Here is a 113,697-nt window from a genome sequence, read left to right on the forward strand (position 1 = left end):
ACCATTATTGGGGTCTTTTCGGCGGGCGTCAGCCGCCTGAGGGGCATCATTCAAATGAGCTGAATAGCGACCCATTGCCCGCGGCGCCACGTGGCTTGAAAACGCGTTGCTTGTTGTTATGATTTCGCATGGAACTTACTCTGTTGGCCTATGCTCTTGCCTGGATCGTCCTCGGTCTGGTCGCGTTCACGACGGTCATCCCGGCGGGGCAGAAGCATCCGTTCATGGCGATGGCAAATATCGACAGCGTGATCCCGTTTGGCCTGCTGGGGCTTCTGTTCGTCATGGCTTACCCGGAGGATCGCCGGGTCGTTGCGCTGTTATGCATAGTGGCCGCAGCGGCCAGCGAGTCGCTGGCATTGGTCCTGCCCCAACGGCATATACGAATTGAGCGTGCGCTCCTGAAAGTGCTTGCTACGGTTTCGGGCCTGCTTGTGGGCGCATTGCTCGTGCAGTTCACGCGTATGGCTTCGTAGCGTCGCCGCAGAGAACTACCGACCTTCCATATACAACTAGCGCTCTGAAGCCTTGCCGTTATAGCTCTCCAGTCGGTAGCGATTTCCGGGATAAACGAGGCGCGCCATGGAGACCACGCCGCGCGCGGACCATGTCCGCCGTCTGATCGTCAGGCAGGGCTCGGTCTTCAGGATCGTCAGCAGTTTGCATTCCCAGGCCTGCGGCATGACCGCTTCGACCACATGTTCCGAGCCGCTGAGCGGGGCGACATCCGAAAGATAGGCATTCGGTGTCATGCTCGTAAAGTCCTGCTGTAGGTAGTCAGGTGCGGCGTCAGGATGGACATGGCGGTCCTCGATCTGCACGGGCACGCCATTCTCGCTGTGAACGATCAGCGAATGGAAAACGGGAGATCCGATAGCCAGCCCCAATGCGTCGGCAACATCAGGTGATGCCGCCTCTTGGGCCAGCACGATCACGGTTGCCTCATGGGAATGGCCGCGTTCGGCGATTTCCTCGGCGATGTTGCGCACCTCGAACAGAGCTGATGCGCCCTTGCGTTCGGCAACGAAGGAGCCGACGCCCTGAATGCGGACCAGCTCGCCCTCATTGGCGAGTTCGCGCAGCGCGCGATTGGCCGTCATCTTGCTGACGCCTAATTCGGTGACCAGCTCGTTTTCGGAGGGAACGCGATATTTGGGTGGCCACTCGCCGCTGTGGATGCGATCGAGTATCATCTGCTTGACCCCGGCATAGAGAGGCGATGCGTCGTTTTCCGCCAGTTCGCGTTTCATCTCGCCGGAATACTTCATTGCCTATTCCCTTTGCACGGACTGAATCTGCCTCGAAAACAACTTTCCCACTTGCATATCATAAATTATCTCATATGGTACCCTATACAACCTCGCAATCAATCCTAAAAATTAAATAGGAGAGGCGAGCAAGCCGGCGCAGATCGGTAGGAAGTGCCGCAAGGCCTGTTTCAACCTCAGAGGAGCTCTACACTATGAAATTCAGTGCAATACTCTTGTCTGGCGCCGTGGCTGCCGCCGCTTTCGTTGCGCCGGCTGTCGCCAAGGACTGGAAGGCGGCGACGATCACTCTGGAAGGTGCTTATGCGCCCTGGAATATGACGAACGCCGACGGGTCGCTCGGCGGCTTCGAGCCGGAACTCGCCAAGGTCCTGTGCGAGCGCGCCAAGATCGACTGCAAACTCGTCGCCTCCGATTGGGATGGCATGATCCCGGCGCTGAATGCCGGCAAGTTCGACGTCATCATGGATGCACTGTCGATCACCGACGAGCGCAAGCAGGTCATCGGCTTCACGGTTCCCTATGCTGCAACGCCCGCCGCTTTCGCGACCGCCAAGGACGGCCCGCTTGCCAATGCTGCAGGCACCGGCACCACCATCAAGATGACACCCGGCCAGACCGGCGTCAAAGAAATCGATGCGTTGAAGGCAGTCTTCAAGGGCAAGACCATCGGCATCCAGGCGGCAACGGTTTATGCCAAGTTCGTCTATGACAACTTCGGCTCGATCGCCACGATCCGTGAATACAAGACCGGCGCCGACCGCGATCTCGATCTGCAGAACGGCCGTATCGATCTCGGTTTCGACGATGCGGTCTATTTCAGCAATGCCTTTGCCAGCGCAAACGACACGCTGGCCTTTACCGGCCCGGAAGTCGCTGGCTCTATCTGGGGCGAGGGCGAAGGTCTCGGCATCCGTCAGGCCGATACCGATCTGCGCGACAAGTTCAATGAAGCGATCAAGTCCGCACTTGCCGACGGCACCATCAAGACCCTGTCCATGAAATGGTTCAAGGTCGACGTCAGCCCGGAATAATCAGAGCGACCTTCGGGTCGCTGCCATCGGTCTCCGGCTTTGCGGCTGGAGACCGTATGATATCCTGACGCCTGAAACTGCCACGGACGGGGAATGGACGCTATGGCAAGCTTGCAATTGCTGGGCTTCGGCTCGAACGGATGGGGCGCGCTGCTGCTCGTTGCTACTTTGATGACGCTTGCCGTCACGGCGACGGCGCTGGCGATCGGGGCGGTATTGGGCGCGATCGTCGCGTCCGCAAAGCTTTCCGGCAATCTGCTCTTCAAAACGCTCGGCAATGTCTACACGACAGTCTTTCGCGGCGTGCCGGAACTGCTGATCATCTATCTCATCTATTTCGGCGGCTCCTCAGCGGTCACCTCGGTCGGCAAATGGCTCGGCTATGAGGGCTTTCTAGGCCTGCCGTCCTTTGCCGCGGGCGCGCTTGCCGTCGGCATCATTTCCGGAGCCTATCAGGCCGAGGTTTTCCGCGGCGCCTATCTTGCCATTTCCAAGGGTGAGCTGGAGGCAGCATCGGCGATCGGCATGCATGGCGGCCTGCGCCTGCGCCGCATCATCATCCCACAGGTCGTCCGCTTCGCCATTCCCGGTCTCGGCAATGTCTGGCAGCTCAGCCTCAAGGATTCCGCCTTGATCTCCGTTACCGGCCTTGCCGAGCTGATGCGCACCAGCCAGGTCGCCGCCGGCTCCACCCGCCAGTATTTCCTCTTTTTCATCGCCGGCGGCGCTCTCTACCTGATCCTGACCAGCCTGTCGGATCGCGTCTTCAACAAGGCGGAACGACGCGCCAATCGCAGCATGCCGGCTGCGACCATCGGCCAGGCTTGAGGAGCGGCACATGGATTTCACCTTCCTCTCGAGCACGATGATTACCCTCTTGCAGGCAGTGCCGATGACGCTGCTGTTGTTCTCTCTGTCGATCGTGTCAGGCGGTGTTCTGGCGCTCGTCATCGTCGCCATGCGTGTGAGCGGCAATCCGATCCTGTCGAGGTTTGCCAAGGGCTATATCTTCGTCTTCCGCGGCTCGCCGTTGCTGATCCAGATGTTCCTTGTGTTTTATGGGTTGGCACAGTTTTCCTTCATCCGTTATTCGTTTCTCTGGCCCTTCCTGCGCGAGCCCGTGGTCTGCGCGATCCTTTCGCTCGCACTGTGCACGGCCGGCTATACGGCCGAGATCTTTCGCGGCGGCATCCGGGCCGTTTCGCCGAAGGAGATCGAGGCGGCGCGCTCGATCGGCATGTCTCGCCTCCTGCTCGTGCGCCGCATCATCGCGCCGATCGCCTTCCGGCATGCTCTGCCGGCCTATTCGACCGAAATCGTCCTGATGATGAAGTCGACCGCACTCGCCAGCCTGGTTACCGTCTGGGAGGTGACAGGTGTTGCGCAACGGCTGATCTCGCACACCTATCGCACGATGGAAGTCTTTCTCTGCGCGGCGATCATTTACCTCGTGCTGAATTTCATCATTCTGCAGGGCATGTCCCTGCTGGAATATTCGCTGTCCCGCCATCGCCGCGCCATTCCGCCGGCGTTGAAGGCTTAAAGACTTCATTGGAGCAGGCAAATCATGCCAGATGTCACCCGACTTTCAGTTCGCAACATCCGCAAGAGCTTCGGCACCCATGAAGTTTTGCGCGGCATATCTCTCGATGCTAAGGATGGCGACGTCATTTCTTTGCTCGGCGCTTCCGGCTCGGGCAAGTCGACTTTCCTTCGCTGCATCAACCTGCTTGAGATCGCCACCGATGGCGAGATCTGGGTGGATGGCGAGCAGATCCGCATGATCCACAAGAACGGATACAGCCGCCCGGCAAGCCATAAGCAGGTGGATCACATCCGCTCCGAGCTCGGCATGGTTTTCCAGAGCTTCAATCTCTGGTCCCACATGACGATCCTGCAGAATGTGATCGAGGGGCCGATTCACGTCTTGAAGCGCCCGCGCGCCGAGTGCATCGCCGAAGCCGAGGCGCTTCTCGAGAAAGTCGGCATCGTCGACAAGCGCCATGCCTATCCTGCGCATCTATCCGGTGGTCAGCAGCAGCGCGCGGCGATTGCCCGCGCCCTTGCCATGAAGCCCAAGGTCATGCTGTTCGACGAGCCGACTTCGGCGCTCGATCCCGAACTTGTCGGCGAAGTGCTGCGCGTCATGCGCGCGCTTGCCGAAGAGGGCATGACCATGCTGGTCGTTACCCATGAGATGAGCTTTGCCCGCAACGTCTCCAACCGCGTCGTCTTCATGAAGGAGGGGCTCGTCGAAAGCAGCGGCACGCCGGACGAGATGTTCGGTGGCGGTGCGTCGCCAGCCTTCCGCCAGTTCATCGGCCATTTCGGAAGCGGACAATGACTGTCACCATCGACAAGCCTTTGCGTTGGCGTGATGTCGCGCGCGTCGGCGTCGGCGAACCGCTGTCCCTATCCGACGCGGCCTGGAAGCGAGTCGAGCAGGCCAGCCGCATCGTCGAGCGCATCGTCGAGACGGGCGTGCGCGCCTATGGCGTCAATACCGGTGTTGGCGCTCTGTCCGACACCGTCGTCGATCGCGCCTCGCAGAGCCGGCTTTCACGCAACATCATCATGAGCCATGCCTGCGGCGTTGGCCCCCTTCTGCCGGCCCGCGAGGTGCGCTCCATCATCGCGGCGCAGATCGCCAATTTTGCGCATGGCCATTCCGGCGTGCGGCCCGAGATCGTAAGTCATCTTGCGGCATTTCTCGAGCGGGACTGCATTCCCGAAGTCCCCTCCAAAGGCTCTGCCGGCTATCTGACCCACAATGCCCATAACGCCCTCGTGCTGATTGGCGAGGGACGGGCAGTCGTGAAGGGGAAGTCCATGACCGGAGCGCAGGCGCTTGCCGCGATCGGTCTGAGCCCATTGGTGCTTGGCGCCAAGGAAGGGCTGAGCCTCGTCAATGGCTCGGCCTGCGCCACGGGATTGTCGGCGCTTGCCGTTTACCGCGCAGAGCGCCTGCTTGATTGGGCCGATGCGATCGCCGCATTGACGCTGGAGGCGGCCGGCTGCCAGATCGCCGCTTTCGATGAGGCGGTGCTGGCACTTCGCCCGTCGGTGGGTATTGCCAAGGTCGGCCGCAGACTGCGCAGCCGCTTGCATGGCAGCGGCCTTGTCGCCGCCGCCCTCGGGCGGCGAACGCAGGATGCCTTGAGCTTGAGAGCCGTTCCGCATGCGCATGGTGCGGCCTGGGATGTCTTCGAACAGACTGCACGCATTGTCGATCAGGAACTGGCTTCGGTTACGGACAATCCGGCTGTTTCGGGCACGCCGGAGCAACCCGTCGTCTCCTCCGAGGCGCATGCCGTCGCGCCTGCCCTCGGTCAGGCGGCCGATGGCCTGGCGATCGCGATCGCGCAGATTGCCGCCATGAGCGAGCGGCGGATGGACCGTCTCGTCAATCCGCTGGTCAGCGGCCTGCCGCCGTTCCTCGCAAGCGATGCCGGCAGCCATTCCGGCTTTATGATCGCCCAGTACACGGCTGCTGCTCTCAGCAACGACAACCGGCGGCTGGCCTCTCCCGCATCGCTCGACGGCGGCCTCACCTCCGGTCAACAGGAGGATTTTCTGGCGCATCCGACGGCTGCTGCCGGCAAGCTGCTCACCATCCTCGACAATGCCGAATATATCCTGGCGATCGAACTCATGGCGGCGGCGCAGGCGCAAGATTTCCTTGTTTCCCAGGGTGCAAGAGCGCCGGGGACGGATCGCCTTTACGCTGCAGTTCGCTCGCATGTTGCCCTTTATGATGACGATCGTCCGCTGAATGCCGATATCGAGGCGTTGCGGAACATGATCGTTCAAGCCGCGCCGCCTGCTGAAAGTGAAATTGGAGCATAGAATGTCCGTGGAATTCGACGTCGCCGTCATCGGTCTCGGTGCGATGGGGAGCGCGGCATTGTCGTCTGCCGCTGCGCGTGGCGCAAAGGCGATCGGCATAGAAGCGCATTTTCCGGCGCATGCGCTCAGCTCCTCGCATGGCGACAGCCGGCTGATCCGCCTCGGCTACTTCGAGGACCCGTCCTACGTTCCCTTGCTGCAGCGCGCCTATCAGAACTGGCGGTCGCTCGAGGCACGGTTGCGCGCCGAAATATTGACTGTTACCGGCGTCCTGCAGATCGGAGCACCCGAGAGCAAAATCGTCAGTGGCACGCGCGCCTCCTGCGAGATGCATGGACTGCCTCACGACGTGCTCGACAAGGGCGCCATGAAGCGTCGCTTTCCGGCATTCGAGCTCGAGGATGGTGAAGTCGGCCTGCTCGACCCGCAGGGCGGCTATGTCAGGCCCGAGGCTGCGATCATGGGCTATCTGAAGCTTGCTGCGGAGGATGGAGCGGCGCTGCATTTCGGCGAGCGGGTCGTTGCCATCGAGCCTGACGATGCAGGCGTGACCGTTGTTTCGACCACCGGGCGATATCGCGCGCGCAAGGTGATCGTCGCGACCGGTGCCTGGATTGCCGAACTCGTGCCGCAACTCAGGTCCCACGCCCAGCCGATCCGCCAGGTGGTCGCCTGGTATCAGCCCAAGGACGGCTTCGTCGCCGAGCCGCAGCGCATGCCCTGCTTTCTGCGTGACGAGGGCGCCAACGGTTCCTTCTTCGGTTTTCCGGCGATCGGCATCGATGGCGTTAAGGTCGGCCGCCATGCGCATTTCAGGGAGCCCATCGATCCCGAGGCACCAAATCCGGCTGTCAACGACACCGATACGGCGCTGCTCGACGGCTTCGTTGCCAAGCGTCTGCCGGATGCGGCATCATTTCGGGTGCGGGCGACGACCTGCCGCTACACCATGCTGCCGAGCGAAGACTTTCTCATCGATACCGTGCCGGGGCAGCCGAACGTGGTGGTTTCCTCGGCCTGCTCCGGTCACGGCTTCAAGTTTACGAGCGTTGTCGGCGAGATTCTTGCCGATCTGGCGCTTCAGGGCGCAAGCGCATTGCCGACGGCTCTGTTCTCCTTCGAGAAGCATTTTGGCGCCCGCACGATATAGGCCGCCATCCGGAGGGTTCTAGCCGATCGTCATCCGTCGCAGGACGTCCGATCTGAAATAGAAGTGCTGAACGAGCGCGCCGAATATGTGTAGGACGACGACGATCCAAAGCAACATCTTGATAGGGCCGCCGTGGACGAAGCCTGCTGTGTCCACGCCGAGATAGTAAGCTGCAATCCCCGACAACGGCATCGCGAAGATCAGCACATAGAGCAAAACATGCGTTACGCGCGCGATGTGATGCAGGAATGCCGGCTGACCGTTCGGCTTTTCGGGAGCATCGGAGGAGAAGCGGACAGCCAGCCGAATGATCGCCAGAAGCAGGATCGCGATGCCGACATAGGCGTGAATATTGGCGCCGGCGATATCGTCAGGCGAAGGCGTCTGGCCGTTGTGGACCAAGTGACGCCATTTATTCATGCCGTCGGGAAATAGCAGATTGAAAAAAATGAGCAGGGCGACAAGCCAATGGAGCAGGCGCTGCGGGACGGAATAAGCGGATCTGGCAGGCATCAGGTTCCCTTAGATTGGAATTACTCTAAAACTAGAGCATGATTCTAACAAGAACCTGAACGCGATCTGCCTGATCCGCTATTGCCATCCGCGACGCCCGCATTGGCATCAACTCAACTCAACTCAACTCAACTCAACTCAACACGGCACGAGGTTCGAGAAACGATTCCAGGCCGTACGAGCCGAATTCGCGGCCCATGCCGGATTGCTTGAAGCCGCCAAAGGGTGCGAGCGGCTCATGCGGTGCACCGTTGATGACGACCCGGCCGGCCTCGATCTGGCCCGCCACCCGTTTTGCCCGGGCGACATCAGAAGAGAAGACATAGGCCTGCAGGCCATAATCCGTATCGTTTGCAATCTCGATTGCATGGGTTTCGTCACGATAGGGGATTACGCACAGCACAGGCCCGAAGATCTCTTCGCGCGCGATTCTCATGCCGTTGTGGACCTCGGAGAAGATCGTCGGCCGAATGAACCAGCCGTGATCGAGTCCTTCGGGTCGACCTTCTCCGCCGGCAATCAGCTGTGCGCCTTCTTCCTGGCCAAGACGGATATAGGACTGGACACGGTCCCATTGCTTTTGGCTGACCATTGGTCCGATGTTGACTGAGGGATCGCTCGCATCCCCGACCTTGAGCGTCGAAACCACGGCAGCCAGCCGCTTGTGGATTTCGTCGAGGCGGCTTTCGGGGGCAAGAATGCGCGTGCCGGCGATGCAGGCCTGGCCGCTATTGGCAAAGCCTGCCGCCAACACCTGCGGAATGACGAGATCGAGATCGGCATCGTCCAGAATGACGTTTGGGCTCTTGCCGCCGAGCTCGAGCGTCACGCGCTTCAGGGTCGCCGACGCGGCCTGCAGGATCGCCCGCCCGGTGACCGTCGAGCCGGTGAAGCTGATTTTGGCGATATCGCGATGAGCACTGAGAGCGGCACCGGCCACATGGCCATAGCCGTTGACGATGTTGAATACACCATTCGGCAGCCCGGCATCATCAAGGCATTCGGTGATGAGTTGCGTCTGGATCGCGCTCATTTCCGATGGCTTGATGACCATGGTGGCGCCGGCCGCGATGGCGGTGGCAAGCTTGCTGCAGATGAAGCCGTAATTGCTGTTCCATGGCGTAATGGCGGCGGCAACGCCGGCAGGCCGCATCTCCACTTCGGCATGGCCGATCCGGCGTCGAAACTCATAGTCTTTGAGCGTCTCGGCCATATGGAGAAAGGCCGTGCCGGCATGCGGCACCGAAAAGCCGATGAAGGCGGCCGGCGCGCCATATTCCTCGCGCATGGCGTCCGCGAGGTCCGAGGCACGTGCCGAGACGGCCTCATGCAGGCTATGCAGCATCGCAACGCGTTCGGCCTTGGAGCTTTGCGACAGACCCTGGAATGCAGCCTTGGCGGCGCTGACGGCACGGTCGACATCCTGTTCGTCGCCGAGACGCACGGTGCCGATCTGCTCTTCGGTGGCTGGGTTGAAAAGAGGGGCTAACTCCGTGCCATGGGGCTGAACGAAGCTGCCGTTGATGTAGATGGTGTCTATCGTGCGCATGAGCGTCTCCTTCATCTTCACGATAGAGGTAGGATGCGCTATTTGATCGGTCTAGCAGGACAAAGGCGAACAGGCTGATAAGGAAAATCGCGCAATGAAGGCAAGTCTGGCTGAGCTTGAGGCGATTGCAGCTGTTGCACGACATGGCGGTTTTCGCGCAGCCGCACGCGAGCTCGGCATGTCCTCGTCGGCGCTCAGCCATGCCGTTGCGGCGCTGGAGGAGCGCCTGTCCGTGCGGATTTTCAACAGGACGACACGCAGCGTGACCCTGTCGGATGCCGGCGAGCGCTTCATTGCGGATATAGCGCCGGCCCTCGCTGCGATCGACACGGCCATAGAGAATGCTGGCATCTCTTCCGCAACAGTATCCGGCACCCTTCGGCTCAACATGGCGCCAGGCGCGGCGCGCATGCTGCTGGTTCCCCTCATCCTCGAGTATGGGCGGCGCTATCCGGATGTGGAGGTCGAAATCGTTACCGAAAATGCTTTGGTCGACGTCATCGGAAAGGGTTTCGATGCAGGCATTCGCCTCGCCGAGGCCGTTCCGACGGATATGGTCGCGATACCGATCGTTTCGAGGCTACGCTCGCTTGTCGTCGGCTCGCCCGGCTATTTCAGCGACCGACCGCGCCCCCTCGTGCCCGGTGATCTCATGCAGCATCGCTGCATTCGCGCTCGAATGGCGAGCGGCCGGCTTTATCGTTGGGAATTCGAACGGCGTGGGCAAGCCATATTGATCGATGCGCCGGGAAGCCTCACCCTCGATGCGTCCGACCTGATGTTGAGTGCTGCGCTCGAAGGGGCGGGGCTCGCCTATATCAGCGAAGCATCCATTGCCGATCATATTGCGGCAGGCAATCTGATCTCGGTACTGGAGGATTGGAGCCCGCCCTATCCGGGTCTCAGCCTCTATTTCGCTCAGCGGCGCCAGATGCCGGCGAGGCTTCGGGCATTGATCGATCTCATCCGTGAGCGGAATCTCTCTCGTGGGTCGCGGTTGGAAGATTAAATTTCAGACATATATCTCGATATATCTTGAGTGCAGATATATAGAAATATATCCCTATCGCCTGAAACATCATCACGACGATCCCTTTGAGGATGAGCGCGAGTTCCTCGAGCGGCGCAGACATAAACATCACCATAGGAGAAGGGCGGCAAGCGGCTGTTTTGACTGCGGCGAGCGACTGCTGCTGAGGCGGTCGCTACTGCTTTGGATGAGGCGGTCTGCGCCATGGCGCGCTGTCAGAACACGTCGGCGACCGCTGGCGAAGAATCAACTCACGCAGGAGTTTGTCATGGACAAGAAGATCAAAGCCGTTCTCGAGAGCTACCACGAGCTTATTCGCGAAGAGCGCAGCAAGCCCAGGGAAGTGCCATCGGGCGGGCGCGACGGCGGTCAGGATCGCCGACTGAGAGCCGTCGGACCGGAGACGGGCCGCTTTATCAACATCTTGGCGAAAAGCCTGCAAGCCCCCACCATTCTGGAACTCGGCACGTCCTTTGGCTATTCCGGCACCTGGCTTGCCGAGGCTGCGCGCGCAAGCAAGGGAAAGCTTATTTCCATGGAGCTGCACGCTTACAAGACCGAGTTCGCCAAGGAAATGGCAGAGAAGGCGGGGCTGTCAGAGCATATCGATTTCAAGGTCGGCGATGCGGTCGAGATGATCAAGGCGCTGCCTTCGGGCGTCGATTTCGTCCTCGTCGACTTGTGGAAGGATCTCTACGTCCCCTGCCTCGAAGCCTTCTATCCCAAGCTCAATCCCGGTGCGATCATCGTGGCCGACAACATGCTGATGCCTGGTAATGAGGATGTGAAACGCTATGGCGAGGCCGTTCGCGCCAAGGCAGGAATAACCTCCGTGCTCCTGCCTGTCGGTTCCGGGATCGAAGTCAGCCGATACGATCCTGCATGAGGAGCAGGCGGCGGCCTCACTCATGAGACCGCCGCTGGTTTGCCTTTACTTGCCGGCGTCCTTGGCCGCCTTTTCGATGACGGCGGCGACTTTCTCCGGCTGGGATGCGAAGACGGCGTGGCTCGCCTTGATTTCGGTCACGTCGCTTCCCGCCCGTTTTGCCATGTCACGCTCGAGCTCGGGATTGATGGAGCGATCGTCGCTCGCAACAATCGACCAGCTCTTCTTCGACCGCCAGGCCGGATCATCGATCTTTGCCGTGAAGGCTGCCTTGGCGGCAAACACCTGCGACTTCGCCATGAAGTCCGCTTCGCTCCTCGGCAGGTCCGCCGCGAAATCCGCAGCGAACGTCGCGGGGTCGAGATAGAGATACTGGCCGTCCTTCGTCTCGCGGATATTCATGCTGCCCGCCGGCTTGGAACTGGCAAGGCCGATCAGGTTCTCGCCCTTGTCCGGTTGAAACGCAGCGACGTAGACGAGGCCGGCCACATCCGGCCGGTTGCCCGCCTCGGTGATGACCATGCCGCCATAGCTATGTCCCACAAGCAGGCTCGGGCCGATCTGCAGGTCCAGCACGCGGTTCGTTGCGGCAACGTCGTCGGCGAGCGAGGTGATGGGCTCCTGGACGATCGTGACCTTGAAGCCGTGCTTTTCGAGGATCTCGGTCGTCTTGCGCCAGCCGGATCCATCAGCGAGAGCGCCGCGGACGATGACGATATTCTTGATCTCGGCAGCCTGCGCTGTAAACGCCATGGTGCTCGCAGCAAGACCAAGGGCGACGACGGAAAGGAAGCGCTTATGCATGGGTATGACTCCTGTCGGTAAAAGTTGATGTTGAGGTTTGGGGAGGATTCATCCGAAGGTGAAGGCGTAGGCCTGGACCCCGGGATCGAGGAAACGGATTTCGAAGTTGCGCGCTGTGACATCGCCGGATTGGCGAACGAGCTGATAGAGTTTGGTGGCTGTAACAGTCCCGTTTCCGGCGGCATCGGTATCGGAGCCGTGGTCGGCGCCGGGAGCCTTCCCATCGACGGTCACTTGGAAGCGGACCGGCTTTCCGTTCGCAGCAGGCCCGAGAACCAGATGCAGGTCGCGGGCGCTGAAGCGATAGCTGATGCCGCCGCCTGCCCGATCGAGCGATGCCTGCTCCGGACCGACGGTCCATGTTCCCGCCAATCCCCATTGGTTGAGATCGGGATTGGCGATGGAATAGTCAGCGGCGGCATCCGCCTTCAGGCCTTCGGGAGAAACGAAACCCGTCGCCTGCTTATAGCCGACATAGGTTTCGCCGGAGCGGATGTCCCCGAGATCGGGGCTGGCCTCCGCACCCTTTGCATTCGGTACGACAGGGGCGCTTTGGGTCATGTCGCTGCCCGCTTCGCGCAGGAGATCCTGGATAGCCTGCTCGGTCTGGGGATAATTGCCTTCGCCGAAATGCTGGTAGCGGACCTGTCCCTTGGCATCGATAAGATAGTGGGCAGGCCAGTAGTTGTTCTCGAAGGCGCGCCAGATGCGATAGTCGTTGTCGATGGCGACCGGGTAGCCGATCTTGAAGTCGGCAACCGCATTCTTGACGTTGCCGATGTTCTTCTCGAAGGCGAATTCGGGCGCATGGACGCCGATGACGACGAGGCCCTGATCCTTATATTTTTCCGCCCAGGCACGAACATAGGGGATGGTGCGGATGCAGTTGACGCAGGAATAGGTCCAGAAATCGACGAGCACGACCTTGCCGCGAAGCTCGGCGCTGGTCAGCGGCGGCGAGTTCAGCCAGGTGACGGCGTCATTGAGCGAGGGGGCTGGCCCTTCCACCGGCAGATCGCTGTGGAACGGCCGTGTCGCGTCGCTGGCGGTCTCGGTCGATACACCATCTGCGGACTTCGTATGCAGCCTCTCCAGCAAGGCCTGCTCGAACGAGCCGGTGCTTGCATAGGAAAGCCGGGCGAGCAGGCCGGTATCGAGGCCAAGAGCAATGGCCGCGACCCCCGCCAGGACGGCAGCGCCGGCCAGCTGGCGGATACGTTCGCTGATGCCGAGTGATTGTTTCATGCGGGCAAACAGCTTGCCGCCGGCAAACAGGGCGACGGCAAGTGAAGTCGTGGCGCCGGCACCATAGGCAAGCAGAAGGAACGTCGTCTGCAGATTGGCGCCCTTCAAGGCTGCTCCCGTGAGCACGAGCCCGAGGATCGGCCCGGCGCAGGGCGCCCAGAGCAGCCCGGTCGCAATACCGAGGACAAACGAGCTCCTGACGCTCGACGTCGCGCGGCCGTTGCCTGCGGCGTTCAGGAGATTATTGCCGAGGTCGACAACCGGCCGGGAAAGCAGGCTTGACACGCGCGGCGACAGCAGGCTCAGGCCGAAGAGCGCGAGCAGCGCGATGGCGGCGAGACGACCATATTCATTGGCGCGAATGGCCCAGGCGCCGCCGATGGCAGCAAGCGTCGCGACCAGTGCAAAGGTGATCGCCATGCCCGCAAGCATGGGTAGCGTGCTCCTGGCGAAAGGCTGGCCGGCGCGGGCGAAAACGAAGGGGAGAATGGGCAGAATGCACGGACTGAGGATCGTCAGCGCGCCGCCGAGATAGGCAATGATGAGAAGCGTCATCGTCTCTTCCTTTAGAACGGATTGACCGGCTGTGGGCGGCGACGTGCCGTGCCCTTCAGCGGCGCCTATCTGCCGCTGGCGACGTATCTCGGATGTGTCCGGTTGGATGGGAGAATGTACCGAAACGTCGATGTCTTCGGCTTCGATACACTGCGATACAAACGAAGCGATGCCGGTGCGGTCCTGCGGCGAGCGCAGTTGCCTGTCGAGGCTGTCCCGCGAGAAGCAGGGCAATCGCGTATAATGCTTGCCGCAACGACTTCATTTCATACGCGATTACCCTGCGGCCAGGGGCTGCGAATTGTATCCGACTGTATCTGCGCCGCCGGAAGCTACATAGGCATTCAAAATCGGGCGGCTAACGACACATCGGGGATACATGCGGCGGGCTTTCTTGAGGTCGCGATCCATTCAACAGGAGAGACAGATGTCCGAAGAAATCAATCATCACCGCCGCCGCTTTTTCGGTGTTGCCGCAATAGCCGTTGCAGCCGCCGAATTCGGCCTGCCGACAATCGCCGATGCACAACAGTCGAAGACTTCTGTTGCCGTGCCCTCGGTAAAGGCTGGCACACATACATCTTTCGCGGCTCTGAAGCAGATCGATGCTGGCGTGCTCAATATCGGCTATGCCGAGGCCGGCCCGGCAAATGGTCCGGTCGTATTGCTGCTCCACGGCTGGCCCTATGACATCTATAGCTTCGTCGATGTCGCACCGCTGCTTGCGGATGCCGGTTACCGTGTCATCGTCCCCTATCTGCGCGGTTATGGGACCACCGTGTTCCTCACCAGCCAGACACCGCGCAATGGTCAGCAGGCAGCCTTGGCCGCCGACATGATCGCGCTTCTCGATGCGCTGAAGATTGAAAAGGTCGTCGTTGCCGGCTTCGATTGGGGTGCGCGCACCGCCAACATCATGGCGGCGCTCTGGCCCGAGCGTTGTAAGGCGATGGTGTCGGTCAGCGGCTATCTCATCGGCAGCCAGGAGGTCAACCGTAAGCCCTTGCCGCCGAAAGCCGAGCTTGCCTGGTGGTATCAGTTTTATTTCGCCACGGAGCGCGGACGCCTTGGCTATCAGGAAAACCGCCACGACTTTGCTAAGCTGATCTGGCATACGGCCTCGCCGCAATGGGCCTTCGACGATGCGACTTACGACCGATCGGCCGCGGCTTTCGACAATCCCGACCATGTCGAGGTCGTTATCCACAATTACCGCTGGCGCCTCGGGATCGTCGAAGGCGAGGCGAAATACGATGCCTATGAACACACGCTGGCCGCAGGGCCTGTGATCTCGATCCCGACGATCACGATGGAAGGCGACGCGAACGGCGCTCCTCACCCGGAACCATCAGCCTATCGGGCTAAGTTCTCGGGCAAGTACGAGCATCGCACGATCACCGGCGGCATAGGTCACAATCTTCCCCAGGAAGCGCCGCAGGCATTCGCGCAGGCCGTGATAGATGTTGATCGTTTCTAGTTCGGCGGTAGTGTGGAGGAGGGCGCTGGCATATGCCGGCGCTTCTCGCCAGCGGATGGCGCCGGCAGCAAGGGCTGAAGAATATTCGTAGGCAAAGGCTTACGTTCGTAATGAGTGGGAAGTAAAATGGAGCATGTCGACCATATCCTGATTGTCGATGACGATCGGGAAATCCGCGAGTTGGTATCAAGCTATCTGACGAAGAACGGCTTGAGGACGACGACAGCTGCCGATGGCCGCCAGATGCGCAGTTTTCTCGAAGCCAATTCGGTCGATCTGATCGTGCTCGACGTCATGATGCCGGGCGACGATGGCCTGGTGCTCTGTCGTGAGCTTCGCGCCGGAAAGCACAAGGCGACGCCTGTTCTGATGCTGACGGCGCGCAGCGACGAGATGGACCGGATCCTCGGCCTGGAAATGGGCGCCGACGATTACCTGCCGAAGCCGTTTGCCGCCCGCGAGCTTCTTGCCCGCATCAAGGCGGTGCTCAGGCGAACGCGGATGCTGCCGCCCAATCTGCAGATCAGCGAGGCCGGGCAACTGCTCGTCTTCGGCGACTGGCGGCTCGATACGGTCGGTCGCCATCTTCTTGACCGGGACGGAACGGAAATCGCCTTGAGCGGTGCCGAATACCGACTGCTGCGCGTTTTCATCGATCACCCGCAACGGGTGCTCAACCGCGACCAGCTGCTGAACCTCACCCAGGGCCGCGATGCCGATCTCTTCGATCGCTCTATCGACCTGCTTGTCAGCCGCCTTCGCCAGCGTTTGGGCGACGACGCCCGCGAGCCGACCTATATCAAGACGGTTCGCAGCGAAGGCTATGTCTTCTCCGTTCCAGTGGAGATCGCGGAGCTTCGTCCATGAGCACGGCGGGTTTGCTGCATCGGGGTCTGTCGTGGCCCAGCACCTTGCGCTCGCGCATCTCAATCATTTTGCTGGTCGGGCTTGCGATCGCTTACGGGCTTTCCTTCAGTGTGCTCTACATCGAGCGCTACATGTCGGCAAAGGCCGTCATGCTCGGCACGCTGGAGAGCGACGTCGCGACCTCGATCGCGGTGCTCGATCGCTTGCCGGCAAACGAGAGGGCCGGCTTTGTCGATTGGTTGAGCCGCGGCAACTACCATTTCGAGCTGGGGCCGGGGCTGCCGGGCGTGCCTGATACTTCAACCCACAGCGCCGAGATCGCCGCCAAGATAGAGGACGCCGTTGGCCATCGTTTTCCGATTCACATCGAATCGATACCTGGCCCTATCGCGCGCCTGCAGGCGCATCTGAATTTGAGCGACGGCAGCCCGTTGACGATAGACGTCACGCCGAAGGGCATCATGCCGATCGCCTCCTGGCTGCCCTATGTCTTTGTCGTGCAGATGCTGGTCATCGTCCTGTGCACCTGGTTCGCCGTCCGCCTGGCGATCCGCCCGCTTGCCGAGCTCGCCGCCGCCGCCGATGCGCTCGATCCCAACAAGAAGGGGCAGGCGTTGAGCGATCGGGGGCCGAGTGAGGTCGCCCACGCGGCCAAGGCCTTCAATGCGATGCGGGATCGCATCGCGCATTACCTTGAGGAGCGCGTGCAGATTCTCGCGGCCATTTCCCACGATCTGCAAACGCCGATCACCCGCATGCGCCTGCGCGCCGATATCGCCGACGAATCGCCTGAAAAGACTAAGCTGCTGCAGGATCTCGGGGAGATCGAGCGGCTGGTGCAGGATGGCATCGCCTATGCGCGAAGCGCCCACAGCAATGGCGAGAAGAATTCCCGCATCGATCTGGCCTCCTTCATCGAGAGCATCTGTTATGACTATCAGGATACCGGCAAGTCCGTCGCCATTCTTGGCCTGGTTCAGGGAACAGTAACGACAAAGCCGCATGCGCTTCGGCGGATTCTCTCGAATTTCATCGACAATGCCCTGAAATTTGCAGGAGCAGCTGAGATCGGTGTCGAGCGCAGGAATACCGGCGCGGTCATCATAACGGTGATGGATCGCGGTCCCGGCATTCCGCCAGACCAGATAGAATCGGCTATGCAGCCTTTCTTCCGGCTGGAGCAATCGCGCAACCGCAATACGGGCGGCACGGGGCTTGGTCTTGCGATAGCCCAGCAATTGGCCCAGACGCTTGGCGGCTCCGTCAGGCTCTACAATCGCGACGGCGGCGGACTGGCTGCCGAGGTCGTGATCGCCTGACGACCTGTCAAAAGATTTTCGGCGCCTTTGTAAGCAATTGTGTCGGGCCGATATGGGTGTACGTTCTGTGACATTTCCGGCGATTTCGGAAACATGCAGGATACTTCGGTCCATCAAAAACCACTCTGTCAACGGACGTCGTCCCAGACGACACAACAAACCGGGCGACGCAACAAAGGAGTGTTCCATGACTAAGATCGACAAAGTTCTCTACACCGCCAAAACCCACACCATCGGTGGCCGCGATGGGTCCGCGCGCAGCGATGACAGCCAGCTGGATGTCAAGCTTTCACCTCCCGGCAGCGCCCATGCCGGCACCAACCCCGAGCAGCTTTTCGCGGCCGGCTGGTCGGCATGCTTCATTGGCGCCATGGGCCTTGCCGCGGGCAAGCGGAAGATCAAGCTCCCGGCCGACCTTTCGGTCGATGCAGAAGTGGATCTCGGGACCACCGAGGGTGCCTATTTCCTGCAGGCGCGCCTGACGATCAGCATGCCCGGCATCGAGCCGGAGCTGGTGAGGACGCTCGTCGAAGAAGCGCACCAGACCTGCCCATATTCGAAGGCGACCCGCGGCAACATCAATGTCGAACTGAAGCTCGCCTGAGCATCGCTTAAGCGTTGATATTGCGCGCAGCTCGCTTGAATGCGCGGCGCGCAATGTCGTTGCCCGCACTGTCAAAATTAACCTGTGAGGCAGGTCCGGCCTCGCATCTGGAGGGCCTCATGAGACCAATTATTCTTCTTCTTGCCGGAGCAGCCATCTTTGCCGCGCCGTGCGTCTACGACCCCAGTTCGAAGGAGCTTTCGCCGCTTGCGAGCATTGCCGCCGTATGGGGCGGATCGGGCCTAAATCACAGCGGACGTTAACCACCTGTTAACCATGTCAACGGTACACAAGGTCAACGATTTATTCACATAGATGACCAAAGTGCTAACAGACGCTCGCTCGATCCGTATCAAGGGCCGCTCCTTTCTTGCGGTCATGCTTTCGCCCGATCTGCCGCTGGACCAGTGGTTGATAAGGCTCGATGACCTTGCAGCCCGTTCGGCCGGTTTCTTTCTGGGGCGGCCGGTCGTGCTCGATATAACCGATCTGCCGATCGATCGTGCGCAGCTGAAGGAGTTGATCGGCGAGCTTGCCGCCCGCAATGTCAGCATCATGGGCATCGAGGGTGGCCGTCCGTCCATCGTCGGGCCTGGTATGCCGCCGGTGCTGAAGGGTGGTCGTCCGGCAGCCGATTTCGAGGTGGCCGAGACAGAACCGGTCGTCGAACGGCGCAACAGCGAAAGCAAGCCGGCGCCGGTCGAGGTTCGTCCGGTGACCCAATCGCTGATCATCCGCGAGCCGGTCCGTTCGGGCCAGTCGGTGATCTTTCCGGAGGGTGATGTCACCGTCATCGGATCAGTAGCGTCAGGTGCGGAAATCATCGCCGGAGGGTCCGTGCATATCTACGGCGCCTTGCGCGGCCGGGCCATGGCCGGATCCATCGGCAATGCATCGGCGCGAATCTTTTGCCGCAAGCTCGAGGCCGAACTGCTGGCGATCGATGGCATCTACAAAATGGCGGAAGACGTCGCACCCGGCCTTCGCGGACAACCCGTCCAGCTCTGGCTGGATGGCGAGACGATCATGGCAGAAAAACTAATCTGAGCCGAAGCGGGCCAAAACAGGAGAGCGAGATGGGCAAGGTAATCGTCGTCACATCAGGCAAGGGTGGGGTTGGCAAGACGACTTCGACTGCCGCACTGGGAGCGGCTCTGGCGCAGAGAAACGAAAAGGTCGTCGTCGTCGATTTCGACGTCGGGCTGCGCAATCTCGATCTGGTGATGGGCGCTGAACGGCGCGTCGTCTACGATCTGGTCAACGTCATCCATGGCGATGCCAGGCTGCCGCAGGCTTTGATCCGCGACAAGCGGCTGGAAACGCTCTTCCTGCTGCCGGCTTCGCAGACGCGCGACAAGGACAACCTGACGCCCGAAGGTGTCGAGCGCGTCATCAATGAGCTCAAGAACCATTTCGACTGGGTCATCTGCGACAGCCCGGCCGGGATCGAGCGCGGCGCAACGCTTGCGATGCGGCATGCCGACGTCGCTGTTGTCGTCACCAATCCTGAGGTATCCTCGGTGCGCGATTCCGATCGCATCATCGGCCTGCTAGACGCCAAGACGGTCAAGGCCGAGCGCGGCGAGCGCATGGAAAAGCACCTGCTGCTGACGCGCTACGATGCGGCTCGCGCCGAGCGCGGCGACATGCTGAAGGTCGACGACGTACTGGAGATCCTGTCCATTCCCTTGCTTGGGATCATCCCGGAAAGCATGGATGTTCTTCGCGCCTCCAATATCGGCTCGCCGGTCACGCTCGCGGATGCCCGCAGCGCGCCCGCCCTTGCCTATTTCGAAGCCGCCCGCCGCCTTGCCGGCGAGCAGGTGCCGATCACCATCCCCGGTGAAAAGCGGGGCATCTTCGGTAAGATCTTCGCAAGGAGGGCCGCATGAATATTTTCGGACTGTTCCGCAAGCAGAGATCTGCACCCATGGCGCGCGAACGCCTGCAGATCCTCCTTGCCCATGAACGTGCCTCGGCAGATTCGGATCTCGTATCCATTCTGCGCGAGGAGATCCTGGCCGTCATCGCCAAGCACGTGCAGGTCGATCGCGACAAGGTGCAGGTCAAGATGGATCGCGACGAGCATGTCTCCATGCTGGAGATCGATGTAGAGATTCCCAGGGACGCAGCCCTTCAGGCTGCCTGACTGAGGCGCGATATCGCGGTTATGCGGGAACGAAGGCGAAGGATTCTCCCTTTTGGCGGATCCTTTGCATTTCCTTGAAGTTCGCTCTTGCAAAATGCGCGATTCGCTATTACTTGCACGCTATCACCTGTATCGATGGCCTGCCGCGCTGACATTTTTGTGTCGACGCGGCGTTCGCTGTCCGGGTTAAAAGCAAGGGCGCTCCCCAGAAATGGGTCGAGCGCCCTTTGCGTTTGTCGGGGTCGAGGCCGCTTTCCTTGTCGGGGTCGATATGCCAGTTTGTAGCCATGAGGCGGGAGGCTGCAGGCTTGGGCGGATTGAATTCTCTGTGGAATGCTGTGTTCAGATGGCTGCTTGCCGGCATCTTCCTTGCAGCCTGCGCCACTGGTGCCTCGGCCGCGGACCGGACGATCTATCTGACGTTTGACGATGGCCCCTTGCCGGGGACGAAAAACGTCCTTTCCGTATTGAGTGAGGAAAATGTTCCGGCCGCGATGTTCATGGTCGGCCTGCATGTCGAAACCATCCCCGCGGGCCGCGATTTGCTGGCCGAAGCCAAGGCAATGCCGCTGGTGACTGTCGGCAATCACAGCTACACCCACGCCAACAATCGCTACAGGCGGTATTACTCCAACACCCAGGCCGTCGTCGCGGATATGCTGCACGCCAACCAGGTGCTCGGCCTCACGCCCGTCGTCCATGCGCGATTGCCGGGCAGGGACGTCTTTCGGCTTCCGACCGTGTCGAGGGAAGATCTCTCCATCAATGTCGCCCAATGGGAGCGCGAATGGCTGGACTACGAGCTCGTTGCCGAAGCCGGCTTCTATCTCTATGGCTGGGATTTCGAATGGGTGCATAGCGACGATGGCAAGCCGGTCCAATCGGTGGACCATCTGGTCAACGAGATCGACCACCTCTTTCAGTATGGCCGCTTCACTCAGCGCGGCAAGATGATCCTGCTCATGCATGATGAGATGTTTCAGGATCAGTTCAACGGGCAGGAAAACCTGCAGGCGCTTATCCGCCAGCTCCGCCAGCGCGGCTATGCCTTCGGCGATATCAGGACATACGCGCCGTCAAACCGTTAAGCGCCCCAAACACGCGTAGCGCTACCGCGCCGCGGCCCCTGCCGCGACCGTCAGGATGAAGTCGTCGAGTTCCCGTTCCAGGCTTTCGACGGGCAGGCCGACGAAGCGCCCTTCGAGGCTGATGCTGACGACGCCATGCACCGCTCCGAACAGCGTTCGGGCACGAATGGCGCGGGCAGTCTCCGACATGCCGGGCTGCAGCTCGGCAAGCGGTTCGGCGATGATGCCCATCAGGAACATATGTTCTTCCAGATGCCATTCGGGGGTGGGGCGTTCGTCCGGTGGGCGATGGTCGAAGAGCGCCTTCCACAGATTGCGGTTGGTGAGTGCGAATCGCAGATAGCCGCGTGCAAGGTTGCGCAGCCGATCCGCCGGCGTGCGGTCCTTGACCTCCGCCAGGGCGAGAGAGGCTTCCAGCACTTTCAACGTCGCCGAATTGACGTGGATGACGAGATCGTCGAGATCGGCAAAGACGGTGTAGAGCCCTCCGAGAGCGCAGCCGACATCCTGCGTGACATCGCGCGCCCGCAGGTTGGAGAGACCATCGGCTGCGATGCGATGGCGCGCCGCCTCGATCAGCCGCAGCTTCAAATCCTCGCGCTTTTCCTGGGTTTTTCTCGCCATTAACCATTCCAATCTGATTTTTTGAACATCGTTCAAAATTGTTCTTGAACGATGTTCATGATTCTGGCATACCTTGCTTCGTGAACATCGTTCATAAACGGGAGACGACAAATGTTCAATGTAATTCTGACGCTGATCCGCGGTCGGGCTTATGATGCGGAGCAGGCATTTATCGATCGCAATGCCGTGCCTCTGCTTGCCCAGCAGATCCGTGATGCTGCCGGCGCCATTCAGTCGGCGCGGCGGGCGGTGGCAATCGCCGTCGCACAGAATGAGCAGGAAAAGAGCCAGCATGCGGCGATTGCCGGTCGCATCGCGGATCTGGAGACCCGGGCCGTCGCTGCATTGCAAAAGGGTAATGACGAACTCGCCCGGCAAGCGGCCGAGGCGATTGCTGAGCTCGAAGCCGAGCGCGATGCTTCCGAGAAGGCGCAGGCGCAATTCACCCAGACGATCGGCAGGCTCAAGGCAACCGTTCGCGCATCCGAAGCGCGACTGCAGGAATTGCAGCGCGGCGAACGGCTGGCGCGCGCCACCGAGCAGACACAGAAGCTTAATGCAGCCTGCGATGACAACTCCGGCTTGGCGACCTTGGACGAGGCAGAGGAAACGCTTGCCCGCCTTCGTGCCTATCAGGATCGCTGCGAAATTGCCGCGTCAGCCTTGAAGGAAATGGACGCCGCAAACCGGCCCGCAATCGTCATCGAAAAACTCGCCAATGCCGGCTGCGGCGCACCCATTGGCCCATCGGCCGACGACGTGCTTGCCCGCCTGCGCGAGCGCCTGAATTCAGCAGCCTGAAATCAAACACACAAGAGGACACGATCATGAACGACAGCTTCCAGAAACATTCCCAGGCTTGGGTCAGCTTTTCCTATGTCTCCTTCGCCGCCGCCGCATTTATGCTCTTCGTCGGCCTATACATGATGCCGATCGACCTTTGGGGCAAAGGCTATCTCGCCATGGGCATCCTGATGCTGGTACAGACGACGGTCAACGTTACCAAGACGGTTCGCGATAATAGCGAAGCCGACAAGCTGATCCGCAAGGTTGAGGACGCCCGCACCGAGAAGCTGCTCGTTAAGTTCAATCGTGACGGTCAAGACTAACCTTTATTAACGACGCCGCAGAGTTGTATTCGCGCTTAACCTTTGCGTAACCACTCTGTGGCGTCTTGTTCACTGAACAAGGCGAACGTCATGCAAACCCATTTAATGAGATCGAGGAAATTCGCGCCGCTGTTCTGGACGCAGTTCCTCACCGCCTTCAACGATAATTTTCTCAAGCAGACTTTGATTTTCGTCATTCTGGCGCAGATGGCAGCCGAAGGCGCCGCGCTCGTGACGCTGGCAGGCGGCATCTTCATCGTGCCGTTCCTGCTGCTTTCGGCGATTGCCGGCGAGCTTGCCGATAAATACGACAAGGCCAAGATAGCCGAGCTGCTGAAGCGCTGCGAACTCGTCGTCGCAGCCATCTCCGTCGTGGGCATTGCCTTTTCGTCCATCTGGATCCTGATGTTCGCCCTTTTCGGCTTCGGCGTCATCTCCTCCCTCTTTGGACCGATCAAATACGGCATCCTGCCAGATCACCTCGCAAGCAGGGACCTTCCAAAGGCGAATGCCTGGATCGAGGGCGGAACCTTCATCGCCATTCTCACCGGCACGATGGTCTCGGCCGTCGCCTTCCGGCAGGGGGACAACGTCTGGATCTTCGGCCCAATGATGATGGGGCTTTCCGTCCTCTGCTGGTTTGCCGCGCGCATGATCCCCTCAACCGGCTCCAAGGCGCCCGATCTCGTCGTCGACGTCAATGTCGTCCGCTCCAGTTACAGGCTTGTCAACGAGCTTCGTGCAGACAGCCGCATCTGGCGCGCGTCGCTGATGAACTGCTGGTTCTGGTTCGTCGGCGCCTTCATCATGTCGATGCTGCCGATCATGGTGACCGACATCCTCGGCGGCTCGGAAATCGTCGTTCCCGCCTATCTGGCGATCTTCGCAATCTCCGTCGCCATCGGTTCCGCCATCGCCGGATGGATGGCTGCCGGCCGCATTGTGCTTCTGCCGGCTCCGATCGGCATGCTGATCGTCGCACTCTTCGGTCTCGATCTCGCCTGGAACCTTTGGGGTCTTCAGTCCAGCTCGCATGCCGAGTCCATTCTCGCGTTCTTCGAAGGGCCGAAGACGATCCGCGTCGCCATCGATCTGGCCGGCATGGCAATCGGCGGTGCTTTCCTCGCGGTCCCGACCTTTGCCGCGATGCAGAGCTGGGCGAATGAAGACCGCCGCGCCCGCGTCATCGGCGCCGCAAACGTGCTGTCCGCTCTCTTCATCGCGGTCGGCCTGGCGCTGGTGGCTGTGCTGCAGGCCATCGGCTTGTCGATCCCAGTGATCGTCCTCAGCATCTCGGCGCTCAACGTCGTGATCGCCTGGGTCATGCTGGTGACGCTGCCGACCAATGCCTTCCGCGATTTCATCTCCATCATCTTCCGCGCGTTCATGCGGCTGGAAGTCGAGGGTCTGGAAAACATTCGTAAGGCCGGGCCGGCGCCGATCATCGCCCTCAATCACGTAAGCCTGCTCGACGGCGCGCTGGCGCTTGCCATCACCGAAGAAGAGCCGGTGTTTGCGATCGACTATGCCTTTGCCAGGAAGTGGTGGGTGCGTCCTCTGCTGAAGAGGTGCAAGTTCCTGCCGCTCGATCCGACGAAGCCGATGGCCACGCGCTCCCTGATCAAGGTCATCCAGGACGGCAGCCCGGTCGGTATCTTCCCCGAAGGGCGCCTGACGGTCACCGGTACGTTGATGAAGGTCTATGACGGTGCGGCCATGGTCGCCGACAAGACTGGCGCGATGATCGTGCCTGTTCGTATCGACGGTCTGGAAAAGAGCTATGCCTCCTATCTGACGGCGAGCCATGTGCGCCGCCGCCTTTTCCCCAAGGTCAAGGTGACGATCCTCGAACCGGTAAGGCTCGATGTTTCCCCAGAGCTCAAGGGCCGTAAACGGCGCATTGCGGCCGGTGCCGCACTCTATCAGATCATGTCGGCGCTGATGTTCCGCACGGCGGATACCGATAATACCGTCCTCGGTCGCGTCATCGAAACCGCCCATGAACATGGCGGCAAGAAGCTCGCCGTCGAGGATCCGCTCGCCGGCAAGCTGTCCTATGCCAAGCTGCTCACCGGTGCCGCGGTGCTGGGTGCGAAGTTCAAGAAGATGTTCCCCAATGAAAAGACGCTCGGCGTCATGCTGCCGAACGCCAACGGCACGGCGGCGACCGTGCTCGGCGTCATGTCGGCGGGGAAGGTACCGGCCATGCTCAACTTCACGGCGGGCGCGGCCAATATCCTGTCGGCCTGCAGGACATCAGAGGTCAAACACGTCCTGTGCTCACGTGCCTTCGTCACGCAGGCCAAGCTCGGCCCTGTGGTCGAGGAGCTGCAAAAGGAAGTGACCTTTGTCTGGCTCGACGAGTTGCGCACCCAGATCACATTCCTCGACAAGATTTTCGGCCTCATCCGCAAATATCGGCCGCTGGTCAAGCGCAGTGCCGACGATCCGGCTGTGATCCTCTTCACCTCGGGTTCGGAAGGTGCGCCGAAGGGCGTAGTGCTCACCCACCGCAACATCCTATCGAACGCAGCCCAGGCGGCCTCGCGCATCGATTTCCATCCGGGCGACAAGGTGTTCAACATCCTCCCGATGTTCCATTCCTTCGGCCTGACGGCCGGCACCATCCTGCCGCTGGTCTCGGGCGTGCCGATCTTCCTCTATCCGTCGCCGCTGCATTATCGCATCGTGCCGGAGCTGATTTACGTCTCGAACGCCACCATCGTTTTCGGCACGGATACGTTCCTGAACGGCTATGCCCGTACTGCTCATCCGTACGATCTGAGGTCGATCCGCTATATCTTCTCCGGCGCCGAACCGGTGAAGGCCTCGACCCGCGAGGTCTATATGGAGAAGTTCGGCCTGCGTATCCTGGAAGGCTATGGGGTCACCGAGGCAGCTCCGGTCATCTCGCTGAACACGCCGATGTATAATCGCTCGGGAACCGTCGGCAAGATCATGCCGGGCATGGAATGGAAGCTGGAGCCGGTTCCCGGTATTGATGAGGGCGGGCGTCTGCTCATTCGCGGCGCCAATGTGATGGCCGGCTATATGCGCGCCGACAATCCCGGCGTCATCGAACCGCTGCCGGATGGCTGGCACGATACCGGCGATATCGTCACCATCGATGAGGATGGTTTCGTTAAGATCCGCGGCCGCGCCAAGCGCTTCGCCAAGATTGGCGGCGAGATGATCTCGCTTGCCGCCGTGGAGACGCTTGCCGCCCAGCTCTGGCCGGGCGCGCTCAGCGTCGTCTCGGCTGTGCCCGACGCCAAGAAGGGCGAACGCGTCGTCCTCCTGACCGATCAGCCGAACGCCACGCGAAGCGAGTTCCTGGCCTTTGCCAAATCGAAGGGCGCAACCGAGATGATGGTTCCGGCCGAAGTGACCGTCGGCAAGGTCCCCGTCCTCGGCTCCGGCAAGATCGATTTCGTCACGGCACGCGCCTTGGCCCTGGAAGGTCTTTCAGAGTCGCAGGCGGCTTGAGGCTTCACGTCTAAACGAATGGGCGGTCGGCGGCTCAAGCCATCGACCGCCCTTTGCTATCGACGTCTGATCAAACGTCACGAGACATGCGGCTGGATGATCTGAAACGTCGTGCCGTCATCGCCGCTCTCCAGCAACTCGATGCTGCCGCCATGCGAGGCGAGCATTGCCCGGACGATGCCAAGGCCCATGCCGGTGCCGCCCTCTTCCCGGCGCGTCGAAAAGAACGGTTCGAAGATGCGCTCGCGATTGCCTTCGGCAATACCGGAGCCATTGTCGCGAATTTGGATCGTCAGCTTACGCCCGTCGGTCGCCGTCTTGATCTCGAGTATAGTCGCGCCGTTTTGAGAGGCATTTTCGGCCAGATTGGCAAAAATGATGCCGGCGACCTCGCTGGGCAGAGCAATCGCGCTTTCGGTACTTCCGTCATCGATGACAGCCAATTGGCGGAAGTTCCGGGCCAGCTGGGCGACGATGTCCCCGATGTTGCTCAGGCCCGGCTCGGATGGCAGTTCGGCCTTCGCCAGATCGCGCAGGCGTGACAACAGCGTGTCCAGGCGTTCGGTATCCGCGATGATATTGGCGAGGAAACGGTTCCGCTGCGCTTGGCTCATCGGGTGTTCCTCGTCATCGTCGCGCAGCAGTTCCGCAGCACCCTTGATCGAGGTAAGGGGGGATTTCAGCTCGTGCGAGACGTGCGCCGCGAAGGAGCGGACATGGTCGGAATGATCGACCAGCTTGCCGGCAAGGTCGAGAAAGCTCTGCGAGAGTGTCGCCACCTCACGCGTGCCGTAGTTGTCGAGCGGCCGGATCGCAGCTCTTCCGCCGCGGGCGATTTCCTCCGTTCGAGCGATCAGCGCATTGATGGGCACGGTCAGCGTACGGGTCAGCACATAGGCGACCACGAGGGTCAGGATCAGAACGACGGCCAGAGTAGCGATTTCGGCCGGCGCCATAGCGCCGGATGCGGCCCGCACCGCGCGAAACCAGATGACGGTCAGCACCGGAAGCGTCATTACGGTCAGAAGCACGGCATAGACGATGAGGTAGAGCGGTGGCCGCCACTTCGGCCTCACTTGGGGAGTGCGCATCATGCGCCTTCCTCCACGCCTGATGTCAGCTTGAAGCCGATGCCGTGTACAGTGGCGATGATGCCCTTGCCGCCGGCTGCGGAGAGCTTGGCGCGGATATTGCGGATATGGCTGTCGATGGTGCGGTCGGCGACCTGAATATCCACCCCATAGGCAGCCTCCATGAGCTGATCGCGGTTGAACACGATCTCGGGACGCGACAGCAGCGTGTCGAGGATGGCGAATTCGAGCGCGGTCAAAGCCAGCGGCGTATCGGCGAAGGTCGCGGTCCTGCCCCCACGATTGAGCCGCAGCAAGCCGACGGACACGGAACCTTCCCTGGCATCCGGCTCGGCGCCGTGCCCGCAACGTTTCAGGATGGTCTTGACGCGGGCGACCAGTTCGCGCGGGCTGAAGGGCTTGGTGACATAATCGTCGCCACCGATCTCGAGGCCGAGGATCCGGTCTATTTCCTCGTCGCGCGCCGAGAGAAACAGGATCGGGAGATTGGATGTCCTGCGGATCCGGCGGCAGACCTCAAGTCCATCCATCTCGGGCATGCCGACATCGAGCACGATCAGGTCGATACCGCCCCGATGAAAGGCCATCATGGCCTCAGTGCCGTTACGGGCTGTTGTCGTCGTCATGCCGGCACGATCGAGCGCGAAACAGATCACGTCGCGGATGTTGGGTTCGTCGTCGACGACGAGGATGCGCTTGATCATGCGGAGCCTGCTTTGGTTCTCTTGCTCGTTTTTCTTCGTTTCGGCCTCATCTTGCAAGGGTTGTGTGGTCGCGAAGATAGCGATCGAGGCGGGCGGCGCGGAAAGTCCAGCTTCTCCAGTCGCGCGGCCGCTGCCATTCGTCCCAGGCAAGCGCGACGAGTGTGATCAATATGAGGGGTCTGCGGTTGGGGTTGCTTGTGAGGTTGGTCGGTTGAGCCGGTATATCCGAAACACTCATGCGTATCGGCTCCCCACGGTTCGCCCGGCAGCGATAAAGGGTATGACCCTTGGTGTCTGAGCCGGGAGGCCGGTTTGGGGTTGGGGATCATCCACCAGCCACCAACCTTCCTTGAGAAGACTATGAGGCAGGCGAACGGTTGGAGCGGCGGTTTCTTCCGGCGTGTTGTTCATGGCGCGAGGATGGCGCGCGTATTTGCAGAATCTGTGCAGAGCCCAAGGAGCTATTCAGGAATTGCAAGCTTGAGTTGGGTCGGGCAGGCGATAGCCATGAGCAGACACTCTTGTTGCGGATAATTGGGTTTTCCGGTCATGCGGCTGGTGCCTCGAAATGAAGCAGTCGCTTGTGGAGCTTAAACTTGTGTTTTCTAGCTTTTGCTCAGTAGATGGATTGCAAATCCGAAACTCGATTTGGTGACCGCGCTGTCGTGTTCACCCCTGACGACAGCCGGGAGTCTTGGAACCGGCCCAACAGCCGGAACCAGGATTCCCGTCAGACCGACACAATCGCTCATATGTGCCGTTTCGACGACAGAGGCTGAACGCCTGAGGGGCCGACGATCGCAATCACCCCTTGATCAATGCGCTCCACCGGGCTCCCTCAATAGTTCATTCAAGCTTTATCTTAATAAGCAAATACCGTAGCTAAAGGTCCGAAAAAGAATAGTTTAGGGAAGCGTGAGCTAACTGCAAAGGAAGCCGGCACATGAGAATTACGACAATTACGAATTGGGCCTACGGTATCACCGTGGTCCTGACCGTGCTGTCCGCCGCGGCTTTCATTCTATCGGCCCGAAGCGCCACCCAGGAAAGGCAAGCCATCGAGCAGCACCTGTTGCTGAACAGCCTGGGAGAAGAGCTTGCCTTGGGCGCGGAAGAGACGACGGACGAGGCACGTCTCTATGTCATGCGCGGCGAGGCCAGGCATCTCGACGCCTTCACCGTCGACGAGGGCGAAGAGCGCCGCCGCGATACCACGATCGGCACATTGCGCGGGCTCGGGATCCCCGATCGTGAACTTCAGGTCGTGGAGCAGGTCGCGGCCAACGTGGAAGCACTTGATAAGGTGGAGGAGGCCGCGGTGGCGACCTACCGTGGGGGCAATCAGACCGGTGCACGCGACACTCTGTTCGGACCGGAACACGAGCGTGTGCAGACCGCTCTCCTCGACGCCGTCACGCAGTTCCGCGCGCTTGCAACCGCCCGCACGGAAGCGGCGATGCGCAATGCTCAAGCGCGCAGCGATCTCTGGGCTGATATCGCCAAGGTGATTCTGGCATTGACCGCTGTGGTGTTCCTCGCCGTGCTCTATTTCGTGCTGCGGCGCCGCGTCGCCATTCCGCTGATGAGGATGACGGGGATCGTCAACCGGCTTGCCAAGCAGGATTTTGCCGTCGAAGTGCCGCCCGATCGCCGGCGTGACGAGATCGGCGAGATGAACGACGCCATCCAGATCTTCCGTGAGAACGGACTGGAGCGCAATCGGCTCGATGACGAGCGCAAGCGGGATCAGCAGACCAAGGATCTCATCCTGCAGATGATGCACCGTCTTCAGGCCTGCTACGCGCAGAGTGAACTTGCGGAAGTTGTCGCCCTCTTCGTGCCGCAGATTTTTCCGGGGATCGCCGGATGCCTCTATACGATGAACGAAAGTAGGACCGCGCTCGCCGAAGTCAGCCGATGGCTGGATCCCGCCCATACCCAACCCTCCTTCCCGGCATCCGCCTGCTGGGGGCTGCGCCGCGGGCGGCCGCATGTGAGCCATGTCGAGGACAACGATATTCCCTGTCAGCACTTGGATGATTCCGGCGTGCCGGGGCTCTGCGTTCCCCTGACGGCGCTCGGCGAAGCGATCGGGCTCCTCTATTTCGAGGACCGCTCGAAGGACGCAACGGCTGCTGACGCGCCGCGGCTCTATCTGGAACTGATTGCCGAGAACATCGGCCTTGCCATCGCCAACCTGCAACTGCGTGACAGGCTGATGAGCCTTGCCGTGCGCGATGCCCTGACCGGCATGTTCAATCGGCGGTCTCTCGACGAGGCGCTGAACAATCTTCACAGGGATAAGTCCGCCCGCACGGTTGTCTGCATCATGATCGACATCGATCATTTCAAGCGCTTCAACGACGAATTCGGCCATGATGCCGGGGATGAGGTGTTGCGCCATGTCGCGCAGATCGTCTCCGATACCGTCGGCGCTGCCGGCACGGCCTACCGGTTCGGCGGCGAGGAGCTGACGGTGATCGCCACCGATATTGCGGACGAGGAAGGCTTCGGGCTCGCCGAGAAACTCCGTACAAGCGTGTTCACCACACCCTTCTCCTATCGCGGACGCATCGTCGGGCCTCTTTCCATCTCGGTCGGCATAGCCTCGTCTCCGGTTTCAGGGCCGACAACGACATTGATCAATCGTGCTGATGGTGCCTTGCTCCAGGCAAAGCTCAGCGGGCGCAACAGAACGGTGGCGGCCTTTGCCATGGGGACCGAAGAGGAGTTGAAGAGAGGGTAGGGAGCTCATTGAAACCGTCGCCTGCTAGGCGCAGCGACAGGCGCAAGCCAAAGCCGCCATATCCGCCAAGGACGAGAACCTTGTTCAAAGGATACGATCCGCCTGTTCCGGCGTCGGCAGCCAGCATGTCTCCCGCTTGCCGAAAAAGCGGTAGCGATTGCGGGCGAGCCAGCGATAGGCCGGATCGCGCAGCATCCGGGGCACGAGGCGCAGCAAGGCGAGCGCCTTCCACGGCCAGCCGAGGCCGGCATAGATGCCAAGCACCGCGTCGCTGTCCCGCAACACCTTCTCGCCGTCCACGATGATCAAACTATCCGGATCGGCGGGATCGATGCCGCAGCGTCGGTAGAGCCGGGCTCCCGTCTCGTTCTGCATGGAGGCGAGGCGAAATCGACCCGTGCGGTCGTGGCGCAGCACGAACTGGGCATTGGCCGAGCATAGGACACACATGGCATCGAAGACGATGATGGGGCCTTGATGCTCGGTGATATCCCTGTCGCTCATGCGTGCTGTCGGTGTTCGTTGCGGCCTGTTCTATCGACAGCTTTGCCCGGTCGCGCACCGCCCGTCAATTGCACGTTCGGGAGCGCGGGCCGTCTCGGGCCTACAAAACTATGTGATGTCGATGCCCGACAAAGGTTGGCCATCGGGCCTACCTGCTCATTGCACTCGACCCGATCGCGATGATCGGGTCGAGTGTCATGCTTAGCGGTAGCGCCATCCGCCGTGCCACCGCTCGCGGTGCATCCAGTAGCGGTGCCCATCCCAATAGCCGCGTCCCGGATAGAAGGCGCCATAGCGTGGGCCGGCGGGCACGACGACAACCGGCCCGCGATTGGGGCGGCAGGCGCCATAGGGGCCGCGATGGAAGCCGATACCGCATCCTTCGCGGGCTTCGGCTGGTGCGACGGCGGCAAAGCAAGCTGCGGCCGCCAAGGCCAATAAAGTAATCTTTCTCATGATATACCCTCTATTCCCAAAGAACTTAGTTGTTATCCCTTCAGCGCTTAAACGGCGGAGATCGGCAAATCCGTCGCTGTCCATGCCCGATATTTGCATTTCTCTGTAAAACTGACGTGTCGGCGCTCAATGCCGGATCAGGATTGGATTTCCAGGGTGTGGGAGGCGAGGTTTGACTGTGATGGGCATGCCGTCGCCGGTAAGGACGCTGCGTCTTTCTTCGCGGGTGCCGGTCTGCGTCGTAGGAGCGCGCGCAGGGTCATCAGGACTGTTTTATACCGCTCTCCCGGACACAGGCGGCCATCGGAGCCATAGGCGAACAACAGTCTGCGGCGGGCGAATGCATGGGCCAGCCAGAAGGCGAAGGCTACTCCGACGCCCCAGCCCATCAAGGTGTCGCTCGCCCAATGGGCGCCGACCCACTGGCGCGACAGGCAGATCAATACGCCGGCTGGCATGAAGACGGGACGCAGGCGCGGAAAGACGAGTGCTAGCGACATCGCCATGGCGCCCGCCGTCGCGGAGTGTCCGGACGGAAAGGATGCGAAGTCTGCGTGGAAGGCGAAGGGTCGAAAATAAAATGCGCCGTTCGTCTGCAGCAGCTCCGGCCGGGCGCGGCCAATGATGTTCTTGGCAAGCGAGTCGACAAGGCCGCCGCCTGCTACCGACAGGAAGACGAATGCCGCGGCGGTGGCAACAAGATCGGCGCCTGTTCGTGCCGATTTCCGCAATTTGTGGGCGGGCGCGAGGATGGCGAATATCAGCAGAGCACCGCTGAACGAAAGAACCAGGAGGCCGGTACCGAAGCTGCTGATCCATTTCGCCGCTCCACGCAGCTGTTCCGGAAATGATTTCATCCAGACGCCCAAGGGGTAGTCCGCGGTCATCATGACTAGCAGAGACAGGGCGAGGAAGATGGCGATGATCGCGATCGGACGTTCGAGAAGGGCACGATTTGCGGGGGCCGCGAGTGTCGGTGCTTCGAAGAACCGTCTGACGCCGCTGACCAGGCGCGTCCGAAAGCTATCGGCAGCGTTTGCCAGGGGCTCTTTCATGAGGGCAGAACCCTGCAGTTGCGCACGCAGAAGGCCAGCTTCCCGTTGCAGGCAACATGTTCGCTCACCAAATTCGTACTCATGAAACTAGGCCTCAAGCTCCTGTCTTCTCATTCCGTTGCTGCTACAACAACACGCTGACAGTCGCCTGAAAGGGCCGCACTGGATGATGTTTGGATGTTAGGCGACACGACTTTTCACGTCGTTCCTGCGCGTCTGCTGCGCACGCTATCTCGACCTGCAGCTCGCCGGAGATATTTCGGGCGATCTCTCCCAGCCCATCGCGGGGGTCGACGCTTCCGCTATCCTCGGCCGGGAACGCTTGAAGTATCACTGATCGCGCTTGCCTCCGCCGCGCCCCACGCGGTGGAGGCCGGTCTTTTTTGCCGGTCTGGCTTCCGGGGAGTTGGCGCGATTATGCCGATACGTCCGATCGGCTGGCGACGAAGCGCCTGACGAATTCGATTAGGTCCGAACACGACATGGGTATCGCCAATCCGAAGCCTTGCAGCGTATCGCAGCCAAGATCGCGCAGGACCTCGGCGTGCCGTTCGGTCTCCACGCCCTCGGCAATGGACTTGACGCCGAGCGAATGCCCCATACTGATGATCGAGCCGACCAGTTCGCGCTGTTCTGCTGATGTGTCCAGGGTCTTGGTCAATTGACGGTCGATCTTCAATGCGCTCGGGCGCAGGCGAAGCAAGCCCATGATCGAGGCGTGGCCGGTGCCGAAGTCGTCGATCTCGATGCTGATGCCGAGCTGGCGGAGATGGGCCAGATTTTCAGCAATTTGTTCGTCCAGATCGTCGAGAAAAATCGACTCCAGCAGTTCGAACGAGAACCACCGTGCCTTCTCCGGCTGGATATCCAATAGTTGCTTGAGATTAGGGTCGCGCAACCGCCGCGAAGAGACATTTACCGAGCATTTGGGGATGTCCAACCCTTCCGCCTTCCAGATATCGAGATCCGAGATCGCCTTTCGATAGATGAGATGATCGATCTCGCTGACGATATTCAGGTCTTCGGCAATCGGCAGAAATTTGTCCGGTGTCAGCAGCCCGCGCGAAGGGTGCTGCCAGCGGGCCAGCGCCTCGACGCCGGCGATCGCGAGCGTCTTTGCGTCGAATTGCAGTTGGTAGAAGGGTATGAACTCGCCCCGTTCCAGGGCGATGAGAATGTCTTCCGTCGTCTGTTGCGCATTCGCAAAGCGGCTGCGCGAATTGGCGGAATAGAACTGGTAGCGGCTGCGCCCCTGCGCCTTGGCCTGATAGAGCGCGATATCGGCGTCGAGAAGCATTTGGCTGACATCGACATTCTTCCCTCTTTCGTGGGCGATGCCGATGCTTGCACTTGACCGGCATTCGATGCCGTTGACGACAACGGGCTGGCGCATGTTCTGTATCATGCGCTCTGCGGTCACCCGCAGATCGTCGGTCGATCCGTCGTAGCCGACGATCGCCAGAAATTCGTCGCCGCCGATGCGGGCGACAAAATCGCTTTCGAGAACGCTTTCCTTCAGAAGCTTGGCGACATGCTGCAGCAACGCATCGCCGGCATGGTGCCCATATATGTCGTTGATCTGCTTGAAGCGGTCGAGATCGATATGAAGAAGTGCAAGGCCCGAGCCGCTCGACTTGCACTCCGCCTCGATCTCAAGGATCATCCGATCCATGAAGCGACGGTTCGGGAGCCCCGTCAATGCGTCGTGGAGAGCCACATATTCGATTTGCTTCCGGGCTGCCTCGAGTTCCTGATTGCGCGCTTCCGCTAGGGTCTTGGCTTGCGCTAGATCGCGCTGAAGGGCGAGGTCCGCAGTCACATCCCAGTTGGCGCCGATCATCTTGCGATGGCCATCGCTGTCGATGAAGGGCAATGTTCTGGTTCGGATGAAATGTTCCTTGCCGTCGCTTAAAGTCACCCGGTATTCGTCCGAAAACGGAATGAGGTTGGCGACATGATGATCGACATTCTTGAAGACACGCTCCATGTCATCGGGATGAAGCATCGATTCCCACAGTCCGCCGATTTTCACGGTCTCCTGGGGTTCGAGGTGGTAAAGGCGGAACATGCCGTCGTCCCACTCCGCCGTTCCCCGATCAAAGTCTGCCTCGAAGACGCCGATCTTCGAAGCCTCCAGCGCCAGCTTCAGACGCCGTGACATTCGATCCAGCGATTCCTCCCCGGCTTTCCTGGTCGTGATATCGTTGTCGGTGCCCAGAACCCTCAGCGGGCGATTGTGCCGATCCCACTTGACGCAGCTGCCGCGACATTCGATCCAGATCCAGTGCCCGAGCCGATGCCGGTAGCGATACTGGAAGATTGTGGGGTTCAGATTCGGGTGTCGTTGCTGATGAACGCCGTCGAGAACGGTTTGCCTGTCGTCCGGGTGAACGAATTCCAGTAGCTCGTCCGTGGTTCGAGGAACCGGATCGTCGATGGCAAGCCCCCTGATCTGCCGCCACATGTCCGAATAGAATGTCTCCTGGCTTTCGAGATCATGATCCCAGATAGCGGTCTTGGCAGCGACCAGGGCGAGGCTGGCGCGATTGTCCGTGCCCGACTGTTCGCCGTCTCGGTCGTTCGCGACGCCAGCTTCCGTGAACGCAGCGGAGACGATCGCCGAGGCCAGCGTGCCATCGTGTTCAGCCATCAAAGCGACCGCGACAGGCTTGGACATGCCGCCCTCAGCGCGCAAGCGGAGCTGGACTCTTTGGCTCCGGTCTGGAGCTGCGATCGCTGCCAGAAACTGCGTTTCGAAGACGCCGGTATCCTGTATCTCCAGGAAATCGCGGATATTGCGTCCCGCGAGCGATGATGAGGGAAGACCCAGAAGATCGCTCAGGCTGCCGTTGGCAGCAAGGATCTCGCCGTCCATGGCGAGGATAGTTGCCGAGGATCGGGCATCCGCCGACAAATGCGAGGATACGGTACTATCCTGATCGGGCAGCCACGGTTCCTTGAAGCGAGTCAAACTCGAAGTTCCCTTTTTATAAGGCCGTTACGGCGTCGCGCCGCGGAAATGAAACTATTCTAAATGCCCAGCGGCGGGCCGGCCTGAACGACCGGGGTTCTCCGTCGGTTTGCGGCCACGCAGCTCATCTACGCGGATATGAGCGCCATTTCGACGACACTATCGATGCGAATGGGTCGATATCCAAGAGCAGAATGCGCCGCATAAGTCAGCAGTTTGAGCGCGACAGCTTAATAAACCCCTGCTTTCACATGGGGGACGCAATCGGGGGTGGGATGGCGATCACGGCGCAACGCGAACGTACTGATCCCATCGGCTGATCGGCTTTCGGTGGATACGGACGCTCGACCACAATCGCCAGGAGGCTTGCGGGGCGAACCGATGCACCAAGGCTAGTCGGTGCCTAATTCCTAAAGTTTGGCGAAGGCTACACTTCGCCAGATCCAGCCGGCGTCCAGTGCGGCCTTCTGCAGCGGTTTCTTGATCACTGATGTGTCGAATGCATAGTCATAGATCGCGCCGAAGGAGCCGTCCTCGCGGAAACCATAGGACCTCCCGAAGCTCTTCTCCGCAGTTTGACCACGAAAGGCGGATGCCGCCAGCGCGATTGTCGGGATGCCTGCACGCCACTCGACGGACCATTCCTGGTCCACGGAGCGGACTTCTCCCTTCGCCTCGTCAAACCGCATCAGCACCTTGAAGACCCGTTCGAGGCCAGCCTTGGCAAAGAATTCATACCACTGCGCGTCGACGATTTTCCACTCCGCAACCAGGTCCACGCCCTCTGCCGCACCATCGCGAACGAGAAAAGGCGCGGAATCCTGATTGACCGAAAGCAAGGCGTCGCGAAGCGCGTCGACCGACCGGCGCGGCACACCCTTCGCCGGATACGTCTTGCCGGTGAACAACTCCCAAAAGCCCATTTTCGCCGTCCCTGTCTATTTGAGAAAAGCCTGTCCTTACTGATACATGCCATGCCTGCAGCGACAATGGCCATTCTTGGGGACATGTTCGGCCCGGGACCGCCGCACTAAAGCATTCTCGCGTTTGCTAAACGCTCATCGATAAGCCGGGTCGCGGCGTCTGCCGCGATCTCCATATAGCTTGGATCGCGATGAAGCAGGACGACCGTAAACGAGCCATCGAGAAGCAGCATGATTTGTCGAGCAAGCGGCAAGGCATCAGGTCCGGCTCCGGCCTCCAGAAAAATTGATGAGAGCCATTCTTCGACATGTTTCTTGTGGGTGCGCGCCACAACCAAAGCCGGATGGCCGGGAAGGTTGACCAGCTCGACCGACGTGCGCAGAAAGCCGCAGCCCTTCCATTTTCCATTGCGCGCAGAGCGGGCAAGCTGGCGAAAGATGCCGGCGACTTTTTCGGCCACGCCTCCTTTCGCGTCCTCGAACCAGCGTTTGAACAGCGCAAGATTCGGCTGATCACGCGCCTCCAGATGGGCCGCGATGAGATCGTCCTTGCTTCTAAAGTGATAGTAAAGGGTGCGCTTGGTCACGCCTGCTTTCTCGGCGATCGCATCGACGCTGACGGCCCGGATGCCGTCATGATGAAACAGCTTCGCGGCGGCCTGGAGAATACGATCACGTGTCGGCAGGGGCTGGTCTTTCATCGTCAAAGGTATACCAGGTAGTGAATATACATAGCGCGGCGATCATCCCATGCTGGCGGGCATGAGTGAAGAGGCAATCCATCCATCGACCATCAGCGGTCGGCCAATTTCCATTCGCTGTCGGGACGGTGTGGTCCTTGGAGGCCATCTTTGGCGCGCGGTGACGAGTGCCACGAGCGGCAGCGTGATCATCAATCCGGCAACGGGCGTTCTTGCACGCTACTATCATCGCTATGCGCAATTTCTGGCGAGGCATGGCTTCGACGTCCTGACCTTCGACTATCGCGGCATCGGCCAGTCGCGTCCCCAAAGCCTCAAGGGAGTCGGCTATCGCTGGCGGGATTGGGGCGAGCAGGATTTTGACGCTGCGCTGCGGCTGATGGCCGACTATCGGCGCGGCGGCCCGCTCATGGTGGTCGGCCATAGTATCGGCGGTTTTCTGCCGGGCCTGGCCGAAAGTGCCGCGACGGTCGAGAGGATGCTGACCGTGGGGGCGCAATATGCCTGGTGGGGTGATTATGCGCCGCGCCGGCGGCTCGGCCTGCTCGTCAAATGGCATGTCGCCATGCCCGCGATTACGGCCTTCTACGGCTATTTTCCCGGTCGACGGCTCGGTTGGCTGGAGGACCTGCCCCGCAATGTGGCGAACGAGTGGAGTTTTCGCAGGCGCCGGTTTGAATTGAACTATCCGCGAAGCGCGCGGAGAGATGCGCTTTGCCGAATGGCGGCCGTCAAGGCTCCGATCCTCGCGATCGCGGTTTCGGATGACGAGCTCGGCACTGTGCCGGCGGTTCGCCGTGCGCTGAACTATTATACCGGCGCGCAACACGTGGTCGTACTGCTGAAACCTGCCGATTTTGGCCGCGAAGCAATCGGCCATTTCGCCCTGTTTCACGATAGCCACTCGGATGGCTTCTGGACCGATACGCTGCAGTGGCTTCGCGAGGGCCGCAATCCCTGGCCGGCATCCGGCGTAGAGCCTTCCCAGCAATCGGCTCCTTGGATACGCCGATAGTACCAAATTGGCTCCGCCGGTTTCCTATTCGAGAACGCGCGTCAGATAGGCGGCTGTGACGCTTGGGCCGGGGATGATTGCGACGATCTTCATCTGCGCGATCGTTCGGTTGACGGAGGCCTCCAGATGGTTCTCCATCATTGCGGCTGCCGCCTTCACGGCACCGCGCAGCAAGAGCTCCGCCACAAGGCGCAGCTCAGTGATGATGGCCGGGTCGCCGGGCAGGCCGAGCCGCCGCAGCAGCCGTTCGGTTGCCGTCACCGGCAGCAGATTGTTGCGGATCGATTCCTTTAGCCGCTCATTCGGCGTTGCAAGGATGCAGACGTCGATGAAATCGGCGTAGATCGCTTCCAGAGCCGCGAGATGATCGGCGGGTTCGTGCTGCTCCAGATCCGAAAGCCGCAGGAACAGGTCGTTCAATCGCCCGCGATCGACGTGGTCAGCGCCTGCTATCAGTGCCTGGGGCTCGAGCATGCCACGCAGGACGAAGTGATCCTTGATCATCTGCGCCGTCAGCGGCCCGGCGATCCAATGGGAGGATTGGTTCTTGCGCACGAGGCCGCGTTCGCGCAGCCGGGTCAGCACATCGCGCACCACGGTGCGGCTGACATTGAAATGATCGGCCAGTTCGATCTCGATGATGCGATATTGGCCGAAGACGACGCAGCCGGCCACATCCGCTTCGACCGTGTTGTAGATCCGCTCCCAGGATGCGCGGCTTTGCAGCGCCTCGTCGGCATGGCGTGGAATAGTGAGCCCGAGCGTCTTGATATCAGTGCGGTTCGGCTCGATCCCCTGGCCGGCGGGGCCGACGAGATAGCCGCGCCCGTTGAAGCGATGGACCAGCCCCTCGCTTTCCAGCGTCTGGAGCGCCCTTTGCACGGGCGCGCGCGAAATCTGCAGGATGTCCGCGATCGGGCCCTCGAGCAGCACGACACCGGGCGGCAGCGTGCTGTCCTCGATATTGCCGCGCAGCACATCCTCCGCGATCTCGTAGCGCTTCTGCGCGCTGGGCCGCGCACCGTTTTCGGTCATTTGATGCAATGGACTCATGTCGTTCCGATGCCTCACTCTTACGCTTTTTGCCGCGTCAATATAGCGCAAAAATAAATGACTATTGAATACAAAATCTAACTTATGTCATTCCGTAAGCCGATACCGATGGGCAGCGCGTGTGGGCACGCGGGATGCAATACGCATTTTTGTGAATTATTTCCGTAGGAAGCGCTGACCTGGCTACCTTTGCTTCGATCATATGGCGACGAGCCTTTGGCGCCTTTCGAGAGGGGTTTCTGGCTTCTGATGCCTTGCATGCCGGTTGACGTTTTGACATTTGTCGCGGCGCAATCAGACTTTCAGAAAAAGTCTATTGAATACAAAAATCATTTATGCGATGCTTTCATCATCAAGGCGCTCGTCAGAAGCGCCACAGGTGGAACTCGTTGAAACGCCAAGGAACATCTCTTTGACGCGCATGTGATCATGCGCGAAAGCAGACTGACGTCTGGTGTCCGGATCGATGCTGATCCGGCGATGGCGGCTCTTTGCCTAAAGGATGGTCCTTGCCTTGAAACTGGTAGGAAATCGGTGTCGACCGTTCTTCAGATCAAGCAAGTCACCAAGTCCTATGGCGCGGCGCCGGCGCTGGATGCGGTGGATTTTTCTCTGCCCGACGATGCCTATATCTCGCTGCTCGGACCGAGCGGGTCGGGCAAGACGACGTTGCTGCGCGTCATCGCCGGTTTCGAGGAGCCGGATTCCGGCTCGATCCTCTTTCATGGCAAGCGCCTCGACGGCGTCGAGCCGCATGATCGCGGCATCGGTTTCGTTTTCCAGAATTTTGCGCTGTTCCCGCATCTCTCGGTCGCCGAAAACGTCGCCTTCGGCCTGCGCAATCGCAAGGTCGATCCGGTCACCGATCCGCGCGCCCTGGCCTCAAGGGTTCAGGACATGTTGGCCCTGGTCGGTCTCAAGGGCTTTGACGATCGCGCCGTTACACAGATTTCCGGCGGCCAGCGCCAGCGCGTCGCCCTGGCGCGCACGCTGGTGACCGAGCCGAAGATGGTGCTGCTCGATGAGCCGCTCGGCGCGCTCGACGCCAATTTGCGCAGCCGCATGCGAAGCGAGCTCAAGATCATCCGGGAGCGTTGCGGCGTGACTTTCCTGCATGTGACGGGCAGCGAATCCGAGGCCCTGGCGATGGGAGATCTCGTGCTCGTTCTCGACCGTGGCCGCATCGCGCAGGCCGCTGCCTCCGATGTTGTCTACAACCGCCCGGCCTCGGCCGCCGTCGCCCGCTATCTCAATTGCTACAATCTGTTTGCCGGCGCTGTCGTCGAGGATGCCTTCGTCGGTCCCGCCGGCCGCTTTCCTTTGAACGCGTCGCGCCGGAAGGCGCCGCAGCCGGCCTATGCCATCCGCTACGACCGCGTTGCGATCCGTCCTTGCGATGCCCGGCTATCGGACGATGAGGTCCGTATCGAAGGTGATTTCATCGCCAGCGAATATTCAGGCGCGGCGGTCAATTCCTTCTTCTCGCTCGATGGCGGCCACGTCTTCGAGGTCGAGTCCCATCTCAGCCACGCCCGGCCACCGGCCTTCGTCGAAAAGGATCGCTATGCGCTCGTCTGGAAGAAGGAGGATGCCCTTGTCTTCGGTTGATGTGAGCTTCCCGAAATCTTCCCCCGGACCCGTCAAGGAGAGCGAGAGATGACCATGGTTGCGACACGCGAGGAAGCCGCAGAGGAAAGTGCAGCCGTGCGCCGGACATCGAACAAGACATTCTGGCTGCTGGCGCCGGGCATGATCTGGATGCTCGCCTTTCTGGTCCTGCCGATCCTGATGATGGTCTATGTTTCCTTCTGGACGCAGACGACCTTCAAGATCGAGCCGACGCTGACCTTGCAGAGCTGGGTCACCTTCCTGACCAGCCCCACCTATCTCGGCGCCCTTTGGACGACGATCCGCATCTGGTTGCTCGTGCTGATATCGACGCTCGTCGTCGGCTATCCGGCGGCACTCTTCGTCGGCCTGCTCGTCAAGAACAAGACGCTGCAGACCGTGCTTCTCGTCCTTTGTGTCATTCCGTTCTGGACATCGTTCCTGATCCGCGTTCTCGCCTGGCGGCCGATGCTCGGCACCGAGGGTGCGATCAACATGATCCTGATGAAGCTCGGCATCGTGCAGCAGCCGATAGAGGTGCTTCTGTTTTCGGAGCTCTCCGTGATCATCGGCATGACGCAGATCTATTGCGTCTTCATGGTCGGACCGATCGCCTTCATGATGGGCCGTATCGACGCCTCGGTCATCGAGGCTGCACAGGATCTGGGTGCCGGTTTCTGGCGCATCTTCCGCACCATCATCCTGCCGCTGTCCATGCCGGGCGTGGTGGTCGGATCGATCTTCGTCTCGGTGATGGTTCTCGGCGAGTTCGCCACGGCCGCCGCGCTATCGGGCCGCAAGGTCAATCTGCTCGGCAATATCATCGTCACCCAGGTCGGCTCGCTGAAATGGGCCTTTGCGGCGGTCGCGGGCGTCATCCTGACCATCGTCATGGGAGCGGTCATCGCTGCGCTGCTCAAGGTCGTCGACCTCAGAAAGGAGCTTTGATCATGAACGCTGGTGGCATCAAGCTCGGCCTGGGCGTTTACACGGCCCTGTTTCTCGTCTTCCTTTACGGACCTCTAGCGGTTCTGGCGATCCTGTCGTTCCAGACCGGCCCGGAGGGCGGCCCGCAATTCCCGATCATCGAATGGTCGACCTATTGGTATCGGCATCTCTTCGGGCTGACGCCGCCCTCGCGCATCGCGCCCCTGCCGATCGATCAGGCGCTGATCCGATCGCTGTCGCTGGCGCTGATGACCATGATCGTCTCCACCGTGCTCGGCGTCATGTCTGCCCAGGCCTTCCGCCGCAAGTTCCGCGGCTCCGGCGTCGTCTTCTATCTGATCGTTCTCGGCATGATGGTGCCGGGCGTGCTCGTCGGTCTCGGCATGGCGCTTGTCGCCAATGCTTTCGGCATCGACCGGCACTGGTGGAGCACGGCCTTCGTCCTGCACGTCGTCTATACCTTCCCCTTCGCCTTTCTGGTGATGCTGGCGATCTTCAATAGGTTCGATCCCAGCATGGAGGAGGCGTCCTGGTCGCTCGGCGTCACCCCGGCGCGCACCTTCCGCAAGGTGACCTTCCCGCTGATCTTCCCTGGCGTGCTCTCGGCAATGCTCTTTGCCTTCACGCTGTCCTATGACGAGTTCTCGCGGACCTTGTTTGCTTCCGGCCGCGAGCTGACGCTGCCGCTGGCAATCTACGGCACCTTCTCCGTCGAGGTTCATCCGAACGTCTTTGCCTTCGGCGTGCTGACGACGCTGTTTTCCTTCGCGCTTCTCGGCACCTACGCGATCTTGATGGGGATGTCGGTTCGCCGCGCCAAGCGCATTCGCCTCCAGGAGGACGCATGATGGCGCATGAGGCTTCCGCAATCGTCACCGGCGCCGGCTCGGGCATTGGTCGAGCAATCGCACTCCGGCTGGCGGCTGACGGCTATGCGGTTCTGGTCAATGACCTCTCCGGCGATCGGGCTCAGTCCGTCGCGTCGGAAATCATCACGGCGGGCGGTGCGGCGACCGCGATCGCCGGCGATGTTGCCCGGCCCGAGGATGTGGCGGCGATCCATGCGGCCGCCAAAGCCTCGCACGGCGACGTCGCCCTTCTCGTCAACAATGCGGGCATTGCGCATCAGTCCGCATTCGAGAACCTCGAACTTGAGGATTTCGATCGGATGTTTGCCGTGCATGTTCGCGGCACCTTCCTGATGACCAAGGCGGTCCTGCCGGCAATGCTTCAGCGCGGCGAGGGGGTGATCGTCAACATCGCCTCGCAGCTCGGGCAGATCGGCGGCATCGAGCTCGTCCATTATTCCGGCGCCAAGGCTGCGATCATCGGCATGACAAAGGCGCTTGCCCGCGAGGTCTCAAGCCGCGGTGTGCGGGTCAATGCCGTGGCACCGGGGCCGATCAACACGCCGCTGGTGCTGGGGCTTTCCGAGGAATGGCGCGAACGCAAGAAGCGCGAGTTGCCGCTCGGCCGCTTCGGCGAGCCTGAGGAAGTGGCGGCAACCGTGGCGTTCCTGGCGTCGCCAGCAGCCAGCCTCTTCGTCGGCCAGACGCTCGGGCCTAATTCCGGCGACGTGATGCTCTGAAGGAGAGAAGCATATGGATAGTTCTCAAAAGCGCGTTGTTATTGTCACGGGAGCAGGCATCGGCATCGGCCAGGCGACGGCCAAGGCGTTTGCCGCCCTCGGCGACCATGTGGTCGTCACTGACATCCTCGAAAAGGAGGGCGAGGCGACCGTTCGCGACATTCTCACCGCCGGCGGTTCGGCTGAGTTCCACCTCTACGATGTCCGCTCGACGGACGCCGCCAACCGGCTCGTTGCCGATGTCGAAGCGCGCTTCGGCAAGATCGATGTCATCGTGGCCAATGCGGGGATCGCGCATCGAACCCCGCTGGACAAGCTTACCGACGACAAATGGGACCTGACGATGAATGTCGACCTGAAGGGTATCTTCAGGCTGGTGCGCGCGGCCGCTTCAGGCATGCGCGCCCGTAAATCAGGAAGCATCATCGCGCTCTCCTCCATCATGGGCGTCGCCTACGGATGGGATGAGCATGTCCATTATTCGGCCGCCAAATCCGGTGTCATCGGGCTGGTTCGAGGGCTCGCCGTCGAGCTGGCGAAGGACGGCGTCAGGGTCAACGGCATTGCCCCCGGCTATATCCGAACCGCGCAATTGCTCTCGGAAGAGAATTCGCTTGGCCCCGCGGGTGCGGAGAAGGCAGCCGAATTCATCCCGATGGGCCGGCTCGGCGAGCCGGAGGATATCGCCGATGTGATCGCATTCCTCGCGTCGAACGGCGCGAGATACATGACCGGCCAGATTCTGGTCGTGGATGGTGGCCTCCTGGTGGGGCGGTACTGATCGCCGGCGCTCCGGCAGCGGCCGGGCGCCACGCGATACGGCAATGAAGCAGGCCCGCCAAGGGCTCAGGGAACAGCAATCAGCACAGGAGAACATGAGATGTCTAAAATGGAAATGAACAGGCGCTCTCTGTTGAAACAGTCTGCCGGCGTGATGGCGCTGGCAATCGGGGGCGGCACGCCATTCCTGTCGTCGCGGATGGCTTACGCGCAGGCCGCCGATCTTGCCAAGGAGCAGCTGCGCACCATCGGCCTTTCGGTCACCGTCCAGGAGCGAATCCTTGCCGATTTCCGCAAGGAAAGCGGCGTCGGTCAGACCTCCGGCACGGCGGCGACCTTCCCGGATGCGCAGACGAAGATCCTCTCCGGCTCCAAGGACTATGATTGCTGGGAGATTATCGGCGAACGCCTGCCGTCGATCGTAATGACCAACAATGTCGAAGCGATCCCGGCCGCCTCCTTGAAGAACTGGGCCAATATTCGTGACACCTTCACGACGCCTTCCGACAAGTGGGAACCGAAACAGCAGATCGTCGGCCAGATCTGGGCCGACGATGCCAAGACCACGCTGAACATGGTGCCGGCCGTCTATAACTACGATTCCATCGGCTACAATCCCGACGTGCTGTCGGCCGAGGAGGCCAATAGCTGGTCGGCGATCTTCGATCCGAAGTGGAAAGGCAAGTCGGGCCTCAACACCGATCCGCTGATCGCCTTCGGCCAGGCCATCATGGCCATGAACACGCTCGGGCTTTCGAGCGTCAAGAACCCGGGCAACCCGACTGCAGCCGAGATCGATGAAGCCGCGAAGTTCCTCGTCTCCAAGAAGAAGGATGGACAGTTCCGCGCGCTTTGGGGCGATTTCGGCGAGCTCGTCAACCTGATGGCATCGGGCGAGATGGTGGTCTGCGATGCCTGGCAGCCGGCGGTCATGGCCGTCAAGGCCCAGGGCAAGGCGTGCAAATATGCGGTGCCGAAGGAAGGGTATCGCGGCTGGGCGATTGGTCCTTCGATGATATCGGGCACGCCCAACAAGGAAGCGGTGATCGCCTATGCCGACTACTGGCTGTCGGGCGAACCCGGCATCACCGTGTCGGAGCAGGGCTACTACTCGCCCTCGACCAATATCCAGAAGGTCATGGCACCGGAGAAATATGCCTTCTGGTACGAGGGCAAGCCATGGGTAGGCGCTGCCGAGCGCGGCATCAAGGAAGGCGACCTGCGCGACGGCGGCTCGCTCTCGGAGCGTGCGAAGAACGTCGCCTATTGGCACCAGTGGCCGGATGAATACGACCATCTCGTCCAGAAGTGGGATGAATTCCTCAATGCCTGATCTGGGCCTGATCCGGCGGTGCAGGCTTTGGCCATCCGTCTCTTGCCCCGCGGGGAGGCCAGTCCGGCCTCTCTGCCCACGCCTGGAGATCTTTCATGATTTATGATCTGGAACTCATCAATGCCGGCAAGGTCTATGACAATGGCACTCCCGCTGTCATCGACTTCAACCTTGCGATCAAAAAGGGTGAGTTCATCGCCTTTCTGGGGCCGTCGGGCTGCGGCAAGACGACGACGCTTCGCATGATTGCCGGTTTCGAGAGCATTTCCTCCGGCGACATGATGATCAAGGGCGAGCGTATGAATGATGTACGGCCGCAAAGGCGGCCGACATCGATGATCTTCCAGAACTATGCGCTGTTCCCGCATATGACCGTCCGGCGCAATGTTGGATACGGTCTCGAGGTCAAAGGCGTGGTGAAGGGCGAGCGGGACGCGCGGGTCGACCGCATCCTCGCCACGCTCGGGCTTGAGGATATTGCCGAGCGCAAGACGGACAAGCTCTCCGGCGGCCAGCGCCAGCGCATCGCGCTTGCACGTGGATTGGTGGTCGAGCCCGACGTCCTGCTTCTCGATGAACCCCTGGGCGCCCTCGATGCCAATCTGCGCAAGGCGATCCAGAACGAGCTTAAGTTACTGCAGAAGAGGCTCGGCGTGACCTTCGTGTTCGTCACGCATGCCCAATCGGAGGCGCTGGCACTGTCCGACCGGATCGTCGTGATGAACCAGGGCAGGGTGGAGCAGATCAGCCCGCCGCATCAGCTCTACACGCGCCCTGACACGCCATTCGTCGCGCAGTTCATCGGCCGCAATACCATCTTCGAAGGCGAGGTGGCCGGCGCGCAAGCCGACAGCACGCTCGTCTCGACATCGTTCGGTATGCTGTCAGGCTGCGCCAATGGCGGCCTTTCCAGTAAGGTCAATATCGTCATCCCTTCGGAGGCGATCGAGGTTCACGCGGCGGAAACCTCGGCGCGAGAAAGCCTCGCCGGCGCTTTCGGCGGCAATGTCGTCGGCGCGCGCGTCGACCGCTTTGATGTCGTCGGTCATATCTCGCAGATCGGCGTCAGCCTGCCCGATGGTCGTGGGCTCGCCTTGGAAGCACATATCGACAAATACCGGCCCGGCGCCTTCCCCGTGGGCGCCGAGGTCATGCTTACCTGGGATCCGGCCGACGCGACCGTCATTCCAGCTCACTGATTATAGAAAACCTGATCAAAGGAGGTCATTCCATGGCGAAGGAAATCTTGTGCAGTTTTGGTGTCGACGTCGATGCCGTGGCCGGCTGGCTCGGTTCCTACGGCGGCGAGGATTCGCCTGACGATATCTCGCGCGGCCTGTTTGCCGGCGAAGTTGGCAGCCCGCGGCTGGTGAAGCTGTTCGAGCGGTTCGGCATCAAGACCACGTGGTTCATTCCCGGCCATTCGATCGAGACCTTTCCCGAGCAGATGCAGGCCGTCGCCGACGCCGGCCATGAAATCGGCATTCACGGCTACAGCCATGAAAACCCGATCGCCATGACGCGCGAGCAGGAAACCGAGATCCTCGACAAGTGCATCGAGCTGGTGACCAAGCTTTCGGGCAAGCGTCCCACAGGTTATGTCGCGCCCTGGTGGGAATTCTCCAACGTCACCAACGAGCTGCTTCTGGAGCGTGGCATCAAGTACGATCACTCGTTGATGCACAAAGACTTCACACCCTATTATGTGCGCGTCGGCGACAGCTGGACGAAGATCGATTATTCGCGCAAGCCATCCGAATGGATGGTGCCGTTGAAGCGCGGCAAGGAGACCGATCTGATCGAAATCCCGGCATCCTGGTATCTCGACGACCTGCCGCCGATGATGTTCATCAAGAAGGCACCCAACAGCCACGGCTTCGTCAATCCGCACGATATCGAGCAGATGTGGCGCGATCAGTTCGACTGGGTCTACCGCGAGATGGACTATGCCGTCTTCCCGATCACCATCCATCCGGACGTGGCCGGCAGACCGCAGGTTCTGATGATGCTGGAGCGGCTTTATGCCCATATGATCAAGCATCCGGGCGTGAAGTTCGTGACGATGAACGAGATCGCCGACGACTTCGCTGCCCGCTTCCCGCGCGGCAAATAGCCGGCTAGTCTGAACTGGGCGAGCCCGTTTTCGGAAGGAGCGATCATCATGTGCTCACTGTGCGGCGTTCTCGGTGGCAATGAGCATTGGACCGACGCTGCGGCCCGGCCGGGCGTCTTCACGCGCAATCACGCCAGCCCGGAGCGACGGCGTGAACGCGCCGAGCGCGTCCGTGCCGCCAACGAGATGCTCTCCGGCTTCGGCCTCGTTCTCTCCGATTGGCAGGGCGCGTCCTTCGTCCTGTCCACGAGAACGGGCTCGAGCGAGATCATCGAAGACCTCGGGCATCTCTGGCCGGCGGCCGAAAGGCTCGTCGGCCGGCCGTGTGATCCCCTTGACATCGCATTCGTTGCAAGGATGGAGGCGCGGCATGGCGATTGAGCGCGACGGCTTCCTGCCCGTCAATCTTCTCACCGGCTTCCTTGGCTCCGGCAAGACGACGCTCTTGAAGCGCATTCTGGCGGATGCGGCATTTGCCGATACGGCTGTGCTGATCAACGAATTCGGCGAGATCGGGCTGGATCATGATCTCGTCGAACGCGTCGACGGCGACATGGTGCTTCTGCGCTCGGGCTGTGTTTGCTGCACCGTTCGCGGCGAGCTCGCCACGGCACTCAAGGACCTCTATTCCAGACGCGAGCGCGGGCTGTTGCCGCCCTTCCGCCGCGTCATCATCGAAAGCACAGGCCTTGCCGACCCGTTTCCGGTGCTGTCGACCATCAAGGCCGATCCGGTGCTCAGGCATCATTTCCGGGCCGGCAACGTGATCACGACTGTCGATGCGGTCAACGGATTGCGCCAGCTGGACACTTATATCGAATCCAACAGGCAGACGGCGATCGCCGACCGCCTTGTCATCACCAAGACTGACCTTGCAGCGGATTGCGACCGACAGGCACTTGAAGGGCGCCTTCGCATCCTCAATCCCGATGCCCCGCTCCTGATGGCAGCCGACCCCGATCTCGATCTGTCCTCGCTTGCGGACATGCGCGGCAGCGGCTCGCCAGATAGCTGCCTGTCGCAAAGCGGCTTTTATTGCGAGGAGCCGCTGCAGCTTGTTTCGGCTGACGGCGTGCCCCATCAGGCGGCGATCTCCTCCGTCTCGCTCAGGGTTGACAGGCCCATCGATTGGACCGCTTTCGGCCTTTGGCTGACCATGCTGCTCAATCGTCACGGGGAGCGCGTGCTGCGCGTGAAGGGCATCCTCAATCTCAAGGGCGAAGAGCGTCCTGTCGCGGTGCATGGGGTTCAGCACCTGGTCCACGCGCCGGTTCACATGGACGCATGGCCCTCCGACGACCGTACGTCACGTCTGGTCTTCATCCTGGATGGGATTGATGGCGCCGTGGTCAAACGCTCCTTCGAAGCCTTCACACTGGCACGCGTGCCGCAGGTGCCATCTGCCGCATCTTCTTTGGCAATGGCGGCGCAATAGGATAATCGATCCGTTCATGAACAAGCATCAACCCATGGCAAAGACCATGCCTGCTCCAGCCCTGCATCTGGCGGGGCGGCCGCGTCTGCGCGTACTCGGCACCGCGATCTCGCTGCTGGAGGAGCTGCGGCTTCGCGCGCAGACCGATCTCGGCATCGACGTGACGTTCGACAACAACGACTTTCTGACGACGCAATACAAGGCGGCCCGCGAGCCGGAAACCTACGATATATACGATCAGTGCTTTCATAATCTCGATATCGTCTGGCATTGGCGTGCCATCCAGCCGATCGACACGCAGCGCATCGTCTTGTGGGACGAGATCAACGATCTGACCAAGACCGGCCATATCGGCCCCAACCCGCGGCTGGGGCTCGGCGATGTGCCCGCCCGCAAGCTCTTCGTTCAGCCGAATCTCGCCTTGGGCGACACGCCTTCGCGCTTCATCTCCATGCTGCCGACTACCCATAATTTCGACAGCTTCGCCTATCGAACCGATCAGGCGCACGATGACGTCGGCATGCATTCCTGGAGCGCACTTTTCGACGAGAGATGGGCCGGGCGCGTGGCCTTGGTCGACGAGCCCGCCATCGGCATTTTCGATGCGGCGCTCGCCGCGCAGGCGGCCGGCCTGATGTCCTTCGACAATATCGGCAATATGTCCGTGCAGGAGATCGATCAGCTGATCGACTTGCTGGAAGAGCGCAAGAAGGCCGGTTTCTTCCGTGACTTCTGGAAGACGGCTGAAGATGCCGCCCGGCTGATGATCGCCGGCGAGACCAGCGTTCAAAGCATGTGGTCGCCGGGCATCGGCATCCTGAATTCCAGGGGCGTGCCGGTCGAGCAGGCTGTGCCCGCCGAGGGCTATCGTGCCTGGCACGGCGGTCTGTGCCTGTCGAAGCATCTCAACGGCCGCCTTCTCGATGTCGCTTACGACTATCTGAACTGGTGGATATCAGGCTGGCCGGGCGCCGTCGTCGCACGGCAGGGCTATTACATCTCGACCCCGCAGCGTTCGCGTCAGTTCATGACGCCGGCGGAATGGGGATACTGGTATGACGGAGTCGCCGCGGCCGAAGACCTGCCAGGCCCGGATGGGCAGATCAGGATAAAGGCGGGCTCGGTGCGAAGCGGCGGGTCCTATTGGCAGCGCGCCAATTGCATTGCGGTTTGGAATACGACAATGGATGAGCACAATTATCTTGTCCGTCGCTGGATGCAGCTTGTCGGCGGCAGAGGAGAGCAGACTTCATGACAAAGACACATCTCGGCAAGTCGATCGCGCAATTGTCCGTCTTGATCCAGTCCGGCAGCCTCGATCCCGTCACGCTGGTCGAAGAGAGCCTGGACGCGATCCGCACGCACAAGGATCAGGCGATTTTTACGCGCCTGCTCGAGGAACGTGCGCGCGAGGAAGCCACTGCGTCGTCAAAGAGATTACAGGAAGGCCGGTCGCGCGGGCTGCTGGACGGCATTCCGGTGGCCTGGAAGGATCTTTTCGCCATAGCCGCCCTGCCCACGACGGCAGGATCGATCGTGCTCGCGGATGCCGCACCGGCGCAAGAGGATGCGGATGTCGTAAAGGCGCTGAAAGCTGCGGGCATGGTCGCGATCGGCCGGGTCAATATGAGCGAGTTTGCCTTTTCCGGCCTCGGCCTCAATCCACATTATGGCACGCCGCTTAATCCACGGGCCACGGATGTCGCCCGGATACCGGGAGGGTCTTCCTCCGGTTCCGCTGTCGCTGTCGCTTCCGGGCTGGTGCCGGTGTCGATCGGCACGGATACCGGCGGTTCGGTGCGCATTCCCTCGGCCTTCAATGGCCTCGTCGGCTATAAGGCAAGTCGCGGCCGCTACAGTATGGCGGGGGTCTTTCCCTTGGCAACCAGCCTCGATTCGCTTGGCCCCCTGTGCCGCAGCGTTCAGGACGCCATTTGGGTCGATGCCGCGATGCGCGGCCGTGCGGCATCTGACATCATCCGCGCGGATCCTGCCGGACTATCGGTCGTCGTGCCGACGACGGTCGTCATGGACGATGTCGAGGACGGCGTGGCGGAGGCGTTCGAGGCGACGCTTTCCCGGCTGAGCGCTGCCGGCGTCAAGGTGCGGCGCGCCGCTTTCCCGGCTTTCGACAGGCTCTTTCAGGTGATGGCCGAGCATGGGCCGCTGGTGACCGCCGAGGCTTTCGCCCTCCATCATCGCCGGCTGGCCGGGCCTGAGGCTGACGCCATGGATCGGCGTGTCGTGGCCCGCACGCGCCTTGGCGAGAAGATCACGCTGGTCGGCTATCTGGAAATACTGCAGGTGCGCGAGCAGTTGATCAAGGACGTGGCCGGCATGCTCGGGCCGAATGAGTTCATCGCCTATCCGACTGTCGCCCATGTCGCGCCCGCGCTTGCGCCGCTTGAGGCGGATGACGAGCTGTTCGTCAAGGTCAACTTCAAGACGCTGCGCAATACCTTGATCGGCAACTTCCTCGATTGGTGCGGCGTATCGCTGCCTTGCGGCACCGGCAACGCCGGTATGCCAGTTGGTTTTTTGCTGTCCGCTCCGAAGGAACAGGACGAGCGGCTGCTGGCGGCGGCGCTAGCCCTGGAGGACATCGTCGCAAAGCCCGTCTGAGGCGAGTACGCTTCATGGCGACCAGCATTTGCAGCAGGGCGAGCGCGCGTCTTGCGTGCCGGCGGCTGGACGTCGCCCATTCATGAATCATAAATATAACTTTATGCCGATTATGCCGTCTAATCGTTAGATGCTGCCTCGCATATTTTATCCGCATCGAACCCGGAACGCTCGCAAGAGCAGGAGAAATGCGATGAAGAAGCGTGTACTTGGAAACAGCGGCCTCGAAGTGTCGGCTTTGGGCTTTGGCTGCATGGGCCTGAATTTCAGCTACGGCCATGCGCTGAGCAAGGATGAGAGCATCAAGCTGGTGCGCGATGCGGTCGAGCGCGGCGTGACCTTCTTTGATACCGCCGAAGTCTATGGCCCCTTCACCAATGAGGAAATCGTCGGCGAAGCCCTAAGGCCGGTTCGCGATCAGGTGGTGATCGCCACGAAATTCGGCTTCAACATCGAGAACGGCAAGATGAGCGGCCTTAACAGCTGCCCCGAACATATTCGCGAGGTGGCGGATGCCTCGCTGAAGCGGTTGGGCATCGAGGTCATTGACCTCCTCTACCAGCATCGCGTCGATCCGGAAGTGCCGATCGAGGATGTTGCCGGCACCGTGAAGGATCTGATCGCCGCCGGCAAGGTAAAGCACTTCGGCCTCTCCGAGCCGGGCGCCCAGACGGTGCGTCGCGCCCATGCCGTGCAGCCGGTTGCGGCGCTACAGAATGAATATTCGCTCTGGACGCGCGGGCCGGAGACCAACGGCATCCTGCAGGCCTGCGAGGAGCTGGGCATTGGCCTCGTCGCCTATAGTCCTCTCGGCAAGGGCTTCCTGACCGGGGCAATAGGCAAGGATACGACGATCGCCGAGAATGATTTCCGCAAGCTCCTGCCGCGCTTCACGCCCGAGGCCATGGAGAAGAACCAGGCGCTTGTCGACCTGCTGAAACAGATCGCCGATCGGAAGAAGGCAACGCCCGCCCAGATCGCGCTGGCATGGCTGCTGGCGCAGAAGCCCTGGATCGTTCCGATCCCCGGCACGACAAAGCTGCATCGCCTGGAAGAGAACCTGGCGGCCGCGGATGTCGAGCTGAGTGCTGATGACCTTGCCGAAATCCAGCGGGCTGCGGCGGAGATCGCCATTGAAGGCGAACGCTACCCGGAGCAATGGCTGAAGACCACCGGCCGCTGAGCTTGGCGTTGAGTTCCGAGGCCGCCGCTGGCGGCCTCCTTCCTAACATGACGGTATAGCCTGGGCGGCGCGCTCCTTGACCAGCCTCAGCGAGGCGTGACCGCGTAGCGCAGATAGATCACGCCGTGCTCGAGCATTTCGCAGCTCTTGAGCGAGAGCTGTGCCTTGCCGGCCAAGCCTTCTTCACCGAATTCGACGAAACTCTGGCTCGCGGCGCGTCCGTCGAGAGCGGGTGCGACCAGCAGGCTGATTTCATCGACCAGACCTTCCGCGAGGAAGGAGCCGTTGATGCCGGCGCCACCCTCCAGCAGCAGGCGCTTGATGCCAAGCTCGCGGTTGAGAGTGTCGAGCATGGCGGGAAGATCGAGCTGCGGCTGTGTGGAGACGATGTAGGAAATGCCGTCGCTCGCCAGTTCGGCAAGGTGGCTGTCCGGTACGTCGTCACCGAGAAGGACGACGATGTGATCGCCGTCGATTTCATTCTTGGTGAAATGCAATTTGCCTGACGTGTCGACGGCAATCGCATAATTGGCAGCCTCGCGGTTGGCGAAATGACAGGGTCGGTCGACCTTGCCGTGCTCGCGCGGCGGATGCGGATTGCCTTTGCTCATTTCCGCCATCGTCACGCGGCCGACCATCCAGGCGTCGCCTTCCAGTTTCTCGTGGCACGACTGGTACAGTGCCGTCCAATCCCGACGGCTGCCGTCTGGGCTCTCGGTCCAGCGGCTGGGGTGCAGCCCGCCGTCAAGAGACGAGATCATATGGCAGATGACACGGGGTTTCATGATTGCGGCTTCCCAAGATAATCCGTGTCGCTCACCTTCTCCATCCAGGTCACCGGCGAGCCGTTTTCCTTCTCGGCGATCGCGATATGGCTCATGGCGCAATCGGGCGCCGCGCCGTGCCAATGTTTTTCACCGGGTGGGAACCAGACGATGTCGCCGGGGCGGATTTCCTCCACCGGCCCGCCTTCGCGCTGGACACGTCCGAGACCGGAAACGACGAGCAGGGTCTGGCCGAAGGGATGCGTGTGCCAAGCTGTGCGGGCGCCCGGCTCGAAGGTCACGGTTGTACCACTCAGATTGCCGCGGCCGCTGAAGGGCGCATCGAGGCGGACCGTGCCGGTGAAATAGTCTTCCGGTCCCTTGGCCGATGGTTGGGAACCGCTGCGTTTGATGTCCATGGCTTCGAACTCCTCGATAAAAAACTACGGCGCGACCGCCGTTATTCAAGGGACTTTAGACTTGTCGCATTGCAGGAACCATACGATATAAATGGCATACAATTATATCAGGAGTTCATAAATGCAGCGAGAGGAGCTGGTCGACCTGAACGCCTTTGCTGTCGTGGCCGAGGAGAAGAGCTTTACGCGTGCCGCCGCCAAGCTCGGCACATCGCAATCCTCCCTCAGCCACACGGTGCGGCGTTTGGAGGCGCGGCTGGGCGTGCGCCTGTTGACGCGTACGACCCGAAACGTGGCCCCGACCGAAGCCGGAGAGCGGCTGCTTGCCACACTGCGGCCGGCGCTGGAAAGCATTGGCGCCGAACTCGCCTCCTTGAGCGAATTGCGCGAAAAGCCCGCCGGCACCATCCGCATCACCACATCGGAACATGCCGCCGCCACCATTCTCTGGCCGGCCCTTGAAAGGCTCTTGCCGCAATATCCGGACATCAACATCGAGCTCAGCATCGATTCCAGCCTGCGCGATATCGTCGCCGATCGGTTCGATGCCGGGGTCCGGCTCGGGGAGGCACTCGCCAAGGACATGATCGCGGTCAAGATCAGTCCCGACCTCCGCATGGTCATCGTTGGCTCTCCGGCTTATTTCGCCAGGCACCCAGAGCCGAAGACGCCCAACGATCTGGCGGATCACAATTGCATCAATCTACGTTTGCTCACCGCCGGCGGCCTCTATGCCTGGGAGCTGGAAAAGGACGGGCGCGAGGTTCGCGTCCGGGTGGATGGTCAACTCGTCTTCAACGACGTCGGCATGATCGTGCGCGCTGTGAAAGCAGGATTGGGCCTTGGCTTCGTGATGGAAGATCATATCGCCGAGGATGTGGCGAATGGGCGGCTGGTGCGCGTTCTGGAAGATTGGTGTGCAGCGTTTTCCGGCTATCATCTCTATTATCCCAGCCGTCGGCAACCTTCGGCAGCGTTCTCCCTGTTGGTCGACGCGTTGCGTTACCGAGGCTGACCCCCTTCATCAATGCATATGACCAAACCCGGCCGCCACGACGCGGCCGCCGAAGCGCCTGTCAGGCTGCTTCCGGAACGGACAGAGACGCCATGTCGATCACGAAGCGGTAGGGAATATCGGCCCGCTGCAGGGTTGCGAAGGCTTCGTTGACCTGCTCCGGGCGGATGATCCGGCACTCGGGAAGAATGCCCTTGCGCGCGCAGAAATCGATGACTTCCTGTGTTTCGCGCATGCCGCCGATCGGCGAGCCCGCGACGCGACGTCGACCTATCAGGAAGGGCAGGCCGTTTACTTCGCCCCAGGGGCCGACCTGGCCGACGATAACAAGCGTTCCGTCGACGTCGAGCAGCGGCATGTAGGCATCGAGATCGTGCTTGACCGGGACGGTATCGATGATCAGGTCGAAGGCGTTGGCTGCGGCTTGCATTGCTCCCGCATTGGTCGAGATCAGGAAGTCGTCGGCGCCGATTTCGCGGGCGACCTTTTCCTTGTCGGGCGAGCGCGAGATCATCGTTACCTTGGCGCCCATCGCCGCGGCGAGCTTGACGGCCATGTGGCCGAGGCCGCCCATGCCGATGACGCCGACGCGGCTATGCGGGCCGACGTTCCAGGTGCGTAGCGGCGAATAGGTGGTGATGCCGGCGCAGAGGATCGGCGCAGTGCGGGAGAGATCCATGCCCTCCGGCACGGTGCAGACGAATTCTTCGCGCACCACGATATGCTTGGAATAGCCGCCCTTGGTGATCGAACCGTCGATACGGTCGGGGATGCTGTAGGTGCCGGTGTTGCCTTCGCGGCAGAACTGCTCCTCGCCGCGGCGGCACTGATCGCAATGCTGGCAGCTGTCGACCATGCAGCCGACCGCGCCGTGATCGCCGACCTTGAACTTGGTGACGTCGCTGCCGATCTCGATGACGCGGCCGACGATTTCATGGCCCGGAACCAGCGGATAGAGCGTGAAGCCCCAGTCATTATGCGCCATATGGATATCCGAATGGCAGATCCCCGCATAAGTGATTTCCATCACCACGTCATTTGCGAGCGGCGCACGTCGTTCAAAGCTGTAAGGCTCGAGAGGAGCATCCGCAGAGGTGCAAGCATAGCCAATGGTCTTCATGTTTCGTCCCCCTTGTTTGTTATCTACCGAAAAGCGCCTGCGCGCAGTTGCCGATTATCGGATGAAAGACTAGCCGAGGCCAGGCGTCGCGTGAAGATGGACAATTCTGATTGCCGTCATGTCTGCGATTCATGAATGGCGATAGATGCATTCAAGCGTTGCGGTATCACCGTGTCTTTATTTCGTGCGCGGTTCAAAAGGCATGTATGGAAGGATGGGCCGCCTTCTGCTTCCGGAGTCCGACCTATTGTCCGGATTCCCGAATAGTAAAATCGTGAATCGCCGTCTAATTCCTTTTTTTCAGCAACATTACATATAGGTAGGGCGCTATCTATGTGGCTCCATGCCGGTCGGGGGACAGGGAATGAATCTTGATGACTATGTTGCGTTCGGCCGTTCGAGCTTGCGTGTCAGTCCGCTTGCTTTGGGAACCATGACCTTCGACGAAGGCTTCGCTTGGCAGTTGCGTGTTAATAAGCCCGCGGCGATCCTCGATCACTATCTCGCTCTCGGCGGCAACTATCTCGATACAGGCAGAGGAGATGCAAAACCGGATGCCCAGACGGTTGTCGGCAATTACCTCGCACAGAACTTAATCAAACGCGACCGGCTCGTCATAGGTGCCAAGTTCGGCGTCGATCAGCACGGTGCAGGACTGGGTCGCGAAGCTATCATAGCGACATGCGAAGAGACCTTGCGGCGGTTGCGCACTGACTACCTCGATCTCTTTTGGCTTGACAATTGGGACATGCAGGCTCCCCTCGATGAGATACTGGCGGGATTGAATGACCTCATTCAATCGGGAAAATTGCGCTATTTCGGCATTTCCGATACGCCGGCCTGGAAAGTCGCACATGCACAATTGATCGCGCAATTTCACGGCTGGGCACCATTTGTCGGTCTGCAGATCGAATATTCGCTGGCGGCTCGACTGTTTGAGAGCGAACTCATTCCGATGGCGCGCGGAATGGGGCTCGGCGTCGTCTCGCATTCGCCGCTGAATGGTGGACTCATCAGCGGAACATACACACGCAAGAACATCGGAAACCTCATGTCCGACGGCGCGTCACCGTTGGCACAGCAACCCGATGCGCAGCGTCTTGAAATCGTCGACGCCCTGATCCGCATTGCGGCCGAGCTCGACACGACCACTGCCCGTGTGGCTCTTGCCTGGGCATTGGCACGGCCCGGTGTAGCGTCAACCATCATCGGTGTGCATACCTTGGAGCAGCTCGATGATGACCTTGGCGCGCTCGATGTTCAGCTCTCACAAGAGCAGACGGCGACGCTCGATGCGCTGACAATCCCGGTCCATTCCCTTGCTCTGCCGCTATTTCTGCAAAATGCGGCGCCGCTCTCCTGCGTGGATTACTCCGAGATGAATCGCAGGCTCTCCTGATTTCCCTCGGGCTCGCTCTTGCGGCGCATCATCATAGCTTCTCTTCTCGGCTGGTCTCCCTATCTAAATTACCAGTGGCAAGGTGAGGATGCTTATGAGCGATGGGCTGCAGCCGCCGAACGTCAATCGGAACGTATTGCGCGAACTCGTCGCCGGATTGAGTGACGGTATCATCCTGATCGACCCGGAGGGTGCTATTTCCTGGGCAAACAATGCCGCTTTGCAGATGCACAGGGTGTCGGCGATCGAGGAGCTGGGCGGCGATGCAGCCGGCTACCGGCAGGCCTTCACACTGCGCTACCGCAACAATCATCTGCTTGAAGAAGGCCAGTATCCGGTCGAGCGGCTGGTGAACGGCGAGACGGTCGATGAAGTGACTGTCGAAATATCGCCCGCCGCCGATCTGGATCTCGTCTGGGTCCACACCGTCCGCAGCCTGATCATTGCCGATGCCGGAGCCCGCCCGGATGTACTTGCGCTCGTCATCCGCGACGAGACGCCGCTTTTCGAGGCGGAAGAGCGTTTCGAGCGGGCCTTCAACGCCAATCCGGCTCCCGGTCTGATCTGCCGTCTCGACGACCTTCGCTTCATCCGAGTCAACCCGGGTTTCGTCGAGATGACGAATTACGCCAAGGAAGACGTCATCGGAAAGACCGTCGACGAGATCGGCCTGTTTGCCAATTGCGATACGGGCGAGGATGCGCTGGCGAAGCTTGTCGAGGGCAGGCTGATCCGTCAGCGTGAGGCCCTGATCCCGCTTCCGGGTGGCGGCGACCGGCTCGTCATCATAGCGGGTGAACCCATCGCAGTCGGCGAGGAGCCGTGCATGCTGTTCACCTTCGCCGATCTCGACGCACGGCGAAAGGCCCAGAACGCGCTTCGCCAAAGCGAGGAGCGGTTCTCGAAGTCATTCAGGCTCTCGCCGGCGCCGGCGGCTATTTCTCGATTGGGCGATTTCGTCTTCACCGAAGTCAACGATGCCTTTGCCCAGCTCTCGGGCTACAGCCTCGAGGAGATCACTGGAAAGACCGCAAGCGAATTGCGCCTGTGGGACGATATCGCCGCCAGGCGCACCATGGAAAAGAAGCTCGTCGACAACATGCCACTTCGCGATGAGGTTTTGCGCATGAAGCAGAAGGACGGTTCGATGGCCGATTGCCTTGTCTCTGCCGAGCGTGTCGAGATCAATGACCAGCAATGTGTCATCTGGTCGTTGCAGGATGTCACCGAGCGCAGCCGCAGTGAAGCGGAACTGATTGAGGCTATCGAGAGCGTGATGACCGATACCTCATGGTTCAGTCGTTCCATTGTCGACCGGCTTGCGACTTTGCGGCAGGTCTCGAACGGCAAGGGTCCCTCGGCGCAACTCCTTGATCTCAGCGAACGGGAAAGGGAAGTCCTCGCTTTGATCTGCCGCGGCCAGAGCGACGCCGAGATGAGCGAAACGCTGCACCTTTCCAGGAACACGATCCGGAACCACGTTGCATCGCTCTACGCGAAGATCGGCGTAAACCGGCGCTCTGCTGTCGTCATATGGGCAAGGGAACGTGGTTTCACTGGCATGTCGGTGCCCATGAGGTCTGGAAAATCGACGTGATGCGACGTCATTCTGCTTCGGTCCGGGCGCTGGACGGAAGAATCGGCATTGCAGGCCTCAAAAAGGCTACTTTCTACTAGTACAAATAGTAGTTCCTGCTCTGCAAGCGCATGCCATGCCGCCCTACTTCATTGTTCACGGCTTCGGTTGAAAACCGATGCCTCTTCTTTTGAAAAACCCAAGGAGGCAAGACAATGGATAAGAACCGTGTCAAAGGTGCAGCCAAGGAAGCAAGCGGATCGATCAAGGAGGTCGCCGGAAAGCTGATCGGTAACGATCGGCTGAGGGCCGAAGGCGCTGCCGAAAAGGTCGAAGGGAAGATCCAGACCAAGTTCGGCAAGGCCAAGGACGCTGTCAAGAACGCGCTGCGCTGACAAGCGCGCCAACGTCCGCTTTCTCGATCTCGCCGAGGCTTCCCGATGCTCTTTCTGGCTAGGCTCTCATCGCTGACGATTTCGTCGGATAGCTCCGCGACCTGCGCGGCTATCCGCTGCCTGATTGCCTATGCCGATGGGCTGGAAGACGCGCATATCGACGTTATCGCCGTAGAGGGCGCGATTGTCCTGTCGGGCGATGCGCCATCCGACGAGGCGCGCGAGCGGGCGCTCGCGATTGCCGGCGAATATGCCGGACTTCGGATCATCAACCATATCGTCCTCCACACAGATCAAGGACCGCCCGGCCGGTCCGAGATCGGTGCATCGACCTCCGGGCCGCGGGCCGGGCTGACCGCGGCGCTCAAACCGCCAAAGGATACGTCATGAAAAAGATCATCATCGCGGCAGCGGCTATTTCCGTTGCTCTTGGTTCCGCGGCATCAGCCGCCAGCACGCATCATCCCAAAAAGCAGCCGGCGCAGGTCGCTTCCGAGCCGAAGCAGCGTCTTGGAACGCTGTCCTGCGAGGTCGCGGGCGGCGTCGGCATGATTATCGGATCCAACAAGGATATCAGCTGCACCTTCAAGCAGCGATCCGGCAAGGTCGAGCGCTATACCGGTACGATCGGTAAGCTCGGCATCGACATCGGGGTCACCCGCAAGACCTATCTCAGCTGGGTCGTCGTCAATACCGCAGCCACCCGCGTCGGTGATGGCGCTCTGGCCGGCACCTATGTCGGCGCCTCCGCCGGCGCTTCCGTCGGCCTGGGTCTTGGCGCCAACGCCCTCGTCGGCGGCAACTCCAAGAATTTCGCGCTGCAGCCGTTGAGTGCGGAAGCGGGAACCGGACTGAATGTCGCGGCCGGCGTTTCGCGCCTGCAATTGCGCCCTGCCGGCTGACCTGGCGATCGGTCTATGTATCCGACAGCGCCCACAAGGGCGCTGTCTTCACTCATCCGCGACGTATTCGATTAACCAAATACCCCCATGGGGAGTATTTTGCTTATCGTAGATAGTGAAGCGTACCGAAACTATTAATTGCAACATCTTAAAGTGGTGCTGGAGATGAATAATCCGGCGGCCATTGATGTCTGAAGTTCAAAAGCAGCTTCACATTCCGGCACTTGACGGCTGGCGCGGGCTTGCTGTCTTGCTGGTGCTCATCGGGCACTTTGGCGGTGATAGCTATCTTCCCGATCTCGGATCGGCTGGCGTTGACCTTTTCTTCGTCCTTTCCGGCCGCCTCATGGCTGAAATTCTCTTTGTGAGGAAAATGCCCCTCCGGCTTTTCTTCCTCCGTCGTTTCAGCCGGGTCTATCCTGCTTTGTTGACCTTCGTGCTTGTAAGCGCCGCCCTCCTCTCCCAGACGCCGCTGGCACCCGGTGTCACCGGCGTCTTGTCCGCGCTCACCTTCACATTGAACTACGTCATCATCGAAAATCGCACCTTCATACCGGTTTTTGATCACATCTGGTCATTATGCGTCGAGGAACATAGCTATGTGTTGCTTGCCATCATGGCCTTGCTGCTTCGTGGAGCCGCTGTTCGGTTCATCGGGCTCACCATTCTTGCATTGGGCCTTACGGCGCTCGCTAACGGCATTGTGCAATATGACATCTATGGGCGGGATCCGTTTATCGTCTTCTGGCCAACTGACGTGGCTGCGGCGCCTATACTGATTTCGGCGGCGGTCTTCCTGCTGTTTGGTGAGCGCCTCAAACGGCCGGCGATAAGGTGGATAGTGCCGTTGGCACTTTTCGGCGGTCTCGCTGCCCGCCTGTTCGGTGATGTCGCCTGGCTGTTCTTCGGTGCAAAGACTTTGCTATTGGCGATCGCCGTTTGCGCAATCGGGGACTCTACCCGCCTTTCCCGAGCGCTGTTCGAAGGCTCAGTCATCCGGCAAATCGGGCGAATGTCCTTCTCGCTCTATTTATGGCAACAGCCATTCCATATCGCCGTGCTGCAAGATCTGCTGCCGAAGCCTATCGCGTTGGTCCTGGTAATCTGCTGCGCGGCCGCCAGCTACTATCTGATCGAACAGCCAGCTCGCACACGTTTGAATGCGTGGATTGAAAGAGGCAGAGGTCAAGGTGTCGCTGTGGTCCCGGGGTGACCCGATGAGCGTCCAGATATGATGCTTCATGGTTTGCAGCCGTGAAATATTCGGCGGCTGGGGGCTCAAACTGCCCGGATAATTATCGAGGATAACAGCGACACAGCATTCGGACGCGACCTGAACCTGGCCGCGTCCGAGCATGTTTCTACTTCACATCAGGCGATGTCGAAGCGATCGGCGTTCATCACCTTGGTCCAGGCTGCCACGAAGTCGCGCACGAACTTCTGCTGGGCATCGGCCTGTCCATAGAGCTCGGCGATCGCGCGCAGCTGAGAGTTGGAGCCGAAGACGAGATCGATGCGGGTGCCGGTCCACTTCACGCTGCCCGTTGCGCGGTCGCGTCCTTCGAACACATCCTTGGCATCCGAAACCGCCTTCCACTCCGTGCCCATGTCGAGCAGGTTCACGAAGAAGTCGTTGGTCAGTGCCTCGGGACGCTTGGTGAAGACGCCGTGCTGGGTCTGTCCGACATTGGCGTTCAGTGCGCGCAGGCCGCCGACGAGAACAGTCATTTCAGGTGCCGTCAGCGTCAGCAGCTGCGCCTTGTCGATCAGCAGCTCTTCCGAAGAAACAGTATAAGCCTGCTTCTGGTAGTTGCGGAAGCCATCCACCATGGGTTCCAGAACGGCAAAGGCTTCCACATCCGTCTGTTCCTGCGATGCGTCGGTCCGGCCCGGCGTAAAGGGCACGACCACATCGTGTCCGACCTTCTTCGCAGCCTGTTCAACGGCGACGGAGCCGCCGAGGACGATCAGATCGGCGAGCGAGACCTGCTTGCCGCCGGTATGCGCATCGCTGAACTTCTTCTGGATGCCTTCCAGCGTCTGGAGCACGGATGCGAGCTGGGTCGGCTGGTTGGCCTCCCAATCCTTTTGCGGCGCAAGGCGAATACGAGCACCGTTTGCACCACCGCGCTTGTCGGAACCGCGGAAGGTCGAAGCCGACGCCCAAGCGGTCGAAACCAGCTGCGGGATGGTGAGGCCCGATGCAGCAATCTCGCCCTTGAGCGCGTCGATATCGTTGGCGTCGATCAGTACATGATTAACGGCCGGGACCGGATCCTGCCAGATGAGCTCTTCCGTCGGAACTTCCGGGCCGAGATAGCGGGCGCGCGGACCCATGTCGCGATGCGTCAGCTTGAACCAGGCGCGGGCGAACGCGTCAGCGAACTCATCCGGGTTCTCGTAGAAGCGCCGCGAGATCTTCTCGTAGGCAGGGTCGAAGCGCAGGGCGAGGTCCGTGGTCAGCATGGCCGGAGCGTGACGCTTGGATTTGTCGTGTGCATCCGGCACCGAGCCTGCGCCTGCGCCATGCTTCGGGGTCCACTGATGGGCACCGGCCGGGCTCTTCGTCAGTTCCCATTCGTAGCCAAACAGGTTCCAGAAGAAGTTGTTGCTCCACTTCGTCGGCGTCGAGGTCCAGGTCACTTCCAGACCGCTGCCAATCGCGTCGCCGCCCTTGCCGCTGCGGAAGCTGTTCTTCCAGCCGAGGCCCTGTTCTTCGATGCCGGCAGCTTCCGGCTCCGGGCCAACATGGGCTGCGTCGCCCGCGCCATGGGTCTTTCCGAAGGTATGGCCGCCGGCGATGAGCGCGACGGTTTCCTCGTCATTCATTGCCATGCGGGCAAAGGTCTCGCGGATGTCGCGAGCAGAGGCGAGCGGATCCGGATTGCCGTTCGGGCCTTCCGGATTGACGTAGATGAGGCCCATCTGCACGGCGGCGAGTGGGTTTTCCAGATCGCGGTCGCCGCTATAGCGCTTGTCGCCGAGCCAGGTATCTTCCGCACCCCAATAGATGTCTTCTTCCGGTTCCCAGACGTCGTCGCGGCCGCCGCCGAAGCCGAAGGTCTTGAAGCCCATGGATTCCAGCGCGCAGTTGCCAGTAAGGATTAGCAGGTCGGCCCAGGAGATGCTGTTGCCGTATTTCTGCTTGATCGGCCAGAGAAGGCGGCGTGCCTTGTCGAGGTTGACGTTATCCGGCCAGCTGTTGAGCGGTGCGAAGCGCTGCGTGCCGGAGGAGGCGCCGCCGCGGCCATCGCCGGTGCGGTAGGTGCCGGCGCTATGCCAGGCCATGCGGATGAAGAGCGGACCGTAATGGCCGAAATCGGCCGGCCACCATTCCTGCGAATCCGTCATCAGGGCGAAGAGGTCCTGCTTGAGCGCATTCAGGTCGAGCTTCTTGAATTCCTCGGCATAGTTGAACGCCTTGTCCAGCGGGTTCGACAGGGAAGAGCCCTGATGGAGAATCCTAAGGTTCAGCTGGTTCGGCCACCAGTCGCGGTTCGATCTGGCCGAGACGCTTGTGTTGCCGTGCGGAAACGGACATTTGCCAGTGTTTTCAACTTTTGTATCCATAATTTTCTCCCTTATGATGGCTTGAACTGCGCCGCCTGGTGGAGGTGTCGTCACCTCTTGGGAAGCAATTCGGTTTCATGTTCGGCGCGATGACGACATGTCATGCGCATGGAATCTCTCGTTATTCTGACCTCCCGCGAAGCGGACCGTCTGGAAGCAAAACCAATCTCGACGCCCAGTTTTTCGACCGGCCCGGGCATCGATGAGCGCTAGCAGTCAATGCTCCCAATGTGAGCTTGGTATGACATTCGGCGACTTCTCGTATTCGCCTTGCGCACTATAGCCAAGCCGTTCCATTAATTTAAGTTGGATTTCCTGATCGGTGCGATAAGGTAAGGTTATGACAAATCTCACCCTCAAGCAGCTTCGCTATTTCGAAGCCCTGGCAAAGCATGGTCACTTCGGGCGCGCGGCCGATGTCTGTGCGATCTCTCAGCCCGCCTTGTCGATGCAGATCAAGGAATTGGAGGAGCAGCTCGGCACTGACCTGTTCGAGAGAGGTGCCCGTCAGGTTCGGTTGACCAATTTTGGAGAGGCATTCGCCGTACGCGTCCGCAACATTCTGCGCTCGGTGGACGAGCTGGGGGATCTGGCGCGCGCTTCACATAACCAGCCAGTCGGGCGGCTGCGGATCGGCGTGATCCCAACGGTCGCGCCCTATCTGCTGCCGACGATCATCGGCAATCTCACCAGCCTGTATGATGGCCTGGACATTCACGTGCGCGAAACATTGACATCCAAGCTGGTCGAGGAACTGGCGGAAGGCCGGCTCGACACGGCCATCGTCGCGCTCCCCGTATCCGAACCGTCCTTGACCGAGGTCGCGCTGTTTGCGGAAAACTTCGTGCTGGTGCGGCCGAGCGAGGACGAAGGCAAGCCGGTACCCAATCGGGAGGCGCTGCGCGAAATGCGCCTGCTGCTGTTGGAGGAGGGGCACTGCTTCCGCGATCAGGCCTTGTCCTTCTGCAATATACAGTCGGCACTGCCGCGGGAACTTATGGACGGCAGCTCACTGTCGACGCTGGTGCAGATGGTCAGCGCCGGCATCGGTGTCACTTTGATACCGGAGATGGCCGTGGCCGTCGAGACGCGCTCGGCATCGGTATCCGCCGTGCGCTTCCAAAGCCCGCAACCCTCGCGAACGATCGGTATGATCTGGCGCAAGACGAGCCCCTTGGCCAAGCAGCTCACGCGGATTTCCGAGGTCGTTCGCCAATCGGCCGATGCCATGCGCGAGCAGCACGATTCGATCTGGCGCGCACAGGATTTCGAGTTCGACGGTCGAAGGCGGCCATCCGTGCCTCGCAACAGCAATGGTGCCTTTGCGGCCGACAAGACGAGTGATTCTGCTTCGAGATGAGCGGCTTTATGAATGGGATTGACTGAAGTTCGATCGGGATCGGGCCCTTGTCCACAGGCGAAAGAATTTCAAACGATTAAAATAATTTTAATCGTTTAAATTTTTTAATACCTTGATTTACAAAGAATCTCTTCCATGTCATGCCATTATCGCATGGCAATGGAGGTCGTGATGCAAGAGTTCGAAAACGTAAGAAATGAGATTCCTACGTATGTGATTGATCGTCTGGAAAGCGAATGGCGGCTGATGCAGTCTCATGACTCACAGCCGAAGACCGGGCTGCAGACGGAGATCCCTGCGGACACCGCAGCTGCCACGACTGATAGTCTGGGATCCCTGGATAAGTGACGGCTTCAAGCGATCGCTTTGACATGACGATGTCCCTCTGACGGCGCCTGTTGCCGATACTTTTCCATTACCTCGCATCTGGATTTTGATCAGCCCCGACCAATAGTCAGGGCCGTCGATCCGTTGCGAGGGTTTGGACAAACTCCCGGTGCGGCCTAAGCGTCGAGATAGCGCTCGGTCAGTCGCGCCCACATGGCGGCGCCGACGGTGAGGCTTTCATCGGCGAAATCATATTTGGCACTGTGCAGGATGGCGGAGTTGACGCCGTTGCCGAGGCGCAGAAAGCTGCCGGGCTTGTGTTCCAGATAGTGAGAGAAATCCTCGCTGCCCGGGATGAGGCTGCATATGGTGACCTTGTCGGCGCCCACGAGCTCTTCTGCGACCTTGCGCGCGAATTCGGTTTCCTTCTCGGAATTGACGACGACCGGATGGCCGTGGGCGTAGTCGATCTCGACGCTGGCGCCATAGCCTTCGGCAACGGATTGCGCCAGCTTGCGGATCCGGGCTTCGAGCAGTTCGCGTATCTTCGGATCGAAGGAGCGGATGCTGAGCAACATCCTGGCGCTCTCAGGGATGACGTTTGAGGCTTCGCCGGCATGGATTGAGCCGACGGTGACGACGGCCGTCTGCGTGGGGTCGATGCTGCGGGAGACGACCGACTGCAGGCTGACGACGAGGTTGCAGGCGACGACGATGGGATCGATGGTCAGGTGCGGGCGCGAGGCATGGCCGCCCTTGCCCGTTATGATGATCTCGGCCGTATCGGCCGCCGCCATCAGCGGTCCCGAGCGCATCAGCCAGGTGCCTTCCGGTGCGCCGGGGTGATTGTGCAGGCCGAAGATGACGTCAAAGGGAAAGCGCTCGAACAATCCGTCATCGATCATCGCCTGGGCGCCGCTCGAGGCTCCCGCCTCCTCGGCAGGCTGGAAGATCAGGTTGACCGTGCCGTTGAAACGGCGGGTGCGGGCGAGATATTCGGCGGCCCCCAGCAGCATCGTCGTATGGCCGTCATGGCCGCACGCGTGCATTTTTCCCGGCGTCTTGCTCGCATAGGGGCGGCCCGTCTGCTCGGTGATCGGCAGGGCGTCCATGTCGGCGCGGATGGCGATGCTCTTCTTGCCGGCCCCGGCCGTCAGCCGGGCGACGACACCATGGCCGCCGACATTGCGCGTCACCTCGTAACCCCAGGCTTCCAGCTTCTCGGCGACGAAGCGGGCTGTTTCCGCCTCCTTGAAGGAAAGCTCGGGATTGGCATGCAGGTGCTGCCGGATGCCGGTCAATTCGGCCTTCATCGGCTCGAAATCCGACAGGCGGGCGAAATCGTTGTCGAGGGTCATGGCTGTTCCAATGGTTCGTTAGAGCCGCCGTCCACACACTCAGTCGGGGCGCGGGTCTCAAAGGGGTGTCAATGCTGCCGCGCTAGATGAAGCGCGACAGAAAGCTTCTGGTGCGGGGATGCTGCGGATTGCCGATGACATCCTCCGGCTTGCCCTGCTCGATGATCTTGCCGCCATCCATGAAGACGACCCGGTCGGCCGCTTCGCGGGCAAAGCCGATCTCGTGGGTGACGACGATCATCGTCAGGCCCTGCTTGGCGAGATCGCGCATGGTGGCGAGCACTTCGCCGACGAGTTCCGGATCGAGCGCCGATGTCGGCTCGTCGAACAGCATCAGCTTCGGCTTGATCGCCAGCGCTCTTGCAATCGCCACGCGCTGCTGCTGGCCGCCGGACAGTTGGCGGGGATAATTATCGGCCTTGGCCGAAAGTCCGACGCGCTCGAGCAGAGCCCGCGCATTGTCCGTCGCCTGCTTCCGGCTTTCGCCGTGGATGCCGATGGGTGCTTCGATGATATTCTGCAGTGCCGTCATATGCGGATAAAGGTTGAACTGCTGGAACACCATGCCGATCTTGCGCCGCTGCAACGCGATCGCGTGACTGGAGAGCTGCACGAGGCGGCCCCTGTTCATCCGGTAGCCGATCTGTTCCCCATCCACCTCGATCGCCCCACGATTGATGGATTCCAGATGGTTGATGCAGCGCAGGAAGGTGGATTTGCCGGAGCCGGAGGGGCCGAGGATGACGACCACTTCACCCGGCGCGACATCGAGGTCGATGCCCTTCAGCACTTCGAGATGCTCGAAGGATTTATGGACGTTGCGGGCGCGCACGAGTGGCGGCAGGTTGACGTTGGCGTTCATTGGCCCGCCTCCTGTGCCGGTACCAGCATTGGAGCATCGTCCTTTGCTGCCTTGGCTGCGCCGGTGCGGCGGTCGCTACGGCTGTAATAGCGCTCGATATAGCTTTGGCCGATGTTCAGCACCGAGGTGATCAGCAGATACCAGAGGACGGCGACGAGCAGCATCGGGACGACCTCGAAAGTGCGGTTGTAGATCGACTGCACGGAATAGAGCAGGTCGGCCATGGCGATGACGCTAACGAGCGAGGTCGCCTTGATCATGCTGATGAGCTGATTGCCTGTCGGCGGCACGATGGAGCGCATCGCCTGCGGGATGATGATGCGGCGGAGCGCGCGGGCCTGCGTCATGCCGAAGGCTTCGGCCGTTTCGAACTGGCCCTTGTCGACCGAAAGCAGGCCGCCACGGATGATCTCCGCCATATAGGCGGCTTCATTGAGTGCCAGGCCGGCAATGGCTGCTGTCATCGGACTGATGACGGAGTTCGTGTCCCAGCTGACGAACGTCGGGCCGAAGGGAATGCCGATCGAAAGCGTCGGGAAAAGCGTCGAGAGATTGTACCAGAAGATCAGCTGCACGAGCAGCGGCGTGCCGCGGAAGAACCAGATGAACAGGGAGGCGAGCGAGCTTGCCAGGGTGTCCTTCGACAAGCGGGCGACCGCCAGCAGCAGGCCAAGCACGATGCCGATCGCCATGGCGATGACAGTGAGGCCGAGCGAGACATAAAGGCCGCTGATGACGACGGGATCGAAGAAATATTGGCCGACGACGTGCCAGCCGAAATTCTCGTTGTTGGCGACCGACCAGGCGAAATAGGCCGCGATCGCAAGCGTCACCACCCAGGCTGCCACGCGGCCCTTGGGGAACGGTTTGTGGGCATTCACCACATCCCGTTCGGCCGCATCGCCGGATGGCGATGCGATATCTCCGGTATTCATACTCATTTCGGCAACGTCCCGCCAAGATTGAGACCCGGTTCCTTGATCATGTTGTTCTCAAGGCCCCATTTCTTCATGATGGCGGCATAGATGCCGTTGTCCATCAGAAGCTTGACGGCATCCTTGAGAACAGGCCCAAGCGGCGAGCCCTTCGGCACCACGGCGCCCTGATAGAGGTCTTCGAAGCCGTTCTTCTGGCCGACGCCGGTCAGCACAAGCTGGCCGTTCGCCTGCGAAACGAAATAGGTGAGCGGCGCCTGGGAGGAGAAGAAGGCATCGGAGCGCTTGGAGCGGACGGCAAGGATCGAGCTTGGCTGGTCGGTGAAGGACTGGACCTCGATCGCGCCCTTGCCGTCGGTCTTGCATTTCTCGGCCTGAACCTGGATGACCTTTTCAGCCGATCCGCCGGCCATGACGGCAATGCGCTGGCCGCAGGCGGTGTCGAGCGAGGTAATGCCTTTCGGATTACCCTTCTGTACCGCGAAGACGACGAATTCCTGAACCCAGTCGACGAAATCGTTGGATTCTTCGCGGCTCTTGAAATCGCCGATCGGGCCGAAGGCGAACTGATAGCGGCCGGAATTGATGCCTGCGAGGATGGCAGGTAGGCCGCTGACGCTCTCGTGCTCGATCTTTACGCCGAGCACTTCGCCGATAGCATCGGTCAGATCGGCGCTGGCGCCGGTCAGCTTGGTGCCGGTGACGATTTCATAGGGAGGGAACGAACCGTTGTTGACCGAAATCATCTTGCCTGCCGTGCGGAGGCTTTCCGGCAGCTTGGCGCGCAGCTCCTCGTTGACCGAGAGCTTCGGTAGGCCGGCGTCCTGCGCGAAAGACGGGCCCGAAATCATCAGGCTTGCCAGTGCAAGATAGGTCATTTTCTTCAGCGACATATTCATTCCCCTTTTTTGCTTTGCGCTTTTGAATTTCAGTCGATGGCTATGCTGCTTTCGTCCGGCTGCCGTCGACGTCGAACGGAAAGAGTTCTTCCGGCGTCATCAGCCGCGGCAGGATCCCCTGCACATGGAGCTCGCCGGCGAAATCGCCGATCATCTTGCGATTGGCCGCAAAGCCGCTCGCATCCCAGCCCTCCGGCAGCTCGGCTGCCGATTTCAGCAGTTCGTCGAGCATGAAGGGTGTCGTATCGGCATATTTGCGCCGCTTGCTGAGCCACACGCGCTGCGATTCATCGATCAGGGCGCTCAGCTCGGCAATGACCCAGGGATGCTCGGCGACGATCGCCGCCTTCAATCCGATCAGGTGCATACCCGGTACATAGCCCACCTCATCGAAATAGCGACGTTCAGCGCCGCGGAAATCCGAAAGCACCTGGCGGAAAGCAGAGCCGCCGGCGAAATAGCCGTCCGGCATGAAGGGCGTGAAGATCGCGTCGAGCCCGCCCTCTTTCAGAAGGTCGACCATCGGCCTTTCGGCTGGGGCTGCCTCGATGCGGCCGGGACGGCCGAAGCCGTCGAGGCGGTCGACGATCGGGTGGGCTTCGGTCAGGCGACCGGCATACCACATGGCGTCCTCGACACCGACGCCTTCACGGCGGAGCGCTGCGCGCGTCCAGGTGTTGCCGGAGTCGCGCCAGCCGGTGACGCCGATGCGCTTGCCGGCCAATTGCCCGAAGGTTGTGATCGGGCTGTCCTTCGCGGTGATGACGCAGCGGTGGCGGAAGCCACGCATGATGAAATTCGGAATGCCGACGATGCTCTCGTCGCCATCGATGCGCAATTGCGTATAGCGGCTGAAGGAGGTCTCGGCCGCGTCATAGGCATCGCTCTTGCCAACGTGCGAGATGAGCGTTCCGACCCGGTCGACCTTGAGATCGAGCTTGGGGGAGGAGACGTCACCCAGCACCAACGGCGTCATGTAGTCCCAGTCACGGAGGGCGAGGCGGAGAGTAAGGGGCATGGATATTCACTCGCAAGAGAACTTGTTTTCCAGATGAGTAAATGTTCAATATGGGTCGATCAAATGTTATTACGTTATTGAACATTAAAAGATGGCGCGGAAATGGGCGAAAATCGGGACGCGAAGTGGTTTGCCGAAAAATTGAACGATCGGACGATTCGCGGCATCGCGATCGAGACCAGTGCGCTGATCCGCGCCGGCGCGCTGCCTGTCGGCACCAAATTGCCGCCGATCCGCGATCTGGCCTTTGCACTCGGTATCAGTCCGGCGACGTTGTCGGAGGCCTGGAGCGAACTCCGGCGCCAGAAGATCATCAGCGGTCGCGGCAGGAATGGCACCTGGGTGAGCGGCGATCGTTTCGTCGCCAAGCCGGTGCGCCTTGCGAGCGTGGGTGACTATGGCGACGGCGCACTGAACCTGACCGTGGCCGTTCCCGATGTCCGGCTGCTGCCGAAGCTGGAAGCGGCGATGACCTATGGGGCCTCGGCCGAAAACCTCAACAGTTACGAGCGCAGCCGCATCCTGCCGGAGCTGGAGGAGGAGGTGAGGAAAGCCTGGCCTTATGAGCCCGAAGCCTTTCTGGCGACCAATGGCGGCTATAACGCCGTCTATACCTTGATCAATGCTCTCGTCATGCCGGGCGCCTCAGTCGCTATCGAGGACCCCACAGGCATGCGGCTGCTGGATATTTTGGAGGATCGTGGCGCCCGCATCATTCCGGTAAAATGCGATGATGAGGGGCCGCTGCCGTCCTCGCTGGAAGAGGCGTTGAAGTACCGACCGGTCGCCTTCGTCTTTCAGCCGCGTATCCATTCCGTCACCGGCCAGAGCGTCAGCCCCGCGCGCATGGCAAGCCTTGCCAACATCCTTCGCGACAAGGATACGCTGATCGTGGAAGACGATGGTGTGGCCGATATCTCGACGGCTCCGCGTCATTCCATGGGGCATCTTTTCCCCGACCGCGTCATCCATATTCTCTCATTTTCGAAAACACACGGGCCGGATCTGCGCCTCGCGGTGCTGTCGAGCTCGCGCGCGATCATCGACCAGATCCAGTCCTATCGCAGCTTTAGTTCCGGCTGGACCAGCCGTATCCTGCAGGCGGCAGCCGCCTGGCTGCTGCGCGATCCCGCGACTGGCGCGTGTCTGGATCACGCCCGCAAAACCTATCGCGAGCGCCGGGCCGGTCTGATCGATGCTCTTGGCGAGCGCGGTGTGAAAGCGCTTCACGGAGAAGGGTTGTGCGCCTGGATACCTGTCTCGTCCGAACCCTTCGCAATGGTGACGCTTGCGGCACGGGGCATAGCAGTGCATCCGGGCGCCAAATTCTCCATCCTGCCCAGCAGCCATTTGCGCGTTGCGACCGCCAATCTTTCAGAGCGCCGCGATGAAGTCGCCGATGCTATCGCGCTCGCCGCCGTCCATACCTGACTTTGCCGAGAGCTATTCGCCGGGCGTACTGGCGCTCACTCTCTTGGTCTCGCTTTTCCAGGATGACGCATATTTGACGAGCAGAGTGGCAAGCTGCGCCGAGACAAAGGCGATGACGGATATCAAGGCGAGATAGAGAGCAATATAGGCAAGGGGCTGCGACTGCATCTCACGGAAAACATGGCCGTAGATCTCGGTAAAGCCGCGATGGCACATGTAGATCGGATAGGAGAGATAGCCGAGGAAAACGCCGATCCGCTGCAAACTGGCCGGAAGCTCAAGCATCGTGCCGGCAAGGACGATGAGCGGTGAGATCAGGATGCAGAATATCAGCGCATATTTCAGCGAAGAGGTGGGCAGGAGCAACAGGATGCAAATCGCTGCGATCGGTAGGACGGCGAAGTAGGTATTTACTGTTCGCCCGAGCGCGGAATGGCTCCGGAGCCTGTAGATGATCATGCCGAGGGTGAATGAGAAGAACACGCGAGCGAGGCCGCCATCCACCGAGTGCCATTCCCAGCCGAGGTCAAGCGACCTGTGAACGAAGACCGAAGCGATCAGCGCCGCCAGAGAAACAACGGCAATGGCGATAAGTGTTCGCGTTTTCAATCTGAAAAGCACGAGCGCGAATACCAGATTTGCCAGCAGCTCCCAGAAGAGCGACCAGGCGGGCCCATTCAGCGGATAAAGCGGCCAGAGGTCTCCGGCCGATCGGGTCAGGAAGCTTGGCGAAGGCAGCATGAAGACGGTCGACAAGATGCTCGCGAAGAGATCGGCGCGCCCGACGCCTGCCGCCTGCCAGTGCAACAGCAACTGGACGAGGCCAAAGACGCTGCCGATCAGGAAGAGCGGATAGAGGCGTATATATCGTGCCTTCATGAAGGCCGAGACGGTCATGCCGCCGGCCAGCTTTTCGCCATAGGCGCGGGCGATCACAAATCCGCTGAGAACGAAGAAGAAATCGACCGCGATGTAGGCTGATGGCGCATAGGGCCTGTCGAGATGGTAGACGACAACGGCGAATGCCGCCAGGCCGCGCATGGCGTCCAGGGCGGCGTATCTATGTCTTGTTGCATCAGCCGGCATTGATCGAGACCTCGTTGAGCGAAAGCGACGCGTGTGGCCTATCCGGCTGCGCGAACGCCGAAGAATTCACTTCGCAGGTTGCGATCTAGCGGGCGGACACGTGAGAGATTTCCCAGGAACTGGCGTGGATGGCGCAGCACCGATGGGTTCAGAAAATGGGTCCGGATCAGATTGGAGGACTTGCTGTGAGCGCCGCTGTGCCCGACCCGGTAGATCGCGCCGCGAAAGGGGAGCGACCCCAGCGGATGGCCTTGATCGGCGAGCATCTTGCCGATGCGCACATGGCTGCCGAGCATCGACTTGATGTAATCGATATCCGCGTCCTCGAAGGTTGCCGGCAGCCGGTAGAGATCCGAGCGGATGATCAGCGATGTGCCACAGAAATTGGCGAAATCGTTGTGATGCAGCAGCAGCCGACCACCCTCGTTCCAAAGGTAGCCGCGGTCGATTTTCCAGCCATTGGCATCGGCGTTCTTTGCGGCAAACTCGACGATGTTGGCGCTGACGAAATCATCGTCGTCGACGATCATGAAGAAGCGCGTGTCGCGGGCGGAAAGCATTCCGGCCAGCACCCGGCGACCCTTGTCCAGACGGAATGCGTCGTAGACTTTTTCGCGGTCAGCGCCGTTGATGTCGTGCAGCTGATTTGGCGGGAAGGTTACGCGCTCTGCCGAGAATTTCGGTGGCAGATCGGGCAAATCGGCGCCCTCATTGGCAACGATCACGGCGCGCCAGTCGCCGTTGGATTGTCCGGAAATCGAAGCTATCGTTTGCGATAGCCTCCTCTTCAACGAAGGCCAATCGTTCGAATTGGCCTGATGACGAACGGGGATGATGAAGGTAACCAGTGTCATAAACGCGCCCTTTCTGACAGTTGGTGCTGCCATAGCGGGGGATCGAAGAGGCATTTGGCTGCCTTATTTCGATCCGTTGCCCGCGACGGCAGTTATTAAGCTTTTGCGTGACGACCTTGCAGCGTCGTGCGCACCAGGAAGAGGATTCTTTCCCTGCATAGGAGGAAGATAAGAGCTGAATAGGTGATGCCGCCGACCAGAATTTCGCTGACCAGGCGTGAAGCCAGGGACCAATCGCGCATGGCAGACGATATCGCCAATACCGCGACAAGCATGCCGAGATAGGCGGCGATCGGTCTGAGGAACTGGCCGAAATATTGCGGGATGCTTAGCCCGATCAACCGGGAGACCATCCACAGCGTCGCGGGCCACAGCATAAGCACTTCGACCATCAGCGCAAAGACGATGGTGCTAACGCCGTATTTGTAAAGAAGAAGCACGGTCAGGATGGTGACGATGTTGCGCACCAGCTGGTAGTAAAACCACCAATCGGATTTGCCCTGGCTTGTGATCAGGGATGCCTGGATGACGCCTATGCCGGCCATCAGGCCGATCACGCAGAAGAAGCGCACCGGCCAGATGGCCGCCGCCCAGTGCGGGCCGAAGATCAGCGGGATGGCATCGTCGGCAACGGCCGCGAGCCCCATGAAAGCCGGAAAGGAAATCAGCGAGCAGCCGAAGGTGGCCATGAGGAAGGCCTCACGGACCTTGTTCTGATCGTGCTGCAGGGAGGAGAGCAGGACATGGCTCACCGAGGTCAGGCCGCCGGCGACCACGTTGTTGAGCATTTCATACAGGCGTCTAGCGAAATTATAGATACCGAGTGCTGCCGGGCTCACCAGGGTGCCGATGATCAGCTGATCAAGGTTCATGGTCTGCAGGAACCGGTTGCCGGAGGCGAATATGCCGTAGTGCAGCAATTCCCGCAGGCTCGAGAGCTTGATCCTGACACCGGGCAGCCATTTGGCGCCCCAGAAGGCTGCAATGCAGGCTGCGGCCGGCGCCGCGATCTGCGCGATCGCAAGCGCCCACAGGCCGAAGCCGGCGAAGATCAGCGACAGGCAGATGGTCGCGGATACGCAGGTGGCGATTGCTGTACGCGCCGCCGCGAGGTGAAAGGACATCGTCCTGCCGATCAAGGCGTTGGGAACGATGATCATCATGTCGAAGAAAATCTTCAATCCGATGATCATCAACAGGCTGACGATCTCGTCGTGGCCGACCCAATGGGCAACGGTCGGGGAAAGGACAAACAGCGCGGCATAGAGAATGGCCGCCGAAAGGAAGGACAGCCAGAAGACCGTGTCGAGATGGCTACGCCGGATCGACTTCTGCTGGATCAGCGCTTCGCCGAAGGCTGTAGGCCCAAAGCCGGCGGTGAAACTGACGATGGCGAAGGCGAGCGCAACGAGACCGAAATCCTGCGGCAGAAGAAATCGCGACGTGACAACGAAGACAAGACTGTTGAGCGCCGTCGGGATCAACGTGTCCAGTGCCGACCAGAATGCGCCCCTCAATGCGGCCCGCGATCGGTTTTCGCTCAGATGTTCAAAGACGATGTCATCCGCTTGGGAAACCAGCAATCGCATACTCCACGTTTTAAATTTTCAACCGGCGCAGGCGTCTTCCGGCGTCGGCCGATCGTCGTGCGGCCATCTTTCGATGGATCCGAACGGCGTACTGGAGGCTTCATCTAGGCCAGCCCTTCGATTTGTCTAGGGACGATTGTTGCATTGCAACATAGCGTTGCTGAAAAGAGCCTGCGATCGAGATAAAGGCGAGCAAACCGACCGTCTTCGAGGTGGCTTCGGTCGACCGCGAAGATCAGCCTGGATGGGCTTTTATCGATGTCCTCACATGCAAGCTATGATCAATGGCGCAATCACTGGGCGGCGGAGCGGACCTTGGGCGCTTCGTCCCATTCGATATCGGGTGCCAATTCTGGCTCGTCTTCAGATTCGTCCATGACATAGAGATAGCCGTCGAGCATGTCGCAGGCGCGTTCGTTGGCGCCGATCTTTGATTCGGTTTCACTGATTGCGGTGGCTATCGCCTTGATGCGTGCCCGCAGCATGTGGCCGACAACATCCTTGCCGGGGCGTTTTCCAAGACGGTCGAGATGAAGGTTGATCCGATTGGAATGCCGCTCCAGTTCGCTCTTGCTGAAATGCGCCTTGCGGATCTCTTCGAGAAGAGCCGCCCGCATCTTGGCAACCGGATCGAAGGTCCCGGGTTCACGTTCGTCCAGAACCATATCGGTAATAAGCTTCTCGATGGCGACCAGCGCCTGCAGATCGACGGCATCGGTCAATTCGACATCGTAGCCGGTGTCGTCGAAGACTTTTCGGCGCACGGGATCCAGAAGCAGCTCATAGGCCTTCTGCAACTGCGAGAAGGCGTCGGTATCGCCGCCGGAATCGGGGTGTGCCGCCTTCGCCCGCTTGCGATAGGCCGCCTTGATCTGCTCTTCGCCCGCATCGCGCGCAACGCCGAGAATGTCGTATGGATCAGTCACTCCAACTCCTGCCGCCGCTTCGTCCTGTCCCAAGGGCCGAAGCCCTTTGCCGTTGATTTTTCCGGCAGGCAAAAAGGTCCGCCATCGGGTCGTTCCTATCTGCCCACGACGTCTTTGTACCATCACAAAGGCAGAGTTTGGACAAAAACAGCGATATGTCAAAGCCGAAGCCGAGTCTTCTGTTAGGGATGTCCGGGGTTGTCAAGCGGGTCTTCGCGTTTCGGTTCCCGATCACGTCGCAGCGGTCGAGGGTTGCTCACGCTCTGAGATAGCGCGGGACGCAGGCGCCGATGTTTCGATCTGTGATACGAAAAAGCCCCGCTTCCGGCGCCGGAAGCGGGGCTTGTTGTGTTTGTGGCTTTCAGGCTTCAGGCGGCCGAGAACGGTACGGCCACGAACGTCTTGTCGCCATCGCGCTCGATCAGCAGAAGGACGGATTTGCGGCCATCCTTGCTTGCCTGTGCAACGGCGGTCTGCACCTCGTGGGCGTTGCTAACCGGCTGATCGTTGACCGAGACGATGATGTCGCCGGTCTGGATGCCGGCTGCGGCGGCCGGCTTGTCCGGGTTGACGCTGGCAACGACTGCACCCTCGACGCCGTGCGGCAGGTTCAACTGCTGGCGTAGATCGGGGGTGAGGTTGGCAAGGCCGACGCCGATGCTCGGCTGGTTGGAAGGCTGAACCTTGCCATCGCCATTGTCATTGGCGGCCTGCTTGCTGTCGTCATTGCCGCCGATGGTGACATTGACGTCCATGCTCTTGCCGTTGCGCCACAGGGTAACCGAACGCTGGTCGCCCGGGGACAGATCGGCGACAAGCCGCGACAGGTCCTTCGGCGTCTTCACGCTTTCATTGCCGACGGCGGTAACGACGTCACCGCTCTTGATGCCGGCACGGGCAGCGGGGGTTCCGTCATTGACGCTGGCAACGAGCGCACCTTGCGTCTGCGACAAGCCCATGGCGTTGGCGACATCGGCGGTTACCGGTTGGATTGCAACGCCGAGATAGCCGTGATCGATCGAACCATTCTTTTCCAGCTTGGCGACGATCGTCTTGGCTTCGTCGGAAGGAATGGCAAAGCCGACGCCGACACTGCCGCCGTTGGGCGAATAGATGGCGGTGTTGATGCCGACCACATTGCCTTCGCGGTCGACAAGCGGGCCGCCGGAATTGCCGTGGTTGATGGGGGCATCGATCTGGATGAAGTCGTCATAGGGGCCGCTATGCAGGTCACGGCCACGGGCCGAGACGATGCCGGCGGTGACTGTCGTGCCGATGCCGAAGGGGTTGCCGATGGCCAGGATCTGGTCGCCGAGCTTCAACTTGTCGGAATCGCCCCAGGCGATGGTTGCCAGCGGCTTCGGTGCCTGGATCTTCAGGACGGCAAGGTCCGATTTAGCGTCGGCGCCCAGCAGCTTGGCCGGCAGTTCGGTGCCGTCATCGAGCGTCACCTTGATGTCGACAGCGTTCTGGATGACGTGGTTGTTGGTGACGATGATGCCGTCAGGGCTGATGACGAAGCCGGAGCCGAGTGCCATGGCACGCTGGCTCTGCTGCTGGTGCGGCGCCTGCTTCGGGAAGGGGATGCCCTGGTTTTCGAAGAACTGGCGGAACTGCTCGTCCATCGGCGAGTCGCCGCTGTCGGCGCTCGTGTCCGTCGCCTTCATGGTTGTGGTGACGGTGACGACGGCAGGCTTGTCCGCGTCGACGATCGGGGCGAAGGAGCCGCCGGGCGCGATGATGCCGGCAGGCTCGGCTGCGGCTGCGAGGGTTGCGGACGTGCTGAAGGCAAAAGGCAACGCGCCCGCGCCGACGATGATGGCGGCTCCGACAATGGCGGCGGTGCGGTGTTTGCGGAGAAGAGATGACATGGCAAAAGTCCCTTGCGAGATTGTTGGCGAATTGGCGTCTTGTCCATCTCCGGGACAGGCGTCGAATGGGTCCACGTCAATTCGTTTTCGGGAGCCTTTGTTTCCCGCATTTACTGTGGGGAAGCGAAGTATAAAATTGAATTGGCGCTGTCATGTAATATGATCCGCCAATTGACTTTTACAAATTAAATATTGATCATGTTATTATTGCAAAATTTTAAGATATTACATGAATTTAATTTTTTGCAGCCGGAATTTCTCCATATTCAGGGCTGCGGCGCCGGCCATCGTTTAAGCGCTTCCGCCCCGACTTCCGTGAGCGCATAGATGCCGCGATCGACGCGTTCGAACCAGCCGTAGACGTTATCCCTCAGAATTTGCGGCGCCTTTGGCGCTGCTGCACGCATATCTTTCGGTTTCTGCACGCCGTTTTCGATCGCTGCGGCGCAGGCAAGGGCCTGCTGGCGATAGGCAGTCATGATCGGCTTGCGTGTGCTGCCGCCCAGTGCCGGATCGCCCTTTCGCCGGCGATGTTCGTCAACAAGCCGTGATCTGCGACGGGCATTCTTGCGCGGCATCGGCGAGAGCGGGCTGACGACGATGTCGACGGTGCCGCTGTCGGCCACCGCCAGCATGCCGAAGCCAAGCCGCCGGCATAGGTCGCGGAAGCGCCGGTCGCTTTCGCGACCTTTGCCCTTTGCCGAGACCCGGGCGGCAATCCAGACTTCGTCGCTCGCCGCAGCACGATCGACTGCCTGCAGGATCAGTTCCAGATTGAAAGTGAGCTTCAGCTCGCAGATGACGACGACGGGCGGCTCGCCGTCATTGAGCCCGACGAGATCGCAGCCGCCGATCTCGCCCTTCACGGCATAGCCCGCCGTCTCGAGAAATGACTTGATCGGGAGGTAGAGTTCCGTTTCCAAATCCTGCTCTCCGCTCTGGAGTGTCCGGATTCGGTTTATCCGATTCGGTTAACCAGAAAGTCGATAAAGGCGCGAATGCGGGCCGCCAGATGCTCATGGCCGGCGTAGACGGCATGGATGTTTTCGATATCTTCCGGATTGAAGTCCTCCAGAACTGTTACCAGCCGTCCAGCATCGATGTCCGGCTGCACGTGAAATTGTCCGATGCGGGCAAGCCCCATGCCCTCAAGGCAAAGGCTGCGCACGGTCGGGCCGTTGTTGGCCTGGAGATTGCCCTCAACGGTTTTCACGAATTGCGCGCCGCTATGCGGATCGCGAAAAGGCCAGCCTTCGGCGGTCGCACGAAAATTGAAGGTCAGGCAATTATGGCGGTCGAGCTCTTCCGGCGTCTTCGGAAGACCCTTCCTTTCGACATAGGCCGGCGATGCGACGACGACGCGGCGGCTTTCCAGCAGCTTGCGGGCCTTGAGCGAACTATCGCGAAGCAATCCCGAACGGATGGCGACGTCGGCGCGCTCGCCGACGATATCGATGATGCTGTCGGTGAGCGAGATGTCCAGTTCGATCTCCGGGTAGCGTGCCAGGAAATCGGGAATGAGTGGCACAAGGCAGCTCACGCCAAAGGCGACGGAGGCGCTGACCCGCAGCGATCCGCGTGGCACGGCCGCTCCGCCGGCTGCCACGATCCGCTCCGCCTCCTGAATATCCGCAAGGATCGCCTGCGCCTTTTCGAGATAGATCTCCCCTTCCGGCGTCAATTGTAGGGAGCGCGTCGTGCGCACCAGAAGACGGGTGTTCAGCCGCTCTTCCAGCCGGGTGACGAGCTTGCTGACGGCGGATGGAGACAGGCGCAGTTTCCGTCCGGCAGCCGAGAAGTTGCGAAGGGTCGCCACCTGAACGAAGACGTCCATCTCGCCGGCGCGATTGTCCATCTTTGACTCCCGACTTTGAATTCAATTCACAAGTGTTGCGTTTATATAGGCGATTATCGATTGAATGTCCCGGCCCCATATTCTCTCTCGAACAAGAACCTGTGCAGCCGGAACTCTCCGGTCTGCCTTTTGGATCGGGTGATCTCATGCCTCTCGCTCTTTTTGCGTTGACGATCGCTGCCTATGCGATCGGGACAACCGAATTCGTCATCGTCGGTCTGCTGCCCACCGTGGCGAACGACCTCCATATCAACCTGCCGCTCGCCGGCCTCATCGTCAGCGTCTATGCCCTCGGCGTCACCTTCGGTGCACCGATCCTGACGGCGCTCACCGGCCGTATCGAGCGTAAGCCGCTATTGCTCGGCCTGATGGCGCTGTTCATCATCGGCAACAGCATGGCCGCTTTGAGCCCGTCCTATGCGCCGCTTTTGGTTGCTCGCGTGCTTTCTGCCTTTGCTCACGGCGTATTCTTCTCCGTTGGCTCGACCATTGCGGCCGATCTCGTGCCGGAAAACCGCCGTGCCTCGGCGATTGCCATGATGTTCATGGGCTTGACGGTTGCCATCGTGACCGGCGTTCCCCTTGGTACCTTCATCGGCCAGACCTTCGGCTGGCGCGCCACCTTTGCTGCCGTCGCAGCCCTCGGCGTCATCGCTCTTGCCGCGATCGCGCTGCTGCTGCCGTCGAACCTGAAGAAGGCGCCGCCAGCCAGCATCGGCGAGCAGGTTCGCGTGCTTGCAAGCGGCCGGTTGCTGATCGTCTTCGCCATGACCGCGCTGGGCTATGGCGGTACCTTCGTCACCTTCACGTTCCTGGCATCGATCCTGCAAGACGTGACCGGCTTTCAAGCCTCTGCTGTCAGCCTCATCCTGGTGCTCTATGGTATCGCCATTGCCATCGGCAATGTCGTCGGCGGTCGCCTTGCCAACGGCAATCCGGTCCGCACGCTGACGTGGCTGTTTGTTGCCCAGGCGATTGTGCTGGCGCTCTTCACCTTCACGGCCGTTTCGCCATGGCTCGCCATTCCGACGCTCGCAGCCCTTGGCTTCCTGTCGTTCGCCACCGTGCCCGGCCTGCAGCTCTATGTCGTCCAGCTTGCCCGCGAGGTGCGTCCTGCCGCCGTCGATGTCGCCTCGGCCCTCAATATTGCCGCCTTCAATCTCGGCATTGCCGCCGGTGCGTGGGTTGGCGGGCTGGTGGTGGAATCTTCGCTTGGCCTCGGCGCCACGCCTTGGGTCGGTGCGATCCTGGTCGTCGCTGCCCTGCTGTTCACCCTCTGGAGCGGCGCGCTCGACCGCCGCTCGGCCTCCGCGACGCAGGCCGTCTCCTGCGCTGCCTGATCAAACTTTGCAATCGAAAGGACAATCCATGCAAATCGTCAGCGCCAACGGCGCCTCCATTCCCGCTCTCGGTTTCGGCACGTTCCGCGTGCCCGGGCCTGACACCGAACGCATGGTGGCGCATGTACTCCGCAACGGCTATCGCCACATCGATACGGCTCAGATCTATGGCAACGAAGCCGAAGTCGGCGATGGCATCCGGCACTCCGGTATTGCCCGCGCCGATCTGTTCCTGACCACAAAAGTCTGGGTCGAGAACTATCGCCACGACGCTTTCGTCGCCTCGGTTGACGAAAGCCTGACGAAGCTGAAGACCGATTACGTCGATCTCCTGCTGCTCCACTGGCCGAACGCGACAGTGCCGCTTGCCGAGCAGATCGGCGCCCTGAACCAGGTGGCAAGAGCGGGGAGGGTGCGCCATATCGGCGTTTCCAACTTCAACCGGGCGCTGATGCGCAAGGCCGCGGAACTGAGCGAACTGCCGCTCGTCACCAATCAGATCGAATATCATCCCTATCTCGACCAGTCCGCTGTGATCGAGACGGCGAGAAGCCTCGGCATGTCGGTTACCGCCTACTATGCCATGGCCGACGGCAAGGTGCTGTCGGATCCGGTGTTGAAGGAGATCGCCAGCCGGCACGGAAAATCGGTTGTCCAGATCGTCCTGCGCTGGATCGTGCAGCAGGGTCTGGTTGTACTTTCGAAGACCGTTTCCGAAAGCCGCGCAATGGAAAATGCGGCCATCTTCGATTTTGCACTGACGCAGGATGAGATGGCGGCAATCCACGCGCTTAGCCGCCCGGATGGCCGCATCGTCAGCCCTGATGGACTTGCACCGGTATGGGATGAGGCAGCTTAATTCTAGAACGAGGGAGCCGCACCAGCGGCTCCCTGCTTGCTATTCATAGGATTAAGCCTTGAAATCCAGCTTTGCCTCGCACGCACCGACCGAAGCCGGCAATAGCGGCTTGCGGATGCGCTGGCCGAAGTCCCGCTTGAAGCCGAAGACATTGCCGATCAGGCTCTTGGTATAGAGGCCGGGGCCGCTCGAGTAAGTGCGCCAGCCTCCATCCACTGCAATATCGCCCGCCTTGACGCGAGCCCAGTCTGACGAAGCGTGATAGCGATCGTCGAAGGCGGCGTCGCTGCTGCTGAGATAGGTGTTGCGCTGGCGCAGCGATGCATGCTCCAGCCGGCCGCTGACGGCGATCGGATTGGCGAGCGCCAGTGCCGCCCACACCGCTTCGGCATCGTCGTCGAGCGCCAATGCCTCGCAGTAGCGCAGATGCGCATGCACATACATAAGGCCGATCTCGCGGCCGAAGAAGGACGAGGATTCAGCGCGGCGGAACAGCGTTTCGGGTCCGCCAGCATAGGTCGCCGGCTTCTCCATCAATCGAACGCCATCCGGGAACAGCAGGTTCTCACGGATGATCTTCATATGGTCGTGACGCTGCTCCGGCGTGAACAGGCCGCCGATCATCGGCTGCGTCATCGCAATCAGCGAATAGTGCAGGCCGGTCCGGGTATCCTGCGGGTGCAGCAGCAGTTCGACGCCATCATGGCTCGGATCGAAGACGCCATAGCCGGCGACGATGCCGTCTCGCATCAGGAGCCGGTTGAAATCGTCGCGCATGGCGGCTGCAATCTCCTGCAGTGCCTGCGCCTCATCGCTGCGGCTGTTGAGCGTCAGGATCTTGGCATAGCGCACCAGCTGCTCGTAAAGCAGTGAAACGGTCCAGCTGCTGACCATCCAGTCGCGCAAGTGCGGGTCGGCCGGCTGCAGACTGTCGTTCCAGTCGCCGTCGCCGTAGCGGATAAGGCTCGTGCCCTTCACGAAGCGGCTGCGCACGGTTTCGAGCAGCTTTTCTACGTGATCGGAGATCGTTGCATGCTCTGTGGTCAGCTGCATGGTGTCGTCGGCACGCCACGGCACCGTTTCGGCGAGGAAGGTGATATCGCCCGTCGCCTCGATATAGTCGCACAACGCCTTCAGCGGCCAGACGACGATATCGCCATGGGCGTCGCCGGCGCGGATATTGGCGTAGGGCTCCAGCATGAACCATTGCGGCCAGTCGCCGCGATCGCGATACTGCTCGGAAAAGACGGTGCTCAGAACCTGCCGGGTTTCCTCGTCGTGCTCGTAAGCAAGCAGGAATTCCACGGGACCCTGGCAGACGTCACGCGTTCCCCAGGCCGCACCGGTATATTGCTCAAGCCCATGCGGCACGCTCAGGTGCACGATCGCATCATGGGCAATCCAGGGCACCATGACGGCCTGCGCGATTACGTCCGGGTCATCGCCTTCGATGCGTGCGTTGCGCGTCACATGGCTCCAGAAGCGCTGCGCAGGCGCCAGCATCTCTTCGCTCGTCACGCCCGCAGCATAGCGAGCGGCAAAAGCCTCGCCCGCAGCAGCGTCGGCCATCGAGCCGGTAACGGCAAAGCGCAATTCCTGCGTGGGATGCGACTTCATCGCGATGAACGGGCCATTGCGCGAGGTGCCGTCGTCATAGAGCAGTTCGTCGCCGCCGATGGCCTCGAAGGCGTCGGGTGTCGAAGTGACGAGATGATAGGCTGCCTGCGGATAGCGATCCCATAGCCACGAGGGCTGCGGGCGGAAGGAAATCTGTTTGTTCTCCGTATCGATGGCAATATTGGCAACGGCTTCATAATCGCGTTCGCCGAGCACGATATGGCCGAATATCAGGAAGCGGCAGGCTTTCCCTTCGACCGAAACGTTCCATTGCATGGCCGGATCGTCGCCGGAGGCGATTGCCGACACTGTGATGGTGCGGCCGGACAGCCGATAGATCCAGCTGGTATCGCTCAGCCCAATCTCGAAGGCAGCGGGCACGCCGAGCAGGCGCCAGCCCTCGCCGAGATCGACGAGGATGCGCAGCCCGCTCGACCGCGTCAGATTGTAGGGGTCGCGAGAGACGGAGAAGAGTTTGTGGAAGGAAGTGTTGCCGATGGTCAGCTGCGCGGCGAAGATGCCCTGCATCCAGCAGGTAGCAGCCAAGGTCTGGTCGTCGAGCAGCATGTTCTGCCCGCTGCGGACGATGGCGCCGTGACGGCGCGCCACGACACGCTCCTTTTCGCTGAGCACGATGTGCCGGTTGTGCGGCCCATCCGGCACGAAGAAGGAAATGAGCTTCCCGTCGACATGCTCTTCGAGCATGCGCTTGGGATAAAGCGTATCGATGTAGGCCTGATCAAGGGTGTCGCTGACGGCGAAAGGTGCGTCCTGCACAAGGCTGCGGGCAGGCGGCGCGGCGACGATCATGTCATCGGCCAATTCACCCAGCAATTTCGGCAAGGGATCGAGGCGCGCAAGATCGGCGTCGCTCGAGGCGGCCGGATGGTCGGCAACGAAGAGACCGAAGAAGGTCGTTGTAGCTGTCGCGCCCGATGCCAGCGATAGCGGCTTCGACTGGATCGCCGGGCAGGCGACCTCGTGCTGCCGGCGTACGCTCGGTAGGCTGACGCCGAAGTCTGGTACCATGACGCCGTCATTGTCTTTCGACGGCACAAGGAGCTGGATCGCGTCGGTCGCGTAGGCCGCTGCACCCTCCAGGCAGCCCTGCGCCAGCCAGGGGTTGCGTTTGCCGCCCTGCTTGAGGTTCTGCCGGTTCATGACCACGGGCCCGAATACGGCATGGCTGGCGATATGATGATCGATATATTGCGAGGCATAGGCCTCGCTGTTCATCAGGAAGCCGCGATCGCCAAGACCGACGTCCTGAAGGAGGACGAGATCGGCCGTGAGCGCTGCGCTGGTGGTGTTTTCCAGCGATACCTGCCAGAACCACGTGGCTTCGCCGGGGTACAGCTGGAGGCTGACCGTGTGCTTGATGCCGGCCGTCTCGCCGCTCCAGCAAAGGCCGCTCTCGGCATGACCGAAACGCACGGCGGCCTTCGGACCGACGATCTCGGCCGTTTCCGGCTTTGCGCCGCCGACGCGCAGATTTTCCGGCTTTGCGCCGCCGACGCGCAGATAAAGCCGGCCGATGCCGCCATAGACGGGCGATCCGAGCACCTGATTGATCATGACGCCGCCCTGCTGGTCGGCGAAATCGATTGAAAACAGCGTGCCGTTCGGCAGCGCTGAAACCGAAAGACCGGCACTATTGGTAAGCGTGGTAAGACCGAGTTCTTCGCGACGGGGCGTCTGAAAGCTGCGATTGAAGTCCGAGGACATAAGCGGAGTCTCGCTGATTCATGGATCGGATGGGGGTACTAGATCACAAGGCTGAGCCTGATCATAGGCGGCATTTTTGCCATTCGCGACAGCAATCTTTCGTGACTGCTGCCTGCTGGCTTACGGAAAACATATGCCTCGACCCGGCAAGGAACGCCGGGTCTTTCGACTGGAAACACTGCCTCTTTCATCGATGCGTCGGCGTCTCTGCGACCTGGTTGGCCGTGCGAACGATGGCTGAAAGCTCCGCGTTGTCAAAGGCTTCCTTCGAAATACCGCTGACGTGGAATGTCCTGTTTTCCCCCGGCATCAGATTGACGAGCATGTCGTCGACCTCAGCATTCGGGCTGATACGATCGACGAACAGGCAGAGGTCGCGCAGCAGCGTTTGTGCCGTAATGGTGACCGCAATTCCATCGGCCGTCTGCACGCTCTGGATATCGAAGCGCGGCTGCGGATAGTGCAGCTCCATGTCCTTCTCGAAGAACCACCAGGCTTCGGCGTCGCCGAGACGCGCGCGCAGGAATTCCCGCTGGGGATCATCAGGCGTCGCCACATCGCTCGGGATCAGAATATCCGTATTTTCGAAGCGGTCGCACAGGACGCGCCAGACGGAATGATGAGCAAGCAGCTTGCCGCTGAAATCGAAGCGCTCGACGGTGAAAGGCACGCGCCAGAACAGCGTCGCATCGTTGGCGGCAACGGCGGCAAGGCCGTCACCGCGCGGCTGGATGGTCAGAAGATGCGGGGCATAACTGTGCTTCAACGCATACCAGAGCGGCTTCTTGCGACCCGCACCGTCGATGGCCGCCCAGGAGGTCACCGGCCAGCAATCATTGAGCTGCCAGACGATCGTGCCCATGCAGGTCGGCCGGTGCGAGCGCATGTGGTCGATGCCGAAGCCGATGGCGCGCGCCTGATTGAGCTGGGTGACGAAGAGCCAGTCGTCGAAATTTTCCGGATGCGGGAACCAGCCCTCCAATCCCTTCAGCAGCTTGTCGTTGCCGGTGGTCGCCTTCTGATGGTGCAGGACGCCGGGAGAGGCCGGCGCGCGATCTTTCTCGCGCACGGATTGCGTCAGTGTCGCGAAGGTTGAAGGCGCCTGCCAGCCGAATTCGGAGCAGAAACGCGGGATATAGTTGCGGTAGGTCTCGTATCCCACCTCGTTCCAGACGTCCCAGATGTGCTTGCAACCATGCTCGTCGGCATTCGGCGCGATCTCCATCGAGCCGGAATAGGGGCTTCCCGCCCAATAGGGCCGTGTCGGATCGATCTCGGCCACCAGTTTCGGCAGAAGATCAAGGTAATAGCCGGCGCCCCAGGGACGATTGCCGAGCACATCCTGCCAATTCCAGTCGAAATAGCCCCAGATATTCTCGTTATTGCCGTTCCAGATCACCAGGGAGGCGTAGGGCATGAGGCGGGTGATGGCTTCGCGCGCCTCCGCCTCGATCTCGCTGTAGACAGGTTCTTCTTCGGGATAAGTGGCGCAGGCAAACAGGAAATCCTGCCAGACCATGATGCCGGCGGCGTCGCATTCCTCGTAGAACGTATCGGTCTCGTAGATGCCGCCGCCCCAGACGCGCAGGAGGTTCATGTTGGCATCGCGGGCCTGGGCGATCCGCTCGCGATAGCGCTCCCGTGTGACGCGCGGCAGGAAGCAGTCGTCCGGGATCCAGTTGGCGCCGCGGGCAAAGACCGGCACGTCGTTGACGACGAGCGTGAAGGCCGAGCCGATCTCATCCGGCGTCGTGTCGAGTCGCACCGAACGGAAGCCGACACGACGCTTCCAGCCGTCCAGCGCCGCACCATCGGAGCCCTGAAGCTGAAGGTCGAGGTCGTAGAGCGGCTGATCGCCGAGGCCGTGCGGCCACCAGACCTGCGGATTGTCGATGCGGCATTCGATCTGCGCATGGGTCTCTCCTTGCGCGACACGGACTTCCGAGCGCTTGCCGCCGACCGACAGCACGAGGGCTATGCTATCGGTGCCCTTCGCGGCCCATTCGATCTCCACATGCAGGCGGGCGACGCCCTGGCCGCCCTGCAGCGTGATTTCCGGGCGAATGCTGCCGAGGCGCGCCTTCGACCAGCTCTCGATGACGATCGGCTTCCAGATGCCCGAGGTGACGACGGTCGGACCCCAATCCCAGCCGAAATTGCAGGCCATCTTGCGGATGAGATTGCCGGGGCCGGGATAGTTTGTGGGTATATCGGCGGCGCTGCCGAGCTGCTTGCGCACGGCTTCGCCATGCTCGTATGCCGATTGGAAGTCGACGATCAGTTCGTTGCGGCCGCTCTTAAGGTTGTCGCCAATGTCGAAGCGATAGCTGCGATGCATGTTGCGGGTCTCGCCGAGCACGGTGCCGTTCAGCTCCAGACGCGCCGCCGTATCGAGGCCAAGGCAGGAGAGATCGATGCGCTCGGCCTCTTCGCTGTCCCAATCGAAGGCCAGGCGATAGCGCCAGGCGGCGCGGCCGATCCAGTCCTGCGAGATCTCGTTGACATCGAGATAGGGGTCGGTGATCAGCTGGGCCGCCATCAGGTCGAGATGCACGTTGCCGGGCACAGCCGCCGGGATCGTATTGGGCAGGGACGGCGCGGTGGAGGGTGCGCGAAGGCGCGAGATGGTCCAGCCGGTGTCGAGCGTCTGTCTTTTCATGTCATGGATCCGTGAAGAAATGGGTGTCTCAAACGGCCTTCGGCGCGATGAATTGCAGCCCGGCCTGCAGGTGGCGGTTCATGTGATAGGCGTAGGCGATTCGATCCCGTTGTATCAACGCCTTGATGATGTCGCTGTGTTCGTCATAGGCGCTGTCGACGGCTTCGCGGGACCGCTTGCCCGCCTCCATCAGCCTTTGCAACAATGGCTGCAGAATGCCATAGACTTGTGACAGCGTTTGATTGCCGGCAAAGCCGACGAGAGCGGCGTGGAACTTGAAATCCAGCTCGGCGGCCTGTGAAAGTTCCGGTGCAGCTTTCATTATGTCGTTGATCGATCGCAGCGTTTCGATGGCCGCCTCATCAATGCTTAGGAACAAAAGATCGCAGAGATTGACCTCGATCAGGCGACGAAAACCCTGGATGTCGAGAAAGCTTTCCGCCGATATGTCGATCGCGAAGGAGAACTGATCCATCAGCGCCTGTTGACGCCGGTCGGTGATAACAGCGCCGACCTTTTGGCGACTTTCGACGATGCCGTAGGCCTTCAGGATGCGGATTGCCTCGCGGACCGTATTGCGGCTGCTGTTGAACATCGAGGCGAGCTCCGCCTCCGAGGGCAATGCATCCCCAAGGCCGAGATTGCGCTCGCGCATCAGCCGCCGCAGCGCATCGACCACCTGGTCCACCGCCGAGCCCCTGTCCTCGATATCAGCGGTCTCCACCACGATTCGTCCTCCGTCGCCGGAAACATATTGTTGGTCAATAAGGACTGTCAAGCACGCCGAAAGGTGTGTTCGGAGTGGACATTTGCGTATCTGGCGATATTTTGACCAACAAATGGAGGAGGTGTCGCATGGAGAGCTGTTGGCGTTGGTTTGGGCCGAAGGATCTTGTTCCGCTTCAGCATGCCCGTCAAGGCGGGGCGACGGGCATCGTCACGGCGCTGCATGAGGTCTCTTATTCGCGCTCCTGGACATCGGCTGAAATCGAGGCGCGAAAGGCCCTGGTGGAGGCGGCGGGCCTGCGCTGGAGCGTATGTGAATCGATCCCCGTGCCCAGCGCCATCAAGCTTGGCGGCGCCGGAGCCAAGGCCGCGATCGGCATCTGGAAAGACAGCCTAGTCAATCTCGCCCGGTCCGGCATCAAGACGATCTGCTATAATTTCATGCCGGTGGTCGATTGGACGCGGACGGATCTGCGCTTTGAAATGTCGACCACGGCGCTTGCGCTGCGTTTCGACATGGTGGAGTTCGTCGCCTATGACGTCTTCGTCCTGCGCAGGAAGGGTGCCGAGGCGGATTATGCGCCGGAGCTGGTGCAACGCGCCGAGGAGCGGTTGAAGGGCCTTTCCGAGGATGCGATGCAACGGCTGGAAAACAACATCATCGCCGGGCTTCCGGGCGGCGAAGATAGCTACGGTCGCGAGGCGATCCGCTCGACCATCACCCTCTTCGAGGGAATGACGGCTCGGGATCTTCAGTCCAATCTCGACATGTTTTTGCAAGAGGTTGCGCCCGTTGCCGCCGAGCTTGGCGCGAGGCTCGCAATCCACCCAGACGATCCGCCCATTTCGCTTTTCGGCCTGCCACGCGTCGTTTCAACGGCGGCGGATCTGCGCCGCATCCTTGGCAGCGTCGACCATCCGGCCAACGGCTTGACGCTCTGCGTCGGATCGCTCGGGTCTCGAGCCGACAATGACGTGCTTGATATCGCGCGTGAATTTGCATCGCGCATCAATTTCGCCCATTTGCGCGATGTTTCGATCGAGCCCGACGGTTCCTTCGTCGAGGCTTCCCATCTGGAGGGGCGCAGCGACATGCACGCCATCCTGCGAACGCTTTTGGCCGAGGAGGCGTGCCGACGCACCGAGGGTCGCGACGACCATCTGATTCCGATGCGGCCGGATCACGGGCATCTCATCGGCGACGATATCGATAAGCCGACCAATCCGGGATATTCGCTGATCGGCCGCCTGAAGGGCTTGGCGGAACTGCATGGCGTCATTCACGCCATCGGCAAGGCGGGCCTGTGAGCATCGCGCATGTCCGCTGTCGGACGGCAAGGCTGTGAGGGTGGCAAGGCAAAGCGGTTGGTTGCATATTCGGTAGGCTTTTGCTCAAAGTTTAGGCGAGCTACCATTTTGATTTTATTTAACTTTTTAGATTATGACTTTTCAATTCGCTGATAGTTCAACTCGAATTGGCAAGGTCGATCCGTCCATGAATTCCGTTTGGCCCGACGCCCCGAACGACGATTTTCGGTCGCTTTTCAAGACGCATCCCTCGCCGATGTGGGTCTATGATCCCAAGACTTTGAAATTCCTGATCGTCAATGATGCCGCCCGCGATCTCTATGGCTTCAGCCACGCCGCCTTTTCGGTCATGACCGTCCTCGATATCCGGCCTTTGGAGGAGCGCGTGCGTATGCTCGAGGCCGTTCACCAGCGCACGGACATGGAGACGGCGCAGCGTTGGACGCATCTGAAAGCCGATGGCCAGACGTTCGAGGTTTTGACCTATGGGCGTGAAATTTGCTTCGACGGCAAGGCGGCAATCCTGGCGATCGTTCAGGATCGCACCGAGGTCAACGCTGCCCGTCGGCAGGTCGATGCCACGCAGTCGCTGCTTGACAGCATCGTCGACAATCTGCCGGTTGGCGTTTTCGTCAAGGATATGGCGAAGGGCGGCCGCTATATCCTGTTCAACGAGGCCTGCGGCGGCATCGTCGGGCTGCGGGCGAAGGACGTGATCGGCAGGCCGGACGAAGCGATATTTCCCGACGAGCAGACGGCGATCTTTCGCGAACAGGACAGGCTTGCCTTCGACACGGCGACAACAGTCGGCTTCGAAGAAACCATCCGTGCGCTGGATGGAGTTCCGCGCATCGTGAAGACAGCCAAGCGGATACTGCCTGCGCCCAAAGGGCAGGCGCCGCGCTACCTTCTCGGCATCTCGCAGGATGTCACGGAAGAGCGCAGCGTCGAGGCCAAGCTTGCACATCTTGCCATGCACGATTCCCTGACTGGTCTGCCGAATCGCGCTTTCTTTTCCGAGAGCATCGTCCGGCAAGTGGCGGCCGCGACACCCGAAAAGCCGATCGCGCTTCTCTACATCGACGTCGATCATTTCAAGGATATCAACGACAGCAAGGGCCATGCCGCCGGCGACATGCTGCTGCGCCAGGTTGCCCAGCGTCTCCTGCAGCTTGCCGAGAAGAACGATCTTGTCGCCCGCCTCGGCGGTGATGAGTTCGCCCTGGTGCTGAAGATGACGGATGCCGGGCGGGCCCAGCGCTTCACCGATCTGCTGCTGTTGTCGCTCTCCGTGCCCTTCGATCTCGATGGCGTCCGCGAGCATGTGACCTGCAGCATCGGTATCGCGATGGCGCCGGAACATGGCGGCGATGCCGACGTTTTGATGCGGGATGCGGATCTGGCGCTCTATGCGGCAAAAGGCAGTGGCCGATCGACCTATCGCTTCTACCAGACTGATATGCGGCTTGAGGCGGAGCGGCGCCATCAACTCACCCTGGAGCTTCGCGAAGCCCTGCAGAGGAACGAATTCGAACTCTATTATCAGCCGATCATTCGGCTGGACAATGACGGGTTGTCGGGTTTCGAGGCTTTGATCCGCTGGCACCATCCGACGCGTGGGCTGATTGCGCCGGCCGAGTTCATCCCCGTTGCCGAGGAAACCGGCATGATCGTGCCGATCGGCGACTGGGTATTGCGGGAGGCCTGCCGGACCGCGAGGCAATGGCCAGGCGATCTGAAAATCGCCATCAACCTTTCGGTCTATCAGTTCCGTCATGCAAGCCTGCTCGCGACCGTCGTCTCGGTTTTGGATGAGACCGGTCTTCTCCCCGGGCGGCTGGAGATCGAGGTTACCGAATCCGTCCTGCTTTCCGAGGTCGAGCAAAGCCTGTCGCTGCTGCGCGCCCTGAAAGAGCTCGGCATCCGCATTGCCATCGACGATTTCGGCACCGGCTACTCGTCGCTCAGCTACCTGCGCTCCTTCTCTTTCGACAAGATCAAGCTCGACCGCAGCTTCGTCGCCGGCATGGAGACCGATCCCGGCAATCTGGCGATCGTGCGTGCCGTCGTCGGTATTGCCTCTGGCTTCAATGCCGTGACGCTTGCGGAGGGCATCGAGACGGAGGAGCAGTTGGCGAAATTACGCGCCGAAGGCTATAGCGAAGTACAAGGCTTCCTGCTCGGCCGGCCGATGCCGCGCGATGAGGCGGAGGCGCGCATCTTCAGCGAGATCTATCCCGCAAAAGTCGTCCGCGCCCGCAAGCCGGCGCATGGGTGATCTTCGGATAGAATGCCCCCGTGCTTCCGAAAAATAATTTAAAAAATCGATCTCCTTTTGTCGGGAAGTCTTTTCGGTCGACGTCCTTGGGGCAGCCCACCGCAAGGGCGTGACACGCAAACCCGTTCGCAAGGAGACGAACATGACCGATACAGCAGAACAGACGCAACCCTCGCAGCCCCGCGTGCCGGTTCACGGCGGCGTCGTGGCCTATCTGACGGTGGACGGCCCGGTAAAGGCGGCCGAATTCTACAAGCGTGCCTTCGATGCCGAAGAGGCCTTCATGTTTCCGGTCGACGAGAAGGGCCGGACGATGCACATCCATCTCTACATCAACGGCAGCTCGGTCATGCTCGGCGATGCCTTTCCCGAGTATGGCCATGCGCTGGAAAAGCCGCAGTCGTTCGTGATGCAGCTGGTCGTCGAGGACTTCGATGCCTGGTGGAAGCGTGCTGTCGATGCAGGCTTGGAGGTCATCATCGAGCCGCAGGTGATGTTCTGGGGCGATCGCTGGGGCCAGCTCCGCGATTCCTTCGGCGTCACCTGGGCCATGAATGCGCCCGTCAACGAGTGACATTTGCCACACCCTCGGCGTGGACGATGCGTGCCGAGGGTGTGTTTCATTGACTACAAGCTTCAATCCGCGAGCAAGGCTCGCGTCAGTGGATGAGAGACATCGGTGAGGCCGTCGAGTACCGTATAGTGATGCCGGTCAGGCTCGACCACCACTTCCGTTGCGGCGCCAAGTCCGGTCCAGATATTGGCAAGCAGTGCGTTCTGGCGGATGAATTCGGCACGCTCCGCGCCGCCGACCCAGCAAGTGAGGCGGATATCGCTTAAGGGTTCCAAGAGCGCCGGGCTCTCGCTTTGTGCCTCGGCCATATCGATGCGAAGCTGCGCGTTCATGGCCCGCTTCATGATCGGGCGGAGATCGTGCAAGCCGGAAATCGCAAGGACATGGCGGATGCGTTTGAGGATCGCCTCGTCCAGCGGTGACGTCGTCGTCATCATGCGAGCCACGAGCTGACCGCCGGCCGAGTGTCCCGTCAGGATCACGGGGCCGTCGACCATGCCTGCCGCTGTTGTAATCGCTGCCGCAACTTCCCTGCCGATCCCGCCAATGCGGATTGCCGGGCAGAGCGTGTAGGACGGGATGGCGACCGAGTAGCCTGCAGCAATCGGGCCTACTGCCAGATGCGACCAATAGCTTTTGTCCAGTTGCAGCCAGTAGCCGCCATGAACGAAGACGACCAGTCCCTTCGGGTGTCCTTCGGGCAGGAAGAGATCGAAGCGATTGCGCTCGGCGGGACCGTAGACGAGGTCTAGTCTGGCGCGTCCGGCTGCCGTCAGACGGTCGCGGAAGGATCGAGCGGGCTCGACCCAGGCATCCGGCCACCGATCGCCGTCGACGATATAGGCGCCGTTGGTATAGGCGCTATCCCAATCGGTGACCTTGAAATAGCTCATCTATAGCTCCTCCGTTTCGGCAATCGGCGACAATGGATCAGGTTACAGCCGAGCGCACGGCAAAGCGTGCGTCCTGCCAGGATCCGCTGCTCAGAATCTCTTCCAGCACCGAAGCTGCCAGCCACACATCGCGATAGCTGACATAGAGCGGCGTAAAGCCGAAGCGCAATGTCGAGGGCGCGCGGAAATCACCGATGACGCCACGCTCGATCAGCGCTTGCATGACCTCATAGCCATTGCCGTGGGTGAAGGAAACCTGGCTGCCGCGTCTTTCGCTGTCGCGCGTGGTGTCCAATACAACGCCATATTGGCCGCACTTCGCTTCGACCAGCCGGATGAAGAGATCGGTGAGCGCTATGCTTTTCCGGCGCAGAGCATTCATGTCCACTTCGTCCCACATCGAAAGCGCACCCTTTAGCGCCCGCAACGACAGAATGGGCTGTGTGCCGCAGAGGAAACGCTTGATGCCGACGTCACCGTCGAAGCTTCGCTCGAAGGCAAAGGGACGAGCATGGCCCCACCAGCCGCTGAGCGGCTGGACGATCGATGCGTGATGGCGGCGGGCCGCATAGATGAAGGCCGGGGCTCCAGGGCCGCCGTTCAGATATTTATAGGAGCAGCCGACGGCGAAATCGGCGTTTGCGCCATCGAGATCGACCGGAAGCGCGCCGGCGCTATGGCACAGATCCCAGATGACAAGGGCGCCCGCCGCCTGGATGCGCTTGGTCAGCGCCGCCATGTCGCGCAATTCGCCGCTCTTGTAGTTGACATGGTTGATGAGGACGACGGCGACACCCTCGTCAATCAGCTCCTCGATGTTATCGGCATCGCGACCTTCAAGACGGAGCCTAACGCCGGAACGGGTCGAGGCCACGCCCTCGGCCATATAGAGGTCGGTCGGGAAACTGTCACCTTCGGCGACGATGACGTTGCGGTCCGGCCGCATCGTCAAAGCCGCATGCAGCGCCTTGTAGATGTTGATCGACGTGGAGTCGGTGACGACAGTCTGGCCTTCGGCGGCGCCGATCAGCCGGCCGATGCGGTCGCCGAGCTCGAGCGGCAGATGAAACCATCCGGCGCTGTTCCAGCTGCGGATCAGGCCATTGCCCCATTCCTCCATGGCCGCCTGGCGCACTTCGGCAAAAACCTCGTGCGATGCCGCGCCGAGCGAATTGCCATCAAGGTAGATGACGCCGGCCGGCAGGGCAAAACGGCTGCGGAAGGCACGCAGCGGATCGGCCTCGTCCAGGGCCTCGACGGCGGCGAGATCGGGAAGGCTGTCCATGATATTGCCTCTTGATTTATTCGCGAATGGTTTCCCGCGCAGGTGCTCCCCCGCGGCTGCGGCGGATGCTTGGCAGTGCCAGCATGGCGAGCACGAACAGGCCGGTGGCAAGTTTCAGGTTCGGCGGCGGCATGCCGGCCGCAAGGCAGAGCGACACGAGCTGATAATAGATGATCGAGCCGACGAAGGGGGCCAGCAGCTGACGCAGCACGCTCTGCTTGCCGGTGAAGGCCTCGCCGATCATCAGCGCGGCAAGGCCGTTGATCAGGATGCCGATCCCCATGTTGACATCGGCAAAGCCCTGCGACTGCACCATCAATGCGCCGCCCGTTGCGGAAAACGCGCTGGCGATGCCGACGCCGCCGATAGTCGCGGCCCAGACATTGATGCCCTGTGCCTCGGCCATGTCGGGATTGGAGCCGACGGCGCGCATCGCCGTGCCCTTTTCCGTCTTGAAGTAGAGATTAAGCGCAATCAGCACGATAAGAGCGATGAAACCGGCAACAACGATCTTGCTCGCGGGAAAGCCGGCCTCGGTGAACGGCACCCAGTCGAACACGGTCGGCGAGCCGAAGACGGAGAGGTTCGATTTTCCCATGATGGCGAGGTTGATGCTGTAAAGCATGGTCGACATCAGGATGCCGGCAAGCAGCGTGTGAATGCGGAAGCGCAGGTGGATGAACGCCGTGCAGCAGCCGGCGGCAAGGCCGACGGCGAAGGCCACGACGATGGCGAGCGGCGGTGTGACGCCGGCCGCAAGCAGAATGCCGCTGATGCAGCCGCCAAGCGGAAATGCGCCCTCGCTGGTCAGGTCCGGAAAGCTCAGCATGCGGAAGGGAATCATGATCCCGAGGACGACGAAGCTCAGGATGAAGCTCTGCGCCAGTGTGACTGGAATGAGCGAGACGAAGCTCGAGAAGGTTGTCTGAATGAAATCCATGATATCAGCTCACCAGCAGCATGCGGTCGGTCTTGACGGCGAAATGACCGATCAGTTCGGGCACCGTGATGCGTCGCTTTCCTTCCCCGGTAATTTCGAGATGGACGCGCCCGGCGTCGAGCATGATGATGCTGTCGCCGAAATCGACGGCATGCTGCATGTTGTGCGTCACCATCAGGGTCGTCAGCTTCAGCGCCTCGACGGTGCGTACCGTCGCCTGCATGACGATGTCGGCGGTGCGGGGATCAAGCGCTGCCGTATGTTCATCGAGCAGCAGCACATCGGGCGAGCCGCCGACCGCCATGATGAGGGAGAGCGATTGCCGCTGGCCGCCCGAAAGCAGCTCCACCTTGGTATCCAGCCGGTTCTCGAGGCCGAGGCCGAGAACGGAGAGGCGCTCCTTATAGATAGCGAGGCGGGAGGCGTTCAGTCCGGGTCGCAACCCGCGTTTCTTGCCGCGCAGCTCGGCAAGAAGCATGTTCTCGCCGACCGTCATGCTGGCGGCGGTTCCTTTCATCGGGTCCTGGAACACACGGGCAAGGCGTGCGGCACGCTTGTGCACCGGCATGTTGGTGACGTCGTCGCCGTTGACGATTATCTCTCCGGAATCGAGGCTGAGCGCGCCGGAAATCGCGTTGAGCATGCTGCTCTTGCCCGCGCCGTTCGAGCCGATGACGACGCCGAATTCACCGGATTTGAGGGAGAGTGTCAGGCCGTTGAGCGCGACTTTCTCGTCCGGCTGGCCCCTGTAGAAAACCTTGCGCGCGGATTTGATGTCCAGCATCCGTGCCTCCCCTGCAGTGTAGGCTTGGAAAATGGCGGCGTTCGTGACGCCGCCATGGATCCGAATGATCTCTAGAAGATGCCGCCGATCACTTCGTGAAGCAATTGCAATCGGCAAGCGACGCCGGCACTTCGGCGCCGAATGCCTTCAGCACAGTCTTGTTGATCAGCGGCGCATGGTCGGCATAGGCCGGAAGCGAGGGCTTGATCGTCTTCGGATCGGCACCCTTGAGGATCTGGGCCGCGATCTTGCCGGCATTTTCGCCGACCTGCTCGTAGTTGACGGCGAAGCTCGCGGGCACGATGCCGCTACGAACCGCGGCGTCATCGGAATTGACGATCGGGATCTGTGCCTGACGGGCGGCGGAAGAAACGGCGGTGATTGCCGGCTGCAGGAGATTGGAGGCGGGCGTGTAGATCACGTCTGCCTTGCCGGCGAGCGATGCGATGCGCTGCTGGATGTCGTTGACGTTGTCGACGCCGACGGGAACGACTTCGAAGCCGGCTGCCGGTGCGGCCTGCTTGACCTTTTCAAGAAGGGCAACGTCATTGGCCTCGCCCGGGTTATAAGGCAGGCCGAAGCGCTTGGCATTCGGAAGCAGCTTCTTGGTGAAGGTCATGATGGCGGCGATGTCCTGCAGGTCGCTTGCACCGGTAATGCCGTCGCCGCCGGCATCCCAGGAGGGGACGAGCTTGGCGGCGACCGGATCGGTCACGGCCGAAAAGACGATCGGAATGCCGGAGCCGGCGAGCGCCTTCTTGGCGATCTGCGAGACCGGTGTGGTGACCGTGTACATCAGCTTCGGATGTTCGGACTGCAGCTTGGCGATCATCTGCGGCACAAGCGAGGCATCGAAGCTCGTGTTGCTTTCGGAATAGACGACATCCTTGCCTTCGACGAAGCCATTGTCGGCGAGCGCCTTCTTGAAGCCGGCAATCGAGGCATTGAGCTGCGGATGTTCGCCGAAATTGGCGATTGCGATCTTGATCGGCTCAGCCGTCGCCGTGGCGACGCTTGCCATGAAGGCACCGGCAATCACGAGGCCGGACAGCCATTTGGACGTGGATCTGCGCATATTTCCCTCCCGGATGTGTCAAGGAGCCGTGTTTTTCGGCTTTCTTGGGCGGGATCATAGCGACTGCTGCAAGCCTGTCAATTTGCGATATATGATATGCACCATGGACGGCTTTAATATATAATTTCTCGCTACAGCTATTTTATATATAATCCGGGGAATGTGAGGATTGGGATGGGCGCCATGCAGGACAAGGACGCGTTGAGCAAGACGGAGGCCGCCTATTGGCTGTTACGGCGCGACATTCTCAACACCAGGCTGAGGCCTGGCGCATCCCTGAGGCTTGCCGCTCTGCGGGATGCCTATGGCGTTGGCTGGACTCCGCTTCGCGAGGCGCTGTCGCGGCTGGAGGCCGAAAAACTGGTGACTGCCGTCAGCAATCGCGGTTTCGCTGTCGCGCCCGTATCGCGCGCCGAGCTGGAGGACTTGATGCGGGCGCGCATGGTCGTCGAACTGCCGCTGCTGTTGGAATCAATCGAAAAGGGCGGTCCGGATTGGGAATCGGCCGTCGTCACGGCACATTATCGCCTGTCGCGCTGCAAGATCGTGCCTGACGCTGCTTCGGACGAGATGGCTGACGAATGGGACGAGAAGCATACGGCTTTCCATGCAGCGCTCGTGAGCGCGGCGACATCGAACTGGCTTTTGCGCTTTCAGGCCACCATCACCGATCAGCTTCGCCGCCACCACCGCTTCCTTGGTTTGGCGCCGACACAGCGCGCCGCTGCTGGTCTGACGATCGGCTATGAGAAGGCAGCCGCAGCCCTGCAGGATGCGATGGCGATCGAGCATCACACGGCGCTGATGGAAGCGGCCCTCGACCGCGATCCCGAGCGTGCCAAGGCGCTGATGACGGAGCATATCGGCTATACGCTGCAGGTCTATATACGTTCTGAGGATGAGACCGGGTAACGCCACAGTATCCAATCGTTTTAAATAACACTATAATATCAATTGATTAGACATTGAACCAGGATCACCCGATTGTGGCTGTCCAAAGGCGCGAAGTTCGAGTTGGACGCCATGAGCCCCAGGATTGCGAAGCGTTCGAACGAGAATCGCCTGCTTGCCGTCGATAGCAGGCAGCGTTGCTTAGGCAGCAGCGCGGCGGGATTGGGCGCCAGACGGCGCTTCGCTCAATTCAAAATGCGTCACCAATTCACGCAGCCGTTCTGCCTCGCCGGCGAGCGTGACGCTGGCGGCGGTGGTCTCCTCTACCATGGAGGCGTTCTGCTGTGTCACCTGATCCAGATTGTGCATGGCCAGATTGACTTCCGATAGGCCGGTCAACTGCTCGCGCGCCGATGCCGCGAGTGTCTCCATAGACCCATTAATGTCGACGATGTAGTGGCTAATGTCGCCGAGCGCTGCACCCGTCTGGTTAACCAGTTCGGCGCCGCTAACGACCTTCGCGGAGGATCGGCTAATGAGCTCCTTGATCTCCTTGGCCGCGTTTGCAGAACGTTGCGCAAGCTCGCGAACTTCCTGCGCCACCACAGCAAAACCTTTGCCCGCATCGCCAGCGCGGGCCGCCTCGACGCCGGCGTTAAGCGCCAGGAGGTTCGTTTGGAACGCGATTTGATCTATGACACCAATGATGTTGTTGATCTGCCTCGACGATTCCTCTATCTGGCTCATCGCTTCAACAGTTTGCGCGAGCACCTTTCCTGATGCCATGGCGCTGCGATTGGCGTTATCGGCCATGCTGCGAACCTCTTCAGCAATCTTGGAGGATTCCGCGACCTTGCTGGTCACCGCGCTCAGCGCAGCAACCGTCTCCTCAAGCGTCGCCGCCTGCCGCTCTGTGCGGCCTGAGAGCTCGTTGGACCCATGACTGATCTCGCGGGTGCCGCTATTGATGATTGACACACTTTCGGAGACGGAAAGCAATGTTTCGGCAAGTTGCTCCACCGACGCGTTGAAGTCGTGCCGTAGCGGCTCGAATTCCGGCGAAAATTGATTTGTCAGATGGAAGGCGAGGTCGCCGCCAGCCAATCGCTTGAGGCCTGCTGCAAGCCCCGATGTAGCGATCGTCAACCTATGTGCGGCGTTCTTCTCGGCCGTTTCCTGGTCGGCCAGTCGATTAGCCTCCGCCAAACGGCGGCTTTCTTCGGCTTTGCTTTCGAGCTCGGCCCGGGCGATCGCGTTCTGACGGAAGACCTCCACCGATCCGGCCATCTGCCCGATCTCATCTCGTCGACCAGCATACGGGATCACCTTATTGGTCTGGCCAGCGGCAAGTTCCTCCATAGACCGCGTTATCCGTTGGATCGGGCGGGACACGTGCCGTGCGATTGCCACCAAAATACCGAGGCCGACGATTGCGCCGATACCTGCCAGCGCCAATTCCGTCTCAATTTTCGATGCCAATGCACTGCCGGCCGCCGCGACGCTTTCGGTCGCGACCTCATCAACGATGTCGTTGACATCAGTGATACTTGTCAGGATCGCCTGCTGCGAACGCGCCAGCTTCTCGGCAGTCGGAACCTCCTGCGACTGTTGAAGTCCAAGGCTGATCTTGACGTCATTTTCCCAAGTGTCGTGCGCCTTGCGAAGCGCCTCCACTCTCTTCGTCAGAGAATCGGCGAGATCGACTTTGCGGAGTTCATCGAGCGATTGCGTCAATGCGCCGTTGCTTTTATCGAATGCGGATTTCACGTCCGCGGCCGAAACGTAATTTGTCATCGAAAGAACACGGTCAACGACCGACGTCGCGTCCTTGAACTGCCGTTCGACCCGCGCGGACAGCATTTTGGCGTTCACCGCCTCCTGTACGACCATTGCGACATTGTTCTGGCCAATGATTGCCTGGTGGCCTACCAGCAAAGCGATACCGAAACCGACAACGATCGTGGCAACCATTGGAACGAGAATCTGCGTGCGTATCGAAAGTTTCATCGTTCGTTCCTCAGTTCGGTAGCGTCGGCAGTGGAAGGTCCTGCTTTTCGGCGGTGAGGGTGCCAAGGAATGCGATAAGATCTTTCCGTTCTTCATCCGTAAGGGAGATGGGTGTCAGCGCGGGATCGAGCGACGGGCGATTGATGCCGCCACTCTCATAATGGTCGATGACCTCGCCTATCGTCTTTAGGCTGCCGTCATGCATGTAGGGGTTACGATAGAGCGTGTTGCGCAGGCCAGGCGTCTTGAAGGAATATTTGTTGTTCGGGTCGCTCGCATCAATCTTATAGCGGCCGATGTCATCACCCGGCAGACCAATGTCATGAAACTTATTGTCGGTGAAGTTCCAGCCTGTGTGGCAGGAGGAACAGCCAGCCGAGCCGGTGAACAGTTCGAAACCTCTTTTGGCGCTTTCGGAAACAGCTTTCTCGTCGCCATCCACCCATCGATCAAATGGCGACCAATCCGATACGACCGTGCGTTCGTAGGTCGCAATCGCAGTCAGCATCGTTTGCTTGGTTACACCCTGATCAGGAAAAACCTCACCGAACCATTTCTTGTAGTCCGGTATTTTATTGATCTCTCCGACGACATTATCGAGTTTGCCGTTCATTTCGGCCGGAGCGTCGATCGGGCCGGCTGCTTGCGTCTCCAGGTTAGGTGCGCGTCCATCCCAGAAGAAGGTGGTGACCCACGCGACATTCAGAATAGTGGGCGCCTGTCTCGGAAGCGCTGTATTGGCCGCGCCGATCGGTGTCGTCACCGGCGTTTCAAAGCCGAAGGAAGGATTGTGACAGCTCGCGCAGGTCATGTTTTTATTACCCGACAGCCGTGGGTCAAAGAACAGCATCTTGCCGAGTGTCGCGAGCTGCGGCGAGTAAGTCGTCTGGCCCTCGAACGGTATCATCAACGGGCGCCGATAAGCGGAAAGGTCCGCCGCGATGCCGGACTGGCCAATTAGGAAGGTGCAGGCGGAAGCTAAGACAAGAAGGCGCTTCATTTGGGCAAGTCCAGATTTATTTTCCAGGGTTGAAAATATCGCAACAGAGTTAACAGCATATAAAACGCAGGAAGACCGGTAATTTCTCAGCAGTGAGACAAGAATTGTTAAGGTAAAACGGTCTTCTGCTTTTGTGTCTCTTGGCAGTTAGTCGAGAGAATACGGATGTTTCTGCGAGTCTTCACGTTTAAATAGGAGAATTCTGGAGAAAAATTCTCAAATTAGTTGTAATTGTGTCGGCCTTAATATTTGTTTTCTCTGAAATTTCTGTGCCGTCGGGAAATTCCGCGGGTGTCATACCCGTCGCTGCCAAATCTCAATTGAGGTGTAAGGCTAACTATCTGAAATCGTTCGCATGCAATTCTGAAAATTAACTGCAGAACGACAAACGGGTCTTGCAAATTACTCTCATCGTCAGCGGCAGGGACGAAAGAAGAAGCTACGCGGTTTTGAGACCATTCTGGCGATCGCGCAGATACGATATTGTCTCAATAAATGGCATGGCTTGCCCGAACAGGTAGCCTTGTCCGATATCGCAACCCTCGCGTAAGAAGTATGCCAGTTCTGCATATTTCTCTATGCCTTCAACGGTTGTTTTCACATCCAAGCCGCGACTCATGATCAATAGCGCCTGCACGATTTTTTCATGCCGATCGCCGTACTGGTGCGCTGACCTGACGAAACTCTTGTCGATTTTGATCTTGTCGAACTGATATCGCGCGAGCTGGGCGAGGCTGGAATAGCCAGTGCCAAAGTCGTCGAGGGCGATTTGAATTCCTGCGCCATGAAGATCATCGATAATTGAAGCGGCGAGGTCCGGGTCACGAATAAGGGCGTTTTCTGTGATCTCAACTTCAAGCCTGGACGGCGGCAATCCAACGTCGTCAAGAATTTTGAGGATCCGAGAGGCGAGAAGCCGATCATCCATTTGAATCGCCGAGACGTTGAATGAAAGCGATACATGATCAGGCCAATGCTTGGCTTCCTCGCAAGCTTTCCGGAGGAGTTGCTGAAATAGAGGCGTCATCAACCCCGTCTCTTCCGCAATGGGAATGAACACTTGCGGCGAAACGCTCTTGCCATCATCCGCGATCCATCTGGCGAGCGCCTCGAACCCACAGACGTCCCCGGAGCGAAGATCAATCAAAGGCTGATAAAATGGCTTGATCTCGCATTCGGCTATGGCCTTTCGAAGCTCTCCTTCCAGCTTCGCGCGCGTAGTGACCTTCATTTGCATTTCCGCGCAAAATTGCAAGGCAGTATTGGCGCCGATGCTCTTGGCTTCGTACAGCGCCACGTCTGATCGGTGGCAAACATCCTTCAGATCGTGGCCTTGGTCCGGCCAGCGAGCGTATCCTACGCTGGCACCGACTTGACAAGATATCGTGCCAATTTGGATGGGGCCACTGATGGCGTGAATAAGCAGTTTTGCGAACTTCTCCTCTTTTAGCGGCTCAAGCCCCCTGGCTATGATAAGAAATTCATCGCCGCCAAGACGAAAAACGCTCGAGCCATCCGTGAATGCGGACAGTCGTTTCGAGACTTCCTGCAGAAGCCTGTCGCCTCCGTGATGACCGACAAGATCATTGACCTTTTTGAAGCCGTCCAGGTCTATGGAGAAAATCGTCGCCGTTGGGGCTCTATCGTCATGTACCCCTATCTCGGTCGTGATAATTTCAAACTTCTCCAGAGCATATCTGTTGGGAAGGAGCGTGAGATGGTCGTGTGTAGCGATCCAATGCGCTCGCTTTCCTTGCTCCGCTTGCCTCTGCATTTCCTTGCGCAAGTCGAGAATTCGCAGAAGTGAATAGATAAAGCTCGCCCCTCCCAAGAGGATGAACGTTAGAAAAAGAATATCTATGGTATCAGCGTCGAACCTACTGAGGCTGCCGAAGATAGTTCGATGCAAAACATATCCGATGATCCACAACAGTGTGGATCCTGACATCAGTACGGCAAGCTGCTTTCCAGCTCTGTTTTTAAAAAAATCTAGCATGTTCCCCCACAGGCTATATTCTTGTAGAAAACAAATTTATCATCATATGTTTTCTCGTCCGAGCGAACGCATCGATCTTGGTGCTCATGCTTAATCATAAACACGTCTTCTGCGCCCGGTATTCTCGGTGAAAATTACTTAGATCATCTTACTTAGCTGTGAGGACCAAAAAGAGTTTAGAGTTGACATCAAAGGAAGCGATGTGGGTAAGCAGATTGCCTGCAGACCTTCGAATTTGCGAAGTCAGCACGATGAAAAGCATCGCCGGAACGAGTTTGATAGAGGCGCGCATGTAAATGCCATCTATAGGGTGGAAAAGGTTTTGATAACGATTTGATGGGGGTCTGCTCGCCTGGACTTACTACCCACTGCAGGCAGCGTCCGTCATGGCGTCAAATAACAAGCTTATCAGCGCTCTAAGACATCTCTTAGGACTCTTTTGCCCTTGGCTGCAACGCGAGAATGTTTGCAAAACGATGAATTTGCGCAGCAGGAAGTTGCTTTTGTGTGAACTGTAAGCGTTGCTGTGAAACTACATCATTTACTTGCGGTTTGTTGCGCCGCAGTCGCCCTGCATAGGCAGGGCCGAACTTCCTGCCCCGTCGCCCTATGGTTTCATAGGATGCAACGAGGCCGCGTTCCAACAGCATTTCTTCGGCCAATCGCAAGCTCGGCGGAAACCGGAAATAGTGCCAAACCGCCCGGGCGGTGATCTGTGACGGAAAGCGATGGTTCTTATAGTTGACGGCTGGCGAGCCCATCCTGCCGGATCTACAAGCCAACCGTGAAGCCGAAAACAAGGTGACGGCGCCCGCGTCACCTCCCTTTGCACGTGCCTGCTTTTCGATCACGCCGGAACCATGGGTGGGAATTATAGGCGTTGCAGATATGCTGTTCCTCCTTGCGCAACATGAATACTTTTGTTGGAAAGCAGAAGTCCCACAGCTGGAGTTACGATGGTAGTCGATAGCCGAGAAGACGCATCTTCGGTTCCACACCGAACGTCACCTGCCGGGCTGGAAACATACATTGCCGGCAGAACACTCGTCAGCGGGGATGGACCAGCCTGGACCGACATGTTCGTCCAGGTGTTTTCCCGCCTCAAGGTGCAAGAGCCGTTTCTTGTGCCGGCGGTCGCCGAACCTCTCGTCGTTTGGGTGATCTCCGGCCAGGCCTGTGTGGAAGAACGGGATCTGGGTGGGGAGTGGGCCGCGAACACAGTCAGAGTTGGCGACTTTTTTCTGACGCGGTCGCCTACTCCGTATGAAATGCGCTGGCGCGCCGAGGGAGCCGAGCCTTTCCAGGTTATGCATCTTTATCTCTCCGTTCAGCTGTTTGAGCGGGTGGCGGGAGAAATTCTCGGCAAGGCTGCCAGCGCCATGCGCCTGCGCGAGATATCGGGCGGCCGTGACCAACGGCTTTCCCATATGCTGGAGCTGATCCATGCCGAACTGACGGCGGAAGGGCAGGGAAGCCACCTCTTCGTTCAGGGATTGGCGCAGACACTCGCGGTTCATCTTATTCGACACTACGCGATCTGTGACGCAGAGGCGCGTCCGCCAAACGCGCTCCCCGGCGCAAAGCTGCGGCGGGCCGTTGCATTCATGGAAGCCAACCTTCAGGAGCCGTTCGATCTCGCGCGTCTGGCGCAGACGGCCGGCATGAGCGCTTTCCACTTTAGCCGCCTGTTCAAGAAGGCCACTGGCCTTTCTCCATCCCACTATTTCATTCGCCAGCGCATAGCCAAAGCCCGGCAGCTTCTGCAGGAAACCGACATCAGCATCATCGAGATCGGCATGTCCGTGGGATATTCGAGCCCCAGCCATTTCGCTCAGATTTTCCGCCGGGAGGCCGGCGTCTCGCCCAGTGACTATCGCCGCGATTAGGATTTTGGCTCGGTTTTCGTTGATTTGAGCAAGATCCCGACAGGTCGCGCAAGGTCCCGAGAGAGGGACCAAGCCCTCCTCCTTATGCTCCTCCTTGTCGAACACGACCGTCCTTTCAGTCGGAAGGGCGCCAAGACAAGGAGATAAACCATGACGAACATCAATGGAAAAATCGCACTGATCACTGGCGCATCGAGCGGCATTGGAGCCGCTACCGCTTTGAAGCTTGCCGAGGCCGGCGCAAAGGTCGGCATCGCCGCCCGTCGTAACCACAAGCTTGAAGCGCTCAGAAAAGAGATAGCCTCCAAGGGCGGTGAAGCGCTCGTGATCGAAATGGACGTGGTCGATCCGGCCTCTGTCGAAGCCGGCGTCAAACAGCTGGTCGAGGCCTATGGCGCAATCGACATTCTCGTCAACAATGCCGGCCTGATGCCGCTTTCGGATGTCGATCAGTTCAAGGTCGACGAATGGCACCGGATGGTCGATGTCAACGTCAAGGGCCTCTTGAACACCACGGCTGCCGTCCTGCCGCAGATGATCAAGCAGCATTCGGGCCACATCTTCAACATGTCGTCGATCGCCGGCCGCAAGGTCTTCAAGGGTCTGTCGGTCTATTGCGCCACCAAGCATGCGGTGGCCGCGTTCTCCGACGGTCTGCGCATGGAAGTCGGCCAGAAGCACAACATTCGGGTGACGTGCATCCAGCCAGGCGCCGTCGCCACCGAGCTTTACGACCACATCACCGACCCTGGCTATATCCAGCAGATGGATGACCTCGCAAAGCAGATGACGTTCCTGCAGGGCGCGGACATCGGCGACACGATCGTCTTCGCAGCGCAAGCGCCTGCCCATGTGGACGTTGCCGAACTCTTCGTTCTGCCGGTCGAGCAGGGCTGGTAACTCACCAAACATCTTTCGGCTTCCCCGCATGTATGCGGGGAGGCGACCTGCGAAGGAGCATCCAATGAACGAGATTTCCGCCTCGCAAGCCTATCGTCTGCTCGAACCCGGCCCGATCGTCCTCGTGACGACGAGCCTCGAGGGGGCAGCCAACGTCATGACGATGGGTTTTCACATGATGATCCAGCATGCGCCGCCGCTGATCGGCTGCGTCATCGGACCCTGGGATTACAGCTACCAGGCGCTGAGAAAGACCGGCGAATGCGTGATCGCGATTCCGACTGTCGATCTTGCCGAAACCGTCGTGGATATCGGTAACTGCTCCAGTGACACGGTGGACAAGTTCGAGCGCTTCGGCTTGAGGACTCGTCCGGCAAAGGATATCGCGGCGCCATTGCTGGTGGACTGCCTCGCCAATATCGAATGCCGTGTTGCCGATCCGAGTCTTGTCGATCGCTACAACCTCTTCATCCTCGAGGTGAAGCGGATCTGGATCGACGAGACCCGCAAGGAGCAACGGACCATGCATCATCGCGGGGACGGCAGCTTCACCGTGGATGGCGGCACGCTCGATCTTCGAGAGCGCATGACGAAGTGGCGGCATTTGCCATAAAGCCGCGCCGCCGCACTCAAAGACACACCCCTAAATTTCGAACACATCAAAAGGAGACAATCATGTCCGCCTATCTCGTTGTCGCTCTCGACATTCGCGACCCTGAGGCCATTGCAAATTATCGCTCGAAGGCGCTCCCCCTGGTGGCCAAAGCCGGCGGCCGCCTCATCGCTCTCGATGATGCCCCGCTCGAACTCGAAGAATGGCAGGCGACCAACATGCTGATCATCGAGTTCCCTGACGTGCATGCCGTCCGCGCGCTCTTTGCGTCGCCCGAATATGCGCCGCTCGCACGTCAGCGGCAGGCCGCAGCAGGTTCGCGGATCATTGTCCTGCGTGGCGTATAGCGCCATTCGAGAGAGCAAGATCTCGATAGCATTCGCCCTACATTCCGTCAGAATGTAAGCGCGGAAGTTGATACGAGGGACTCTACGTGAATCGGCATGAGGCTCCGATGCTGATACGCGCGATAAGCAATTGTTTCTGGTGAGGTGACCGGGGTCATTCCGCGATGCCTATTCACACGTGATAGTCGAACTCAATCGAAGAGCGGAGAGCCGCTACGGATATTGAAAATCAACGCACAAAATGATATATAATGCCGATATCAGATATCGGAGATTTGTCATGAGAACCTTGGTGGACATTGGCGACCCAGAGGTCAAAGCGCTGGATCGGTTGGCGCAGCGAGAAAAAGTCTCGAGAGCAGCGCTGATTCGCAAGGCGATTGATGATTTTCTGGCCCGAAACAGCAGTACCAGCGAAGCAGAGGCATTTGGGCTCTGGGGTGATCGAAAGGTCGATGGTTTGGCGTATCAGGAAGACATTCGCAGCGAATGGTAAAAGCGCTTTTCGACACAAACATCTTGATCGACCATCTCAATGCCATACCGCAAGCGCGACATGAGCTAACGCGGTATCAGGAAAAGGCGATTAGCGTCATCACCTGGATGGAGGTCCTCGTCGGCGCCAAGCCGGCGGTGGCAATCGGAACACGCGCTTTTCTGGCAGGATTTACAGTCATCGCTGTCGATGATCACATAGCCGAACGTGCGGTATCTCTGCGACAGCTACATCGCATCAAACTGCCCGATGCCATCATCTGGGCAACGGCCGATGTTCACTCGATGTTACTGGTTACTCGAAACACCAAGGATTTCCCGAAGGAAATGCCGGACATCCGGGTGCCCTACGAAATCTGAGCGCCCCGTTAGATGAGGTATTCGGCTTGGCACCTTGTCTTCAGGCGATTTGAGATTGTCGCGGGGGTGCTGCGCTTCGAGTGATGATAAAACCTGGTCTGTATCGCACCAGTCACAAGCATCAGAAAAGAAGCGCAGCATGATGCCGCAACAGTCGCAGACGAGCCCTCGGCATGGATAGACGAGGGCGAAATCGATGGTTTCAATCTCACCCGCACGGTGGTGCCGGAAAGCTTCGCGGATTTCATAACTACGAAAACACGCCCGCATTTGCGCTATTTTGGAATGGGTATGGCAGACCATAGCGGTCTCGAATCGTCCTGCCCTCGTAGGCCGTCCTGTAGACGCCTCGTTCCTGGAGGATTGGAACGACCTTGTCGACGAATTCCTCGATGTCGTCTGGTGCGCGCGGTGGCTGTAACGTGTAGCCATCGACTGTGCCATCGGCCCAAAGATCGATGATGGCATCGGCGACTTCTTCCGGTGTGCCGAGCACCAGCCGGTGGTGACCTTCTGAGCGGCGCACGGCCTGGCGTGCCGTCAGTTTTTCGTGGGCAAGAAGATCGGACAATCCGAGGCCCATGCCGACCGCCTGGATGCGGTTGGGATCGGGGATGAAGCGCTCCGCCTCTAAAATAGCATCTGGATCGAAGCCGTCCGGATCGATGCCGTTGTCTTTGACAAAGCGTGCGAGCAGACCGTCTTCAGAACCGGCTCCGCTGAAAAGCTCGTGCTTGCGCAACGCTTCCTGACGGCTCTCCCCCAATATCGCTACCAGACCCGGGACGATGCGTATTCCGGAGGGGTCACGCCCAAGCGCGACGGCGCGATCCCTGACCTTCTTGCCGAAAGATTGGCCTGCGGCTCGCGAGAGGATATTGCAATAAATGATCTCGCCGTGGCGCGCTGCAAGTTCAATGCCTCCCTCGGAGGCGCCTGCCTGGGCAATTACAGGATGGCCTTGCGGTCCGACGGGGACGTTTAGCGGTCCTTTGACGGTGAAATAGTCGCCGACATGGTCGATTGTCTGCGCGCTTGCCGCATCCCAGAATCGGTTCTCGGGCACTTCACCCTCGCGTGCGGGATCCCAGCTCGACCAGAGTTGCTTGGCGACATCAAGGAATTCGGATGCTTTTGCATAGCGTTCGTGCCGGGGCGGCAGGGGCTCAGCTCCGAAATTGGCGGCAACATTCGGGTTGAACGATGAGACGATATTGATGATCAGGCGTCCGCCGGAAATGATATCCGTCGACTGGGTGCGCCGGGCAAGATTATAGGGCGAATTATAGGTCGAAGACATGGTTGCGACAAAACCGATGTCGGGCACCTGCGCGGCCAAGGCCGTACAGAGGATCAAGGGATCGATGGTGTGGAAAGGGCGACCATTCGGATCGGTCATCAAAGCGGGGTGGTCGGAGAAGAACACTGCATCGAACAATCCCCTGTGCGCCAGCTCCGTCAGCCGGCGATAATAATCGGGATCATTGATGTCGTGCCGACTGCCCGTGCGATATCGCCAGGCATTGGCAAGGTAGCCGGTCGTGTTGATGCCGACATTGAGATTGAGCTGTCGTTTGGCGTTTGACATGCGGCTGGGCTTTCGTTCTGGAAGGCCATGCACGCTAGTTCGTTATGTCAATTCCCTACAGAATTTATAGACTAATATTGTGAGAGCGGAGGGAATTAACTTCCAGTCTTTCAATGCGAAGGAGCATGCCGCGAAGCCGTTCCGGGCCTCACGCCAAATATCTCGACCCGCACGAAGGATTGCTTTCGTTATGCGCTAGAAAAACTGCCTTTGGATTTCGGATTTTCGAAAGAATTCTGGTTGAAACGGGACGCTGTGCCCAGAGCCCACCGCAATTCATCGGAGCGCAACCTATGTCGATCAACCGCCGCCAATTCCATCAATTGCTGCTGCTTGGAGGCGCCAGCGTGGCGTTCGGCATTCCGCAATTCGCCGATGCTGCAGACGTGCCGGTCAGCGGCGGAACCTTGAACTGGGCCTATTACCCGGATCCCACCGCGCTGATTGCCATCAACACCTCGTCCGGCACGGGTCAGGCTATCGGCCCGAAGGTGAATGAGGGATTGCTTGATTTCGACTATGATCTCAATCCGATCCCGCTTCTGGCGACATCGTGGTCCGTGAGCGCGGATGGCCTTCGCTATACGTTCGCGCTCCGCAAAGGCGTCAAATGGCATGATGGCAAGGACTTCACCTCCGAGGACGTCAAGTTCACTATCTTTCGGCTGAAGGAGGCACATCCGCGTGGGCGTATCACCTATCAGAACGTCACCGCAGTCGAGACACCCGATCCCCTGACGGCCGTCATCGTGCTTTCCAAGCCGGCTCCCTATCTGATTTCGGCGCTCGGCAGTTCGGAATCGCCGATCGTGCCGAAGCATGTCTATGAGACCTTCAAGCCGGCTGAGCAGCCAAAACTTGCCCAGATCATCGGCACAGGCCCGTTTATCCTCAAGGAATGGGTGCCGGGCAGCCATCTGATCTTCGATCGCAACCCGGACTATTGGGACGCTCCCAAGCCCTATCTCGACCGCATCGTCCTGCGGGTCATTCTCGATCCGGCGGCCAGAGCGGCGGCGCTGGAGACAGGCGAGATCGACATCGGGGCCAACCCGGTTCCGCTTTCCGATATCGAGCGGTTGAAAGCCAATGCCAATCTCGTCGTCGATACCACGACCTATGCTTATTCGGGACCGCAGCAGCAGCTGTTTTTCAATTACGAGAACGAGATTCTGACAAAGAAGGATGTGCGCCTTGCCATCGCTCATGCCATCGATCTGCAGAAGCTCGTCGACATCGCCTTGTTTGGCTACGGGCAGGTCTCGCCAAGCCCGATCAGCACTGCATTGCCGAAATGGTATGACCCGAGCATCAAGGCGCGCGAGCCCGATCCCAAGCTAGCCAATAAGCTGTTGGACGATGCCGGCTACCCGCGCGGTGCCAACGGAACGCGCTTCAAACTGCGGCTCGCCTACAATTCCTTCCTGCAGCCGTCCTATGCCGATTTCATCAAGCAGTCGCTTGCCGCTGTCAGCATCGAGGCCGAGATCCTGAAGCTCGATCTCGCGACCTTCCTGAAGACGGTTTACACGGATCGTGCCTGGGATCTGGTCATCGAGTCCCTCTCCAACACGTTTGATCCGACGCTCGGGGTGCAGCGCGCCTACTGGTCAAAGAATTTCAAGATCGGCCTGGTGTTCTCCAATGCCAGTCACTACTCCAACCCGGAGGTCGATGCGCTGCTGGAGGCGGCCGCCACCGAGCCGGATGAAGCCAAGCGCCGGGAGATCTGGTACAAGTTCCAGCACATCATCCACGACGATGTCGTGTCGGTCGATCTGGTCGCGGCAGGCGCGCAGATCGTCGCCAACAAACGCGTGAAGAACTTCGCGCCGGGCGCCCAAGGCATCAATAATAGCTTTGGTCAGATCTGGCTTAGCCCGAGTGCCTGAAGATGCGGTACTACGAGCCGGCTTAGCTTAGCCGGCTCAATGCATTCCTCGCGGCGATCGTGCGGATCATGTGACTTTGCGGTGCGTGCGAGCGGGCGGTAATCGCGTCACGATGATGGCGCTCGAGCTGGAAGTCGCGATTGAGACCCGGATTGCCGGCAAGGTCGAGCGCCAGGCTGGTGATGGCGACGGTGTTGTCGACGACGACGTGACGCACATTCATGCCATCCATCCCTACAGGCCTGCCGGCATCGACATCCTCTCCGAGCGATCGCAGCAAGCGCGCATTGGTCGCAAGCCGCACCTCTATGTCACCAAGCCCATCCTGGATGCGTGGCACCGTGGCGATGGGCGCGCCGAGGCTAGCCGGGGCGTGGTGGCTCACGAAACCGATCAGGCGGTCGCGCGCCGATCTTGCCACGCCATGATAGACAGCACCGATCAGACCGAAAAAGAAAGCCGTCGCGTGCTCGTCGCGCCGCATCGGCTCGGCCGCCGGTTGCGCTTCGATGAGGTCGTCCAACGGGATCGACACGTCATCGAGAATGATGTCGTCACTTGCGGTCGCATGCATGCCCGCAGCATTCCAGCTTTTCTCGATGCGCAGGCCCGGCGCGTCCGTCGGCACGAGAAACGAGGCCCGGCGTGGCTGTTCCTCGTCGGTCAACGCTAGAAGCGATACCCACTTCAGAACCG

General features: G+C 60.2%; 104 protein-coding genes and 1 pseudogene (1 of these 105 running past the window's edge). 59 read left to right on the forward strand and 46 right to left on the reverse strand.

Annotation, left to right across the window (positions count from 1 at the left end):
- Window positions 1–143: 143 nt before the first annotated feature.
- Window positions 144–476, forward strand: a complete 333-nt coding sequence (locus JTP94_RS16920) for a VanZ family protein (RefSeq protein ID WP_204851640.1) — start codon at window positions 144–146, stop codon at window positions 474–476.
- A gap of 36 nt (window positions 477–512) precedes the next feature.
- On the opposite strand, the gene hutC is transcribed toward JTP94_RS16920, so the two are convergent.
- Window positions 513–1,268, reverse strand: a complete 756-nt coding sequence (gene hutC / locus JTP94_RS16925; RefSeq protein ID WP_204851641.1) for a histidine utilization repressor — start codon at window positions 1,266–1,268, stop codon at window positions 513–515.
- Window positions 1,269–1,462: 194 nt separating this feature from the next.
- Between hutC and JTP94_RS16930 the strand changes: the two genes are divergently transcribed.
- The 6 genes from JTP94_RS16930 to solA all read left to right on the forward strand — a co-directional run bounded on the left by JTP94_RS16930 (window position 1,463) and on the right by solA (window position 7,298).
- Window positions 1,463–2,302: a transporter substrate-binding domain-containing protein gene (locus JTP94_RS16930; RefSeq protein WP_204851642.1), complete on the forward strand. Its 840-nt coding sequence runs from the start codon at window positions 1,463–1,465 to the stop codon at window positions 2,300–2,302.
- 102 nt (window positions 2,303–2,404) lie between these two features.
- Complete coding sequence (locus JTP94_RS16935) at window positions 2,405–3,130, forward strand: ABC transporter permease (protein ID WP_204851643.1); 726 nt, start codon at window positions 2,405–2,407, stop codon at window positions 3,128–3,130.
- Window positions 3,131–3,140: 10 nt separating this feature from the next.
- A complete protein-coding gene (locus JTP94_RS16940) occupies window positions 3,141–3,845 on the forward strand; it encodes an ABC transporter permease (protein ID WP_204851644.1) in 705 nt (234 codons plus the stop codon).
- Window positions 3,846–3,869: 24 nt separating this feature from the next.
- Complete coding sequence (locus JTP94_RS16945) at window positions 3,870–4,646, forward strand: ABC transporter ATP-binding protein (protein WP_204851645.1); 777 nt, start codon at window positions 3,870–3,872, stop codon at window positions 4,644–4,646.
- Window positions 4,643–6,148 carry a histidine ammonia-lyase gene (gene hutH, locus JTP94_RS16950; protein ID WP_204851646.1) on the forward strand — a complete coding sequence of 502 codons (1,506 nt, stop codon included), beginning with the start codon at window positions 4,643–4,645 and terminating at the stop codon, window positions 6,146–6,148. Before JTP94_RS16945 ends, hutH begins: the two co-directional genes overlap by 4 nt.
- 1 nt (window position 6,149) lies before the next feature.
- The gene (gene solA / locus JTP94_RS16955) at window positions 6,150–7,298 is read left to right on the forward strand and encodes an N-methyl-L-tryptophan oxidase (protein ID WP_204851647.1); all 1,149 of its coding nucleotides are present in this window, start codon (window positions 6,150–6,152) and stop codon (window positions 7,296–7,298) included.
- 18 nt (window positions 7,299–7,316) lie between these two features.
- Here solA and JTP94_RS16960 read toward each other — a convergent pair whose 3' ends face one another.
- Window positions 7,317–7,811, reverse strand: coding sequence for a cytochrome b (locus JTP94_RS16960; RefSeq protein WP_204851648.1), 495 nt, complete (start codon window positions 7,809–7,811; stop codon window positions 7,317–7,319).
- Between the two features lie 133 nt (window positions 7,812–7,944).
- Window positions 7,945–9,360, reverse strand: a complete 1,416-nt coding sequence (locus tag JTP94_RS16965; protein WP_204851649.1) for an aldehyde dehydrogenase family protein — start codon at window positions 9,358–9,360, stop codon at window positions 7,945–7,947.
- A 94-nt stretch (window positions 9,361–9,454) separates the two neighbouring features.
- On the opposite strand from JTP94_RS16965, the gene JTP94_RS16970 reads away from it, so the two are divergent.
- Together JTP94_RS16970 and JTP94_RS16975 are read left to right on the forward strand one after the other, a co-directional pair.
- Window positions 9,455–10,369 carry a LysR family transcriptional regulator gene (locus tag JTP94_RS16970; RefSeq protein ID WP_204851650.1) on the forward strand — a complete coding sequence of 305 codons (915 nt, stop codon included), beginning with the start codon at window positions 9,455–9,457 and terminating at the stop codon, window positions 10,367–10,369.
- A 289-nt stretch (window positions 10,370–10,658) separates the two neighbouring features.
- Window positions 10,659–11,276: an O-methyltransferase gene (locus JTP94_RS16975; RefSeq protein ID WP_204851651.1), complete on the forward strand. Its 618-nt coding sequence runs from the start codon at window positions 10,659–10,661 to the stop codon at window positions 11,274–11,276.
- 45 nt (window positions 11,277–11,321) lie between these two features.
- Here the strand turns inward: JTP94_RS16975 and JTP94_RS16980 are convergent, their stop codons facing one another.
- Together JTP94_RS16980 and JTP94_RS16985 are read right to left on the reverse strand one after the other, a co-directional pair.
- Window positions 11,322–12,080: an alpha/beta fold hydrolase gene (locus JTP94_RS16980; RefSeq protein WP_204851652.1), complete on the reverse strand. Its 759-nt coding sequence runs from the start codon at window positions 12,078–12,080 to the stop codon at window positions 11,322–11,324.
- Window positions 12,081–12,128: 48 nt separating this feature from the next.
- On the reverse strand, window positions 12,129–13,880 hold the full coding sequence (locus JTP94_RS16985; RefSeq protein ID WP_204851653.1) for a cytochrome c biogenesis protein DipZ: 1,752 nt from the start codon (window positions 13,878–13,880) through the stop codon (window positions 12,129–12,131).
- A gap of 427 nt (window positions 13,881–14,307) precedes the next feature.
- Here JTP94_RS16985 and JTP94_RS16990 point away from each other — a divergent pair, with 427 nt between their 5' ends.
- From JTP94_RS16990 to JTP94_RS17030, 9 genes are all read left to right on the forward strand, one after another.
- A complete protein-coding gene (locus JTP94_RS16990) occupies window positions 14,308–15,357 on the forward strand; it encodes an alpha/beta fold hydrolase (RefSeq protein WP_204851654.1) in 1,050 nt (349 codons plus the stop codon).
- A gap of 126 nt (window positions 15,358–15,483) precedes the next feature.
- On the forward strand, window positions 15,484–16,224 hold the full coding sequence (locus JTP94_RS16995) for a response regulator (RefSeq protein ID WP_034506362.1): 741 nt from the start codon (window positions 15,484–15,486) through the stop codon (window positions 16,222–16,224).
- A complete protein-coding gene (locus tag JTP94_RS17000; protein WP_204851655.1) occupies window positions 16,221–17,543 on the forward strand; it encodes a sensor histidine kinase KdpD in 1,323 nt (440 codons plus the stop codon). The genes JTP94_RS16995 and JTP94_RS17000 overlap by 4 nt, the downstream gene beginning before the upstream one ends.
- A 187-nt stretch (window positions 17,544–17,730) precedes the next feature.
- A complete protein-coding gene (locus tag JTP94_RS17005) occupies window positions 17,731–18,147 on the forward strand; it encodes an organic hydroperoxide resistance protein (protein ID WP_204851656.1) in 417 nt (138 codons plus the stop codon).
- Window positions 18,148–18,266: 119 nt separating this feature from the next.
- Window positions 18,267–18,410: a hypothetical protein gene (locus JTP94_RS17010; RefSeq protein WP_204851657.1), complete on the forward strand. Its 144-nt coding sequence runs from the start codon at window positions 18,267–18,269 to the stop codon at window positions 18,408–18,410.
- 52 nt (window positions 18,411–18,462) lie between these two features.
- Complete coding sequence (minC, locus tag JTP94_RS17015) at window positions 18,463–19,194, forward strand: septum site-determining protein MinC (RefSeq protein WP_204851658.1); 732 nt, start codon at window positions 18,463–18,465, stop codon at window positions 19,192–19,194.
- A 29-nt stretch (window positions 19,195–19,223) separates the two neighbouring features.
- Complete coding sequence (gene minD, locus JTP94_RS17020; protein ID WP_034506370.1) at window positions 19,224–20,039, forward strand: septum site-determining protein MinD; 816 nt, start codon at window positions 19,224–19,226, stop codon at window positions 20,037–20,039.
- Complete coding sequence (minE, locus tag JTP94_RS17025) at window positions 20,036–20,296, forward strand: cell division topological specificity factor MinE (protein ID WP_204851659.1); 261 nt, start codon at window positions 20,036–20,038, stop codon at window positions 20,294–20,296. The genes minD and minE overlap by 4 nt, the downstream gene beginning before the upstream one ends.
- 308 nt (window positions 20,297–20,604) lie before the next feature.
- Complete coding sequence (locus tag JTP94_RS17030) at window positions 20,605–21,384, forward strand: polysaccharide deacetylase family protein (protein ID WP_246755024.1); 780 nt, start codon at window positions 20,605–20,607, stop codon at window positions 21,382–21,384.
- Window positions 21,385–21,405: 21 nt separating this feature from the next.
- Here JTP94_RS17030 and JTP94_RS17035 read toward each other — a convergent pair whose 3' ends face one another.
- Window positions 21,406–22,008, reverse strand: coding sequence for a TetR/AcrR family transcriptional regulator (locus tag JTP94_RS17035; protein ID WP_204851661.1), 603 nt, complete (start codon window positions 22,006–22,008; stop codon window positions 21,406–21,408).
- Between the two features lie 111 nt (window positions 22,009–22,119).
- Here JTP94_RS17035 and JTP94_RS17040 point away from each other — a divergent pair, with 111 nt between their 5' ends.
- The 3 genes from JTP94_RS17040 (at window position 22,120) to JTP94_RS17050 (ending at window position 26,603) form a co-directional block, all read left to right on the forward strand.
- Complete coding sequence (locus JTP94_RS17040) at window positions 22,120–22,809, forward strand: PspA/IM30 family protein (protein WP_204851662.1); 690 nt, start codon at window positions 22,120–22,122, stop codon at window positions 22,807–22,809.
- Window positions 22,810–22,835: 26 nt separating this feature from the next.
- Window positions 22,836–23,117 carry a YiaA/YiaB family inner membrane protein gene (locus JTP94_RS17045; RefSeq protein WP_034506376.1) on the forward strand — a complete coding sequence of 94 codons (282 nt, stop codon included), beginning with the start codon at window positions 22,836–22,838 and terminating at the stop codon, window positions 23,115–23,117.
- Between the two features lie 90 nt (window positions 23,118–23,207).
- Window positions 23,208–26,603, forward strand: a complete 3,396-nt coding sequence (locus JTP94_RS17050; protein WP_204851663.1) for an acyl-[ACP]--phospholipid O-acyltransferase — start codon at window positions 23,208–23,210, stop codon at window positions 26,601–26,603.
- 77 nt (window positions 26,604–26,680) lie between these two features.
- Here JTP94_RS17050 and JTP94_RS17055 read toward each other — a convergent pair whose 3' ends face one another.
- From JTP94_RS17055 to JTP94_RS17065, 3 genes are read right to left on the reverse strand one after another with little or no spacing between them, the layout of a single operon-like run.
- Entirely contained in the window at window positions 26,681–27,694 is a 1,014-nt protein-coding gene (locus JTP94_RS17055; protein ID WP_204852309.1) for a sensor histidine kinase KdpD, read from the reverse strand.
- A complete protein-coding gene (locus tag JTP94_RS17060; RefSeq protein WP_204851664.1) occupies window positions 27,694–28,398 on the reverse strand; it encodes a response regulator in 705 nt (234 codons plus the stop codon). The genes JTP94_RS17055 and JTP94_RS17060 overlap by 1 nt, the downstream gene beginning before the upstream one ends.
- A 46-nt stretch (window positions 28,399–28,444) precedes the next feature.
- On the reverse strand, window positions 28,445–28,636 hold the full coding sequence (locus tag JTP94_RS17065) for a hypothetical protein (RefSeq protein ID WP_204851665.1): 192 nt from the start codon (window positions 28,634–28,636) through the stop codon (window positions 28,445–28,447).
- A 705-nt stretch (window positions 28,637–29,341) separates the two neighbouring features.
- Between JTP94_RS17065 and JTP94_RS17070 the strand changes: the two genes are divergently transcribed.
- Complete coding sequence (locus JTP94_RS17070) at window positions 29,342–31,144, forward strand: diguanylate cyclase (protein ID WP_204851666.1); 1,803 nt, start codon at window positions 29,342–29,344, stop codon at window positions 31,142–31,144.
- An 84-nt stretch (window positions 31,145–31,228) separates the two neighbouring features.
- On the opposite strand, the gene JTP94_RS17075 is transcribed toward JTP94_RS17070, so the two are convergent.
- The 6 genes from JTP94_RS17075 to JTP94_RS17100 form a co-directional block, all read right to left on the reverse strand.
- Window positions 31,229–31,648, reverse strand: coding sequence for a thiol-disulfide oxidoreductase DCC family protein (locus JTP94_RS17075; RefSeq protein WP_204851667.1), 420 nt, complete (start codon window positions 31,646–31,648; stop codon window positions 31,229–31,231).
- A gap of 201 nt (window positions 31,649–31,849) precedes the next feature.
- A complete protein-coding gene (locus JTP94_RS17080) occupies window positions 31,850–32,104 on the reverse strand; it encodes a GCG_CRPN prefix-to-repeats domain-containing protein (RefSeq protein ID WP_204851668.1) in 255 nt (84 codons plus the stop codon).
- A 137-nt stretch (window positions 32,105–32,241) separates the two neighbouring features.
- Window positions 32,242–33,159 carry a phosphatase PAP2 family protein gene (locus JTP94_RS17085; protein ID WP_204851669.1) on the reverse strand — a complete coding sequence of 306 codons (918 nt, stop codon included), beginning with the start codon at window positions 33,157–33,159 and terminating at the stop codon, window positions 32,242–32,244.
- 415 nt (window positions 33,160–33,574) lie between these two features.
- The gene (locus JTP94_RS17090; RefSeq protein WP_204851670.1) at window positions 33,575–36,130 is read right to left on the reverse strand and encodes a bifunctional diguanylate cyclase/phosphodiesterase; all 2,556 of its coding nucleotides are present in this window, start codon (window positions 36,128–36,130) and stop codon (window positions 33,575–33,577) included.
- Between the two features lie 410 nt (window positions 36,131–36,540).
- Window positions 36,541–37,053, reverse strand: a complete 513-nt coding sequence (locus tag JTP94_RS17095; protein ID WP_204851671.1) for a hypothetical protein — start codon at window positions 37,051–37,053, stop codon at window positions 36,541–36,543.
- A gap of 107 nt (window positions 37,054–37,160) precedes the next feature.
- Complete coding sequence (locus JTP94_RS17100; protein WP_204851672.1) at window positions 37,161–37,754, reverse strand: TetR/AcrR family transcriptional regulator; 594 nt, start codon at window positions 37,752–37,754, stop codon at window positions 37,161–37,163.
- Between the two features lie 61 nt (window positions 37,755–37,815).
- Here JTP94_RS17100 and JTP94_RS17105 point away from each other — a divergent pair, with 61 nt between their 5' ends.
- On the forward strand, window positions 37,816–38,769 hold the full coding sequence (locus tag JTP94_RS17105) for an alpha/beta fold hydrolase (protein ID WP_204851673.1): 954 nt from the start codon (window positions 37,816–37,818) through the stop codon (window positions 38,767–38,769).
- Window positions 38,770–38,793: 24 nt separating this feature from the next.
- On the opposite strand, the gene JTP94_RS17110 is transcribed toward JTP94_RS17105, so the two are convergent.
- Complete coding sequence (locus JTP94_RS17110) at window positions 38,794–39,804, reverse strand: GntR family transcriptional regulator (RefSeq protein WP_204851674.1); 1,011 nt, start codon at window positions 39,802–39,804, stop codon at window positions 38,794–38,796.
- 552 nt (window positions 39,805–40,356) lie between these two features.
- On the opposite strand from JTP94_RS17110, the gene JTP94_RS17115 reads away from it, so the two are divergent.
- The 13 genes from JTP94_RS17115 (at window position 40,357) to JTP94_RS17175 (ending at window position 53,432) form a co-directional block, all read left to right on the forward strand.
- Window positions 40,357–41,430: an ABC transporter ATP-binding protein gene (locus JTP94_RS17115; protein ID WP_204851675.1), complete on the forward strand. Its 1,074-nt coding sequence runs from the start codon at window positions 40,357–40,359 to the stop codon at window positions 41,428–41,430.
- A 48-nt stretch (window positions 41,431–41,478) separates the two neighbouring features.
- Entirely contained in the window at window positions 41,479–42,378 is a 900-nt protein-coding gene (locus JTP94_RS17120) for an ABC transporter permease (protein WP_204851676.1), read from the forward strand.
- A gap of 2 nt (window positions 42,379–42,380) precedes the next feature.
- A complete protein-coding gene (locus tag JTP94_RS17125) occupies window positions 42,381–43,226 on the forward strand; it encodes an ABC transporter permease (protein ID WP_204851677.1) in 846 nt (281 codons plus the stop codon).
- Window positions 43,226–43,966 (forward strand): SDR family NAD(P)-dependent oxidoreductase, encoded by a 741-nt coding sequence (locus tag JTP94_RS17130; RefSeq protein ID WP_204852310.1) that lies wholly within the window; start codon window positions 43,226–43,228, stop codon window positions 43,964–43,966. The genes JTP94_RS17125 and JTP94_RS17130 overlap by 1 nt, the downstream gene beginning before the upstream one ends.
- Before the next feature lie 13 nt (window positions 43,967–43,979).
- Window positions 43,980–44,747: an SDR family NAD(P)-dependent oxidoreductase gene (locus JTP94_RS17135; RefSeq protein ID WP_204851678.1), complete on the forward strand. Its 768-nt coding sequence runs from the start codon at window positions 43,980–43,982 to the stop codon at window positions 44,745–44,747.
- Between the two features lie 99 nt (window positions 44,748–44,846).
- Window positions 44,847–46,079 (forward strand): PotD/PotF family extracellular solute-binding protein, encoded by a 1,233-nt coding sequence (locus JTP94_RS17140; protein WP_204851679.1) that lies wholly within the window; start codon window positions 44,847–44,849, stop codon window positions 46,077–46,079.
- Window positions 46,080–46,174: 95 nt separating this feature from the next.
- The gene (locus JTP94_RS17145; protein ID WP_204851680.1) at window positions 46,175–47,278 is read left to right on the forward strand and encodes an ABC transporter ATP-binding protein; all 1,104 of its coding nucleotides are present in this window, start codon (window positions 46,175–46,177) and stop codon (window positions 47,276–47,278) included.
- A gap of 32 nt (window positions 47,279–47,310) precedes the next feature.
- Window positions 47,311–48,192 (forward strand): polysaccharide deacetylase family protein, encoded by an 882-nt coding sequence (locus JTP94_RS17150; protein WP_034480161.1) that lies wholly within the window; start codon window positions 47,311–47,313, stop codon window positions 48,190–48,192.
- A gap of 48 nt (window positions 48,193–48,240) precedes the next feature.
- Window positions 48,241–48,573 (forward strand): hypothetical protein, encoded by a 333-nt coding sequence (locus JTP94_RS17155; RefSeq protein WP_204851681.1) that lies wholly within the window; start codon window positions 48,241–48,243, stop codon window positions 48,571–48,573.
- Window positions 48,563–49,627, forward strand: coding sequence for a GTP-binding protein (locus JTP94_RS17160; RefSeq protein ID WP_204851682.1), 1,065 nt, complete (start codon window positions 48,563–48,565; stop codon window positions 49,625–49,627). Before JTP94_RS17155 ends, JTP94_RS17160 begins: the two co-directional genes overlap by 11 nt.
- Window positions 49,628–49,643: 16 nt before the next feature.
- Window positions 49,644–50,882, forward strand: a complete 1,239-nt coding sequence (locus JTP94_RS17165) for a PotD/PotF family extracellular solute-binding protein (RefSeq protein ID WP_204851683.1) — start codon at window positions 49,644–49,646, stop codon at window positions 50,880–50,882.
- Window positions 50,879–52,249, forward strand: coding sequence for an amidase (locus tag JTP94_RS17170; RefSeq protein ID WP_204851684.1), 1,371 nt, complete (start codon window positions 50,879–50,881; stop codon window positions 52,247–52,249). The genes JTP94_RS17165 and JTP94_RS17170 overlap by 4 nt, the downstream gene beginning before the upstream one ends.
- 193 nt (window positions 52,250–52,442) lie before the next feature.
- Entirely contained in the window at window positions 52,443–53,432 is a 990-nt protein-coding gene (locus tag JTP94_RS17175) for an aldo/keto reductase (protein ID WP_204851685.1), read from the forward strand.
- 86 nt (window positions 53,433–53,518) lie between these two features.
- Here the strand turns inward: JTP94_RS17175 and JTP94_RS17180 are convergent, their stop codons facing one another.
- Both JTP94_RS17180 and JTP94_RS17185 read right to left on the reverse strand, forming a co-directional pair.
- On the reverse strand, window positions 53,519–54,217 hold the full coding sequence (locus JTP94_RS17180) for a RibD family protein (RefSeq protein ID WP_204851686.1): 699 nt from the start codon (window positions 54,215–54,217) through the stop codon (window positions 53,519–53,521).
- Window positions 54,214–54,615, reverse strand: coding sequence for a cupin domain-containing protein (locus tag JTP94_RS17185; RefSeq protein WP_204851687.1), 402 nt, complete (start codon window positions 54,613–54,615; stop codon window positions 54,214–54,216). The genes JTP94_RS17180 and JTP94_RS17185 overlap by 4 nt, the downstream gene beginning before the upstream one ends.
- A 121-nt stretch (window positions 54,616–54,736) precedes the next feature.
- On the opposite strand from JTP94_RS17185, the gene JTP94_RS17190 reads away from it, so the two are divergent.
- Window positions 54,737–55,630: a LysR family transcriptional regulator gene (locus JTP94_RS17190; protein WP_204851688.1), complete on the forward strand. Its 894-nt coding sequence runs from the start codon at window positions 54,737–54,739 to the stop codon at window positions 55,628–55,630.
- A 61-nt stretch (window positions 55,631–55,691) separates the two neighbouring features.
- Here the strand turns inward: JTP94_RS17190 and JTP94_RS17195 are convergent, their stop codons facing one another.
- Window positions 55,692–56,750: an NAD(P)-dependent alcohol dehydrogenase gene (locus tag JTP94_RS17195; protein ID WP_204851689.1), complete on the reverse strand. Its 1,059-nt coding sequence runs from the start codon at window positions 56,748–56,750 to the stop codon at window positions 55,692–55,694.
- Between the two features lie 364 nt (window positions 56,751–57,114).
- Between JTP94_RS17195 and JTP94_RS17200 the strand changes: the two genes are divergently transcribed.
- The 6 genes from JTP94_RS17200 (at window position 57,115) to JTP94_RS17225 (ending at window position 62,235) form a co-directional block, all read left to right on the forward strand.
- Complete coding sequence (locus tag JTP94_RS17200; protein WP_204851690.1) at window positions 57,115–58,149, forward strand: aldo/keto reductase; 1,035 nt, start codon at window positions 57,115–57,117, stop codon at window positions 58,147–58,149.
- Between the two features lie 94 nt (window positions 58,150–58,243).
- A complete protein-coding gene (locus JTP94_RS17205) occupies window positions 58,244–59,746 on the forward strand; it encodes a PAS domain S-box protein (protein WP_204851691.1) in 1,503 nt (500 codons plus the stop codon).
- Between the two features lie 194 nt (window positions 59,747–59,940).
- Window positions 59,941–60,120, forward strand: coding sequence for a CsbD family protein (locus JTP94_RS17210; protein WP_204851692.1), 180 nt, complete (start codon window positions 59,941–59,943; stop codon window positions 60,118–60,120).
- 45 nt (window positions 60,121–60,165) lie between these two features.
- The gene (locus JTP94_RS17215) at window positions 60,166–60,510 is read left to right on the forward strand and encodes a BON domain-containing protein (RefSeq protein WP_204851693.1); all 345 of its coding nucleotides are present in this window, start codon (window positions 60,166–60,168) and stop codon (window positions 60,508–60,510) included.
- Window positions 60,507–61,022 (forward strand): DUF992 domain-containing protein, encoded by a 516-nt coding sequence (locus JTP94_RS17220; protein WP_204851694.1) that lies wholly within the window; start codon window positions 60,507–60,509, stop codon window positions 61,020–61,022. Before JTP94_RS17215 ends, JTP94_RS17220 begins: the two co-directional genes overlap by 4 nt.
- Window positions 61,023–61,209: 187 nt before the next feature.
- Window positions 61,210–62,235, forward strand: coding sequence for an acyltransferase (locus JTP94_RS17225; RefSeq protein ID WP_204851695.1), 1,026 nt, complete (start codon window positions 61,210–61,212; stop codon window positions 62,233–62,235).
- A gap of 158 nt (window positions 62,236–62,393) precedes the next feature.
- Here JTP94_RS17225 and katG read toward each other — a convergent pair whose 3' ends face one another.
- A complete protein-coding gene (gene katG / locus JTP94_RS17230) occupies window positions 62,394–64,592 on the reverse strand; it encodes a catalase/peroxidase HPI (RefSeq protein WP_204851696.1) in 2,199 nt (732 codons plus the stop codon).
- 340 nt (window positions 64,593–64,932) lie between these two features.
- On the opposite strand from katG, the gene JTP94_RS17235 reads away from it, so the two are divergent.
- Window positions 64,933–65,952, forward strand: coding sequence for a hydrogen peroxide-inducible genes activator (locus JTP94_RS17235; protein WP_246755026.1), 1,020 nt, complete (start codon window positions 64,933–64,935; stop codon window positions 65,950–65,952).
- A 171-nt stretch (window positions 65,953–66,123) separates the two neighbouring features.
- Window positions 66,124–66,300, forward strand: coding sequence for a hypothetical protein (locus JTP94_RS17240; RefSeq protein WP_204851697.1), 177 nt, complete (start codon window positions 66,124–66,126; stop codon window positions 66,298–66,300).
- A gap of 155 nt (window positions 66,301–66,455) precedes the next feature.
- Here the strand turns inward: JTP94_RS17240 and JTP94_RS17245 are convergent, their stop codons facing one another.
- The 5 genes from JTP94_RS17245 to JTP94_RS17265 form a co-directional block, all read right to left on the reverse strand.
- Window positions 66,456–67,637, reverse strand: coding sequence for a M20 aminoacylase family protein (locus JTP94_RS17245; RefSeq protein WP_204851698.1), 1,182 nt, complete (start codon window positions 67,635–67,637; stop codon window positions 66,456–66,458).
- Between the two features lie 82 nt (window positions 67,638–67,719).
- Window positions 67,720–68,499, reverse strand: a complete 780-nt coding sequence (locus tag JTP94_RS17250) for an amino acid ABC transporter ATP-binding protein (protein ID WP_204851699.1) — start codon at window positions 68,497–68,499, stop codon at window positions 67,720–67,722.
- The gene (locus tag JTP94_RS17255) at window positions 68,496–69,440 is read right to left on the reverse strand and encodes an amino acid ABC transporter permease (RefSeq protein ID WP_204851700.1); all 945 of its coding nucleotides are present in this window, start codon (window positions 69,438–69,440) and stop codon (window positions 68,496–68,498) included. The genes JTP94_RS17250 and JTP94_RS17255 overlap by 4 nt, the downstream gene beginning before the upstream one ends.
- The gene (locus tag JTP94_RS17260; protein WP_204851701.1) at window positions 69,437–70,327 is read right to left on the reverse strand and encodes an ABC transporter substrate-binding protein; all 891 of its coding nucleotides are present in this window, start codon (window positions 70,325–70,327) and stop codon (window positions 69,437–69,439) included. The genes JTP94_RS17255 and JTP94_RS17260 overlap by 4 nt, the downstream gene beginning before the upstream one ends.
- A gap of 46 nt (window positions 70,328–70,373) precedes the next feature.
- Complete coding sequence (locus JTP94_RS17265; protein WP_204851702.1) at window positions 70,374–71,351, reverse strand: nitrate ABC transporter substrate-binding protein; 978 nt, start codon at window positions 71,349–71,351, stop codon at window positions 70,374–70,376.
- A 102-nt stretch (window positions 71,352–71,453) separates the two neighbouring features.
- Here JTP94_RS17265 and JTP94_RS17270 point away from each other — a divergent pair, with 102 nt between their 5' ends.
- Window positions 71,454–72,782, forward strand: coding sequence for a PLP-dependent aminotransferase family protein (locus JTP94_RS17270; RefSeq protein ID WP_204851703.1), 1,329 nt, complete (start codon window positions 71,454–71,456; stop codon window positions 72,780–72,782).
- A 12-nt stretch (window positions 72,783–72,794) separates the two neighbouring features.
- Here JTP94_RS17270 and JTP94_RS17275 read toward each other — a convergent pair whose 3' ends face one another.
- From JTP94_RS17275 to JTP94_RS17305, 7 genes are all read right to left on the reverse strand, one after another.
- On the reverse strand, window positions 72,795–73,868 hold the full coding sequence (locus JTP94_RS17275) for an acyltransferase (RefSeq protein ID WP_204851704.1): 1,074 nt from the start codon (window positions 73,866–73,868) through the stop codon (window positions 72,795–72,797).
- Between the two features lie 38 nt (window positions 73,869–73,906).
- Window positions 73,907–74,722 carry a hypothetical protein gene (locus tag JTP94_RS17280; RefSeq protein WP_034506458.1) on the reverse strand — a complete coding sequence of 272 codons (816 nt, stop codon included), beginning with the start codon at window positions 74,720–74,722 and terminating at the stop codon, window positions 73,907–73,909.
- A gap of 95 nt (window positions 74,723–74,817) precedes the next feature.
- The gene (locus tag JTP94_RS17285) at window positions 74,818–76,305 is read right to left on the reverse strand and encodes a lipopolysaccharide biosynthesis protein (protein WP_204851705.1); all 1,488 of its coding nucleotides are present in this window, start codon (window positions 76,303–76,305) and stop codon (window positions 74,818–74,820) included.
- A 299-nt stretch (window positions 76,306–76,604) separates the two neighbouring features.
- Complete coding sequence (locus JTP94_RS17290; RefSeq protein WP_204851706.1) at window positions 76,605–77,237, reverse strand: J domain-containing protein; 633 nt, start codon at window positions 77,235–77,237, stop codon at window positions 76,605–76,607.
- A gap of 368 nt (window positions 77,238–77,605) precedes the next feature.
- On the reverse strand, window positions 77,606–79,108 hold the full coding sequence (locus JTP94_RS17295) for a DegQ family serine endoprotease (RefSeq protein ID WP_204851707.1): 1,503 nt from the start codon (window positions 79,106–79,108) through the stop codon (window positions 77,606–77,608).
- A 266-nt stretch (window positions 79,109–79,374) separates the two neighbouring features.
- The gene (locus JTP94_RS17300; protein WP_204851708.1) at window positions 79,375–80,031 is read right to left on the reverse strand and encodes a DUF2161 domain-containing phosphodiesterase; all 657 of its coding nucleotides are present in this window, start codon (window positions 80,029–80,031) and stop codon (window positions 79,375–79,377) included.
- Window positions 80,032–80,066: 35 nt separating this feature from the next.
- A complete protein-coding gene (locus JTP94_RS17305; protein ID WP_204851709.1) occupies window positions 80,067–80,963 on the reverse strand; it encodes a LysR family transcriptional regulator in 897 nt (298 codons plus the stop codon).
- A gap of 146 nt (window positions 80,964–81,109) precedes the next feature.
- Between JTP94_RS17305 and JTP94_RS17310 the strand changes: the two genes are divergently transcribed.
- Both JTP94_RS17310 and JTP94_RS17315 read left to right on the forward strand, forming a co-directional pair.
- Window positions 81,110–82,303 (forward strand): MFS transporter, encoded by a 1,194-nt coding sequence (locus JTP94_RS17310; protein ID WP_204851710.1) that lies wholly within the window; start codon window positions 81,110–81,112, stop codon window positions 82,301–82,303.
- A gap of 28 nt (window positions 82,304–82,331) precedes the next feature.
- On the forward strand, window positions 82,332–83,162 hold the full coding sequence (locus tag JTP94_RS17315; RefSeq protein WP_204851711.1) for an aldo/keto reductase: 831 nt from the start codon (window positions 82,332–82,334) through the stop codon (window positions 83,160–83,162).
- A 51-nt stretch (window positions 83,163–83,213) separates the two neighbouring features.
- Here the strand turns inward: JTP94_RS17315 and JTP94_RS17320 are convergent, their stop codons facing one another.
- The 3 genes from JTP94_RS17320 to JTP94_RS17330 form a co-directional block, all read right to left on the reverse strand.
- Window positions 83,214–86,504: a GH36-type glycosyl hydrolase domain-containing protein gene (locus JTP94_RS17320; RefSeq protein WP_204851712.1), complete on the reverse strand. Its 3,291-nt coding sequence runs from the start codon at window positions 86,502–86,504 to the stop codon at window positions 83,214–83,216.
- A gap of 187 nt (window positions 86,505–86,691) precedes the next feature.
- Window positions 86,692–89,163, reverse strand: a complete 2,472-nt coding sequence (locus JTP94_RS17325) for a glycoside hydrolase family 2 protein (protein ID WP_204851713.1) — start codon at window positions 89,161–89,163, stop codon at window positions 86,692–86,694.
- Window positions 89,164–89,191: 28 nt separating this feature from the next.
- Window positions 89,192–89,890 carry an FCD domain-containing protein gene (locus JTP94_RS17330; protein ID WP_271023931.1) on the reverse strand — a complete coding sequence of 233 codons (699 nt, stop codon included), beginning with the start codon at window positions 89,888–89,890 and terminating at the stop codon, window positions 89,192–89,194.
- 128 nt (window positions 89,891–90,018) lie between these two features.
- Between JTP94_RS17330 and uxuA the strand changes: the two genes are divergently transcribed.
- From uxuA to JTP94_RS17345, 3 genes are all read left to right on the forward strand, one after another.
- A complete protein-coding gene (gene uxuA, locus JTP94_RS17335) occupies window positions 90,019–91,197 on the forward strand; it encodes a mannonate dehydratase (protein WP_204851714.1) in 1,179 nt (392 codons plus the stop codon).
- A 187-nt stretch (window positions 91,198–91,384) separates the two neighbouring features.
- Complete coding sequence (locus JTP94_RS17340) at window positions 91,385–93,475, forward strand: bifunctional diguanylate cyclase/phosphodiesterase (protein ID WP_204851715.1); 2,091 nt, start codon at window positions 91,385–91,387, stop codon at window positions 93,473–93,475.
- Window positions 93,476–93,617: 142 nt separating this feature from the next.
- Window positions 93,618–94,049, forward strand: a complete 432-nt coding sequence (locus JTP94_RS17345) for a glyoxalase/bleomycin resistance/extradiol dioxygenase family protein (protein WP_204851716.1) — start codon at window positions 93,618–93,620, stop codon at window positions 94,047–94,049.
- A gap of 62 nt (window positions 94,050–94,111) precedes the next feature.
- Here the strand turns inward: JTP94_RS17345 and JTP94_RS17350 are convergent, their stop codons facing one another.
- From JTP94_RS17350 to JTP94_RS17370, 5 genes are all read right to left on the reverse strand, one after another.
- Window positions 94,112–94,942, reverse strand: a complete 831-nt coding sequence (locus JTP94_RS17350; protein WP_204851717.1) for an alpha/beta hydrolase — start codon at window positions 94,940–94,942, stop codon at window positions 94,112–94,114.
- A gap of 37 nt (window positions 94,943–94,979) precedes the next feature.
- Window positions 94,980–96,227, reverse strand: a complete 1,248-nt coding sequence (gene kynU / locus JTP94_RS17355; protein WP_204851718.1) for a kynureninase — start codon at window positions 96,225–96,227, stop codon at window positions 94,980–94,982.
- 16 nt (window positions 96,228–96,243) lie between these two features.
- A complete protein-coding gene (locus tag JTP94_RS17360) occupies window positions 96,244–97,167 on the reverse strand; it encodes an ABC transporter permease (RefSeq protein WP_204851719.1) in 924 nt (307 codons plus the stop codon).
- A gap of 4 nt (window positions 97,168–97,171) precedes the next feature.
- Window positions 97,172–97,951, reverse strand: a complete 780-nt coding sequence (locus JTP94_RS17365; protein ID WP_204851720.1) for an ABC transporter ATP-binding protein — start codon at window positions 97,949–97,951, stop codon at window positions 97,172–97,174.
- Between the two features lie 88 nt (window positions 97,952–98,039).
- On the reverse strand, window positions 98,040–99,026 hold the full coding sequence (locus JTP94_RS17370; RefSeq protein WP_204851721.1) for an ABC transporter substrate-binding protein: 987 nt from the start codon (window positions 99,024–99,026) through the stop codon (window positions 98,040–98,042).
- Window positions 99,027–99,209: 183 nt separating this feature from the next.
- Here JTP94_RS17370 and JTP94_RS17375 point away from each other — a divergent pair, with 183 nt between their 5' ends.
- Complete coding sequence (locus JTP94_RS17375; RefSeq protein ID WP_204851722.1) at window positions 99,210–99,938, forward strand: GntR family transcriptional regulator; 729 nt, start codon at window positions 99,210–99,212, stop codon at window positions 99,936–99,938.
- Window positions 99,939–100,118: 180 nt separating this feature from the next.
- Here the strand turns inward: JTP94_RS17375 and JTP94_RS17380 are convergent, their stop codons facing one another.
- The 4 genes and pseudogenes from JTP94_RS17380 to JTP94_RS17395 all read right to left on the reverse strand — a co-directional run.
- Window positions 100,119–101,924 (reverse strand): methyl-accepting chemotaxis protein, encoded by a 1,806-nt coding sequence (locus JTP94_RS17380; protein WP_204852312.1) that lies wholly within the window; start codon window positions 101,922–101,924, stop codon window positions 100,119–100,121.
- Window positions 101,925–101,934: 10 nt separating this feature from the next.
- Entirely contained in the window at window positions 101,935–102,924 is a 990-nt protein-coding gene (locus JTP94_RS17385) for a cytochrome-c peroxidase (RefSeq protein ID WP_204851723.1), read from the reverse strand.
- Window positions 102,925–103,363: 439 nt separating this feature from the next.
- Window positions 103,364–104,920, reverse strand: a complete 1,557-nt coding sequence (locus JTP94_RS17390; RefSeq protein WP_204851724.1) for a bifunctional diguanylate cyclase/phosphodiesterase — start codon at window positions 104,918–104,920, stop codon at window positions 103,364–103,366.
- Window positions 104,921–105,453: 533 nt separating this feature from the next.
- A pseudogene (locus tag JTP94_RS17395) lies at window positions 105,454–105,681 on the reverse strand (IS6 family transposase); the annotation flags it as partial.
- Window positions 105,682–105,876: 195 nt separating this feature from the next.
- Here JTP94_RS17395 and JTP94_RS17400 point away from each other — a divergent pair.
- From JTP94_RS17400 to JTP94_RS17425, 6 genes are all read left to right on the forward strand, one after another.
- Entirely contained in the window at window positions 105,877–106,806 is a 930-nt protein-coding gene (locus JTP94_RS17400; RefSeq protein ID WP_204851725.1) for a helix-turn-helix domain-containing protein, read from the forward strand.
- 150 nt (window positions 106,807–106,956) lie between these two features.
- Window positions 106,957–107,706 (forward strand): SDR family oxidoreductase, encoded by a 750-nt coding sequence (locus tag JTP94_RS17405; RefSeq protein WP_204851726.1) that lies wholly within the window; start codon window positions 106,957–106,959, stop codon window positions 107,704–107,706.
- Window positions 107,707–107,770: 64 nt separating this feature from the next.
- Entirely contained in the window at window positions 107,771–108,319 is a 549-nt protein-coding gene (locus JTP94_RS17410) for a flavin reductase family protein (protein WP_204851727.1), read from the forward strand.
- Window positions 108,320–108,381: 62 nt separating this feature from the next.
- Window positions 108,382–108,666, forward strand: coding sequence for a DUF1330 domain-containing protein (locus JTP94_RS17415; RefSeq protein ID WP_204851728.1), 285 nt, complete (start codon window positions 108,382–108,384; stop codon window positions 108,664–108,666).
- 280 nt (window positions 108,667–108,946) lie between these two features.
- Window positions 108,947–109,162: a CopG family transcriptional regulator gene (locus JTP94_RS17420; protein WP_204851729.1), complete on the forward strand. Its 216-nt coding sequence runs from the start codon at window positions 108,947–108,949 to the stop codon at window positions 109,160–109,162.
- A complete protein-coding gene (locus tag JTP94_RS17425; RefSeq protein WP_204851730.1) occupies window positions 109,156–109,521 on the forward strand; it encodes a type II toxin-antitoxin system VapC family toxin in 366 nt (121 codons plus the stop codon). Before JTP94_RS17420 ends, JTP94_RS17425 begins: the two co-directional genes overlap by 7 nt.
- Before the next feature lie 250 nt (window positions 109,522–109,771).
- On the opposite strand, the gene JTP94_RS17430 is transcribed toward JTP94_RS17425, so the two are convergent.
- Window positions 109,772–111,109, reverse strand: coding sequence for an NtaA/DmoA family FMN-dependent monooxygenase (locus JTP94_RS17430; protein WP_204851731.1), 1,338 nt, complete (start codon window positions 111,107–111,109; stop codon window positions 109,772–109,774).
- A gap of 293 nt (window positions 111,110–111,402) precedes the next feature.
- Between JTP94_RS17430 and JTP94_RS17435 the strand changes: the two genes are divergently transcribed.
- Window positions 111,403–113,001, forward strand: coding sequence for an ABC transporter substrate-binding protein (locus JTP94_RS17435; protein ID WP_204851732.1), 1,599 nt, complete (start codon window positions 111,403–111,405; stop codon window positions 112,999–113,001).
- Window positions 113,002–113,023: 22 nt separating this feature from the next.
- Here the strand turns inward: JTP94_RS17435 and JTP94_RS17440 are convergent, their stop codons facing one another.
- Window positions 113,024–113,697 carry the 3' portion of an acyl-CoA dehydrogenase family protein gene (locus JTP94_RS17440; RefSeq protein ID WP_204851733.1) on the reverse strand. It continues 475 nt past the right edge of the window, so only the last 674 of its 1,149 coding nucleotides appear in the window; its start codon lies off the right edge, out of view; it ends in the stop codon at window positions 113,024–113,026.

The organism is Martinezella lusitana (assembly GCF_016901135.1).
In the GTDB taxonomy this organism is placed as follows: domain Bacteria; phylum Pseudomonadota; class Alphaproteobacteria; order Rhizobiales; family Rhizobiaceae; genus Rhizobium; species Rhizobium lusitanum_D.

Coding starts and splice junctions, on each gene's coding strand:
- kynU (WP_204851718.1), bottom strand. CDS start 96,227: ATGGACAGCCTTCCCGATCTCGCCGCCGTCGAGGCCCTGGACGAGGCC.
- JTP94_RS17150 (WP_034480161.1), top strand. CDS start 47,311: ATGGCGAAGGAAATCTTGTGCAGTTTTGGTGTCGACGTCGATGCCGTG.
- JTP94_RS17085 (WP_204851669.1), bottom strand. CDS start 33,159: ATGAAAGAGCCCCTGGCAAACGCTGCCGATAGCTTTCGGACGCGCCTG.
- JTP94_RS17045 (WP_034506376.1), top strand. CDS start 22,836: ATGAACGACAGCTTCCAGAAACATTCCCAGGCTTGGGTCAGCTTTTCC.
- JTP94_RS16975 (WP_204851651.1), top strand. CDS start 10,659: ATGGACAAGAAGATCAAAGCCGTTCTCGAGAGCTACCACGAGCTTATT.
- JTP94_RS17165 (WP_204851683.1), top strand. CDS start 49,644: ATGAACAAGCATCAACCCATGGCAAAGACCATGCCTGCTCCAGCCCTG.
- JTP94_RS16945 (WP_204851645.1), top strand. CDS start 3,870: ATGCCAGATGTCACCCGACTTTCAGTTCGCAACATCCGCAAGAGCTTC.
- minE (WP_204851659.1), top strand. CDS start 20,036: ATGAATATTTTCGGACTGTTCCGCAAGCAGAGATCTGCACCCATGGCG.
- JTP94_RS16960 (WP_204851648.1), bottom strand. CDS start 7,811: ATGCCTGCCAGATCCGCTTATTCCGTCCCGCAGCGCCTGCTCCATTGG.
- JTP94_RS17220 (WP_204851694.1), top strand. CDS start 60,507: ATGAAAAAGATCATCATCGCGGCAGCGGCTATTTCCGTTGCTCTTGGT.
- solA (WP_204851647.1), top strand. CDS start 6,150: ATGTCCGTGGAATTCGACGTCGCCGTCATCGGTCTCGGTGCGATGGGG.
- JTP94_RS17260 (WP_204851701.1), bottom strand. CDS start 70,327: ATGTCGCTGAAGAAAATGACCTATCTTGCACTGGCAAGCCTGATGATT.
- JTP94_RS17005 (WP_204851656.1), top strand. CDS start 17,731: ATGACTAAGATCGACAAAGTTCTCTACACCGCCAAAACCCACACCATC.
- JTP94_RS17180 (WP_204851686.1), bottom strand. CDS start 54,217: ATGAAACCCCGTGTCATCTGCCATATGATCTCGTCTCTTGACGGCGGG.
- JTP94_RS16930 (WP_204851642.1), top strand. CDS start 1,463: ATGAAATTCAGTGCAATACTCTTGTCTGGCGCCGTGGCTGCCGCCGCT.
- JTP94_RS17340 (WP_204851715.1), top strand. CDS start 91,385: ATGAATTCCGTTTGGCCCGACGCCCCGAACGACGATTTTCGGTCGCTT.
- JTP94_RS16990 (WP_204851654.1), top strand. CDS start 14,308: ATGTCCGAAGAAATCAATCATCACCGCCGCCGCTTTTTCGGTGTTGCC.
- JTP94_RS17275 (WP_204851704.1), bottom strand. CDS start 73,868: ATGCCGGCTGATGCAACAAGACATAGATACGCCGCCCTGGACGCCATG.
- JTP94_RS17070 (WP_204851666.1), top strand. CDS start 29,342: ATGAGAATTACGACAATTACGAATTGGGCCTACGGTATCACCGTGGTC.
- JTP94_RS17280 (WP_034506458.1), bottom strand. CDS start 74,722: ATGACACTGGTTACCTTCATCATCCCCGTTCGTCATCAGGCCAATTCG.
- JTP94_RS17135 (WP_204851678.1), top strand. CDS start 43,980: ATGGATAGTTCTCAAAAGCGCGTTGTTATTGTCACGGGAGCAGGCATC.
- JTP94_RS17010 (WP_204851657.1), top strand. CDS start 18,267: ATGAGACCAATTATTCTTCTTCTTGCCGGAGCAGCCATCTTTGCCGCG.
- JTP94_RS17245 (WP_204851698.1), bottom strand. CDS start 67,637: ATGACCCTCGACAACGATTTCGCCCGCCTGTCGGATTTCGAGCCGATG.
- JTP94_RS17420 (WP_204851729.1), top strand. CDS start 108,947: ATGAGAACCTTGGTGGACATTGGCGACCCAGAGGTCAAAGCGCTGGAT.
- JTP94_RS16935 (WP_204851643.1), top strand. CDS start 2,405: ATGGCAAGCTTGCAATTGCTGGGCTTCGGCTCGAACGGATGGGGCGCG.
- JTP94_RS16965 (WP_204851649.1), bottom strand. CDS start 9,360: ATGCGCACGATAGACACCATCTACATCAACGGCAGCTTCGTTCAGCCC.
- JTP94_RS17160 (WP_204851682.1), top strand. CDS start 48,563: ATGGCGATTGAGCGCGACGGCTTCCTGCCCGTCAATCTTCTCACCGGC.
- JTP94_RS17425 (WP_204851730.1), top strand. CDS start 109,156: ATGGTAAAAGCGCTTTTCGACACAAACATCTTGATCGACCATCTCAAT.
- JTP94_RS16985 (WP_204851653.1), bottom strand. CDS start 13,880: ATGACGCTTCTCATCATTGCCTATCTCGGCGGCGCGCTGACGATCCTC.
- katG (WP_204851696.1), bottom strand. CDS start 64,592: ATGGATACAAAAGTTGAAAACACTGGCAAATGTCCGTTTCCGCACGGC.
- JTP94_RS17125 (WP_204851677.1), top strand. CDS start 42,381: ATGAACGCTGGTGGCATCAAGCTCGGCCTGGGCGTTTACACGGCCCTG.
- JTP94_RS17255 (WP_204851700.1), bottom strand. CDS start 69,440: ATGAGTATGAATACCGGAGATATCGCATCGCCATCCGGCGATGCGGCC.
- JTP94_RS17210 (WP_204851692.1), top strand. CDS start 59,941: ATGGATAAGAACCGTGTCAAAGGTGCAGCCAAGGAAGCAAGCGGATCG.
- minD (WP_034506370.1), top strand. CDS start 19,224: ATGGGCAAGGTAATCGTCGTCACATCAGGCAAGGGTGGGGTTGGCAAG.
- uxuA (WP_204851714.1), top strand. CDS start 90,019: ATGGAGAGCTGTTGGCGTTGGTTTGGGCCGAAGGATCTTGTTCCGCTT.
- JTP94_RS17410 (WP_204851727.1), top strand. CDS start 107,771: ATGAACGAGATTTCCGCCTCGCAAGCCTATCGTCTGCTCGAACCCGGC.
- JTP94_RS17400 (WP_204851725.1), top strand. CDS start 105,877: ATGGTAGTCGATAGCCGAGAAGACGCATCTTCGGTTCCACACCGAACG.
- JTP94_RS17050 (WP_204851663.1), top strand. CDS start 23,208: ATGCAAACCCATTTAATGAGATCGAGGAAATTCGCGCCGCTGTTCTGG.
- JTP94_RS17435 (WP_204851732.1), top strand. CDS start 111,403: ATGTCGATCAACCGCCGCCAATTCCATCAATTGCTGCTGCTTGGAGGC.
- JTP94_RS17095 (WP_204851671.1), bottom strand. CDS start 37,053: ATGGGCTTTTGGGAGTTGTTCACCGGCAAGACGTATCCGGCGAAGGGT.
- JTP94_RS17065 (WP_204851665.1), bottom strand. CDS start 28,636: ATGAGTGTTTCGGATATACCGGCTCAACCGACCAACCTCACAAGCAAC.
- JTP94_RS17415 (WP_204851728.1), top strand. CDS start 108,382: ATGTCCGCCTATCTCGTTGTCGCTCTCGACATTCGCGACCCTGAGGCC.
- JTP94_RS17350 (WP_204851717.1), bottom strand. CDS start 94,942: ATGAGCTATTTCAAGGTCACCGATTGGGATAGCGCCTATACCAACGGC.
- JTP94_RS17370 (WP_204851721.1), bottom strand. CDS start 99,026: ATGCGCAGATCCACGTCCAAATGGCTGTCCGGCCTCGTGATTGCCGGT.
- JTP94_RS17140 (WP_204851679.1), top strand. CDS start 44,847: ATGTCTAAAATGGAAATGAACAGGCGCTCTCTGTTGAAACAGTCTGCC.
- hutH (WP_204851646.1), top strand. CDS start 4,643: ATGACTGTCACCATCGACAAGCCTTTGCGTTGGCGTGATGTCGCGCGC.
- JTP94_RS16940 (WP_204851644.1), top strand. CDS start 3,141: ATGGATTTCACCTTCCTCTCGAGCACGATGATTACCCTCTTGCAGGCA.
- JTP94_RS17375 (WP_204851722.1), top strand. CDS start 99,210: ATGCAGGACAAGGACGCGTTGAGCAAGACGGAGGCCGCCTATTGGCTG.
- JTP94_RS17250 (WP_204851699.1), bottom strand. CDS start 68,499: ATGAACGCCAACGTCAACCTGCCGCCACTCGTGCGCGCCCGCAACGTC.
- JTP94_RS17100 (WP_204851672.1), bottom strand. CDS start 37,754: ATGAAAGACCAGCCCCTGCCGACACGTGATCGTATTCTCCAGGCCGCC.
- JTP94_RS17295 (WP_204851707.1), bottom strand. CDS start 79,108: ATGTCATCTCTTCTCCGCAAACACCGCACCGCCGCCATTGTCGGAGCC.
- JTP94_RS17055 (WP_204852309.1), bottom strand. CDS start 27,694: ATGCGCACTCCCCAAGTGAGGCCGAAGTGGCGGCCACCGCTCTACCTC.
- JTP94_RS17040 (WP_204851662.1), top strand. CDS start 22,120: ATGTTCAATGTAATTCTGACGCTGATCCGCGGTCGGGCTTATGATGCG.
- JTP94_RS17145 (WP_204851680.1), top strand. CDS start 46,175: ATGATTTATGATCTGGAACTCATCAATGCCGGCAAGGTCTATGACAAT.
- JTP94_RS17365 (WP_204851720.1), bottom strand. CDS start 97,951: ATGCTGGACATCAAATCCGCGCGCAAGGTTTTCTACAGGGGCCAGCCG.
- JTP94_RS17235 (WP_246755026.1), top strand. CDS start 64,933: ATGACAAATCTCACCCTCAAGCAGCTTCGCTATTTCGAAGCCCTGGCA.
- JTP94_RS16980 (WP_204851652.1), bottom strand. CDS start 12,080: ATGCATAAGCGCTTCCTTTCCGTCGTCGCCCTTGGTCTTGCTGCGAGC.
- hutC (WP_204851641.1), bottom strand. CDS start 1,268: ATGAAGTATTCCGGCGAGATGAAACGCGAACTGGCGGAAAACGACGCA.
- JTP94_RS17170 (WP_204851684.1), top strand. CDS start 50,879: ATGACAAAGACACATCTCGGCAAGTCGATCGCGCAATTGTCCGTCTTG.
- JTP94_RS17175 (WP_204851685.1), top strand. CDS start 52,443: ATGAAGAAGCGTGTACTTGGAAACAGCGGCCTCGAAGTGTCGGCTTTG.
- JTP94_RS17360 (WP_204851719.1), bottom strand. CDS start 97,167: ATGGATTTCATTCAGACAACCTTCTCGAGCTTCGTCTCGCTCATTCCA.
- minC (WP_204851658.1), top strand. CDS start 18,463: ATGACCAAAGTGCTAACAGACGCTCGCTCGATCCGTATCAAGGGCCGC.
- JTP94_RS17185 (WP_204851687.1), bottom strand. CDS start 54,615: ATGGACATCAAACGCAGCGGTTCCCAACCATCGGCCAAGGGACCGGAA.
- JTP94_RS17305 (WP_204851709.1), bottom strand. CDS start 80,963: ATGGACAATCGCGCCGGCGAGATGGACGTCTTCGTTCAGGTGGCGACC.
- JTP94_RS17060 (WP_204851664.1), bottom strand. CDS start 28,398: ATGATCAAGCGCATCCTCGTCGTCGACGACGAACCCAACATCCGCGAC.
- JTP94_RS17385 (WP_204851723.1), bottom strand. CDS start 102,924: ATGAAGCGCCTTCTTGTCTTAGCTTCCGCCTGCACCTTCCTAATTGGC.
- JTP94_RS17075 (WP_204851667.1), bottom strand. CDS start 31,648: ATGAGCGACAGGGATATCACCGAGCATCAAGGCCCCATCATCGTCTTC.
- JTP94_RS17225 (WP_204851695.1), top strand. CDS start 61,210: ATGTCTGAAGTTCAAAAGCAGCTTCACATTCCGGCACTTGACGGCTGG.
- JTP94_RS17155 (WP_204851681.1), top strand. CDS start 48,241: ATGTGCTCACTGTGCGGCGTTCTCGGTGGCAATGAGCATTGGACCGAC.
- JTP94_RS17430 (WP_204851731.1), bottom strand. CDS start 111,109: ATGTCAAACGCCAAACGACAGCTCAATCTCAATGTCGGCATCAACACG.
- JTP94_RS17265 (WP_204851702.1), bottom strand. CDS start 71,351: ATGCCCCTTACTCTCCGCCTCGCCCTCCGTGACTGGGACTACATGACG.
- JTP94_RS16970 (WP_204851650.1), top strand. CDS start 9,455: ATGAAGGCAAGTCTGGCTGAGCTTGAGGCGATTGCAGCTGTTGCACGA.
- JTP94_RS17390 (WP_204851724.1), bottom strand. CDS start 104,920: ATGCTAGATTTTTTTAAAAACAGAGCTGGAAAGCAGCTTGCCGTACTG.
- JTP94_RS17120 (WP_204851676.1), top strand. CDS start 41,479: ATGACCATGGTTGCGACACGCGAGGAAGCCGCAGAGGAAAGTGCAGCC.
- JTP94_RS17380 (WP_204852312.1), bottom strand. CDS start 101,924: ATGAAACTTTCGATACGCACGCAGATTCTCGTTCCAATGGTTGCCACG.
- JTP94_RS17310 (WP_204851710.1), top strand. CDS start 81,110: ATGCCTCTCGCTCTTTTTGCGTTGACGATCGCTGCCTATGCGATCGGG.
- JTP94_RS17105 (WP_204851673.1), top strand. CDS start 37,816: ATGAGTGAAGAGGCAATCCATCCATCGACCATCAGCGGTCGGCCAATT.
- JTP94_RS17345 (WP_204851716.1), top strand. CDS start 93,618: ATGACCGATACAGCAGAACAGACGCAACCCTCGCAGCCCCGCGTGCCG.
- JTP94_RS17205 (WP_204851691.1), top strand. CDS start 58,244: ATGAGCGATGGGCTGCAGCCGCCGAACGTCAATCGGAACGTATTGCGC.
- JTP94_RS17215 (WP_204851693.1), top strand. CDS start 60,166: ATGCTCTTTCTGGCTAGGCTCTCATCGCTGACGATTTCGTCGGATAGC.
- JTP94_RS17270 (WP_204851703.1), top strand. CDS start 71,454: ATGGGCGAAAATCGGGACGCGAAGTGGTTTGCCGAAAAATTGAACGAT.
- JTP94_RS17110 (WP_204851674.1), bottom strand. CDS start 39,804: ATGACCGAAAACGGTGCGCGGCCCAGCGCGCAGAAGCGCTACGAGATC.
- JTP94_RS17035 (WP_204851661.1), bottom strand. CDS start 22,008: ATGGCGAGAAAAACCCAGGAAAAGCGCGAGGATTTGAAGCTGCGGCTG.
- JTP94_RS17405 (WP_204851726.1), top strand. CDS start 106,957: ATGACGAACATCAATGGAAAAATCGCACTGATCACTGGCGCATCGAGC.
- JTP94_RS17315 (WP_204851711.1), top strand. CDS start 82,332: ATGCAAATCGTCAGCGCCAACGGCGCCTCCATTCCCGCTCTCGGTTTC.
- JTP94_RS17240 (WP_204851697.1), top strand. CDS start 66,124: ATGCAAGAGTTCGAAAACGTAAGAAATGAGATTCCTACGTATGTGATT.
- JTP94_RS17130 (WP_204852310.1), top strand. CDS start 43,226: ATGGCGCATGAGGCTTCCGCAATCGTCACCGGCGCCGGCTCGGGCATT.
- JTP94_RS17320 (WP_204851712.1), bottom strand. CDS start 86,504: ATGTCCTCGGACTTCAATCGCAGCTTTCAGACGCCCCGTCGCGAAGAA.
- JTP94_RS17080 (WP_204851668.1), bottom strand. CDS start 32,104: ATGAGAAAGATTACTTTATTGGCCTTGGCGGCCGCAGCTTGCTTTGCC.
- JTP94_RS17000 (WP_204851655.1), top strand. CDS start 16,221: ATGAGCACGGCGGGTTTGCTGCATCGGGGTCTGTCGTGGCCCAGCACC.
- JTP94_RS17325 (WP_204851713.1), bottom strand. CDS start 89,163: ATGAAAAGACAGACGCTCGACACCGGCTGGACCATCTCGCGCCTTCGC.
- JTP94_RS17190 (WP_204851688.1), top strand. CDS start 54,737: ATGCAGCGAGAGGAGCTGGTCGACCTGAACGCCTTTGCTGTCGTGGCC.
- JTP94_RS17195 (WP_204851689.1), bottom strand. CDS start 56,750: ATGAAGACCATTGGCTATGCTTGCACCTCTGCGGATGCTCCTCTCGAG.
- JTP94_RS17200 (WP_204851690.1), top strand. CDS start 57,115: ATGAATCTTGATGACTATGTTGCGTTCGGCCGTTCGAGCTTGCGTGTC.
- JTP94_RS16995 (WP_034506362.1), top strand. CDS start 15,484: ATGGAGCATGTCGACCATATCCTGATTGTCGATGACGATCGGGAAATC.